This window comes from Streptomyces sp. NPDC088785 (assembly GCF_044750685.1).
Classification (GTDB): Bacteria; Actinomycetota; Actinomycetes; order Streptomycetales; family Streptomycetaceae; genus Streptomyces.
On sequence record NZ_JBIVKH010000005.1, the window covers coordinates 113,212 to 227,731 of the forward strand.

General features: G+C 72.8%; 95 protein-coding genes and 2 pseudogenes (2 of these 97 running past the window's edge). 47 read left to right on the forward strand and 50 right to left on the reverse strand.

All coding sequences use genetic code 11. The features are described 5' to 3' along the window. The 10 genes from ACIP5K_RS17625 to ngcE all read right to left on the reverse strand — a co-directional run. On the reverse strand, window positions 1–300 hold the 5' portion of the coding sequence (locus tag ACIP5K_RS17625; RefSeq protein WP_401410424.1) for a glycosyltransferase family 39 protein. It extends 1,158 nt beyond the left edge of the window; the window shows 300 of its 1,458 coding nt (coding positions 1–300); it begins with the start codon at window positions 298–300; the stop codon falls past the left edge of the window. A gap of 72 nt (window positions 301–372) precedes the next feature. Further along, the gene (locus ACIP5K_RS17630; RefSeq protein WP_401410426.1) at window positions 373–1,923 is read right to left on the reverse strand and encodes an amino acid permease; all 1,551 of its coding nucleotides are present in this window, start codon (window positions 1,921–1,923) and stop codon (window positions 373–375) included. A 149-nt stretch (window positions 1,924–2,072) separates the two neighbouring features. After that, window positions 2,073–3,998 carry a 1-deoxy-D-xylulose-5-phosphate synthase gene (gene dxs, locus ACIP5K_RS17635; protein WP_401410428.1) on the reverse strand — a complete coding sequence of 642 codons (1,926 nt, stop codon included), beginning with the start codon at window positions 3,996–3,998 and terminating at the stop codon, window positions 2,073–2,075. Between the two features lie 181 nt (window positions 3,999–4,179). Beyond that, entirely contained in the window at window positions 4,180–5,469 is a 1,290-nt protein-coding gene (locus ACIP5K_RS17640; RefSeq protein WP_401410430.1) for a sugar ABC transporter permease, read from the reverse strand. Then, the gene (locus tag ACIP5K_RS17645) at window positions 5,466–6,257 is read right to left on the reverse strand and encodes an ATP-binding cassette domain-containing protein (RefSeq protein ID WP_401410432.1); all 792 of its coding nucleotides are present in this window, start codon (window positions 6,255–6,257) and stop codon (window positions 5,466–5,468) included. Before ACIP5K_RS17645 ends, ACIP5K_RS17640 begins: the two co-directional genes overlap by 4 nt. A 232-nt stretch (window positions 6,258–6,489) precedes the next feature. Next, window positions 6,490–7,605 (reverse strand): sugar ABC transporter substrate-binding protein, encoded by a 1,116-nt coding sequence (locus ACIP5K_RS17650; protein ID WP_401410827.1) that lies wholly within the window; start codon window positions 7,603–7,605, stop codon window positions 6,490–6,492. 133 nt (window positions 7,606–7,738) lie between these two features. Continuing rightward, window positions 7,739–8,950, reverse strand: a complete 1,212-nt coding sequence (locus ACIP5K_RS17655; protein WP_401410434.1) for an ROK family transcriptional regulator — start codon at window positions 8,948–8,950, stop codon at window positions 7,739–7,741. Window positions 8,951–9,178: 228 nt separating this feature from the next. Continuing rightward, a complete protein-coding gene (locus ACIP5K_RS17660) occupies window positions 9,179–10,111 on the reverse strand; it encodes a carbohydrate ABC transporter permease (RefSeq protein ID WP_401410436.1) in 933 nt (310 codons plus the stop codon). Continuing rightward, complete coding sequence (locus ACIP5K_RS17665; protein WP_401410438.1) at window positions 10,111–11,034, reverse strand: carbohydrate ABC transporter permease; 924 nt, start codon at window positions 11,032–11,034, stop codon at window positions 10,111–10,113. The genes ACIP5K_RS17660 and ACIP5K_RS17665 overlap by 1 nt, the downstream gene beginning before the upstream one ends. Window positions 11,035–11,109: 75 nt before the next feature. Then, the gene (gene ngcE / locus ACIP5K_RS17670; RefSeq protein WP_401410440.1) at window positions 11,110–12,558 is read right to left on the reverse strand and encodes an N-acetylglucosamine/diacetylchitobiose ABC transporter substrate-binding protein; all 1,449 of its coding nucleotides are present in this window, start codon (window positions 12,556–12,558) and stop codon (window positions 11,110–11,112) included. Window positions 12,559–13,074: 516 nt separating this feature from the next. Between ngcE and ACIP5K_RS17675 the strand changes: the two genes are divergently transcribed. After that, window positions 13,075–16,911, forward strand: a complete 3,837-nt coding sequence (locus ACIP5K_RS17675; RefSeq protein WP_401410441.1) for a GH92 family glycosyl hydrolase — start codon at window positions 13,075–13,077, stop codon at window positions 16,909–16,911. 62 nt (window positions 16,912–16,973) lie between these two features. On the opposite strand, the pseudogene ACIP5K_RS17680 reads toward ACIP5K_RS17675, so the two are convergent. Continuing rightward, a pseudogene (locus ACIP5K_RS17680) lies at window positions 16,974–17,357 on the reverse strand (ATP-binding protein); the annotation flags it as partial. 114 nt (window positions 17,358–17,471) lie between these two features. Between ACIP5K_RS17680 and ACIP5K_RS17685 the strand changes: the two are divergent. The 4 genes from ACIP5K_RS17685 to infA all read left to right on the forward strand — a co-directional run bounded on the left by ACIP5K_RS17685 (window position 17,472) and on the right by infA (window position 19,700). Beyond that, window positions 17,472–18,296 (forward strand): Scr1 family TA system antitoxin-like transcriptional regulator, encoded by an 825-nt coding sequence (locus ACIP5K_RS17685; protein WP_401410443.1) that lies wholly within the window; start codon window positions 17,472–17,474, stop codon window positions 18,294–18,296. Beyond that, window positions 18,293–18,532: a DUF397 domain-containing protein gene (locus ACIP5K_RS17690; protein WP_401410444.1), complete on the forward strand. Its 240-nt coding sequence runs from the start codon at window positions 18,293–18,295 to the stop codon at window positions 18,530–18,532. The genes ACIP5K_RS17685 and ACIP5K_RS17690 overlap by 4 nt, the downstream gene beginning before the upstream one ends. Before the next feature lie 179 nt (window positions 18,533–18,711). Beyond that, window positions 18,712–19,476: a GNAT family N-acetyltransferase gene (locus tag ACIP5K_RS17695; RefSeq protein ID WP_401410446.1), complete on the forward strand. Its 765-nt coding sequence runs from the start codon at window positions 18,712–18,714 to the stop codon at window positions 19,474–19,476. Beyond that, on the forward strand, window positions 19,476–19,700 hold the full coding sequence (gene infA / locus ACIP5K_RS17700) for a translation initiation factor IF-1 (protein ID WP_365569308.1): 225 nt from the start codon (window positions 19,476–19,478) through the stop codon (window positions 19,698–19,700). The genes ACIP5K_RS17695 and infA overlap by 1 nt, the downstream gene beginning before the upstream one ends. A gap of 13 nt (window positions 19,701–19,713) precedes the next feature. Here the strand turns inward: infA and ACIP5K_RS17705 are convergent, their stop codons facing one another. Beyond that, window positions 19,714–20,367 carry a dihydrofolate reductase family protein gene (locus tag ACIP5K_RS17705; protein WP_401410448.1) on the reverse strand — a complete coding sequence of 218 codons (654 nt, stop codon included), beginning with the start codon at window positions 20,365–20,367 and terminating at the stop codon, window positions 19,714–19,716. Window positions 20,368–20,688: 321 nt separating this feature from the next. Here ACIP5K_RS17705 and ACIP5K_RS17710 point away from each other — a divergent pair, with 321 nt between their 5' ends. From ACIP5K_RS17710 to ACIP5K_RS17720, 3 genes are read left to right on the forward strand one after another with little or no spacing between them, the layout of a single operon-like run. Further along, on the forward strand, window positions 20,689–23,979 hold the full coding sequence (locus tag ACIP5K_RS17710; protein ID WP_401410450.1) for an RHS repeat-associated core domain-containing protein: 3,291 nt from the start codon (window positions 20,689–20,691) through the stop codon (window positions 23,977–23,979). Between the two features lie 20 nt (window positions 23,980–23,999). After that, window positions 24,000–24,131, forward strand: a complete 132-nt coding sequence (locus ACIP5K_RS17715) for a hypothetical protein (RefSeq protein ID WP_401410452.1) — start codon at window positions 24,000–24,002, stop codon at window positions 24,129–24,131. Between the two features lie 3 nt (window positions 24,132–24,134). Beyond that, entirely contained in the window at window positions 24,135–24,332 is a 198-nt protein-coding gene (locus ACIP5K_RS17720) for a hypothetical protein (RefSeq protein WP_401410454.1), read from the forward strand. A gap of 123 nt (window positions 24,333–24,455) precedes the next feature. On the opposite strand, the gene acnA is transcribed toward ACIP5K_RS17720, so the two are convergent. After that, window positions 24,456–27,170, reverse strand: a complete 2,715-nt coding sequence (gene acnA, locus ACIP5K_RS17725) for an aconitate hydratase AcnA (protein WP_401410456.1) — start codon at window positions 27,168–27,170, stop codon at window positions 24,456–24,458. 340 nt (window positions 27,171–27,510) lie between these two features. Here acnA and ACIP5K_RS17730 point away from each other — a divergent pair, with 340 nt between their 5' ends. The 6 genes from ACIP5K_RS17730 to ACIP5K_RS17755 all read left to right on the forward strand — a co-directional run bounded on the left by ACIP5K_RS17730 (window position 27,511) and on the right by ACIP5K_RS17755 (window position 33,175). Next, complete coding sequence (locus ACIP5K_RS17730) at window positions 27,511–27,951, forward strand: MarR family winged helix-turn-helix transcriptional regulator (RefSeq protein ID WP_401410457.1); 441 nt, start codon at window positions 27,511–27,513, stop codon at window positions 27,949–27,951. 50 nt (window positions 27,952–28,001) lie between these two features. Further along, a complete protein-coding gene (locus tag ACIP5K_RS17735; RefSeq protein WP_401410459.1) occupies window positions 28,002–29,855 on the forward strand; it encodes an MFS transporter in 1,854 nt (617 codons plus the stop codon). An 8-nt stretch (window positions 29,856–29,863) separates the two neighbouring features. After that, window positions 29,864–30,424, forward strand: coding sequence for an isochorismatase family protein (locus ACIP5K_RS17740; protein WP_401410461.1), 561 nt, complete (start codon window positions 29,864–29,866; stop codon window positions 30,422–30,424). Continuing rightward, a complete protein-coding gene (locus ACIP5K_RS17745) occupies window positions 30,421–30,981 on the forward strand; it encodes a YbhB/YbcL family Raf kinase inhibitor-like protein (RefSeq protein WP_401410463.1) in 561 nt (186 codons plus the stop codon). The genes ACIP5K_RS17740 and ACIP5K_RS17745 overlap by 4 nt, the downstream gene beginning before the upstream one ends. Before the next feature lie 366 nt (window positions 30,982–31,347). After that, entirely contained in the window at window positions 31,348–31,554 is a 207-nt protein-coding gene (locus ACIP5K_RS17750; protein ID WP_401410465.1) for a DUF4236 domain-containing protein, read from the forward strand. A gap of 91 nt (window positions 31,555–31,645) precedes the next feature. Beyond that, window positions 31,646–33,175 (forward strand): helix-turn-helix domain-containing protein, encoded by a 1,530-nt coding sequence (locus tag ACIP5K_RS17755; protein WP_401410467.1) that lies wholly within the window; start codon window positions 31,646–31,648, stop codon window positions 33,173–33,175. A gap of 56 nt (window positions 33,176–33,231) precedes the next feature. Here ACIP5K_RS17755 and ACIP5K_RS17760 read toward each other — a convergent pair whose 3' ends face one another. Continuing rightward, complete coding sequence (locus ACIP5K_RS17760) at window positions 33,232–33,879, reverse strand: fascin domain-containing protein (protein ID WP_401410469.1); 648 nt, start codon at window positions 33,877–33,879, stop codon at window positions 33,232–33,234. A gap of 199 nt (window positions 33,880–34,078) precedes the next feature. On the opposite strand from ACIP5K_RS17760, the gene ACIP5K_RS17765 reads away from it, so the two are divergent. After that, window positions 34,079–35,404, forward strand: a complete 1,326-nt coding sequence (locus ACIP5K_RS17765; protein ID WP_401410471.1) for a DUF2254 domain-containing protein — start codon at window positions 34,079–34,081, stop codon at window positions 35,402–35,404. A gap of 69 nt (window positions 35,405–35,473) precedes the next feature. On the opposite strand, the gene ACIP5K_RS17770 is transcribed toward ACIP5K_RS17765, so the two are convergent. Continuing rightward, a complete protein-coding gene (locus tag ACIP5K_RS17770; RefSeq protein ID WP_401410473.1) occupies window positions 35,474–37,609 on the reverse strand; it encodes a glycoside hydrolase family 6 protein in 2,136 nt (711 codons plus the stop codon). Between the two features lie 702 nt (window positions 37,610–38,311). On the opposite strand from ACIP5K_RS17770, the gene ACIP5K_RS17775 reads away from it, so the two are divergent. Further along, window positions 38,312–40,129 (forward strand): cellulase family glycosylhydrolase, encoded by a 1,818-nt coding sequence (locus ACIP5K_RS17775; RefSeq protein ID WP_401410475.1) that lies wholly within the window; start codon window positions 38,312–38,314, stop codon window positions 40,127–40,129. Window positions 40,130–40,187: 58 nt separating this feature from the next. On the opposite strand, the gene ACIP5K_RS17780 is transcribed toward ACIP5K_RS17775, so the two are convergent. The 3 genes from ACIP5K_RS17780 to ACIP5K_RS17790 form a co-directional block, all read right to left on the reverse strand. Then, a complete protein-coding gene (locus ACIP5K_RS17780; RefSeq protein ID WP_401410477.1) occupies window positions 40,188–41,306 on the reverse strand; it encodes a hypothetical protein in 1,119 nt (372 codons plus the stop codon). A gap of 190 nt (window positions 41,307–41,496) precedes the next feature. Next, on the reverse strand, window positions 41,497–42,213 hold the full coding sequence (locus ACIP5K_RS17785) for a cysteine hydrolase family protein (protein ID WP_401410479.1): 717 nt from the start codon (window positions 42,211–42,213) through the stop codon (window positions 41,497–41,499). Beyond that, the gene (locus tag ACIP5K_RS17790; protein WP_401410481.1) at window positions 42,213–42,797 is read right to left on the reverse strand and encodes a cysteine hydrolase family protein; all 585 of its coding nucleotides are present in this window, start codon (window positions 42,795–42,797) and stop codon (window positions 42,213–42,215) included. Before ACIP5K_RS17790 ends, ACIP5K_RS17785 begins: the two co-directional genes overlap by 1 nt. A 142-nt stretch (window positions 42,798–42,939) precedes the next feature. Here ACIP5K_RS17790 and ACIP5K_RS17795 point away from each other — a divergent pair, with 142 nt between their 5' ends. Beyond that, window positions 42,940–43,938 (forward strand): GlxA family transcriptional regulator, encoded by a 999-nt coding sequence (locus ACIP5K_RS17795; RefSeq protein WP_401410482.1) that lies wholly within the window; start codon window positions 42,940–42,942, stop codon window positions 43,936–43,938. Window positions 43,939–43,998: 60 nt separating this feature from the next. Here ACIP5K_RS17795 and ACIP5K_RS17800 read toward each other — a convergent pair whose 3' ends face one another. Both ACIP5K_RS17800 and ACIP5K_RS17805 read right to left on the reverse strand, forming a co-directional pair. Further along, on the reverse strand, window positions 43,999–44,403 hold the full coding sequence (locus tag ACIP5K_RS17800) for a RidA family protein (protein WP_401410485.1): 405 nt from the start codon (window positions 44,401–44,403) through the stop codon (window positions 43,999–44,001). After that, window positions 44,400–45,533 carry an acyl-CoA dehydrogenase family protein gene (locus ACIP5K_RS17805; protein WP_401410486.1) on the reverse strand — a complete coding sequence of 378 codons (1,134 nt, stop codon included), beginning with the start codon at window positions 45,531–45,533 and terminating at the stop codon, window positions 44,400–44,402. Before ACIP5K_RS17805 ends, ACIP5K_RS17800 begins: the two co-directional genes overlap by 4 nt. A 131-nt stretch (window positions 45,534–45,664) precedes the next feature. Here ACIP5K_RS17805 and ACIP5K_RS17810 point away from each other — a divergent pair, with 131 nt between their 5' ends. Together ACIP5K_RS17810 and ACIP5K_RS17815 are read left to right on the forward strand one after the other, a co-directional pair. After that, window positions 45,665–47,299 (forward strand): AMP-binding protein, encoded by a 1,635-nt coding sequence (locus tag ACIP5K_RS17810; RefSeq protein WP_401410488.1) that lies wholly within the window; start codon window positions 45,665–45,667, stop codon window positions 47,297–47,299. A 4-nt stretch (window positions 47,300–47,303) separates the two neighbouring features. Next, window positions 47,304–48,113, forward strand: a complete 810-nt coding sequence (locus tag ACIP5K_RS17815) for a PaaX family transcriptional regulator C-terminal domain-containing protein (RefSeq protein ID WP_401410491.1) — start codon at window positions 47,304–47,306, stop codon at window positions 48,111–48,113. A gap of 25 nt (window positions 48,114–48,138) precedes the next feature. Here the strand turns inward: ACIP5K_RS17815 and ACIP5K_RS17820 are convergent, their stop codons facing one another. Both ACIP5K_RS17820 and ACIP5K_RS17825 read right to left on the reverse strand, forming a co-directional pair. Then, window positions 48,139–50,427, reverse strand: coding sequence for a bifunctional salicylyl-CoA 5-hydroxylase/oxidoreductase (locus ACIP5K_RS17820; protein WP_401410492.1), 2,289 nt, complete (start codon window positions 50,425–50,427; stop codon window positions 48,139–48,141). Window positions 50,428–50,434: 7 nt separating this feature from the next. After that, window positions 50,435–51,265, reverse strand: coding sequence for an enoyl-CoA hydratase family protein (locus tag ACIP5K_RS17825; protein ID WP_401410494.1), 831 nt, complete (start codon window positions 51,263–51,265; stop codon window positions 50,435–50,437). Window positions 51,266–51,551: 286 nt separating this feature from the next. Between ACIP5K_RS17825 and ACIP5K_RS17830 the strand changes: the two genes are divergently transcribed. After that, window positions 51,552–52,007, forward strand: a complete 456-nt coding sequence (locus ACIP5K_RS17830; protein WP_401410496.1) for an ATP-binding protein — start codon at window positions 51,552–51,554, stop codon at window positions 52,005–52,007. Between the two features lie 19 nt (window positions 52,008–52,026). Here ACIP5K_RS17830 and argF read toward each other — a convergent pair whose 3' ends face one another. Beyond that, a complete protein-coding gene (gene argF / locus ACIP5K_RS17835) occupies window positions 52,027–53,043 on the reverse strand; it encodes an ornithine carbamoyltransferase (protein WP_401410498.1) in 1,017 nt (338 codons plus the stop codon). A gap of 134 nt (window positions 53,044–53,177) precedes the next feature. Continuing rightward, complete coding sequence (locus tag ACIP5K_RS17840; RefSeq protein WP_401410500.1) at window positions 53,178–53,684, reverse strand: nucleoside deaminase; 507 nt, start codon at window positions 53,682–53,684, stop codon at window positions 53,178–53,180. 149 nt (window positions 53,685–53,833) lie between these two features. On the opposite strand from ACIP5K_RS17840, the gene cynR reads away from it, so the two are divergent. Then, window positions 53,834–54,739 (forward strand): transcriptional regulator CynR, encoded by a 906-nt coding sequence (gene cynR / locus ACIP5K_RS17845; protein ID WP_401410502.1) that lies wholly within the window; start codon window positions 53,834–53,836, stop codon window positions 54,737–54,739. A 24-nt stretch (window positions 54,740–54,763) separates the two neighbouring features. Here the strand turns inward: cynR and ACIP5K_RS17850 are convergent, their stop codons facing one another. The 3 genes from ACIP5K_RS17850 to ACIP5K_RS17860 form a co-directional block, all read right to left on the reverse strand. After that, entirely contained in the window at window positions 54,764–55,996 is a 1,233-nt protein-coding gene (locus ACIP5K_RS17850; RefSeq protein ID WP_401410503.1) for an arginine deiminase, read from the reverse strand. A gap of 76 nt (window positions 55,997–56,072) precedes the next feature. After that, complete coding sequence (locus ACIP5K_RS17855) at window positions 56,073–58,649, reverse strand: polynucleotide kinase-phosphatase (RefSeq protein WP_401410505.1); 2,577 nt, start codon at window positions 58,647–58,649, stop codon at window positions 56,073–56,075. After that, entirely contained in the window at window positions 58,646–60,151 is a 1,506-nt protein-coding gene (locus ACIP5K_RS17860; RefSeq protein ID WP_401410507.1) for a 3' terminal RNA ribose 2'-O-methyltransferase Hen1, read from the reverse strand. The genes ACIP5K_RS17855 and ACIP5K_RS17860 overlap by 4 nt, the downstream gene beginning before the upstream one ends. A gap of 81 nt (window positions 60,152–60,232) precedes the next feature. Between ACIP5K_RS17860 and ACIP5K_RS17865 the strand changes: the two genes are divergently transcribed. After that, window positions 60,233–61,156, forward strand: a complete 924-nt coding sequence (locus ACIP5K_RS17865) for an LLM class F420-dependent oxidoreductase (protein WP_401410508.1) — start codon at window positions 60,233–60,235, stop codon at window positions 61,154–61,156. 304 nt (window positions 61,157–61,460) lie between these two features. Further along, a complete protein-coding gene (locus ACIP5K_RS17870) occupies window positions 61,461–61,649 on the forward strand; it encodes a hypothetical protein (RefSeq protein WP_401410510.1) in 189 nt (62 codons plus the stop codon). A 91-nt stretch (window positions 61,650–61,740) separates the two neighbouring features. Here the strand turns inward: ACIP5K_RS17870 and ACIP5K_RS17875 are convergent, their stop codons facing one another. The 7 genes from ACIP5K_RS17875 to ACIP5K_RS17905 form a co-directional block, all read right to left on the reverse strand. Further along, window positions 61,741–62,232, reverse strand: a complete 492-nt coding sequence (locus tag ACIP5K_RS17875; RefSeq protein WP_401410511.1) for a DUF6099 family protein — start codon at window positions 62,230–62,232, stop codon at window positions 61,741–61,743. A gap of 118 nt (window positions 62,233–62,350) precedes the next feature. Beyond that, window positions 62,351–62,755 (reverse strand): nucleotide pyrophosphohydrolase, encoded by a 405-nt coding sequence (locus ACIP5K_RS17880; protein WP_401410513.1) that lies wholly within the window; start codon window positions 62,753–62,755, stop codon window positions 62,351–62,353. After that, window positions 62,752–63,924 (reverse strand): AAA family ATPase, encoded by a 1,173-nt coding sequence (locus tag ACIP5K_RS17885; RefSeq protein WP_401410515.1) that lies wholly within the window; start codon window positions 63,922–63,924, stop codon window positions 62,752–62,754. Before ACIP5K_RS17885 ends, ACIP5K_RS17880 begins: the two co-directional genes overlap by 4 nt. 101 nt (window positions 63,925–64,025) lie before the next feature. Beyond that, window positions 64,026–64,412, reverse strand: coding sequence for a cell division protein SepF (locus ACIP5K_RS17890; protein ID WP_361558931.1), 387 nt, complete (start codon window positions 64,410–64,412; stop codon window positions 64,026–64,028). Between the two features lie 103 nt (window positions 64,413–64,515). After that, the gene (locus ACIP5K_RS17895) at window positions 64,516–65,862 is read right to left on the reverse strand and encodes an FtsX-like permease family protein (RefSeq protein ID WP_401410517.1); all 1,347 of its coding nucleotides are present in this window, start codon (window positions 65,860–65,862) and stop codon (window positions 64,516–64,518) included. A 3-nt stretch (window positions 65,863–65,865) separates the two neighbouring features. After that, window positions 65,866–66,705 (reverse strand): ABC transporter ATP-binding protein, encoded by an 840-nt coding sequence (locus ACIP5K_RS17900; RefSeq protein WP_401410519.1) that lies wholly within the window; start codon window positions 66,703–66,705, stop codon window positions 65,866–65,868. 165 nt (window positions 66,706–66,870) lie between these two features. Continuing rightward, the gene (locus tag ACIP5K_RS17905) at window positions 66,871–67,686 is read right to left on the reverse strand and encodes an ABC transporter ATP-binding protein (RefSeq protein WP_401410520.1); all 816 of its coding nucleotides are present in this window, start codon (window positions 67,684–67,686) and stop codon (window positions 66,871–66,873) included. 185 nt (window positions 67,687–67,871) lie between these two features. Here ACIP5K_RS17905 and ACIP5K_RS17910 point away from each other — a divergent pair, with 185 nt between their 5' ends. Then, the gene (locus ACIP5K_RS17910) at window positions 67,872–68,516 is read left to right on the forward strand and encodes an HAD family hydrolase (RefSeq protein ID WP_401410522.1); all 645 of its coding nucleotides are present in this window, start codon (window positions 67,872–67,874) and stop codon (window positions 68,514–68,516) included. 33 nt (window positions 68,517–68,549) lie between these two features. On the opposite strand, the gene ACIP5K_RS17915 is transcribed toward ACIP5K_RS17910, so the two are convergent. Genes ACIP5K_RS17915 through kdpF form a run of 4 tightly spaced genes read right to left on the reverse strand, consistent with a single transcriptional unit; the run spans window position 68,550 to window position 73,212 of the window. After that, on the reverse strand, window positions 68,550–69,260 hold the full coding sequence (locus ACIP5K_RS17915) for a potassium-transporting ATPase subunit C (RefSeq protein ID WP_401410524.1): 711 nt from the start codon (window positions 69,258–69,260) through the stop codon (window positions 68,550–68,552). 5 nt (window positions 69,261–69,265) lie between these two features. Further along, window positions 69,266–71,392, reverse strand: coding sequence for a potassium-transporting ATPase subunit KdpB (kdpB, locus tag ACIP5K_RS17920; protein WP_401410526.1), 2,127 nt, complete (start codon window positions 71,390–71,392; stop codon window positions 69,266–69,268). 60 nt (window positions 71,393–71,452) lie between these two features. Continuing rightward, complete coding sequence (gene kdpA / locus ACIP5K_RS17925; protein WP_401410527.1) at window positions 71,453–73,114, reverse strand: potassium-transporting ATPase subunit KdpA; 1,662 nt, start codon at window positions 73,112–73,114, stop codon at window positions 71,453–71,455. An 8-nt stretch (window positions 73,115–73,122) separates the two neighbouring features. Beyond that, complete coding sequence (gene kdpF, locus ACIP5K_RS17930) at window positions 73,123–73,212, reverse strand: K(+)-transporting ATPase subunit F (RefSeq protein ID WP_018533641.1); 90 nt, start codon at window positions 73,210–73,212, stop codon at window positions 73,123–73,125. A 376-nt stretch (window positions 73,213–73,588) separates the two neighbouring features. On the opposite strand from kdpF, the gene ACIP5K_RS17935 reads away from it, so the two are divergent. Continuing rightward, window positions 73,589–73,771 carry a DUF5999 family protein gene (locus tag ACIP5K_RS17935; RefSeq protein WP_401410530.1) on the forward strand — a complete coding sequence of 61 codons (183 nt, stop codon included), beginning with the start codon at window positions 73,589–73,591 and terminating at the stop codon, window positions 73,769–73,771. Window positions 73,772–73,820: 49 nt separating this feature from the next. Here ACIP5K_RS17935 and ACIP5K_RS17940 read toward each other — a convergent pair whose 3' ends face one another. After that, window positions 73,821–74,408: a universal stress protein gene (locus ACIP5K_RS17940; RefSeq protein WP_401410532.1), complete on the reverse strand. Its 588-nt coding sequence runs from the start codon at window positions 74,406–74,408 to the stop codon at window positions 73,821–73,823. A gap of 306 nt (window positions 74,409–74,714) precedes the next feature. Between ACIP5K_RS17940 and ACIP5K_RS17945 the strand changes: the two are divergent. The 9 genes and pseudogenes from ACIP5K_RS17945 to ACIP5K_RS17985 form a co-directional block, all read left to right on the forward strand. Then, window positions 74,715–75,005, forward strand: a pseudogene (locus ACIP5K_RS17945) (SAV_915 family protein); the annotation flags it as partial. 323 nt (window positions 75,006–75,328) lie between these two features. Further along, on the forward strand, window positions 75,329–76,675 hold the full coding sequence (gene lysA, locus ACIP5K_RS17950; RefSeq protein WP_401410534.1) for a diaminopimelate decarboxylase: 1,347 nt from the start codon (window positions 75,329–75,331) through the stop codon (window positions 76,673–76,675). Window positions 76,676–76,813: 138 nt separating this feature from the next. Then, window positions 76,814–78,094: an MFS transporter gene (locus tag ACIP5K_RS17955; protein ID WP_401410535.1), complete on the forward strand. Its 1,281-nt coding sequence runs from the start codon at window positions 76,814–76,816 to the stop codon at window positions 78,092–78,094. Further along, on the forward strand, window positions 78,039–81,161 hold the full coding sequence (locus ACIP5K_RS17960; RefSeq protein ID WP_401410537.1) for a type I polyketide synthase: 3,123 nt from the start codon (window positions 78,039–78,041) through the stop codon (window positions 81,159–81,161). Before ACIP5K_RS17955 ends, ACIP5K_RS17960 begins: the two co-directional genes overlap by 56 nt. Then, on the forward strand, window positions 81,158–86,764 hold the full coding sequence (locus ACIP5K_RS17965; protein WP_401410539.1) for a MupA/Atu3671 family FMN-dependent luciferase-like monooxygenase: 5,607 nt from the start codon (window positions 81,158–81,160) through the stop codon (window positions 86,762–86,764). The genes ACIP5K_RS17960 and ACIP5K_RS17965 overlap by 4 nt, the downstream gene beginning before the upstream one ends. Continuing rightward, window positions 86,761–88,047, forward strand: coding sequence for a M18 family aminopeptidase (locus ACIP5K_RS17970; protein ID WP_401410541.1), 1,287 nt, complete (start codon window positions 86,761–86,763; stop codon window positions 88,045–88,047). Before ACIP5K_RS17965 ends, ACIP5K_RS17970 begins: the two co-directional genes overlap by 4 nt. Before the next feature lie 13 nt (window positions 88,048–88,060). Next, complete coding sequence (locus ACIP5K_RS17975; RefSeq protein ID WP_401410543.1) at window positions 88,061–88,822, forward strand: thioesterase II family protein; 762 nt, start codon at window positions 88,061–88,063, stop codon at window positions 88,820–88,822. After that, window positions 88,819–90,633, forward strand: coding sequence for an amino acid adenylation domain-containing protein (locus ACIP5K_RS17980; RefSeq protein WP_401410545.1), 1,815 nt, complete (start codon window positions 88,819–88,821; stop codon window positions 90,631–90,633). Before ACIP5K_RS17975 ends, ACIP5K_RS17980 begins: the two co-directional genes overlap by 4 nt. Then, window positions 90,630–91,814, forward strand: coding sequence for an argininosuccinate synthase-related protein (locus ACIP5K_RS17985; protein ID WP_401410547.1), 1,185 nt, complete (start codon window positions 90,630–90,632; stop codon window positions 91,812–91,814). Before ACIP5K_RS17980 ends, ACIP5K_RS17985 begins: the two co-directional genes overlap by 4 nt. A gap of 33 nt (window positions 91,815–91,847) precedes the next feature. Here ACIP5K_RS17985 and ACIP5K_RS17990 read toward each other — a convergent pair whose 3' ends face one another. From ACIP5K_RS17990 to ACIP5K_RS18005, 4 genes are all read right to left on the reverse strand, one after another. After that, entirely contained in the window at window positions 91,848–92,111 is a 264-nt protein-coding gene (locus tag ACIP5K_RS17990) for a GlsB/YeaQ/YmgE family stress response membrane protein (protein ID WP_401410549.1), read from the reverse strand. 138 nt (window positions 92,112–92,249) lie between these two features. Then, window positions 92,250–93,503, reverse strand: coding sequence for an MFS transporter (locus ACIP5K_RS17995; protein WP_401410551.1), 1,254 nt, complete (start codon window positions 93,501–93,503; stop codon window positions 92,250–92,252). Further along, entirely contained in the window at window positions 93,500–94,642 is a 1,143-nt protein-coding gene (locus ACIP5K_RS18000; protein WP_401410553.1) for a PLP-dependent cysteine synthase family protein, read from the reverse strand. Before ACIP5K_RS18000 ends, ACIP5K_RS17995 begins: the two co-directional genes overlap by 4 nt. Before the next feature lie 136 nt (window positions 94,643–94,778). After that, complete coding sequence (locus ACIP5K_RS18005; protein ID WP_401410554.1) at window positions 94,779–95,261, reverse strand: hypothetical protein; 483 nt, start codon at window positions 95,259–95,261, stop codon at window positions 94,779–94,781. A gap of 108 nt (window positions 95,262–95,369) precedes the next feature. Here ACIP5K_RS18005 and ACIP5K_RS18010 point away from each other — a divergent pair, with 108 nt between their 5' ends. Then, complete coding sequence (locus tag ACIP5K_RS18010; protein WP_401410556.1) at window positions 95,370–95,765, forward strand: molybdopterin-binding protein; 396 nt, start codon at window positions 95,370–95,372, stop codon at window positions 95,763–95,765. A 296-nt stretch (window positions 95,766–96,061) separates the two neighbouring features. On the opposite strand, the gene ACIP5K_RS18015 is transcribed toward ACIP5K_RS18010, so the two are convergent. Next, window positions 96,062–97,657, reverse strand: coding sequence for a PucR family transcriptional regulator (locus ACIP5K_RS18015; RefSeq protein WP_401410558.1), 1,596 nt, complete (start codon window positions 97,655–97,657; stop codon window positions 96,062–96,064). Window positions 97,658–97,870: 213 nt separating this feature from the next. Between ACIP5K_RS18015 and ACIP5K_RS18020 the strand changes: the two genes are divergently transcribed. Both ACIP5K_RS18020 and ACIP5K_RS18025 read left to right on the forward strand, forming a co-directional pair. Then, window positions 97,871–98,710, forward strand: a complete 840-nt coding sequence (locus ACIP5K_RS18020) for an FAD binding domain-containing protein (protein WP_401410560.1) — start codon at window positions 97,871–97,873, stop codon at window positions 98,708–98,710. Beyond that, window positions 98,707–101,457 carry a molybdopterin-dependent oxidoreductase gene (locus ACIP5K_RS18025; RefSeq protein WP_401410562.1) on the forward strand — a complete coding sequence of 917 codons (2,751 nt, stop codon included), beginning with the start codon at window positions 98,707–98,709 and terminating at the stop codon, window positions 101,455–101,457. Before ACIP5K_RS18020 ends, ACIP5K_RS18025 begins: the two co-directional genes overlap by 4 nt. A 19-nt stretch (window positions 101,458–101,476) precedes the next feature. Here ACIP5K_RS18025 and ACIP5K_RS18030 read toward each other — a convergent pair whose 3' ends face one another. After that, the gene (locus tag ACIP5K_RS18030; protein ID WP_401410564.1) at window positions 101,477–101,956 is read right to left on the reverse strand and encodes a molybdopterin-dependent oxidoreductase; all 480 of its coding nucleotides are present in this window, start codon (window positions 101,954–101,956) and stop codon (window positions 101,477–101,479) included. Window positions 101,957–102,127: 171 nt separating this feature from the next. Here ACIP5K_RS18030 and modA point away from each other — a divergent pair, with 171 nt between their 5' ends. The 8 genes from modA to ACIP5K_RS18070 all read left to right on the forward strand — a co-directional run bounded on the left by modA (window position 102,128) and on the right by ACIP5K_RS18070 (window position 109,553). Continuing rightward, entirely contained in the window at window positions 102,128–102,961 is an 834-nt protein-coding gene (modA, locus tag ACIP5K_RS18035; protein WP_401410828.1) for a molybdate ABC transporter substrate-binding protein, read from the forward strand. Beyond that, window positions 102,958–103,830, forward strand: coding sequence for an ABC transporter permease (locus ACIP5K_RS18040; RefSeq protein WP_401410565.1), 873 nt, complete (start codon window positions 102,958–102,960; stop codon window positions 103,828–103,830). Before modA ends, ACIP5K_RS18040 begins: the two co-directional genes overlap by 4 nt. Continuing rightward, complete coding sequence (locus ACIP5K_RS18045) at window positions 103,827–104,927, forward strand: ABC transporter ATP-binding protein (RefSeq protein ID WP_401410567.1); 1,101 nt, start codon at window positions 103,827–103,829, stop codon at window positions 104,925–104,927. The genes ACIP5K_RS18040 and ACIP5K_RS18045 overlap by 4 nt, the downstream gene beginning before the upstream one ends. A 139-nt stretch (window positions 104,928–105,066) precedes the next feature. Further along, window positions 105,067–105,582 carry a 2'-5' RNA ligase family protein gene (locus tag ACIP5K_RS18050; protein ID WP_401410569.1) on the forward strand — a complete coding sequence of 172 codons (516 nt, stop codon included), beginning with the start codon at window positions 105,067–105,069 and terminating at the stop codon, window positions 105,580–105,582. Window positions 105,583–105,727: 145 nt separating this feature from the next. Next, on the forward strand, window positions 105,728–106,426 hold the full coding sequence (locus ACIP5K_RS18055) for a DUF4232 domain-containing protein (RefSeq protein ID WP_401410571.1): 699 nt from the start codon (window positions 105,728–105,730) through the stop codon (window positions 106,424–106,426). Between the two features lie 271 nt (window positions 106,427–106,697). Beyond that, window positions 106,698–107,480 carry an ANTAR domain-containing protein gene (locus ACIP5K_RS18060; protein WP_401410572.1) on the forward strand — a complete coding sequence of 261 codons (783 nt, stop codon included), beginning with the start codon at window positions 106,698–106,700 and terminating at the stop codon, window positions 107,478–107,480. Further along, entirely contained in the window at window positions 107,477–108,226 is a 750-nt protein-coding gene (locus tag ACIP5K_RS18065) for a GAF domain-containing protein (protein ID WP_401410574.1), read from the forward strand. The genes ACIP5K_RS18060 and ACIP5K_RS18065 overlap by 4 nt, the downstream gene beginning before the upstream one ends. 415 nt (window positions 108,227–108,641) lie before the next feature. Further along, window positions 108,642–109,553, forward strand: coding sequence for a GAF domain-containing protein (locus ACIP5K_RS18070; RefSeq protein ID WP_401410576.1), 912 nt, complete (start codon window positions 108,642–108,644; stop codon window positions 109,551–109,553). Window positions 109,554–109,791: 238 nt separating this feature from the next. Here the strand turns inward: ACIP5K_RS18070 and ACIP5K_RS18075 are convergent, their stop codons facing one another. After that, window positions 109,792–110,481, reverse strand: a complete 690-nt coding sequence (locus ACIP5K_RS18075; protein ID WP_401410578.1) for an NADPH-dependent F420 reductase — start codon at window positions 110,479–110,481, stop codon at window positions 109,792–109,794. 18 nt (window positions 110,482–110,499) lie between these two features. After that, complete coding sequence (locus ACIP5K_RS18080; protein ID WP_401410579.1) at window positions 110,500–111,234, reverse strand: SDR family NAD(P)-dependent oxidoreductase; 735 nt, start codon at window positions 111,232–111,234, stop codon at window positions 110,500–110,502. A 107-nt stretch (window positions 111,235–111,341) separates the two neighbouring features. On the opposite strand from ACIP5K_RS18080, the gene ACIP5K_RS18085 reads away from it, so the two are divergent. Beyond that, window positions 111,342–111,989 carry a TetR/AcrR family transcriptional regulator gene (locus ACIP5K_RS18085; RefSeq protein WP_401410580.1) on the forward strand — a complete coding sequence of 216 codons (648 nt, stop codon included), beginning with the start codon at window positions 111,342–111,344 and terminating at the stop codon, window positions 111,987–111,989. A 3-nt stretch (window positions 111,990–111,992) separates the two neighbouring features. Here ACIP5K_RS18085 and ACIP5K_RS18090 read toward each other — a convergent pair whose 3' ends face one another. Beyond that, window positions 111,993–112,709 carry an MIP family channel protein gene (locus ACIP5K_RS18090; RefSeq protein ID WP_401410581.1) on the reverse strand — a complete coding sequence of 239 codons (717 nt, stop codon included), beginning with the start codon at window positions 112,707–112,709 and terminating at the stop codon, window positions 111,993–111,995. Window positions 112,710–112,964: 255 nt separating this feature from the next. Here ACIP5K_RS18090 and ACIP5K_RS18095 point away from each other — a divergent pair, with 255 nt between their 5' ends. After that, entirely contained in the window at window positions 112,965–113,414 is a 450-nt protein-coding gene (locus ACIP5K_RS18095) for a spore-associated protein (protein ID WP_401410583.1), read from the forward strand. A gap of 179 nt (window positions 113,415–113,593) precedes the next feature. Here ACIP5K_RS18095 and ACIP5K_RS18100 read toward each other — a convergent pair whose 3' ends face one another. Together ACIP5K_RS18100 and ACIP5K_RS18105 are read right to left on the reverse strand one after the other, a co-directional pair. Continuing rightward, window positions 113,594–114,118 (reverse strand): DUF5994 family protein, encoded by a 525-nt coding sequence (locus tag ACIP5K_RS18100; protein ID WP_401410584.1) that lies wholly within the window; start codon window positions 114,116–114,118, stop codon window positions 113,594–113,596. Window positions 114,119–114,259: 141 nt separating this feature from the next. Continuing rightward, window positions 114,260–114,520: the 3' portion of a hypothetical protein gene (locus tag ACIP5K_RS18105; protein WP_401410586.1), read on the reverse strand. It continues 36 nt past the right edge of the window; only the last 261 of its 297 coding nucleotides appear in the window; its start codon lies off the right edge, out of view; the stop codon is at window positions 114,260–114,262.

Below are 114,520 nucleotides of genomic sequence, written 5' to 3' on the forward strand. Positions count from 1 at the left end.
GAGCGGGGTGAGGGACTGCGCCCCGAAGAGGGCGAACACGGCCTCGTACAGCCAGGGCACGAGCGGTGGCTTGCGGTCGACGACCGTCTCGTAGAGCGCGCCGCCGTGCGCCAGTATCCCGGCCTGAACGGCGAGATAGCCCTCGTCGGGGTTCCACAGGGGGCGCGCGAAGGAGGGCAGCCGGGTGGCGGCGGCCAGCACCGCGAGGAGCGGCAGCAGCCGGGGCCAGTAGCCGGGGCGGGGGGCGCCGCGGCGGACGTCGGACACGTGCGGCAGCGGCTGCGGCGCCTGGGTGAGCATGGGCGTCAAACTATCCGGCCCCGCACATCCCGCCGGGGCGGGACATACGGGGCCGGATCGATGAATACCGGATTACCGCGCGTCGCCGGTCCCGACGGTCTCCGCGCCCTCCGCGGCGCGGCTGTGCCGGCGCCCGTACGCGAAGTAGATGACGATGCCGATGAGCATCCACACGGCGAACCGCAGCCAGGTCTCGACCGACAGGTTCAGCATCAGCCACACCGAGCAGGCGACCGACGCGACGGGCAGGACGGGCACCCACGGGGCCTTGAAGGCGCGCGGCAGGTCGGGGCGGGTGCGGCGCAGGATGAGCACGCCGACGGCGACGATGACGAAGGCGAACAGGGTGCCGATGTTGACCAGCTTCGACAGCTCGGTCAGGGAGACGAAGCCCGCGACGAGCGCGGTGAGCAGGCCGAGGATGATCGTCGAGCGGTACGGCGTACGGAACTTGGGGTGGACGACGCTGAAGACCGGCGGCAGCAGTCCGTCGCGGCTCATCGCGAAGAAGACGCGGCTCTGGCCGAGCAGCAGGATCATGCAGACGACCGTGAGGCCGACGACCGCGCCGAAGGAGATGACACCCGCCCAGAAGGGGTGGCCGACCGACTTGAACGCCTCCGCGAGCGGTGCCTCCGGGTCGAGCTTCCGGTAGTTCTGCATGCCGGTGACGACGACGGCGACGGCGCAGTACAGGACGGTGCAGATGGCCAGCGAGCCGAGGATGCCGCGCGGCACGTCCTTCTGCGGGTTGCGGGTCTCCTCGGCGGCCGTGGCGACGACGTCGAAGCCGATGTACGCGAAGAAGACGACGGCCGCGGCGGTGAAGATGCCCATGATGCCGAAGTTGGACGGGGCGAACCCGGCGATCCCCTCCAGGAGGGTCTGCGACAGGCCCGTGCTGCCCCCGGTGGGCTTGCTCGGCGGGACGTACGGGTCGTAGTTGGAGCCGGTGATGAAGAAGGCGCCGACCGCGATCACGATGAGCACGACGGTGACCTTGACGGCGACGACGGCCGAGGTGACCCAGGCGGACAGCTTCATGCCGAGGACGACGACCGTCATGACCGCGAGGACGAGCAGGAACGCGGCGAGGTTGAAGGTGAAGCCGCTGCCCTCCCCGGGGCCGCGCAGCGCCTCGGGCAGCGGGATGCCCCAGCTGTCGAGGAGCGACTGGACGTACCCGGACCAGCCGACGGCGACGGTGGCGCAGCCCAGCGCCAGTTCGAGGATCAGGTCCCAGCCGATGATCCAGGCGGGGAACTCGCCGAGGGAGGCGAAGGCGAAGGTGTACGCGGAGCCGGCGACCGGGACGGTGGAGGCGAACTCGGCGTAGCAGAGAGCGGCGAGGGCGCAGACGACGGCCGCGACGGCGAAGGCGATGGTCACCGCGGGGCCCGCGTAGTCGGTGGCGGCGGTGCCGGTGATGACGAAGATGCCGGAGCCGATGACGACGCCGACGCCGAAGACGGTGAGGTCCAGTGCGGAGAGGGACTTCTTGAGCTGGTGCTCGGGCTCTTCGGTGTCCTTGATGGACTGCTCGATGGATTTGGTGCGCAACAGGCCGCTCGTGCGGCGCGTGCCCGGCCTTGGGCCTGAGTCTGGCTGCGTGGTCACCGGCATACCTCCATGCGGCTCGGTCCTCGGTCCCGACATGATCGAGACGAGTAGGCACCGGATACCCGGTCCGTCACGGGTATTCACGCGAATGGGCCGGTCGAACCACCCGAAGGTGGTCCGACCGGCCCGGGTCGGGTGCCGGCGGAGCCGGGTCAGTCGCGCGCCGGCTCCATCTGCTCGGCGACGGCGGACGCCTCGCGGCGGCCGTCCAGCTTCGAGACCAGGCCGGTGACCTGGCGCGCGATGTCCGGGGCCGTCAGGCCGATCTCCGCCATGACCTCCTTGCGGGAGGCGTGGTCGAGGAAGCGCGGCGGGATGCCGAAGTCGCGCAGCGGCACGTCGACGCCCGCGTCGCGCAGGGCCTGCGCGATCGAGGAGCCGACACCGCCGACGCGGGAGTTGTCCTCGACGGTGACGACGACGCGGTGGCGCTCGGCGAGCGGGGCCATCGCCTCGTCGACCGGCTTGACCCAGCGCGGGTCGACGACCGTCGTGGTGATGCCCTGCTTGTCGAGCAGGCCGGCGATCTCCAGGCACATCGGGGCGAGCGCGCCGACGGAGACCAGCAGGACGTCGGGGCGGGCGCTGTCCGGCTCGCGCAGCACGTCCATGCCGCCGATCGTGCCGACCGCCTCGACGGCGGGGCCGACGGCGCCCTTGGAGTAGCGCACGACCGTCGGCGCGTCCTCGACCTGGACGGCCTCGCGCAGCTGGGCGCGGACCTGGTCGGCGTCGCGCGGGGCGGCGATCCGGATGCCGGGGACGACCTGGAGCAGCGACATGTCCCACATGCCGTTGTGCGAGGCGCCGTCGGTGCCGGTGACGCCGGCCCGGTCGAGGACGAACGTCACGCCGCACTTGTGCAGGGCGACGTCCATGAGGACCTGGTCGAAGGCGCGGTTGAGGAACGTCGCGTAGACCGCGAAGACCGGGTGCAGGCCGCCGGTGGCGAGGCCCGCCGCGCTGACGGCGCCGTGCTGCTCCGCGATGCCGACGTCGTAGACGCGGTCGGGGAAGGCCTTGGCGAACTTCTCCAGGCCGACGGGCTGGAGCATGGCCGCGGTGATCGCGACGATGTCCTCGCGCTCCTGGCCGAGCCGGAGCATCTCGTCGCCGAAGACCGAGGTCCAGTCGGCGCCCGCGGCCTTGATCGGCAGGCCGGTGTCGGGGTGGATGGGGCCGATGCCGTGGAAGCGGTCGGCCTCGTCCTCCAGGGCCGGGCGGTAGCCGCGGCCCTTCTCGGTGAGGCAGTGCACGATGACCGGGCCGCCGAACCGCTTGGCGCGGATGAGGGCCGACTCCAGGGCCTCCATGTCGTGGCCGTCGATGGGGCCGACGTACTTCAGGCCGAGGTCCTCGAACATGCCCTGCGGGGCGATGAAGTCCTTCAGGCCCTTCTTCGCGCCGTGCAGCGTCTCGTACAGGGGCCTGCCGACGACCGGGGTGCGCTCCAGGAGGTCCTTGCCGCGGGCCAGGAAGCGCTCGTAGCCGTCCGTGGTGCGCAGGGTCGCGAGGTGGTTGGCGAGGCCGCCGATGGTGGGCGCGTAGCTGCGCTCGTTGTCGTTGACGACGATCACCAGGGGGCGGTCCTTGGCGGCGGCGATGTTGTTCAGCGCCTCCCAGGCCATGCCGCCGGTGAGCGCGCCGTCGCCGATGACGGCGACGACGTGGTCGTCCCGTCTGTTCAGCTCGTTGGCCTTCGCGAGGCCGTCGGCCCAGCCGAGGACCGTGGAGGCGTGGCTGTTCTCGATGACGTCGTGCTCGGACTCGGCCTGCGAGGGGTAGCCGGAGAGGCCGCCCTTCATCTTGAGCCGGGAGAAGTCCTGGCGGCCGGTGAGCAGCTTGTGGACGTAGGACTGGTGGCCCGTGTCGAAGAGGATCCGGTCCTGTGGCGACTCGAAGACCCGGTGCAGGGCGAGGGTGAGCTCGACCACGCCGAGGTTCGGCCCGAGGTGGCCGCCGGTCTTGGATACCGCGTCGACGAGGAAGGTCCGGATCTCTCCGGCCAGCTGGTCCAGCTGCTCCAGGCTGAGCCGGTCCAGATCGCGCGGTCCCGTGATGCGGGTCAGCAGCGGCACCCGTGCCTCCTTGCAGTAGAGCTGTAGTAGCTGGCTGAGCTGTTCGAGCTTGCCGGGTCTGTCGAGTCTAATGTTCCGCCGTTGCGAGCGGCGTCCGGGCCGTGCGTTCGGGGCATGACTGTGCCCGGTGTCACCGTTGACACCGGGCACGGTCAGTCCGGGAATCCCTGCTCAGAAGGGGTCAGGCACGGCCGGCCGACTTCTGGGTCTTGCGGGTGACGGAGTCGATGACGACCGTGGCGAGGAGCACACCACCGGTGATCATGTACTGGATCGGGGTGGCGATGCCCTGGAGGGCCAGGCCGTACTGGATCGAGGTGATGACCAGCACACCGAGGAGCGCGTTCCAGGTGCGGCCCCGGCCGCCGAAGAGGCTGGTGCCGCCGATGACGGCCGCGGCGATGACGTTCATCAGGAGGTCGCCGGAGCCGGCGCCCTGGTTGGCCGCCGCGATCTTGGAGGCCCAGAAGAGGCCGCCGACCGCCGCGAACAGGCCGGCGATGGCGAAGACCGAGATCCGGACCGCGGTGACGTTGATACCGGCGCGGCGCGACGCCTCGACGCTGCCGCCGAGCGCGAAGACCTTGCGGCCGTACGAGGTGCGGCGCAGCACGAAGTCCGAGCCGACCAGGACGATGCCGAAGAGCAGCACCGCGAGCGGCAGGCCCTTGTAGTTGTTGAAGATGACGGCCACGCCGAAGACGCCGACGGCGAGCAGCAGCGTGCGCACCAGCAGGTCGCTCAGCGGGCGGGACGGGATGCCCGCGGCCTCGCGGCGCCGGTTGGCGAGGAAGCTCGGCACGAAGTAGGCGAGGACCGCGATCAGGGCCAGGCCGTAGGCGGCGGCGACGTCGGAGAAGTAGTACGTGGTGAGCTTGCCGACCACGCCGTCGCTGTCGAGGTTGATCGTGCCGTTGGAGCCCAGGATCTGGAGCATGAAGCCGTTCCAGAACAGCAGGCCGGCCAGGGTGACCGCGAACGCCGGGGCGCCGATGCGGGCGAAGAAGAAGCCGTGCAGGGCGCCGATGACCGCGCCCGCCGCGAGCGAGATGAGGACGGCGAGCCACTCGTTCATGCCGTGGGTGACGCTCAGCACGGCGGTGATCGCCGAGGAGACGCCGGAGACGGAGCCGACCGAGAGGTCGATCTCGCCGAGCAGCAGCACGAAGATGATGCCGACCGACATCATGCCGGTGGCCACCATGGCGACGAAGATGTTGTTCAGGTTCTCCGCGCCGAGGAACGCCGAGTTGAGGCTCTGGAAGATCGCGCAGATGACGATGAGGCCGATGACGACGGGTATCGCACCCAGGTCACCACCCTTGATCTTGCGCTTGAACTCGCTGAGGTAGCCCGCGAAGCCCTGCTCGCGCACGAGGAGGCGGGGGTCGACGGCGGTCACGGACGCGCCGGCGGCCGCGGGGGCGGCGTCCACGGGGGCCTGTGCCTTGTCGGTCTTGTCGATGCTCACTGCTGAGCCTCCGCGTTGCTGCGCGCCGCACGACGGGTCACGGCATTGTCCGTGGCGCCGGTGATGGCGGAGATGATCTCTTCCTGCGAGGTCGTCCTGACCTCGAACACGCCGTTGTTGCGGCCGAGCCGGAGCACGGCGACCTTGTCGGCGACGGCCTTCACATCGGCCATGTTGTGGCTGATGAGGATGACCGCGTGACCGCGCTCGCGCAGGCGTTCCACGAGGTCGAGGACCTGCGCGGTCTGCTCCACGCCGAGGGCCGCGGTCGGCTCGTCGAGGATGACGAGCTTGGGCTCGCCGAGCATGGAGCGGGCGATGGCCACGACCTGGCGCTGGCCGCCGGAGAGCGAGGCGATCGGGATGCGCACGCTCGGGATGCGGATGGACAGGGTCTGGAGCAGTTCGCGTGCGCGGCGCTCCATCTCGACCTCGTCGAGGACGCCGCGGCGCTTGATCTCCCGGCCCAGGAACAGGTTGCCGACGACATCGAGGTTGTCGCACAGCGCGAGGTCCTGGTAGACGGTCGCGATGCCCAGGTTCTGGGCGTCGTGCGGCTTGTTGACCGCGACGGCCTTGCCGTCCCACTCGATGACGCCGTCATCGATGGGGTGCACGCCGGCGATCGTCTTGACAAGGGTGGACTTTCCGGCGCCGTTGTCGCCGACCAGGGCGACCACCTCTCCGGCGTGGACCTCGAGCTCGACATCGGTGAGCGCCTGAACGGCACCGAATCGCTTCGAGACCCCGCGCAACGCCAGCACAGGCGTAGCGGACACGTGAACCATCTCCTTCGCCGCCAAAGGCCTGACCCGGCGGGAGGTTGAACCAAGAAGTATGAGGGGGGTTGTTCCGTCCGGCGCCGCGCCGTTGAGCTGCGGGGCTGTCGGCGGCGGGGCGCCGGACGTGTCTTCCACGGGAGCGCTCTCGCGCAGGTGCGCGGGTCCCGTGCGCAGGCGGGGAGTCACGGGGGCGTCGGGTCGGACGACCGGACCGCCCCCGGTGACTCCGGACGGCCTGTTACTTGAGGCCGGCCTTGTCGCAGGCGGCCTTGTACTTGGCCGTGCAGATCTCGTCCAGGGTGTAGTAGCCCTGGTCGATGACCGTCTCCTTGATGTTCTTCTGGGTCAGGGAGACGACGGGCACGATGACGGACGGGATGCCCTTGTCGGTGCCGCTGTCGACCGTGCTGGTGGTCAGGCCGGCCGAGTCGATCTTGCCGGTCTTGGCGACCGCGACGGCCATCTTGGCGACGGTCTCGGCCTCCTGCGGGTACGACTTGAAGACCGACATGTTCTGGTCGCCGGTGACGATGCGCTGCACACCGGCGAGCTCGGCGTCCTGGCCGGTGACCGGCGGGAGCTTGCTCAGACCCGCGCCCTTGAGCGCGGTGATGATGCCGCCGGCCATGCCGTCGTTGGCGGAGTAGACGCCCTTGATCTTGTCCTTGCCGATCGCGGAGATGGCGCCTTCCATGTTGGCGTTGGCGTTCTCCGGCTTCCACTCCTTGGTGTCGTAGGACTTGGCGATGTCCACCTTGCCCTTGAGCACCGAGAGCGCGCCGTCCTTGAACTGCTTGGCGTTCGGGTCGGTGATCGCGCCGTTCATCATGACGATCTTGGAGCTGGCCTTGGCGTCCGAGCCCATGGCGTCGAGCAGGGCCTTGCCCTGGGTCTTGCCGACCTCGGTGTTGTCGAACGAGGTGTAGGCGGCGATCGGGCCCTCGGCCAGGCGGTCGTAGGCGACGACGGGGATGCCCGCGTCCTTGGCCTTCTTGACGCCGTTGGCGACCGCCTTGTAGTCGACCGCGTCCAGGATCAGGACGTCGACCTTCTTGGTGATCATGGTGTCGATCTGCTGCGACTGGAGCGAGGCGTCCTGCTTGGCGTTGAGGTACTCGACCTTGCCCTTGCCCTTGGTGAGCTCCGATATCTGCTTCTCGATGATCGGCTTGTCGAACTTCTCGTAGCGAGCCGTCTGGTTCTCCGGAAGCAGCAGGCCCACGGTGAGGGCGTCGCCCTTCTTGGAGCCGCTGCTCGCCTTGTCGCCGTCGTCCTTGGACTCCTTGGCGGAGCCGCAGGCGGCGAGAGAGACAGCCATGGCGGTGGCACAGAAAGCAAAGGCCGCACGACGCATCTGCGTGTTCACTTCAGAAACCTCCCTGACGAGGCCGCGTCGTTGCGGCCGAGGTAGCTGGGAGTCAACTCGGCCGCAACACAAGCGTCAAGGAGTAAATACTTAACGAGATGGCAACGGTGTCATGCGTTCTCTAAGTGAAGGCAGGTGTAGCCGCGGGAACAGAGCCCCCGCCAATCCCTTCCAAAAGGGTCGAATCGCCCATTTCACTCAGTGCCAGGGCGAGCGCCCCGAGCACCTCCGCGCGGCCGCCCAACGCCCCCGGGAGGACCGAGAGTTGGCGGGCGGCGCTGGGGATCGCGTAGCGGCTCACGGACTCCCTGATGGGCCCCAGGACCAGCTCACCGGCCTCCGCCAGGTCGCCCCCGAGGACGACCCTGCTGGGGTTGAGCAGATTGCAGAGATTGGCCACGCCGGAGCCGATGTGCCGGCCCACGTCCGCGATGACGCGGCGGCAGCCGGGGTCGCCGTCGCGCGCGAGCCGCACGACGCCCTCCATGGTCAGGTCGGTGCCGTGGCTCGACTGGAGCAGCGGCAGGACATAGCGGGCCGCGGTGAAGGTCTCCAGGCAGCCGCGGTTGCCGCAGCGGCAGACCGGGCCCGACTCGTCGAGCGTGATGTGCCCGATCTCGCCGGCGGTGCCCCCCGGGCCCCGGTAGATCGTCCCGTCGATCACCAGGCCGGAGCCGACCCCGCTGGCGACCTTGATGTAGGCGAGGTCCCTGACCCCGCGCCCGCTCCCCCAGACCAGCTCGCCGAGCGCGCCCAGGTTGGCGTCGTTGTCCACGTGCACCGGGACGCCGAGCCGCCTGCTCAGCTCCTCGGCGGGCCGGGTGCCGGTCCAGCCCGGCAGGATCGAGGTGGAGCCCAGCGTGCCGCTCTCCACGTCGATGGGGCCGGGTACGCCGAGCCCGACCCCGGCGACCTTGGTGCGGTCCACGCCGGTCGCCGCGATCAGGCGCTCGACCAGCTCCTCGGCCCGGTCGAAGCCCTGCGCGGCGGACGCGTCCACGTCCAGCGGCTCGGACTCCTCGGCGAGCACCTGGTGCGCGAGGTTGCCGATGGCCACCCGCAGGTGCGTGTGGCCGAAGTCGACACCGATCACGATGCCCGCGTCGCCGCTGAGCGAGACGCTGCGGGCCCTGCGTCCCCCGGCCGAGGTGGGGGTCACCTCGACCGTCCCCCCGTCCTTGAGCTCCCGGACGATGTTGGAGACGGTCGCCGCGGACAGGCCCGTCGTCCTCGCGATCTCCGCCTGCGTGAGCGATCCGGCGAGGCGTACGGCGCGCACGACCCGCTCCAGATTGGCCCGGTGCAGCGACGACTGCGACCCCGGAGTCTCCATTGACCCACCCTTATCCGTGGCTCGCGTCACCCTGGGTGACCGAACCTTGTACAAGTTATGAACTCCAAGCTCTGCTGAACCGGCCAGTGGCGTCAAGCCCTTGAGGGAAATCGGTTCCAGGCCGTGTCCGCCCCGGGCTACCGCCGGTATCCCCCTCACACGCAGGGCTCCGGCCCCGGAGGGCCTTCCCTCCGGGGCCGGAGCCCGGTCGCGCGGCGGTGGGGAGCGCTACTTGAGCGCCCCCGCCGTGAGCCCCGCCACCACCTGTCGCTGGAAGACGATGTACGCGGCCAGGATGGGCAGCATCGCCATCACCAGGCCCGCGAAGAGCCCGGAGTAGTCGCCCTTGTAGCCCTGGCTGGTGGCCAGCTCGACCAGGCCCTGGGCGAGGACCTTCTTGTCCCCGTTGAAGAGGACCGTCGGCAGCATGTACTGGTTCCACTGGCCGAGGAAGTTGAAGATGCCCACGCTGATCAGGCCGGGCTTGGCCATCGGCAGCATGATCTGGAAGAACGTACGGGTGTGGGAGGCGCCGTCGACGAAGGCCGCCTCCGCGATCGACGACGGCAGCGTCCGGAAGAAGGACGTCAGGAAGAACACCGTGAACGGCAGCGAGTACGCGATGTAGGCCAGGATCAGGCCGGGGATCGTGTTCAGCAGCTGCATGTTGTTCATGACGTAGAACAACGGCACCAGGGCCAGCATGATCGGGAAGCTCATGCCGCCGACGAACAGGAAGTAGATGAACCGGTTGCCGGGGAACTCGAAGCGCGCCAGGACGTAGGCCGCCATCGAGCCGAGCACCAGGGTGCCGACCAGCGAGCAGCCCACCACGATGATCGTGTTGAGGAAGTACTCGCTCATGTGCGCCGACGACCAGGCGCGGGACCAGTTGTCGAAGTGCAGCTTGTCGGGCAGCGACCACGGATCGCTCAGGATGGAGTTGTCGTCCTTGAAGGACGTCATGACCGCCCAGAGCAGCGGCAGCACGACCATGATCGCCCAGATGATCAGGACGCCGTGCGAGAAGACGTTCAGGGTGCTGCCGGTGATGCTCTTCCCCGGGTCGGGGGCGGCCCGCTCGCCCGTGCGCTGTCCGGGGACGCGCCCGGCGGCGTCCGTCTTCGGGTCGGCGGGGGGCGGGGTGTCAGTGGTCTTCATCAGTACTCCAGCCGATCGCGCCGGCCAAGACGCATCACGATCGCCGCGAACAGCAGCGTGACGATGAGGAGGGCGACGCCGATGGTGGTCGCGTAGGCGGCGTTCGCGTCACGGAACGCCGACTGGTACACGTACAGCGGCAGCACGGTGGTCGAGTAGTCGGGGCCGCCGGGGCCGACGGTCATGATGTTGACCGCCGAGAACGCCTCCGCGCCGAGGGCGAGGATGCCCATGTAGACCCAGCCGGACTGGATGGTGTCCCACAGCAGCGGCAGGGTGATCCTGAAGAAGGTCGTGACGCGGCTCGCGCCGTCGAGCAGGGCCGCCTCGTAGAAGTCCTTCGGGATGGAGGCCATGCCCGCGGAGAAGAGCACGACGAAGAAGCCGACGGTGCTCCACACCAGGACGGCCATGACCGCCCACAGCGCCCAGGTCGGGTCGCCCAGCCACTGGGGCTGGAAGCTGCCGAGGCCGACGGCGTCGAGCGCCGAGTTCAGCAACCCGCCGTTGGGGTTGTAGATGAAGCGGAAGAGCAGGGAGACGATCGTGACCGAGAGCACCTGCGGGAAGAAGTACGCGATCTTGTAGAAGCCGGTGCCGCGGACGCCGGCGACGGCGGCGCCCTTACGGCGCCGCCCGCCGACGTTCAGCATGAAGGCGAAGAACAGCGCGAGGCTCAGTGTCACCAGCGGCAACAGCACGACGAAGAGCACACTGTGCTGCAACGACTTCCAGAAGATGTCGTCGTGCAGCATGCGTGTGTAGTTGTCGAAGCCCACCATCTTGAAGTCGGGGCTCAGGCCGGTCCAGTCGGTGAACGAGTAGTAGATCGACTGGATGAACGGCCAGATGACGAAGATGGCGTACAACGCCAGGGGGGCCACCAAGAACCCCACAATGAAGCGGTACTTGCCGTGTTGCATGGTTACCGACCCCGATCGCTGTGCGGGTGCCGCACCAGTGGACATGTGCGCACGTGCTGTTCTTCCGCCTGTCGCTTACTGGTGCTTGTAGTGCTTGATCGACTGGTCCTTGGCGGCCGCGTCGGCGTAGCCCTGGATCTTCTTGATGGCCTCGGCCGGGGTGAGGCGGCCCGCCATCATCTCGCCGAGACCGGCGACGCCGATCTGCTCCTTCTGGAGCTTGACGTACCAGTCCTGGAGACGCGGGTTGACGACGTTGTCGCCGGCCTTCTCCAGCGCCGCGACGCCGGACTTCAGGCCCGGGGTCAGCTCGATGCCGTCGGTGCCGCCGTTGAAGGCCGACAGCGACTTGACCTGGCTGGTGAAGTTCTTCGACGAGGCCTCGCTGAGCATGATGCGCAGCTGCTCCATGCCGCCCTCGGCGTTCGCCGCCTTGGCCGGGACGATGAACGGCTCGCCGCCGGACGCCCAGATGGTGCCGAACGGCATCTTGTCGCTGGAGTCGAGGCCGGTGGGGGCGCCGACCTGGAGGTTGAAGTCCTTGGGGATGACCTTCGCCGACTCGTTCTCGACCCAGGAGCCGTTCGGGATGAACAGCGCCTTGCCCTTGGCCCACTCGGTCTGCGACTGGATGTGGTCGATGCCGGGCGTGCCCTTGAGGATGTAGCCCTTCTTGAAGAGCTCGTAGTACGCCTCGAAGGCGGCCTTGACGGCCGGGTCCTTCCACGCGTTCGGCTCCAGGTTGTCGATCTTGTCGAGAACCTCGCGGCCGCCGATCTTGGCGATGAACGGGTAGAGCGAGAACGGCAGGTAGTACGGGTACTTGCCCGCGTACGTCCAGCCGGCGATGCCCTTCTTCTTCGCCTTGGCGCACAGGGCGAGCATCGCGTCCCAGTCCTCGGGGTACTGCGCGTCCAGCTTGTCCAGGGCGGTCTGCGAGTACCAGACGCCGTAGACCGTGTACGCGTAGTACATGATCCACACCGGGTCGCCGTCGAACTGGCCCATCTCGACGATGCCGGGCCGCAGCGTGTCGCGGACCTTCTTGTTCGGGTCGTCGATGGACGGCGCGTCCAGCAGCGGGGTCAGGTCGGTCAGCTGCTTCTTGCCGACGAGAACGCCCATGTCCATCTGCTCGGCGCCCGAGTTGTCGATCAGGTCCGGCGGGGTGCCGCCGTTGAACTTCGGCTGGAGCTCGGACTGGATCTTCTGCGTGGCGTGGAAGGAGACCTTCGCCTTCGGGAACGCCTTCTTGTACTGGGCGTTGGCGTCGGTGGCGTACTTCGTGCCGAAGCCGCCGTCGAAGATGACCACGGACAGGGCCGCGCCGGCGTTGACCGCCAGCGGGTTGTCCTTGGACTTCGTGCCCTTCTTGACCTTGTCGTCGCTGCCGCTGTCACCGCTCGCACACGCGGACAGCAGACCGGCGGCCGGCACGGCGGCGATGCCGAGCGCCGCGGAACGCTTGATCAGGGTGCGCCGGTCGACGCCACCGTTACCGTGCTGGTCGGAAGTGGATCCCATGCTCAAGTCCTCGCCTTCTCCAGGACTCAGGCGGTGAACCGGATCCTCCCCGGCACCGCGGTGATGTGCTGTGTTGTGCCCCTGTTCAGGGGGAACGCAGATGGAGCTGGGTGGTGCGCAATGTGTCGGGACGCCTGAAGATGCACGGATCCCGGGGCGCTCCACGCGCCCCGCCGTCTCCCCCCGCCCCCCGGTCCGCCGCGGCCTGAATTCGGGCCGGGCCGGACGCCGACAGGTATAGTCCACTCCCTGTGAGCGGGGCAAGATCGAATGCAGGTTTGGACGCCGGTCTTTTCCGAGTTGAGACCTCCCGGAAATAAGCCGCACGGCGGGCGTTGTCGAGCGTCCCAACTTCCTTGTCTACAAAGCCTGTACGCAGAGCCCGGAATGCGACTCCGGTGATCTTCGTTCGCACTGACTTTCAACACCCTTGACACCAACCGTCACTTGACGCCCTACTGGACCTTGCGCAGCGAACTGACAACGTTGTCGACGTGGCCGGAGGGTGCACGCTCCATGCAAGGCAGAGGAACCAGACACAGATTCGCCTCCACGGCCGCCCTGGGCGCGGCCGCACTGGTGCTGACGGCGGCCGGGCAGGGGGCCGCCGTCGCGGCGGCACCCCACAAGCCGCACACCGACCGGGAGTTCAGCTCCTCCTTCGAAGCGGGGCAACCCGCCCCCGACTGGCTGAACACGGTCGACACCGCACCGGACGGCAGCAAAAGGGCGTCCGGGGTCGACGGCGCCTACACCGGTGGAGTTCCGGGCAATGTGAACGGCCATGTGACCGAGGTCCGGGCCAGCGGTGAGAACAGCGGCAGCGGCGAGGGCGCGGCCAACCTCGCGGACGGCGAGTCGAGCACGAAGTGGCTGGCGTTCACGCCGACCGCCTGGGTCGAGTACGACCTCGACACCGCGCTCAAGATCACCAACTACAACCTGACGTCGGCCAACGACCACGACGAGCGCGACCCGAAGGACTGGGTCCTCACGGGCTCGGCGGACGGAAAGGACTGGACCACTCTCGACTCCCGCACCGGCGAGAGTTTCGACAAGCGGTACCAGACGAAGAAGTACGAGCTGGAGAAGCCGGCCGAATACGCCCATTTCCGCGTCGAGTTCACGAAGAACAACGGCGCGGGCGACGCGACGCAGCTGGCCGATCTCCAGCTGTCGACGGGTGACGAGCAGGCGCCGGCGCCCGAGGACATGCTCTCGCTCGTCGACAAGGGCCCCAGCGGCTCGCCGACGGCCAAGGCCGGGGCGGGCTTCACCGGCAAGTACGCGCTGCGCTACGCGGGCACGCACAAGACGGACGGCCGCGCGTACTCGTACAACAAGGTCTTCGACGTCGATGTGAAGGTCGCGCGGAACACCGAGCTGTCGTACAAGATCTTCCCGCAGATGGCGGACGGCGACCGCGACTACGACGCCACGAACGTCGCGGTCGACCTCGCCTTCACCGACGGCACGTACCTGAGCGGCCTGAAGGCGGTCGACTCCCACGGCGGCCTGCTGACCCCGACGGGCCAGGGCGACGCCAAGCGGCTCTACGTCAACCAGTGGAACGCCGTGAAGTCGTCGATCGGCTCGGTCGCGGCCGGCAAGACGATCGACCGGATACTCGTCGGGTACGACTCGGCGAAGGGCCCGGCGAAGTTCCGCGGCTGGCTCGACGACATCGCGGTGAAGCGGGCTGCCACGGCCGCTCCGAAGGCGCACCTGAGCGACTACGCGTCGACGACCCGCGGGACGAACTCCAGCGGCGGCTTCTCGCGCGGCAACACGTTCCCGGCGACGGCCGTCCCGAACGGGTTCAACTTCTGGACGCCGGTGACGAACGCGGGCTCGGACAGCTGGCTGTACGACTACGCGCGCGACAACAACGCGGACAACCTGCCCACCATGGAGGCGCTGGCGGCGAGCCACGAGCCGAGCCCGTGGATGGGTGACCGGCAGACGTTCCAGATCATGCCGTCGGCGAAGACCGGCGACGCGCTGGACACCTCGCGCTCCGGCCGGGCGCTGCCGTTCAAGCACGACAACGAGACGGCCCGCCCGTACTACTACGGCGTGACGTTCGAGAACGGCGTGCGCGCGGAGATGGCGCCGACCGACCACGCGGCGGCGCTGCGCTTCAGCTATCCGGGCGCCGACGCGAGCGTCGTCTTCGACAATGTCTCGGAGCAGGGCGGTCTGACGCTCGACAAGGACAACCGTGTCGTCACCGGCTACTCGGACGTGAAGTCGGGCCTGTCGACGGGCGCCACGCGCCTGTTCGTCTACGGCGTCTTCGACAAGGCGGTCGAGGACGCGGACGCGTCCGGCGTGAAGGGCCACTTCACCTTCGACGCGGGCAGGGACCGCACGGTGACGCTGCGCCTGGCGACCTCGCTGATCTCCATCGACCAGGCGAAGGACAACCTGGCGCAGGAGCTGCCCGCGAACCGCTCCTTCACCTCGGTGAAGAACGCGGCGCGCGCGCAGTGGGACCGGATCATGAACCGGGTGGAGGTCGAGGGCGCCACGCAGGACCAGCTCACGACGCTGTACTCCTCGCTGTACCGCCTGTACCTGTACCCCAACTCGGCCTTCGAGAAGGTCCGTTCCCAGGGGAAGCCGACGTTCAAGTACGCGTCGCCGTTCTCCGCGATGACGGGTCCCGACACGCCGACGCACACCGGCGCGAAGATCGTCGAGGGCAAGCCGTACGTCAACAACGGCTTCTGGGACACCTATCGGACGACCTGGCCCGCGTACTCGCTGCTCACGCCGGACCGGGCGGGCGAGATGGTCGACGGGTTCGTGCAGCAGTACAAGGACGGCGGCTGGATCTCCCGCTGGTCCTCGCCGGGGTACGCGGACCTGATGACGGGCACGTCGTCGGACGTGGCGTTCGCCGACGCGTACGTGAAGGGCGTCGACTTCGACGCGGAGGACGCCTACAAGGCGGCCGTGAAGAACGCGACCGTGGTGCCGCCGCAGTCGGGTGTGGGCCGCAAGGGCATGGACACCTCCCCGTTCCTCGGCTACACGTCGACGGACACCCACGAGGGCCTGTCCTGGGCTCTTGAGGGCTATCTGAACGACTACGGCATCGCGCAGATGGGCCAGGCCCTCTACAAGAAGACCGGCAAGAAGCAGTACCGGGAGGAGTCGGAGTACTTCCTCAACCGGGCCCGCGACTACGTCAACATGTTCGACGACAAGGCCGCCGGTACGGGCTTCTTCCAGGGCAAGGACGCCAAGGGGAACTGGCGGGTGAAGTCGCAGGACTTCGACCCGGCGGTCTGGGGCTACGACTACACCGAGACGAACGCGTGGGGCTATGCGTTCACCGCGGTGCAGGACAGCAAGGGCCTCGCGAACCTGTACGGCGGCAAGGACGGCCTCGCGAAGAAGCTGGACACGTACTTCGCGACGCCGGAGACCGGTTCGGCGGACGTCGCCGGGTCGTACGGCGGGGTCATCCACGAGATGACCGAGGCGCGTGACGTGCGCATGGGCATGTACGGCCACTCCAACCAGGTCGCGCACCACGTCACGTACATGTACGACGCGGCCGGCCAACCGTGGAAGACGCAGCAGAACGTGCGTGAGGTGCTGTCCCGCCTCTACACCGGTTCGGAGATCGGGCAGGGCTACCACGGCGACGAGGACAACGGCGAGCAGTCGGCCTGGTACCTCTTCTCCTCCATGGGCTTCTACCCGCTCGTCATGGGCAGCGGCGAATACGCCATCGGCTCCCCGCAGTTCACCAAGATGACCCTGCACCTGGAGAACGGCCGCGACCTGGTCGTGAAGGCGCCGAAGAACAGCGCGAAGAACATCTACGTGCAGGGCGTGAAGGTCAACGGCAAGACCTGGTCGAAGACCTCGCTGCCGAACTCGGTCGTCTCCAAGGGCGGTGTCGTCGAGTTCGCCATGGGCGACAAGCCGTCGAAGTGGGGCACGGGGGCGGACGCGGCGCCCACGTCGATCACCAAGGACGACGAGGTGCCCTCGCCCCGCAAGGACGCGATCACCGGCTCGGGCCCGCTGTTCGACAACACCTCGGCCACGTCGGCGAGCGTCGAGTCGGCGGACCTGCCGGTCGCGTCCGACGGCACGAAGGCTGTGCAGTACACGCTGACGTCCGGCGACCACGCGAAGGCCCCGACGGGCTGGAAGCTGGAGGCGTCGGCCGACGGATCGTCCTGGAAGACGATCGACGAGCGGTCCGGCGAGTCCTTCGCCTGGGACAAGCAGACCCGGGCGTTCTCGGTGCCGAAGCCGGGTGCGTACGCGCACTACCGCCTGGTGTTCACGGGTGGCGCGGCGACGGTCGCGGAGGTGGAGCTGCTGTCGTAGTCGGCTCCGTGCCAGGTGCGGGCCCCGTCGGGATCTTCCGGCGGGGTCTGTGCCGTCCCCGGCCCGAACTCGCACCACACGACTTTCCCGGGGTCCCGCTCCCCCACGCCCCACGTGGCGGCCAGCGCCTCGACGAGCAGCAGGCCACGGCCGTTCTCGGCGGTGGCGCTCCGCTCGGGGACGGCCGGGGTTCCGGTGCCGCTGTCGTGGACCTCCACGCGGACGGTGCCGCTGCCCTCGTCGTGGGTGATCCGCAGCAGGAAGCCCCGGCCGGGCGGGACGCCGTGGAGGAGCGCGTTGGTCGTCAACTCGCTGACGCAGAGCAGGATGTCGTCCGCGCGGGACGTCTTCTGCCAGGCCGTGAGGGCGGCCCGGGCGAAGGCGCGGGCGGCCGGGACGGCTTGGCGTTCTCGGCGGTAGAAGCGTTCGCGGGATTGCGGGTTCATGGACGGAAATGTTGCGGAGAGTGATTCACTCGGGACAGTACGTGGACCCCGACAGATTTTTTGTCGGGGTTCGAGTGGGGTCGAGGGAGAGTGGGGGCGGGGAGATTGACCGTCATGAGCCCTGGGAAGCGTCCGCCGAGGAATCCGTCGGCGTTGAGGATGGTCGGTGAGCTGCTCGCCCTGTTCCGCAGGTCAGCCGGGTTCACGCAGGCGGCGCTCGGTGAGCGACTGGTGATCGCCGAGTCCACCATCGCCGCGTACGAGCAAGGCAGACGGCCGCTCCTCCTGGACACCGCCCGCCAGATGGATCAACTCCTCGACACCAAGGGTGCGTTGGTGACGGCGGTGCAGGCCATGCCGGAGATCGACCAGTTCCCGCTCTACGCCGAGCAGTACATGGCGCATGAGCGGGAGGCCATCGCGCTGTCCTGGTACGACGTCCTGGCTGTGCCCGGCATCCTCCAGACCGAGGAGTGCGCCCGCACGGTGCTGCGCAACCGCGTGCCCGCGTACGACGAGGACGAGATCGCTACCAAGACGGCGGCGCGCGTCGAGCGCCAAGAGATCCTGCACCGCAAGTACCCGCCGACGCTGAGCTTCGTCGTCTGGGAGGCCACGCTGAAGCTGGCGTATCTCGACCCGCTGGCGCGCATGGAGCAACTGCGGCACCTGCGCTCGTGTGCTGAACTGCCCGGCCTGGCATTGCAGTTCCTGCCCTTGGACTCACCGACACATGCCGGACTCAACGGAGCCTTCACCCTCCTGGAAACCCCCGAGCATCAGCAGCTCGCGTACACGGAGTCGCAGCGCGGCAGCCAGTGGGTCTCCACCCCGGACGAAGTGTCCATCCTGGCCCGCAAGTATGCGATGCTGCGATCACAGGCCCTGACACCTGAGCAGTCCAAGGGCCTGCTGGACCGGCTGCTAGGAGACCGATGAACACCGCACGGAACTGGTTCAAGTCGAGCTACAGCGGCAGCGAAGGCGGCCAGTGCCTCGAAGTGGCCTACCACTGGCGGAAGTCGAGCTACAGCGGCGACGAGGGCGGTCAGTGCGTCGAAGTCGCCGCCCACGCCACCGCCATCCACATCCGCGACTCCAAGAACACGGACGGCCCCCACTTCACGGTGGCGCCCAGCGCCTGGGCGGCCTTCCTGGAACTGCCCCGCGCTTAATGGAGTGGACGGGACGGTGGCGCGGCGCTTACTGTCAGCCGCGAACCGTGACACAGCCCGAGGAGGTGGGACCCATGACCGCAGTACGCACGTGGGTGCTCTCCTCATTCTCACGGGCCGGCCACTGACCTAGGTCGCCGGGAGCGCCCGTACTGGGCGATTCCGAGAGGCAGAGACCTATGGACACCACAGAGATCACGCGCGTGGCCGACCGGCACTGGCATGCGCTGGAGAACGATGAAGTGGTCGGCCGGGGCGAGACCTGGCGCAGGCACGACGGCCGGACCTTCCTGAGCATCGACTCCTGGCACGACACGGCGTTCGACGCACTCGCGGCGGCCATGCTGGCGGAGCTGCCGAGGCCGCTCTACACGCTGGTCGACACGGCCGACCCCGCGCTGGCGTCCCAGTGGGAGCGGGCGGGGTTCTCGCCCGCGCGCACCGAGTACGTGTACCGCGTGCCGACCGACCCGGAGCGCACGGGACTCGGTGCGGCACGGCCGCCGCGGGGCGTGACGATCCTCCCCCTCGGCGCGGCGGAGAAGGACCCCCTGCGCGAGCTGGACCGTACGGTCCGGGCCGAGGTGGAGGCCACCCTCGGCTGGCGGGAGATGCCGGCCGAGGTGCTGCCGCGCCTGGACGACGCCACCGTGATCGACCCGACGAAGTACGCGGTGGCCGCCGAGGGCGACCGGTACGTGGGGTTGATGCGGGTGGCGCCGGTCCCCCGGCAGCCCAGGATCGGACTGCTCGCCGTGCGCGCCGACCGGCAGCGGCGCGGGATCGCGCGGGCGCTCCTGGCCGACGTGCTGGGCACACTGCACCGGTCGGGGGCCCTGCTGGCCACGGCCGAGATCGGCGCGGTCAACACGGCCGCCGCCGCCCTGTTCGACACCATCGGCGCGGAACGCGTCGGAACCAATCTGGAGGTCGTACTTCACTGATGCCGAAGACAAACCCGGGAATCGAGATCGAGGGCACCGTCACCGAGTGCCTGCGCAACGCCACGTTCCAGGTGGAGCTGACCAACGGGCACAAGGTGCTCGCGCATATCAGCGGCAAGATCCGCAAGAACTACATCAAGATCCTGCCGTTCGACCGGGTGCTCGTGGAGCTGAGCCCCTACGACCTGACGCGCGGCCGGATCCTCTACCGGTACCGCAACTGACCTGCCGCGGCGCTCACTTCCGCCAGAACAGGTGATGGACGACGCTGCCGCCCGGACTCGGCACCACGTCGACGTGGAAGCGGTCGCGCAGCTCGTCCGGCGACTCCCACAGCCGGGAGCCCGAGCCGAGCTTCACGCCCGGTGACACGGCGACGTGCAGCGTGTCGACGAGGTCGGCGTCGAGGAACTCGCGGATGACCGTGGCCCCGCCGCCGAGCCGCACGTCCTTGCCCTGGGCCGCCTCGCGCGCCCGGGCGAGGACGGTGGCCGGGTCGGCGTCGACGAAGTGGAACGTCGTGTCGGAGAGAGTGATCGAGGGCCGGGTGTGGTGGGTCATGACGAAGACCGGCGTCCGGAACGGCGGCTCGTCGTCCCACCACCCCTGCCACTCGTGGTCCTCCCAGGGCCCCTTCTGCGGGCCGAACTTGCCGCGGCCCATGATCTCGGCGCCGATGTTGCGGGCGTAGTCCCGGACCAGGTAGTCGTCGAGGCCGCGGCTGCCGCCGGGCTCGGAGCGCATCAGCCAGCTGGCGGTCCGGCCGCACCAGGCCATCAGGACCCGCGGATCGGCATGCCCGAACGGCCGCTCGAAACTCTGCCCGTCCCCCGCCCCGAATCCGTCCCCCGAGACGTTGAAGTTCTGGACGCGCAGCAACTGCGATGACATGGGTTCCTCCTGGATCGCGGACGACACTGCTCCGACTCTCCCCGCCCCCGGAACTCATCGCCAACGCGGCGCGCCGTGCGCGGTTTTCAGCCATGTTCAGTCTCGGCCGTGCGCATGTGCCCCATGGAAACCGTTGCCCAAGATCATCGATTCTGGTCATCGGTGACGATTCACCGTGATCAGGAAGGGCTTGTTCCGCACCGTGTAGATCTTCCCTCCCGGGGCACGACCGCCGACTTGTGTGTTTCTTGTGCGAACTTGTGTGCCCTTCGTGACCATCGGGGTCCACGAGGTTTGTTTTTTCCAGTGGGGGAAGTTCTGATGCGACAAATACGGGGTGTGCGCCCCCGGCGTGCGGAGAAGAAGCTGAGATCGGCGGCGTTCGCGGTCCTCGCGTCCGGCGCCGTCACCCTGTCCCTGCTCCCGGCGACCACCTCGGCGGCGGCCGAGGGTCCGGCGTCGGCCTGGGGCAAGGACACGCACTACGCGATCCCGCCGGTCAAGGTCGGTACGACCACACCGCCGGCGAACAAGGAGCCGCAGGCGGCCGGACGGATCGCCGCGGCGGGGGTCCCGCAGGGGCAGGGCGCGGTTCCCTGGCACCGCATCTCCGGCTTCAGGATCACGGACGCGCTGGTCGCGCGGGTCAACTACTCGACCGGCAACCTGATGCTGGCGTCGACCAGCTTCGACATCGCCGGCGTCGGCAACCAGCTCCAGCTCGCGCAGACGTACAACTCGATGGACTCCTCCTACGGCCGCGTGGCCCGGCGGTGGTGGCTCAATTACGAGCGCAAGCTGGTCGACTCGGGCGACACGGCCACCGTCTACGACAGCTCGGGCGCCGCCCTCACCTTCACCAGGTCGGGGACCGCCTGGACGACCCCGGCCGGCTACTCCAAGGACCTCACCAAGAACGGCGACGGCACCTGGACGCTGACCGACCGCAAGTCCGGGTCCAAGGACACCTACGCCGGCGACGGCTCGCTGACGAAGATCACGGACAAGAACCACGGCGTGTTCTCCGTCGCCCAGAACGCCTCCGGCGGCTTCAAGGTCACCGACACCCGGTCCGGCCGCTGGGTCGAGCTGAAGAAGACCGTCGACAAGCTGCGCTGGGACGCCACCGACAACGCGGGCCGCACGGTGCGCTACGACCTCGACGGGTACGACAACCTGCGGGTCCTCACCGACACCACCGGCAAGAAGACCCTGTTCTCGTACGACGGCTCGAACCGGGTCACGAAGATCACCACGCCGGAGAACCGGATCACCAAGTTCACCTACGACACGGCCGACCGCGTGACGAGCATGCTCCGCGCCACCAGCGCCGACGCCACGACCGGGCCCACCTACCGGTACACGTACTCCGAGGGTGACGCGACCGCGGCCGGGACGACGATCGTGACCGACCCGCTCGGGGACGCCACGAAGTACGAGCACGACGGCGACGGCGAGGTCTCCAAGGTGACCGACCCGCTCGGCCACCACCGCTCGGACGGCTACGACGACAACCACAACGTGAAGACCGCCACCGACGCCATGGGCACCGGGAGCGACGGCAGCGGCGGCAACGAGACCACGTACGGCTGGGACGGCCGCAACAACCCCACCAGCGCCAAGCTGCCCACCGGCGCCACCGGCACGATGGGCGGCTACCAGACGATCGCCGGTTCCGACCTGCCCGGCACGATGTCCACGGCGGACGGCAGCAAGGCGACGTACAAGTACGACACGGTCGGCAACACCACCTCGGTCGCCGTGTCCGGCGAGGACGGCGGCACCCGCGACTTCGTCTACAACAAGGCGACCCCGAGCTGCGGCGGCTTCGAGGGCCAGCCCTGCTCGGTCGAGGACGCGCGGGACAAGAAGACCAGCTTCGCCTACGACGACAAGGGCAACCTGAAGACGGTCACCCCGCCCTCCCCGCAGGGCGTCACGACGTACGTGTACGACGACAAGGGCCGCCCGGCCGCCGTCACCGACGGCCGCGGGGTGACGCTGGCCTACACCTACGACAACCGCGACCGCGTCACCAAGGTCACCGGCCCCACCGCCACGGTCACCTACACCTACGACGGCGACGGCAACCTGACCCAGCGCACGGACGGCACCGGGACCCAGAGCTACCAGTTCGACCCGCTGTCCCGGGAGACCGTCCGCACCCTCCAGGACGGCTCGCAGACCGTGCTGACGTACACGGCGGACGGCAACGTCGAGTCCTACCAGGACCCGCAGGGCAAGACGGTCTACCAGTACGACCACGCCAACCGGATGACGACGCTGACCCCGCCGGACGGCAAGAGCACCACGTACACGTACACCAACAACGACACGCTGAAGACCACCAACTACCCCGGCGGGACGGTCCGCACGGTGACGCCGGACAACTCCGACCGGCCCCAGCAGATCAAGGTCACCTCGCCCCAGGGCACCCTGGTCGACCTGTCCTACACGTACACCTACGGCGCCTCGAACACCGACGGCACCAAGATCCGCACCTCGACGGACGCGGTCGCGGGCACGAAGCGGACCTTCGAGTACTCGGACGCGGGCCGCTTCTCCTATGCGGCCGAGACCAAGGGCTCCACCACGGTGGAGACCTGGCAGTACTGCTACGACGCCGCCGGCAACCTCACCTCGCAGGGCACCACGAAGGGCTGCCCGCGCGGCACGACGTACACCTACGACGACGCGAGCGAGCTGATCACCAAGAACGGCTCGGCGGCCGGCTGGTCCTACGACAAGATCGGCAACGAGACCGCGGGCGCCAGTGACGTCGCCCGCACCGCCGAGACGTACACGGACTTCTCCCAGCTGTCCTCGATCACCACGGGCGGCACCGCGCGGGCCGGGCAGTACGCCTCCACGGACAGCAGCGAGCGCGTCAAGCTCGGCGAGACCGTCTTCCACAACGGGCCGGTGGGCCTGTCGGCGTCCACCACCGCCGGTCTGGACACGGGATTCATCCGCAGCCCGCAGGGCACCTTGAACTCCATGACCCGTAGCGGCAAGAGCTACTACTACCTGACCGACGCCCTCGGCTCCACCGTCGCCCTCGCCGACGGATCGGGCGCCAAGGTGGCCTCGTACCGCTACAGCCCGCGCGGTGTCACCACCCCGACCGAGAACGCGGGCGTCAGCCAGCCCTACCGCTTCGCCGGCTCCTACCAGGACCCGACGGACATGTACCACATGGGTGCCCGCTACTACGACACCCGCACCGGCCGCTTCACCCAGACCGATCCCTCCGGCCAGGAGAAGAACCCCTACCTCTACGCCGAGGGCGACCCCGTCAACCGGATCGACCCGCAGGGCCTGCTCTCCCTGGACATCGGGGGCGAGCTCTGCGACGTCCTGTGCGTCGGCGGCGGGGTGAGCGTGAACGAGGACGGAAGCCTCCACCCCTACGTGCAGTTCGGCGTGGGCAGCCCGGGAGCCAGCGCCGACGCGAGCCTGGCCTCCGGATCGGCGGACGGCGGCAGCTGGACCGGAGAGGTCTCCTGCGGAATCGGTCCCGCGGAGCTCGGTGTCTCGACCGACGGTTCCGAGAGCGTCGGAACCGGTGGAAGCTCCGGGAAGTGCTCGGCAGCCGCCAAGTACACCTGGTAGATGGGATTTCGGAGACGGATATGAACGCAGTCCTGCCCCTGGCAGACGGACGCGCGGACGGACCCTCGTGGTCCCCCTACCTCGCGATCGGCCTGTTCCTCCTGTTCGCGGTCATCCTGGGCATCCGGCTCATGAAGAAGCGGCGCAGGTGACCCGTGAACATCCTGGTCGGCATCATCATCGCCGCGTTCGGCCTCTTCATGGCCATCGCGGGGCCGGGCCTCGCCCGCACCCTCGGCACGCGCGCGGGCAGGCGCTTCGAGGGCTCCAACACCGTCGCCTTCCGTCTCATCGGCACGGCGCTGGCGGTACTCGGAATCCTCTTCGCCGCCGGCGTGGTGGGGTCCGCCTAGTCCGCTGACGGTCCGCTGACAGGCCGCTGACGGTCCGCCGCGGCGGAGCGGGCGTACGCCACGCGAAGGGGCCGCGTCCCGGGAGAGAACCCGGGACGCGGCCCCACTGCCGCTGCCTGCCGACTAGTTGCGGATCAGGTTGCGCAGCACGTACTGCATGATGCCGCCGTTGCGGTAGTAGTCCGCCTCGCCGGGGGTGTCGATGCGGACGACCGCGTCGAACTCCACGCCGGTGTCGGTGGTGACCTTCACCGTGCTCGGGGTGGTGCCGTTGTTCAGCTCCTCGACGCCGGTGAAGGAGAAGGTCTCCTCGCCGGTCAGGCCGAGGGAGTCCGCGTTCTGGCCCTCCGGGAACTGGAGCGGCAGGACGCCCATGCCGATGAGGTTCGAGCGGTGGATGCGCTCGTAGGACTCGGTGATGACGGCCTTGACGCCGAGGAGCGCGGTGCCCTTGGCGGCCCAGTCGCGGGACGAGCCGGAGCCGTACTCCTTGCCGCCCAGGATGACCAGCGGGGTGCCCTGGTCGATGTAGTTGCGCGAGGCGTCGTAGATGAAGGAGACGGGCGCGTCCTCCTTCGTGAAGTCGCGGGTGTAGCCGCCCTCGGTGCCCGGCGCGAGCTGGTTGCGCAGGCGGATGTTGGCGAACGTGCCGCGGATCATGACCTCGTGGTTGCCCCGGCGCGAGCCGTAGGAGTTGAAGTCACGACGCTCCACACCGTGCTCGGTGAGGTACTTGCCGGCCGGGGTGTCGGCCTTGATCGCACCGGCCGGGGAGATGTGGTCGGTGGTGACCGAGTCGCCGAGCTTGGCGAGGACCCGGGCGCCCGTGATGTCGGAGACCGGGGTGGTCTCCATCGTCATGCCCTCGAAGTACGGGGGCTTGCGGACGTAGGTGGACTCGGTGTCCCACTCGAAGGTGTTGCCGGTCGGGATCGGCAGCGCCTGCCACTGGGCGTCGCCCGCGAAGACGTCGGCGTAGGACTTGTTGAACATGTCCTCGCCGATCGAGTTGGCGACGACGTCGTTGACCTCGGCCTCGGTCGGCCAGATGTCGGCCAGGTGGACGGGCTTGCCGTCCTGGTCGACGCCGAGCGCGTCCTTGGTGATGTCGACCTTCATCGAACCGGCGAGGGCGTACGCGACGACCAGCGGCGGGGACGCCAGGTAGTTCATCTTGACGTCGGGGTTGATGCGGCCCTCGAAGTTCCGGTTGCCGGAGAGGACCGAGGTGACGGCGAGGTCGTGGTCGTTGACCGCCTTCGAGACCTCCTCGGGCAGCGGGCCCGAGTTGCCGATGCAGGTGGTGCAGCCGTAGCCGACGAGGTTGAAGCCGACCTTGTCGAGGTACGGGGTGAGACCCGCCTTGTCGAAGTAGTCGGTGACGACCTTCGAGCCCGGGGCGAGGGTGGTCTTGACCCACGGCTTGCGGGTCAGGCCCTTCTCGACGGCCTTCTTCGCGACGAGGGCGGCGGCCACCATCACGTACGGGTTCGAGGTGTTGGTGCAGGAGGTGATCGCGGCGACGGTGACGGCGCCGTGGTCCAGCTCGTACGTCGAGCCGTCGGGGGCGGTCACCGTGACCGGGTTCGACGGGACGCCGTTGGAGACGGCCGGGGCGTCGGAGGCCGGGAAGGACTCCTTGCCCGCCTCGGAGTCGTCCGTGACGTAGTTGCGCACGTCCTGGGCGAACTGCTGCGACGCGTTCGCGAGGACGATGCGGTCCTGCGGGCGCTTCGGTCCGGCGATCGACGGGACGACCGTGGAGAGGTCGAGCTCCAGCTTCTCGGAGAAGTCGGGCTCGGCGGCCGGGTCGAGCCAGAGGCCCTGCTCCTTGGCGTACGCCTCGACGAGCGCGACCTGCTGGGCGTCACGGCCGGTCAGGCGCAGGTAGTTCAGCGTCTCGTCGTCGATCGGGAAGATCGCGGCGGTGGAGCCGAACTCCGGCGACATGTTGCCGATGGTGGCGCGGTTGGCGAGGCTCGTGGCCGCGACACCCTCGCCGTAGAACTCGACGAACTTGCCGACGACGCCGTGCTTGCGCAGCATCTCGGTGATCGTCAGCACGAGGTCGGTGGCGGTGGTGCCGGCCGGCAGCTCGCCGGTCAGCTTGAAGCCGACGACGCGCGGGATCAGCATGGAGACCGGCTGGCCGAGCATGGCGGCCTCGGCCTCGATGCCGCCGACGCCCCAGCCGAGCACGCCCAGGCCGTTGACCATCGTGGTGTGCGAGTCGGTGCCGACCAGGGTGTCCGGGTAGGCCTGGCCGCCCCGGACCATGACCGTGCGGGCCAGCTTCTCGATGTTCACCTGGTGCACGATGCCGGTGCCCGGCGGGACGACCTTGAAGTCGTCGAAGGCGGTCTGGCCCCAGCGCAGGAACTGGTAGCGCTCGCGGTTGCGGCCGTACTCCAGCTCGACGTTCTGGCCGAAGGCGTCCTTCGTGCCGAACTTGTCGGCGATGACGGAGTGGTCGATGACCAGCTCGGCCGGGGAGAGCGGGTTGACCTTCGCGGGGTCGCCGCCCAGCTCCTTGACGGCCTCACGCATGGTGGCCAGGTCCACGACGCAGGGCACGCCGGTGAAGTCCTGCATGATCACGCGGGCCGGCGTGAACTGGATCTCCTGCGAGGGCTGCGCCTGGGAGTCCCAGTTGCCGAGCGCACGGATGTGGTCGGCGGTGATGTTCGCGCCGTCCTCGGTGCGGAGCAGGTTCTCCAGAAGGACCTTGAGGCTGTAGGGAAGGCGAGCAGAGCCCTCGACCTTGTCCAGCCTGAAGATCTCGTACGACTCGTCGCCCACGCTCAGCGTGCTGCGGGCGTCGAAGCTGTTCGCCGACACGACAGTCTCCTTCATATATGTGCGCGTTCCACCGCATCCTGCCGCCACGCCGGGTCGCCAATCCGCTAAGGTGAGGCTAAGTTAGGTAACCCTTACCGCCAGACTCGATAGCGGCTGCGGCTGCGGTGCGCCTCGGCAGATATCTCGATGTCGAGATAACTCTAATACATCACCCGTCGGTGCCTTCAAGCGGTGCCGTGCGGTGCTCACCGCTGCGCGTACCCACGTACGCCCCTTCCACCGTCCTCCCATCGTCGTACGGCGCCCCGCGGACCACCAGCGCTGACCGGACCGACCCCCGAATATTTACTAAGGCTGCCTTATCAGTTAGCTTGAATACATGAACGAGGAGCCGGATCCCGACGCCGTCGCCGCCGCCCTGCTCGCCGGCTTCAGCACGCTGGTGCGCCGCGTGCGGCAGACACCCGTGGAGAGCGGGCTGACGATGCCGCAGCGCACGGCGCTCGGGCGGCTGGCACGGCTGGGCCCCACCACCGCGTCGGCGCTCGCCCGCGAGGTGCAGATCACCGCGCAGGCGATGGGCGCGACGCTCGGCGTGCTGCGCGAACGCGGCTTCGTCGAGCGCAGCCCGGACCCCGACGACGGGCGCCGGATGCTGCTCTCCGCGACCGACGCCGGGCTCCAGGCCCTGCGGGACAAGCGCAGCGAGCGGGTCGAACTGCTCTCCCGGGTGCTGGCCTCCGACGCGTTCACCCCGGCCGAGCTGGCACAGCTCGCGGCCGTGGCCCCGCTGGTCGAGCGGCTGGCCGAGCGGATCTGAGGGCCGCGACCCGAAGACCTGGATCCGAGCCCCTGAGAGGAGACCGGCCGATGGCGGATTCCGGCGCGACACCCCCGGCGGACGGCGTGGTCGACGAGCGCTACAAGTGGACGGCACTGACCAACACGACGGCCGCGGTCTTCATGTCCGCGCTGGACGGCTCGATCGTGCTGATCGCCCTGCCGGCCATCTTCCGCGGCATCCATCTGGACCCGCTGGCGCCCGGCAACATCGCCTACCTGCTGTGGATGATCATGGGCTACCGGCTGGTCCAGGCCGTCCTGGTGGTCACGGTCGGGCGGCTCGGCGACCTGTACGGGCGGGTGCGGATCTACAACAGCGGGTTCGCGGTCTTCACCTTCGCCTCGATCCTGCTCTCCTTCGACCCCTTCGACGGCGGCCACGGCGCGGTCTGGCTGATCGGCTGGCGGGTCCTCCAGGCCGTCGGCGGGTCGATGCTGACCGCGAACTCGGCGGCCATCCTCACCGACGCCTTCCCCAAGGAGCGGCGCGGCTTCGCCCTCGGCATCAACCAGGTGGCCGCCCTCGCGGGCATGTTCATCGGCCTGGTCCTCGGCGGGCTGCTGGCGGCCTGGGACTGGCGCGCGGTGTTCTGGGTGAACGTGCCGGTCGGGCTCTTCTTCACCGTGTGGGCGTACCGCACCCTGCGCGAGACCGGGCGGCACGACGGCGGCGGCATCGACTGGTGGGGCAACATCACCTTCGGGGTGGGGCTGAGCGCGGCCCTGATCGCGGTCACCTTCGGCCTCCAGCCCTACGGCGGGCACACCATGGGTTGGACGAACCCGCTGGTCCAGACGCTGCTGGTGGGCGGGGTGGCGCTGCTCGTGGCGTTCGTCGTCATCGAGCGGCGGGTCGCCGCGCCGATGATCCAGCCGGGCCTCTTCCGCAACCGGGCCTTCACCTTCGGCAATCTCGCGGGCCTCGCCATCTCGATCGGGCGCGGCGGGCTCCAGTTCGTGCTGATCATCTGGCTCCAGGGCATCTGGCTGCCGCTGCACGGCTACGCGTACGACGACACCCCGCTGTGGGCGGGCATCTTCCTGCTGCCGCTCACCGCGGGCTTCCTCGCGGCGGGCCCGGTCTCCGGCCACCTGTCGGACCGGTTCGGCTCGCGCGGGCTGGCCACGGGCGGCGCGCTGCTCTTCGGCGCCAGCTTCCTCGGCCTGATGGCGCTGCCGATCGACTTCGACTACTGGGTCTTCGCGCTGCTCCTCGCGGTGAACGGGATCGCGAGCGGGATGTTCGCCTCCCCCAACTCCTCCTCGATCATGGGCAGCGTCCCGGCCCGGCTGCGCGGGGTCGCCTCCGGGATGCGCGCCACCTTCCAGAACTCCGGCACCGCCGTGTCGATCGGCGTGTTCTTCTCGCTGATGATCGCGGGCCTGGCCGGCAGCCTGCCGCAGGCCCTCACCGCGGGCCTGCGCGAGCAGGGCGTGCCCGCGCACGTCGCCGCGCAGGTCGGCGATCTGCCGCCGGTCGCCTCGCTGTTCGCCGCGCAGTTGGGCGTCAATCCGGTGGGGAACCTGCTGAAGCCCAGCGGGGCCCTCGACCACCTCGGCCCGGCGCAGCGGCAGACCCTGACCGGCGGCGAGTTCTTCCCGCACCTGATCGCCGGGCCGTTCCACTCGGGCCTGGTCGTCGTCTTCACGTTCGGCGCGGTGCTCGCGCTGCTCGCCGCGATCGCGTCCCTGCTGCGGGGGCCGGGGCGGCGCGTGCGGTCCGGGGCGGCGGGCGGTCCGGTGCCCGCGCCGTCCGGCGGCGCGCGCCCGGCTCCCCCGGTGGCCTCTTCCCCGGCTCCCCCGGCTCCCCCGGTTTCCTCGACCCCGCCAGGCTCGTCCGGCCCTTCGGCCTCCCTGGCCCCCTCTGATCCACAGGAGTAGGCAGCACCATGGCACTCAGCACCGTCGACCCCGTCCCCGCGCTCGTCGTGATCGACCTCCAGAAGGGCATCGCCCCGGCCGGGTCCCCGTTCGACCCCGTCGTGGAGCGTTCGGCCCGGCTGGCCGACGCCTTCCGGCGGCACGGCCTGCCGGTGGTCCTCGTCAACGTCGTCGCCGCCGCGCCCGGCCGCACCGACGCCGGCCGCGGCCGGTCCGGCGCGGCCCTGCCCGACGGCTTCGCCGACCTGGTCGACGAACTCGGCGCGCGGTCCGGGGACCTGACCGTCAGCAAGCGGCGGCGCAGCGCCTTCCACGACACCGGGCTCGACACCCTGCTCCGCGACCACGGCGTCACCCAGGTCGTGCTGGCCGGCGTCGCGACCGGTTCGGGCGTCGAGTCGACCGCGCGGTCGGCCGTCGACCACGGCTACCACGTCGTGCTCGCCACCGACGCGATGGACGACCCCGACGCCGAGATCCACGACCACAGCGTGCGGCGCGTCTTCCCCAAGCTCGGCGAGACCGCCACCACGCAGGAGATCATCGACATGGTGGAGGCGACCCGATGACGCTGCTCGGACGGCTGCTGAAGAACCGCCGGGCGAACGAGGCGCACTCCGCGTGGCACCTGCCCGCGCTCCAGGCTCCCGACGACCTGACCCTGACCAGCCGGGACTTCACCGACAACGCCCCCATGCCGGCCCGGCAGGCGGCGAAGAACGCCGGCGGCGACGACGTCTCCCCGCATCTCGCCTGGTCCGCGCCGCCCGCCGGGACGGCCCAGCTCCTGCTCGTCATGGAGGACCTCGACGTGCCGACGCCCCGGCCGATCACGCACTGCGTGGCGCTGATCGACCCGTCGTGCGCCGCGCTGGAACCCGGCGCCCTCGGCGCCGGGGCGCCGGGGGCCGGGGTGCGGCCGCTGCGCGCGAGCATCGGCCGGGGGTACCACGGGCCCGGCCCGATCAAGGGGCACGGGCCGCACCGGTACGTCTTCCAGCTGTACGCGCTCTCGGCGCCGCTCGACGGCGCGGCCGAGCGGCAGCGGCCGCGCGCCCTGCTGTCGACGGTCACCGCCCCGGTCCTGGGCCGAGCCCGACTGACGGGCACATACGAACGCCACTAGCCCTGCCGGGCCCCCGAGGACACCGCGCCGCCACTCGCCCCGCCAGGGGCGCGGGGAACTGCGCGACCGGCCCCCACCGGGCGCGCACCCGCGAACGGCGCTGCACCGACCGCCCCTTGAAGCGCGCACCCCGCACCGGGTGCCGCCTTGCCCACCCTGCCGCCCCAGGCGGCAGATTGCCCAAGACGGAGGGGACGCAGAGCACCCGGAGCCCGGGCGGCAGCCCGCCCACGGCGGAGGGGGCGGCGAGCAGCCGGAGCGCGGGCGGCGGAGCGCTCGGAGCGGGTGGGCTCGGGGCGCGGGGAGGCGGACTGATCGGGGGGTGGGCGGGTATCCGGTCGGCACCAGCCAGAAGGAGAGAACGCCATGCCCCTCACATTCCGCAAGAGCTTCCGCATCCTCCCCGGCGTCCGCCTCAACATCAACCGCAAGTCCTGGTCCATCACGACCGGCGGCGGCTCGCACGGCCCGAAGCACACGCACAGCAGCACGGGCCGCCGCACGACCTCCATGGACCTGCCCGGCCCGTTCGGCTGGCGCAAGACGACCACCAAGCGACGCCGGGGACACTGACGTCCCGTCACCCCGATCACGCCGATCACGCCGATCACCCCGATGGACCCCCCAGGATGCGTCATCTCATATCTGAGATAACGTTCCCCTCATGGCAGACGACTACCTCGTACGCATCGGCAAGCTCATCCGCGACGCCCGCCAGCACCGGGGCTGGACGCAGGCGCAGCTTGCCGAGGCGCTCGGCACCAGCCAGAGCGCCGTCAACCGGATCGAGCGCGGCAACCAGAACATCAGCCTTGAGATGATCGCCCGCATCGGCGAAGCCCTCGACAGCGAGATCGTGTCCCTGGGCTACGCGGGTCCGATGCATCTGCGCGTCGTCGGCGGGCGGCGCCTGTCGGGCTCGATCGACGTGAAGACGAGCAAGAACGCGTGCGTGGCACTGCTGTGCGCGTCGCTGCTGAACGACGGGCGCACGGTGCTGCGCCGCGTGGCCCGGATCGAGGAGGTCTACCGCCTCCTGGAGGTCCTCAACTCCATCGGCGTGCGCACCCGTTGGATCAACGACGGCGTGGACCTGGAGATCGTGCCGCCGGCCGACCTCGACATGGAGGCCATCGACGCGCTGGCGGCCCGCCGCACGCGCTCGATCATCATGTTCCTGGGCCCGCTGCTGCACCGCATGGACCACTTCAAGCTGCCGTACGCGGGCGGGTGCGACCTCGGCACCCGCACCATCGAGCCGCACATGATCGCGCTGCGCCGGTTCGGCCTGGACATCGCGGCGACCGAGGGGCTGTACCACGCGCGGGTCGAGCGGGACGTCGCGCCGGACCGCCCGATCGTCCTGACCGAGCGCGGCGACACCGTGACGGAGAACGCGCTGCTGGCGGCGGCCCGCCACGACGGCCGTACGGTGATCCGCAACGCGTCGTCGAACTACATGGTCCAGGACCTGTGCTTCTTCCTGGAGGCCCTGGGCGTCAAGGTCGAGGGCATCGGCACCACGACGCTCGTCGTGCACGGCGTGCCGCACATCGACGTGGACGTCGACTACTCGCCGTCCGAGGACCCGGTCGAGGCGATGAGCCTGCTGGCCGCGGCGGTCGTCACGGAGTCCGAACTGACCGTGTGCCGCGTACCGATCGAGTTCCTGGAGATCGAGCTGGCGGTCCTGGAGGAGATGGGCCTCGACCACGACCGCTCGGCGGAGTACGTCGCGGACAACGGCCGCACCCGGCTGGTCGACCTGACGGTCCGTCCCTCCAAACTGGAGGCGCCGATCGACAAGATCCACCCGATGCCGTTCCCGGGCCTGAACATCGACAACGTGCCGTTCTTCGCGGCGATCGCGGCGTCGGCGCAGGGCAAGACCCTCATCCACGACTGGGTCTACGACAACCGCGCGATCTATCTGACGGACCTCAACCGCCTGGGCGGCAGGCTCCAGCTCCTGGACCCGCACCGCGTCCTGGTGGAGGGCCCGACGCGCTGGCGCGCGGCGGAGATGATGTGCCCGCCGGCCCTGCGTCCCGCGGTGGTCGTGCTGCTGGCGATGATGGCGGCCGAGGGCACGTCGGTACTGCGCAACGTGTACGTGATCAACCGCGGTTACGAGGAGCTGGCCGAGCGGCTCAACTCGGTGGGCGCGCAGATCGAGACGTTCCGCGACATCTGACGGACACCGCACCCCGCCCCCGGCCCGCCGAGAAGCGGGCCGGGGGCGGAGCGGGGTCAGGCGTCGATGCCGTAGAGGGCGAACTGCTCCCACGAACCCGAGACGTCGGCGGAGCGGGCGCGCAGCACGTACTGAAGGGAACCGGTGTAGCTGTTCTCCATGGCGACGAAGAGGCCGTTCAGCGTGGACCGCAGCGCGTAGCGGTCCAGATCCGCGTTGTAGTACAGGGCGAACCGCTCCCAGCCGCCGACGCTCGTGGAGCGGGCGCGCAGGATGTTCCGCGCGCTGCCGGCGTAGTTCTTCTCCACGGCCACGTAGCGGTTGTTCGCGAGCGAGCGCAGGGCGTAGGTCTGCGTGGCCTCGTCCCACTCGAAGGCGAAGCCCTCCCAGGAACCGCCGACCTGGGCGGAACGGGCGCGCTGCACGCCGGTGTTCGGGGCCGGGTAGGTCACCTCGGTGGCCACGAAGCGGCTGTTGCGGTCCGAGCGCAGGGCCAGCCGCTCGGGCTCGTCGGCGGCGAGCGGCGCCCGCCGGGCGTCCGTCCCGCCCGTCGCGCGCGCCAGTCCGGACGCGTCCAGCGCCTCCCAGCCGGCGGGGACGGCGCGCGGTCCGGCCGCCGGGGCAGCGAGCGCCGCGGGAGCGGCCAGACCGGTGACCGCCACCAGGGCGCTCAGGGACAGCAGAACGGAAGTCGTACGTCTCACGGGAATTCCTCGGCTTTCCTCACACGGACACCAGGGCGGTGGTGGAGCCTGGTCAGCATAGGGACGCGGCCGGTATCAATTCGAAGCGATCCGGCGGGAATTCCCCGGCATTCCGGATTCCGCGATTTCCCGTTAATTCGAGAGCCACTCCGCGTTTCCCGGGCACGTTCCACCGGGGCGTGAGCCGTAAAGTCGCACCATGAGTGACTGGCTGATCACCCCTGGTCGGCGCCGGGTGCGGCGTCCTCGGATGCTGTCCCCGCTGAGGGAGCATCTGCGCGACACGTTCTGGTTCGCCCCGACCCTGGCGATGGTCGTGGTGGGCCTGGTGTGGTGGGTGACGTCCTGGGCCGACGAGGCGATCGTCGAAGCATTGCAGGACGCCGGGGAGTTCGGCGCGGTCGAGGATCTGATGGGGATCGCCGACGACGTGAAGACCGTCGTCACCACCGTCAGTTCGGCGATGATGACGTTCATCGGTGTCGTCTTCAGCATTTCGCTGGTGGCCGTGCAGATGGCGGCCGGTCAGCTCTCCCCGCGCGTGGTGCGCCTGTTCGTCCGCAGCCGGATCACCAAGCTCACCTTCGCGGTCTTCCTCGCCACGTTCCTGCTGTCCCTCCTGGTGCTGACCTCGTACGACGGGGTGCGGGACCCGAGGCTCGTCAGCACGGTGCCGTTCCTCCAGGCGTTCCTCACCCTGGGGCTGGTGGCGCTGAGCCTGCTGCTGTTCGTGGTGTACGTGAATTCGACCCTGCGCATGATGCGGGTGGGACACGTCGTCGACCGGGTGGCCCGGGAGGCGTTCCGGGGCGTGCACACCCTCGCGTACGAGGATGCGGACAACTCCGGGCTCGGGCCGGAGACCGGACGGGTGGCCCACGACGGCCGGGCCGGAGTGCTGCGGGACGTGAACATCGTGCGCCTCGTGCGGATCGCCCGCCGCCGGGGCGTGGTGCTGCGGATGGTGCCGCGGATCGGCGACTTCGTCGTGCCCGGCACGACGATGTTCACCGTGCACGGCGGGCCGACACCGTCCCGGCGCCACCTGCGGTCCTGCGTGTTCGTCGGCGTCGAGCGGGCCTTCCACCAGGACCTCGGGTTCGGGCTGCGGGTGCTGGCCGACATCGCCCTGCGCGCGCTGTCGGCGGCCGTGAACGACCCGACCACGGCGGTGCAGGCCATCGACCGGATGGTGCAGTTCCTGGCCGTCGTGGGGCGGGGACCGCTGGACACGCTGCGGCACCGGGACCGCGGCGGCGCCGTGCGGCTGGTGCGGCCGGTGCCGGGCTGGGGCGAGCTGGTGGACCTGGCGTTCACCGAGATCCGGGGGTGCGCGGCGGGCACCCCGCAGGTCACGCGCCGGCTGTTCGCCGGGTTCGACGATCTCCTGTCGCTCGTGCCGGAGGAACGGCAGGAGCCGCTGCGGCGGCACCGGACGCTGCTCGGCGGGAGTGTGGAGCGCACGGTGCCGGACGCCGCCGACCGGGCCTTCGCGCTCCATCCCGACCGGCAGGGCATCGGCTGACGCCCCGTCGGCCGTGCGCGACGGGACGAGGAGCCCCGGGAGCGGGCCCGGGGTCCTCGTCGGCGGTCTCTACGGCTCGGTGCCCCAGACGAGGGTGCCCGCGACGTAGACGGTGATCCTGGACGAGTCGGCGTACGCGGTGTTGGTGCCCCGGCTGTAGTCGTCGGCCTCGTTGAAGTTCGACCAGTCCGACTTGGCCAGGCGCAGCTGGAGGTCGCCGGTGGTGGCGCCGGCGGCGAGCGTGCCGCTGCCGAAGCCGAGCTCCAGGTAGTGGTCGGCGCCGGTCCTGGCCTGCGGCAGGGTACCGACCGACGACTTCACCGCGGAGCAGCCGAGCTGGGCCCAGTCGCACCAGGTCTGGTAGCCGGCGGAGGAGGACTCCCCGGTGAACCAGTAGCGGACGGTGACCTTGGACAGGTCGACGCTCGCCGTGCCGCCGTTGGCGAGCTGGAGGCCGGGCCTGATCTGGTTGTCCGTGGCGGAGGAGTCGTTGTTCTTGTACTGCGCCTTGAGGCCGGACGTGCCGCCGCCCCCGCCGGACGCCTTGGTCTGCGCGGTCACCGCCGAGGAGGCGGCGGACACGTTGCCCGCGGCGTCCCGGGCCCGGACCGTGTACGTGTAGGTGGTGGACGCCGAGAGTCCCTTGTCGGTGTACGACGTGGTGGTGGCGGTGCCCACCTTGGTGCCGTTGCGGTAGACGTCGTAGCCGGTGACCGCGGTGTTGTCCGTGGAGGCCGTCCAGGTCAGCGGGACGCTGTCGGCGGTGGTCGTGCCGGCGGCCAGACCGGCCGGGACGGTGGGCGCCTGGGTGTCGCCGCCGCCTCCGCCGCCACCGCTCAGCGGCGGATAGGCGTTGGCGAGCAGCTGGCGGAACCCGGCGGAGAACCAGTGGCCCGCGAGCGGTGAGTCGGGGAGCGCGCCGGTCGGGTTGTTCCCGTTGCGGGCGTTGCCGGTGTACGTCGGGTCGCACATCCGGTCGAAGCCCTTGCCCTCGTCGTTGTCGACGGCCTTGCTGGCGCCGTCCGACTCGCCCGGGGGCTTGGCCCAGACGTAGGCGTCGATCCCGGTGTCCGGTGCGGTGGCCGGGCGTTCGCCGATGCCGGCGCCGCTCTGGTTGCACCAGTTCCCGGCGTGGATGCGCCGGTCGACGCGTCCGCCGTCCACGTAGGCGTCGACGCTGGTCGACGGGCCGGGGCCGGTGGGCCGGGCGGCGCCGCCCCAGCCGTTGCGCGAGGTGTCGATGAGCATGCCGATGCCGCTGTCGAAGCCCTGGGCGACGAGCGCGGAGCGCAGGCCCTGCGCGAAGGTGGTCTCGTCGTCGTACTGGTTCCAGTCGATCCACTTCGACTGGCGCACCGTCTGTCCGTTCACGCTGTCCGTGATCTTGACGTAGGGCTCTTTGGTGGCCGAGTAGTTGGCCGTGTTGACGATGAAGCCCGTCACGTCGCCGACGGTCGCGCCGTTCGAGGTGGCCGCCTTCTTGAACTCCTGCGCGGAGGGCACGAGGTTGCTGTCCCAGCCGAGCCAGCCGTGGTGTCCGGCGTCGATGTAGTTGTAGGAGTTGGACAGCGCCCCGAGCTTGTGCAGGGCGTAGCCGACGCCCTTCTCGTAGTTGCCGTTCGCCTTCATGGTGGCGCACTGGGGCGTGGAGCCCGCCGTGCCGCCGGCGTTGGTGACCAGGTTGGGCAGGGAGTCCGGTTCGATGAGGTTGACGATGCGCAGGCTCGCGTAGGCGGGGTCGGCGAGGATCGCCGCGATCGGGTCGATGTAGTCGGACTGGTACTTCGCCAGGTCCTCCGCGCCGAGTTCGCCGTTGGAGGCGAGGGCGGCGCAGTCGCGGCCGGGCAGGTCGTAGATGACCAGTTGCACGAGGTTGGCGCCCTGGGCCTTCGCGGCGTCGAGATGGGCTTTGAGCCCGCGGGCGTCCGCCGTGCCCTGGATGGCGGCGATCCGGTCGAGCCAGACGAAGGTCGGCTGGTTCGCGACGGCCGATCCGCCCGGCTCGGCCGCCGCCTTGGCGGACCAGTCGGGGTTCACGTACGCCTTGGCCCCGACGTAGGGGTTATCCAGTTTGGCCGCGGCGGTGGCGGTGTGCGGCAGGGCGGTCAGCGACAGCGCGCCGATGAGGGCGCCCGAGGCGAGGGCGGCGGTCCGCCGGTGGGTGCGGCGGGGGCGTGCGGAGCGGGACGGTCTGCGTAAGCGCATGGAGCTCTCCCGTGGGTGACGGAGAAACGGGTGCGGACGGGCTGCGAGCAGGTGCGGTCGGACGAGGGGACGGTCGGACGACGAGCTGGTGCCGTCGCACGACGGGTGTCCCTGGTCCGCACGGCGGGGCTCCCGCGCGGCGTGGGTCTGCCGTGCGGGGGCCGTGCCGGTCGAGCCGTGGGGCGGTGGAGCGGAAGGGCGCCGGGGCGAGGCCGGCCGGGTCCGGCGGGTGACCGCCGCGACCCGTCCGGGTCACCGCCTCGCGATGCCTGAGCGGTGCCGGCCGCGAGGAGAAGCGGAGGACAGGGCACCGGTGCTGGGAGCGCTCCCACAGCGTGCGGCGCCGGACCGCACCTGTCAACACCCGCGCCGGAAAGGGTTGGCGAGAACCCGGGCGGGCTGCGGGGCGGGCGGGGGGTGGCCCTACGGGCCCCTGCGGCGCGCGGCCGGAGCACTCCCCCTCGCGGCATTCGATCATTGCGCAAGGTATTGACGCATACACGCTAAGTGGCTTCCATGGGCGCGGACCCGGTCACGACGAACGGGCCGCGCGGGGCGGGACACTCCGGGCGGCTCGTGGGAGCTGTCGTCACCGGACGGCTCCACCCGCCCCGCCCTCGACCCCCGTCATCCGCCCACCGTCGATTGGGAGCGCTCCCACGCCCGTACGCGTTCCGCCTTCCCGCCGAGAGGACCCCTCCCATGAGCCCCCCACTGAGCCGCAGATTCAGGAAGGCGCTGGTCGCGCTCGTCGCCACCGCCGCCGTGGCGCTCGTCCCGCTCACCGCACCGCCCGCCCTCGCGTCGCCGGACCGGGCCGCGCCCGGGGCCGCCACCGCCGCCGCCGCGGGCGCGGGGTACTGGCACACCAGTGGCCGTCGCATCCTCGACGAGCAGAACCAGCCGGTGCGCATGGCGGGGGTCAACTGGTTCGGGTTCGAGACCGCCAACTACGTCGCCCACGGCCTCTGGTCCCGCGACTACAGGTCGATGATCGACCAGATGAAGTCGCTCGGCTACAACACGATCCGCCTGCCCTACAGCGACGACATCTTCAAGAACACCGTCCCCAACGGCATCACCTATGCCAACGGCCTCAACTCCGATCTCAAGGACCTCGGTTCCCTGGCGGTCATGGACAAGATCGTCGACTACGCGGGGGCGATCGGCCTCAAGGTCGTCCTCGACCGGCACCGTCCCGACGCCTCGGCCCAGTCGGCCCTCTGGTACACCGCCGCGGTCCCGGAGACCACCTGGATCGCCGACCTGAAGGCGCTCGCCGCCCGCTACCAGGGCAACTCCGCCGTGGTCGGCATCGACCTGCACAACGAACCCCACGACCCGGCCTGCTGGGGCTGCGGCGACACGGGCGTCGACTGGCGGCTCGCCGCCGAACGCGCCGGGAACGCCGTGCTGTCCGTCAACCCGCGCCTGCTGATCTTCGTCGAGGGCGTGCAGACGGTGAACGGCCGGTCCACGTGGTGGGGCGGCAACCTGGCCGGCGTGGCCGACGCACCGGTCCGGCTGAACGTGGCGAACCGGCTCGTCTACTCGGCGCACGACTACGCCACGAGCGTCGCTCAGCAGCCCTGGTTCGACGACCCGTCCTTCCCCGCCAACATGCCCGGCATCTGGGACCGGAACTGGGGGTACGTCTTCAAGCAGAACATCGCGCCGGTGTGGCTCGGGGAGTTCGGCACCACGTTGCAGTCCACGACCGACCAGAAGTGGCTGGCCGCCCTCGTCGACTACCTGCGCCCGACCGGGACCTACGGCGCCGACAGCTTCCAGTGGACCTTCTGGTCGTGGAACCCCGACTCGGGGGACACCGGCGGCATCCTCAAGGACGACTGGCAGACCGTGGACACCGCCAAGGACGGCTATCTGGCCTCCGTCAAGGCACCGGCGTTCGGTGGCGGCGGAGGGGGCGGTGACACCACGGCGCCGTCCACGCCGACCGGGCTCCGGGTGACCGGGACCACCTCCACGAGCGTCTCCCTGGCGTGGACGGCCGCCACCGACGACACCGCCGTCACGGCCTACGACGTGTACCGGGGCAGCGGCAAGGTCGGCGCGGTGACCGGTACGTCCTACACCGACACCGGCCTCACCGCCGGGACGCGGTACGACTACACCGTCCGGGCCCGCGACGCCGCGGGCAACACCTCCCCCGCCTCCGCCCCGGTGGGCGCGACCACCTCCGGCACGGGCGGCGGGTCCGCCGGGTGCACGGCCGTCTACAAGGTGAGCAGCGACTGGGGCAGCGGCTTCAACGCCGACGTCACGGTCACCAACACCGGCCCGACGGCGACCAGGTCCTGGCAGGTCAGCTGGGACTGGCCCGGGAGCCAGACGGTCAGCGGCATGTGGAACGCCTCCTTCACCCAGGCCGGGAAGTCGGTGACGGCGCGCAACGCCGACCACAACGGCTCCGTCGCCCCCGGCGCGTCGACGTCGTTCGGCTTCGGTGCCGCGCCGGGCGGGGCGGGCACCCCCGCCCTGGTCTGCCGCGCGGGCTGATCCCGCGCCCGGACGCCGTGGCGGCTCCTCCCCCGGGGAGCCGCCACGGTGCGGCCCGCTACTTCCGGACCGGGCACACTCCCGGAGCGGCGACCGTGTTGTAGAGCGGGGCCGCCTGCGCCGTCACGTTGACGGTGCCGAGCTGCTTGAGGATCTCGTCGGAGAGCAGGTCCTGCTGGCCCTTGAGGGCGTCGGCGACCACGGTGTCCTTCGGGAAGACCATCTCGGCGGCGATGTTGTCCTGCACGATGCGGGCGAGGTTGTCGAGCGCGGTGAAGACCGGGTCGGCCGGCGGTTCGAGGCCGGGCAGGTCGATGAGGTGGGTCGCCACCTTCGCCGCGTTCATGCAGTCCTTGATGATGATGGTGTTCTGGTTGAGCACGCTGGTGGTCCACTGCGAGATCACCACGCAGTACAGGTCCGCCCACGCCGCCTCGCCCACCTTGGCGCGCCAGGTCTTCATGATGTCCTGCACGCCCTTGATCTGGGCCTGCGAGGCGTGCTCCATGTTGGTGCGGATGGCCGGGTAGACGCTGCCGGAGAACTGCTCGAACGACGCCATGTCGAAGTGCTTGGCGGCGATGGAGGTCTTGATGAACGCGAGGGCGCCGTCGAGGATCGTGGCGCACGACGTCTGGAGCGCGGCCGGCAGTCCGGCGGCGGGCAGATTCTGGCGGGCGGTGGAGAGCTTGGCGGCGTACGCCTTGAGGGGCTCGATCCACGCCGTGGACGCGTCGTCGTTGTAGGCGACCATCACCAGGTCGTGCGGGTCGATGCGGTCGGCGTTCGGCAGGTTGGGGATCTTGTCGGCGAGGTAGGAGGCGATCACCGAGAAGACGCCGAGCGGGGTGTGGGCGATGGACTTCGCCAGCTCGAAGGTCTGCGCGACGGGGTTGACGGACTCCTGCCCGTCCTTGGTCACGAGGGTGAAGCGGCCGCCCTTGGCGTCGTTCTGGACGACGACCACCGGGGCGAGGTGCTTGATCAACTCGGCTTTGAGGGTGGCGTAGTTGGTGCGCATGCCCGCGTTCACGGCGAACATCGACTCGCGCGCCTGCGCCTGGGTGACCGTGGTGGCGCCCACGGTGTCCGCGGCGCTCGGCGCGGCCGCGTAGCCGAGCAGGGCCGCGGTGCCGACACCGGTGGCGCCGCCTATGAATCCTCTGCGCGTAGCCATCTTCGTTTTCTCCATAGGGATGTCGAGAGCGTGGTCGAGAACTGCTGATCGGTCATGGGGGGACCTTCGGTTGGGGGGATGGGGGGATGTGGGGGGGCGGGGGGATGTGGGGGGGGCGGCGCAGCAGGCAGGGAAGGAGCCGCAGCCGCGGCTCTTTCCCTGCCGACCGTGAACGGCCCTTGCTCCTGCGCTACTTGATGTCGCGCTGGTGGGGCACGACGACGCCGAAGCGGTCCTGGATCGTGGCGAGCGCGGCCTCATGGACCTGGCGGGCCGGGATGCCCCGCGGGTTGCCCGCGACCGGCAGCGGGCGGGTCGCGGAGGCGTCGCCGATCACCGTCGGGCGGTAGCCGTTGTAGACGGCGCCCTCGGTGGTGAACAGGGTGCACATGTGGGTCATGAAGCCGGCGATGATGACGTTCTCGCGGCCGGTCTTCTTGAGCACCGCGTCGAGGTCCGTGTCGTGGAAGCCGTTGGGGACGGCCTTCTCGACGACGGTCTCGCCCTTCGCCGGCTTGAGCGCCGGGATGATCTGGCCCGCCTTCGACGTGAGGTCGTAGCCCTTCTCCACGATGTGCACGACCGGGGTGTGCGCCGCGCGGGCGCGGTCCAGGAGCGCCCGGGTGTTCCTGACGGCCTCGCGCCAGCCCGTCAGCTCCATCGTGCCGCCGGTGTACACGTTCTGGTAGTCGACGAGGACGAGGGTGGCGTCGGACAGCTTCGCGGGCGTCTCGTCCAGCTTCATCAGCCGGCGCAGCGTCGTGGTGTCCTTCGCGTGGTTCTCCGTGGCGCGCGGCTTGCCGCCGCCGTCCCGGGTGGCGGCTTCCGAGCTGCCGCCGCACGCGGTCATCGTGGCCGCGAGCACGGCGGCGGCGCCGAGCGCGGCGGCCGAACGGAGCAGCTTCATCAGACGATCTCCTTCTGCGTGGGGACCACGACGCCGTACAGGTCGGCGATGGTGGCGAGGGCGCTGTAGTGCACCTGGCAGGCGTCGATGTCGGTGCCCACGACCGGGAGCGAGCGGGTCGCGGTGGCCTCGGCGACGACGGTCGGCCGGTTGCCGTTCAGGAACGCGCCCTGGGCGGTGAACGCCACGCACATGTGGGTCATCCAGCCCGCGATGACGACGTCCTGGCCCTCCTTGAGGTGGGTGGCGAGGTCGGTGCCGACGAACGCGTTCGGCGCCTGCTTCACGACGACGGCCTCGCCGTCGACGGGCGCGAGCTTCGGGTGGATCTGGCCGATCTCGGCGCGGATGTCGTACGGGGTGCCCTCGCCGCCGTCGTTGATGACGTGCACGACGTCGGTGCCTGCCGCGCGGGCCCGGACCAGCAGCTGCGCGGCGGCGTCGAGGGACTTCTCCCAGCCGTCGAGTTCCATGACGCCCTGGGTGTAGGTGTTCTGGAAGTCGATCAGGATCAGCGTCGAGTCGGCCAGCTTCGCGGGCGCCTGGTCGAAGCCGTTCAGCTCGCGCAGCGTGGTTCGGGACATGGGTGTACCGCCTTCGGAGTTACGGGGGAGAAACCGGCCCGCGGTGTTCCCCCCGGGCCGTGACACCACGCTATGACCCGGCTGTGACGTCGGCAATGACGTCTAACATGCAGATACCGACATGCGGCGTACGGGAGGAACTGTGGCGGACACGGCCGGGCGACTGATCGTCATCGTGCTCTTCGAGGGGGTCGACCTGCTCGATGTCACGGGCCCTCCCGAGGTGTTCTCGCTCGCTCTGCGCGAGACGGACGCGGCGGCCGGGTACGAGGTGGTGCTCGCCGCCCGGACGCTGGATCCGGTGACCACCGGCGCCGGGGTCCGGGTGCTGCCGGACCGCACCTTCGCCGAGGTCGCGGCGGGCGCCGTCGACACGCTGATCGTGCCGGGGGCGGTGGAGGTCGGGCCGGGGGGCCGGACGCGGCCGATCGTCGATCCGGAGCTGGTCGACTGGGTGCGGGTGCTCGCCGCGCGGACGCACCGGATCACCTCCGTGTGCGTGGGCGCGCACCTGCTCGCGGCGGCGGGGCTGCTCGACGGCAAGCGGGCCACCACCCACTGGTCGACCGCGGCCCAACTGGCCGCCGACCACCCGGAGGTGACGGTCGACGCCGACCCCATCTTCATCCGCGAGGACAACGTGTGGACGGGCGCCGGGATCAGCGCCTGTCTCGACCTCTCCCTCGCGCTGATCGCCGACGACCTCGGCGAGGCGGTCGCCCTGCGCGTCGCCCGGCAGCTCGTCATGTACCTCAAACGCCCCAGCGGCCAGAGCCAGTTCAGCGTTCCGCTGGAGCAGGTCTCCACGACCCGGCGCATCGAGGACCTGCGCCATCACATCCTGCGGCACGTGACCGAGCCGCTGACGGTCGCCGACCTCGCCGCGCACGCGCACGTCAGCGACCGGCACCTGACCCGACTGTTCAAGACGGAGCTGGGCACGACCCCGCACGCGTACATCGAGTCGGTGCGGGTGGAGAAGGCCCGGCACGAACTGGAGTCGTCGGACGCCACGCTCGAACGGGTCGCGTCCGTCTGCGGGTTCGGGACCGTGGACACGCTGGTCCGGGCGTTCCGCCGGCGGCTGGCCACGACCCCGACCGAGTACCGGCGGCGGTTCCGGGTCCCGCAGGCGACGTGACGGGGGCAGGGGTCGGGGGCCAGGGGGCAGGGGTCGGGGGCCAGGGATCAGGGCCAGGGGTCAGGGCAGGACGGCGGTGCCGTCCAGTTCCACCAGGGCCGTCTCGTCCCACAGCCGGGTCACGCCGATCACCGCCATCGCGGGGTAGTCGCGGCCCGCGAGCCGCTGCCAGATCGCGCCCAGCTCCCGGGCGTGCGCGCGGTAGTCGGCCACGTCCGTCGCGTACACGGTGACGCGGGCGAGGTCCGCCGGGACGCCGCCCGCGTGGCGCAGCGCGGTGAGGAGGTTGGTGAGGGCGCGGGCGAACTGGGCGGGCAGGTCCTCCCCCACGATCGTGCCGTCGGCGTCCAGGGCGGTCTGCCCGGCGAGCATCACCAGGCGGCGGCCGGAGGCGACGACGGCGTGCGAGAAGCCGGTGGGCGGGGAGAGTTCCGGCGGGTTCACCCGGTGCGGACCGCGGCTCATCGGGCCGCCTCCTTGTACGTCTCGCGGGCGATGACGGCGCGCTGGACCTCCGAGGCGCCCTCGTAGATCCGGGGCGCGCGCACCTCCCGGTACAGGTGCTCCAGGAGGTGGCCGCGGCGCAGGGCGCGGGCGCCGTGCAGCTGGACCGCCGCGTCGACGACGTGCTGGGCGGTCTCGGTGGCGAGGAGTTTCGCCATCGCGGCGCGGCCGGGCACCCCGTCGGCGCCCTCGTCGTACGCCGCGGCGGCCGCGTACACCATCAGGCGGGCGGACTCGACGCGCACGGCCATGTCGGCGACCTGGTGGGCCACGGTCTGGAGGTCCTTGAGCGGGCCGCCGAACGCCTGGCGCCGGGCGGTGTGGGCGAGTGTCGCGTCGAGCGCGGCCTGGGCCATGCCGACGGCGAACGCGCCGACGCTCGGGCGGAAGAGGTTCAGGGTGTTCATGGCCACGCGGAAGCCGCCGCCCGGTTCGCCGAGCACGTCGTCGGCGGTGACCGGGACGCCGTCGAAGGCGAGGGTGCCGATGGGGTGCGGCGAAAGCATGTCGAGCGGGGTGCCGGTGAGGCCGGGGCGGTCCGCGGGGACCAGGAAGGCGGTGACGCCGCCGGCCCGGCTGCCGGGTTCCCCGGTGCGGGCGAAGACGGTGTAGAAGTCGGCCTCCGGAGCGTTCGAGATCCACGTCTTCTCGCCGCTGAGCAGCCATTTCTCCGCGCGGGGCGCTTCGGCGTCGGCGCGCAGGCCCAGGGCCGCCGCGTCGGATCCCGCCCCCGGCTCGCTCAGCGCGAACGCCGCGACGGCCCGGCCGGTCCGCACCGCGGGGAGCCAGCGGTCGCGCTGCGCGCCGGTGCCGTAGGCGTGCACGGGGTGCGCGCCGAGCCCCTGGAGGGCGAGGGCGGTCTCCGCCTCCGTGCACACCTGGGCCAGCGACTCGCGCATCAGGCACAGGTCGAGCGCCCCGGCGGTGAACAGGCGCTCCAGCAGGCCGAGCCGCCCCAGTTCGGCGACGAGCGGGCGGTTGACGCGGCCCGGTCCGCCCTGCTCCGCGAGGGGGGCCAGGTGCCGTCGCGCGAGGTCGCGCAACTCCCTGCACCCGGCGAGCTGGTCGGGATCGAGCGAGAAGATGCCCATGCGCCCACCGTATCGCGGACCGTTGACTGTCGTCACCATCACGATACGGTGGGAGGGCGCCGGCGGCGTACGGCAGCGGCGCGCGCACGGCACCGGAGTGCGGCCACGCGACGGCAAGGGGGCACCCGGCCATGGACCGACCGCTCGGCTCGCTTCTCCCCTCGGGGCACACCGACACCTTCGCGCGGGACCATCTGCCGCCCGCCGGGGCATGGCCCGGCCTCCTGCTCGACCGGCCGGACCTGCGCTACCCCGCCACCCTCAACTGCGGGGCCGAGCTGCTGGACGCCACCGTCGAGCGGTTCGGCCCGGACCGCCCCGCCTTCCACTCCCCCGGCCGGCCGCCGTGGACGTACGGCGAGCTGCGGGCGACCGTCGACCGGATCGCGCACGTCCTCACCGACGACCTCGGCGTCGTCCCCGGCAACCGCGTCCTGCTGCGCGGGCCCACCACCGCGCACCTCGCGGCCTGCTGGCTCGCCGTGATGAAGGCGGGCGGTGTCGCGGTGACCGTGCTCGCCCAGGCGCGGGCGGCGGAGCTGGCCACGATGTGCGACATCGCCCAGGTCCGGCACGCGCTGTGCGACGCGCGGTCGGTCGACGATCTGGCGAGGGCGGACGCGCCGGGGCTGCGGATCACCCCGTTCGGCGGGGACGGCCCGGACGACCTGCTGCGCCGGGCGGCCCGCCACCCGGCACGGTACCCGGCGGTGCGCACCTCCGCCGACGACGTCGCGCTGATCGCCTTCACCTCGGGCACGACCGGCCGGCCCAAGGGGTGCATGCACTTCCACCGGGACGTGCTCGCGATCGCCGACACCTTCTCCCGGCACGTCCTCGCGCCCACCCCGGACGACGTCTTCGCGGGCAGCCCGCCGCTCGGCTTCACCTTCGGGCTCGGCGGCCTCGTGGTCTTCCCGCTGCGCGCCGGGGCGTCCGCGCTCCTCCTCGAACAGGCGGGCCCATCACGGCTGTTGGCGGCGGTCGCCGAGCACCGGGTGTCGGTGCTGTTCACCGCGCCGACGGCCTACCGGGCGATGCTCGCGGACCCGTCCTGGCCCGCGCACGACGTCACCTCGCTGCGCCGCTGCGTCTCGGCCGGGGAGAACCTGCCCGCCGCCACCTGGCACGCCTGGCACGCGGCGACGGGGCTGCGGCTCATCAACGGCATCGGCGCCACCGAGCTGCTGCACATCTTCCTGTCCGCCGCCGACGGCGCCGCCCGGCCGGGCGCGACCGGGGTGCCGGTGCCCGGCTGGCAGGCGCGGGTGGTCGACGAGGCGGGCGCCACCCTCCCGGACGGCGAGCCGGGGCTGCTCGCCGTGCGCGGGCCCGTCGGCTGCCGCTACCTCGCCGACCCGCGGCAGAGCGCGTACGTGCGCCACGGCTGGAACATCACGGGCGACACCTACGTGCGCGGGGCCGACGGCTATTTCCGGTACGTGGCCCGCGCCGACGACATGATCATCTCCGCCGGGTACAACATCGCGGGCCCCGAGGTGGAGGACGCGCTGCTGCGCCACCCCGACGTGGCGGAGGCGGCCGTGGTGGGGCGGCCCGACGCCGCGCGCGGGCAGATCGCCGTCGCCCACGTGGTGCTGCGGGCGGGGGCGCGGCGGGACGCGGACGCGCTCCGGGAGTTCGTGCGGGCCGAGCTGGTGCCGTACAAGTGCCCGCGCGAGGTGATGTTCCTGGACGCGCTGCCGCGCACCGCCACCGGGAAGCTCCAGCGGTTCCGGCTGCGGCGGCCCGGAACCGTACAGTGATCACGTGTCCGAGCAGACCCCGCATACGCCCCGGTCGTTGATCGTCACCCTGTACGGCGCCCACGGGCGCGGCTTCCCCGGTCCGGTGCCGGTCGCCGAGCTGATCCGGCTGCTCGGCGCGGCGGGGGTCGACGCGCCGTCGGTGCGCTCGGCGGTGTCCCGGCTGAAGCGGCGCGGGCTGCTGCTGCCCGCGCGCACGGCGGCCGGGGCCGCCGGGTACGCGCTGTCGGACGACGCCCGCCAGCTCCTCGACGACGGCGACCGCCGGGTGTACGGGCAGGCCGCGGGCGGCTCCGGCTGGGTGCTCGCCGTGTTCTCCGTCCCGGAGTCCGAGCGGGCCAGGCGGCACGTGCTGCGCTCCACGCTGGCGGGGCTCGGCTTCGGCACGGCGGCGCCCGGCGTCTGGCTGGCGCCCGCCGGGCTGTACGCGGAGGCCCGGCACACGCTGGAGCGGGCGGGCTGCGCCGGGTACGTGGACCTGTTCACCGGCGAGCACCTGGGGTTCGCGGCGACGGCCGAGGCGGTGGCCCGCTGGTGGGACCTGCCGGCCCTGGCGAAGCTGCACGAGGCGTTCCTGGACGAGCACGGGCCGGTGCTGCGGGCCTGGGAGGAGCGCGCGGACACCCCGCCGGCGGCGGCCTACCGGGACCATCTGCTGGCCCTGGACTCCTGGCGGCACCTGCCGTACGCGGACCCCGGCCTGCCGCCGGAGCTGCTGCCCGCGCGGTGGCCCGGGCTGCGCTCGGCGGCGGTGTTCACGGCGCTGCACGAGCGGCTGCACACGGCCGCGGCGGCGTTCGTGCGCGCTTCCTGACCGCCCGGTCCCGCCGCCGGCCGCGTCACCGGGGCAGGGAGAGCCGGGGCCTGGGGGTGTCGAGGCGGCCGGTCCGCGGGGGCCTGCTGCCCGCGCGGTACGGGTCGGGCCAGCCGACGCCCGGGCCCGTGTAGCCCTGCTCGGCCGCCGCGTGCAGGGTCCAGTGCGGGTCGTACAGGTGCGGGCGGGCCAGCGCGCACAGGTCCGTGCGTCCGGCCAGCAGGAGGGAGTTGACGTCGTCCCAGGAGGAGATCGAGCCGACGGAGATCACCGGGACGCCGGTCTCGGCGCGGATCCGGTCGGCGTACGGCACCTGGTAGGAGCGGCCGTACGCGGGCCGTTCGGCGGCGACGACCTGCCCGGTGGAGACGTCGATCGCGGCGGCGCCGTGCGCGCCGAAGGCCCGGGCGATCGCGACCGCGTCGTCGGCGGTCGTGCCGCCCTCGGCCCAGTCCGTCGCCGAGATCCGCACGGTCAGGGGCCGGTCGGCGGGCCACACCTCGCGCACCGCGTCGAAGACTTCGAGGGGGAACCTCAGGCGCGCCGCGAGGGAACCCCCGTAGGCGTCGGTGCGCCGGTTCGTCAGCGGGGACAGGAACCCGGAGAGCAGATAGCCGTGCGCGCAGTGCAGTTCGAGGAGGTCGAAGCCCGCGCGTCCGGCGCGGCGCGCCGCCGCCGCGAACTGGTCGCGCAGCTCGGCGAGTTGGGCGGCGGTCAGCTCGGCCGGGGTCTGGCTGCCCTCCTTGTACGGGATCGGGGAGGCCGCCACCAGGGGCCAGTTGTCCGCCGGGTCGGGCAGGGGTTCGTCGATGCCCTCCCACATCAGGCGGGTGGAGCCCTTGCGGCCGCAGTGGCCGAGCTGGACGCCGATCGCGGTGCCGGGCGCGCGGGTGTGCGCGAAATCGGTGATCCGTCGCCAGGCCGTCTCCTGCGCGCCGGTGTACAGCCCGGTGCAGCCGGGGGTGATGCGGCCTTCGGGGCTGACGCAGACCATCTCCGTCATGACCAGGCCCGCGCCGCCGAGCGCCCGGGCGCCGAGGTGGACCAGGTGGAAGTCGCCGGGGACGCCGTCCGCGGCCGCATACATGTCCATCGGGGAGACCACGACGCGGTTGCGCAGCCGCAGCCCGCCCAGCCGGAACGGGGTGAACATGGGCGGGGTGCCCTCGGGGCAGCCGAACTCGCGCTCCACCGCCTCGGTGAACCGGGCGTCGCGCAGCCGCAGGTTGTCGTGGGTGACGCGGCGGCTGCGGGTGAGCAGGTTGAACGCGAACTGCCGGGGCGGCTGGTCAAGATAGCGCGGCAGGTCCTCGAACCAGGCGAGGCTGGCCCGCGCGGCGCGCTGGGTGGAGGCGACGACGGGCCGCCGCTCCGCCTCGTACGCCCGCAGCGCGGCGTCCGTCGCGGGGTGCTCCTCCAGGCAGGCGGCGAGGGCGAGGGCGTCCTCGACGGCGAGTTTGGTGCCGGAGCCGATGGAGAAGTGCGCGGTGTGGGCGGCGTCGCCGATGAGCACGCAGTTGCCGTGCGACCAGCGGTCGTTGACGACCGTGCGGAAGGTGAGCCAGGCGGAGTCGCCCGCCTTCAGGGGGCGCCCGCCGAGCGCGTCGGCGAAGATCTTCGCGCAGGCGTCGACGGACTCCGCCACGGGCAGGTCCGCGAGGCCCGAGGCCCGCCAGACCTCGTCGCGCGTCTCGACGATGACCGTCGACTCGTCCGCGCTGTACGGGTATCCGTGCAGTTGCAGCACGCCGTGCCGGGTCTCAGCGATCTCGAAGCGGAACGCGTCGAACGCGCCGTCGGCGGCGAGCCAGATGTAGCGGTTGCGGTGCTCCTCGATCCGCGGGCGGAACGCGTCGGCGCAGGCCGTGCGGGTCGCGCTGCGCACGCCGTCGGCGGCGACCACCAGGTCGTGCGCGGCGCGCAACCGGTCGAGGGGCGGTGCCTGGGTGCGGAAGCGGAGGTCGACGCCGAGCTGGCGGCAGCGGCTCTGGAGGATGTCGAGCAGGCGGCGCCTGCCGAGCGCGGCGAAGCCGTGGCCGCCGGAGGTGTGGCGCACGCCCCGGTGCACGATGTCGATGTCGTCCCAGCGCACGAACTCCTCGCGCAGCGCCGCGTACACGACCGGGTCGGCGTGCTCGATGCCGCCGAGGGTCTCGTCGGACAGGACGACGCCGAAGCCGAACGTCTCGTCCGGTGCGTTGCGCTCCCAGAGCGTGATCTCGCGGTCCGGGTCCAGGCGCTTGAGGAGCGCGGCCGCGTACAGGCCGCCGGGACCGCCGCCGACGACGGCGATCCTCCGCGCGCGCTCGCTCACGCCGGCCTCACCTCCCCCGCCACTTCGGCGGGCGCTTGTCGGTGAAGGCCGCGTGGAACTCGGCGTAGTCCTCGCCGGTCATCAGCAGGGCCTGGGTGGCCGCGTCCAGCTCGACGGACGCGGCGAGGGGCATGTCCAGTTCGGCGGTGAGCAGCGCCTTGGTCTGGGCGAGGGCGAGGGCGGGGCCGTCGGCGAGCCGGCGGGCGAGGGCGAGGGCCGCCGTGTCGGCCAGGCCCTCGTCGGTCAGCTCGCTGACGAGCCCGATCCGCTCGGCCTCCGGCGCGCGCACCGCGTCGCCGAGCAGGAGCAGCCGGGTGGCGTGGCCGAGGCCGACGACGCGGGGCAGCAGATAGGCGGCGCCCATGTCGCCGCCGGACAGGCCGACCCGGGTGAACAGGAACGCGAAGCGGGTGCTGGGGTCGGCGACCCGGAAGTCCGCGGCGAGCGCGAGCACCGCGCCGGCGCCCGCGGCGACGCCGTGCAGGGCGGCGATCACCGGGAAGGGGGCCTCGCGCACGGCCCGTACGACCTGGCCCGTCATCCGGTTGAAGTCGAGCAGCCGGGCGGTGTCCATGCCGAGGGTGGCGCCGATGATCTCGTCGACGTCGCCGCCGGAGCAGAAGCCGCGGCCCTCGCCGGTCAGGACCAGGGCGCGCACCGCCCGCTCGCGGGACAGCTCGGCGAGCAGGTCGCGCAGGTCGGCGTAGGCCCCGAAGGTGAGCGCGTTGAGCTTCTCGGGCCGGGCGAGGGTGACGGTGGCGACGGCGTGCCGGTCCACGGTGCAGCGGAGGTGGCGCCAGGTCTCGGTGCGGGGGGCGGAGCCGGTGAAGGGACTCATGCGCGTACGGCCTCCTGCGGGCAGGGGTGCTCCGGCGGCTGGCTGTCCTCCGACGGTATCACCGGTTCGTGACCGTCGTCAGCAGCACGCGATACGAGAAGGTGGCCGGCGGGAATAAGGAACAGTTCAGCTCATAGAGCCCAATGTCCCGAGGAAGACCACCGGGAGCCTCTATCGGCACACGCCGTACCATTCATAAGGTTGAACGCAGGACGGCCACCCCACGCACAGCCCCCCGTGACCCGTCCCGCCCGAACCGCCCCCACCCGCCCCCTCAGGACCCGCTTTGACTCCTCCCCCCGGGCCCTCCACGCCCACGTCGTGGCGGATAGCCCTGCCGCACACCGCGGCCGCCGTGCCGGTGGCGCGCGCCCTCGTCCGTACCGCGCTCACCGAGATCGACTCGCCGGCCGCCGACATGGACACCGCGGAGCTGCTCACGGCCGAGCTGGTGGCGAACGCGGTGGAGCACACGGCCGGTGACGCCCCCATCGAGCTGGTGGTGGAGCTGCTGGAGACCGGGTGCCAGGTGGAGGTGCACGACGCCGACCCGGCGCCGCCCGCGGACCTCACCAATCCGGACGACGCCGAGGAGCCGGACCCGTGGCAGGAGCACGGCCGCGGCCTGCTGCTGATCCGCACGCTGTCCTCCTCGTGCGGACACCGCCCCACCGAGTCCGGCAAGGCGGTGTGGTTCACGCTGCCCGCGGTGCCCCGGCAGCGGCCCGCGTCCGAGGCGTAGCGCGCCCGGCGTCCGGGGCCTACGGGCGGCCGAGCGTGGCGACCATGACGGCCTTGATCGTGTGCATCCGGTTCTCGGCCTCGTCGAAGACGACGGAGTGCGCCGACTCGAAGACCTCGTCGGTGACCTCCAGGGACTCCAGGCCGTACTTGGCGTGGATCTCCCGGCCGACCTTGGTGCCCAGGTCGTGGAAGGCGGGCAGGCAGTGCAGGAACTTCACGTCCGCGTTGCCCGTCGCGCGCAGCACGTCCATCGTGACGGCGTACGGCGTGAGCGCCTCGATCCGCTCGGCCCACACCTCCTCGGGCTCCCCCATGGAGACCCAGACGTCGGTGACGACGAAGTCGGCGCCGGCGACGCCGTCCGCGACGGACTCGGTGAGCGTGATGCGCGCCCCGCTCGTCTCGGCGAGCTTCTCGGCCTGCGCGACGATCCCCGCGGCGGGCCAGTAGGCCCTGGGCGCGACGATCCGTACGTCCATGCCGAGCAGGGCGCCGGTGACGAGGTAGGAGTTGCCCATGTTGAAGCGGGCGTCACCGAGGTAGGCGAAGGAGATCCCGGTCAGCGGCTTGTCGCTGTGCTCGGTCATCGTGAGCACGTCGGCGAGCATCTGGGTCGGGTGCCAGTCGTCGGTCAGACCGTTGTAGACCGGCACGCCGGCGAACTCGGCGAGCGTCTCGACGGTCTCCTGCGCGTCCCCGCGGAACTCGATGGCGTCGAACATCCGGCCGAGGACGCGCGCGGTGTCCTTGCTCGACTCCTTCTTGCCGATGTGCGAGCCGGCCGGGTCGAGGTACGTCGTCGAGGCACCCTGGTCGGCGGCGGCGACCTCGAACGAGCAGCGGGTCCGCGTCGACGACTTCTCGAAGATCAGCGCGATGTTCCGGCCCTTGAGGTACTGCGTCTCGGCGCCCGCCTTCTTGGCGGCCTTCAGCTCGGCGGCCAGCTCGACCAGCCCGCGGAACTCCTCCGCGCTGAAGTCCGCCTCCTTCAGGAAGTGGCGGCCTGTGAGGTCGGGGCGGGCGGTCGTCGCCATGGGGCGCTCCTGAGGGGACTCGGGGTCGGTGAGGGGACAGCGAAGGGACAGCGAAGAACAGCGAAGGAACAAAGCGAGGGATAGATGATGGAAGTCTATACGATCTTCCACATTTATATACAGCCCTCTCCGGCTCAGCCGCGGTCGCTCACCGGGGCGCCCGGAACCCGGCGGTCGCCGCCGTTGCGGTCCTGCCACAGGCGGTAGACGTCCACGGCGCTGTCGCGCGGCTCGTGGCGCATCGGCAGCCGGCGCTCCTGCCAGGGCTTGGCGAACTCGTCGTAGAACGTGTTCAGCTCGAAGTACTTGCGGTCGTCCACGTAGTGCGGTTCGTACGCCTCCCGGGTCGTGACGAAGACGACCTCGTCCGGGGAGCAGTAGTAGAGCGCGCCGAGGCACATCGGGCACGGCTGGGCCAGTACGTAGATCGTGGTGCCGGTGAGGTGCTCGGTGCCGAGCCGCACGCACGCGTCGCGGACGGCCAGCACCTCGGCGTGGGCCGTCGGGTCGTGGGTCTGGGCGACCTGGTTGGCGCGCTCCGCGATGATCTCGCCGTCCTTGACGACGACGGTGGCGAAGGGGCGGCCGCCGTCCAGGACGTTGGCACGGGCCAGGTCGATGGTGCGCTGGACGAAGTCCATGGAAAACCTCCGGTCGATGCTCTCCGGCCGCCTGCGGCCGGCCTCTGTCGAACTGCTACCCAGCCTGGATGAACTGCCCCTATAGCGTCCAAGACGCAGTACCCATGGCTGCTATTGATGACATCTATACCCGGCGCTAGGCTCGCCGCATGGCTCCCGTCGAACTGCGGCACCTGCGCTATCTCCTGGCCGTCGTCGAGCACGGCACCTTCACCCGGGCCGCCGAGGCGCTGCACATCTCCCAGCCCACCCTGTCGCAGCAGATCCGGGCGCTGGAGCGGGCCGTGGGGCAGCCGCTGCTCGACCGGTCGGGACGCGCCGTGCGGCCCACCGACGCGGGCGCGGTCTACGCCGGTCATGCGCGCCGGGCGCTGCGCGAGCTCGCCGCCGGGGAGGCGGCCCTGCGCGACGTGCAGGATCTCTCGCGCGGGCGGCTGCGGCTCGCGGTGACGCCCACCTTCACCGCGTATCTCGTCGGGCCGCTCCTGGCGGCCCTGCACGCCCGGCACCCCGGGCTCGACCTGAGCGTCCGGGAGGCGACGCAGGAACACATCGGGGAGGGGCTGACCGCCGACGAGCTGGACGCGGGCATCGGCTTCACCGGCGGCGCGGTGCCCGGTGTCGCCGCCGAGCCGCTGTTCACCGAGACGCTCGGCGTGGTCACGGGCGCCGGGGCGGGGCCCGCGCCGCTGCCGGTGGCCGCCCTCGCCGGCCGGGACCTCGCGCTGCTCGCCGGTGACTTCGCGACCCGCGACCGGATCGACGCCTACTTCCGGGAGCAGGGCGTGGCGCCCCGGGTCGTCGTCGAGGCCGACTCGGCGCTGGCGCTCCTGGAGATCGTGCGGGGCGGGGCGCTCGCCACCGTGCTGCCGGACGCCGTGACGCTGAACCGGCCCGGACTCTCCCCGGTGCCGCTGCGCCCGCCGCTCCCGCACCGCACGGCGGCGCTCCTGACCCGCGCGGGCGGCCACCGCTCGGCGGCGCTGCGCGCGTTCACGACGCTGCTGCGCGCCCAGGTGGCGGAACGGGGGCTGCCGCCCGCGCCGCCCGGATGACCCCGCCCGACCGGCGCGGGCGCCTCAGGCGCCGGTCACCGGGTCCCGCTCCACCGGGCAGCTCATGCAGCGGGGGCCGCCGCGGCCCCGGCCCAGCTCGCTGCCCGGGATCTCGATGACCTCGATGCCCTGCTTGCGCAGGAAGGTGTTGGTCGTCGCGTTCCGCTCGTAGGCGACGACGACGCCCGGCTCGACCGCCAGCACGTTGCACCCGTCGTCCCACTGCTCGCGCTCGGCGGCGTGCACGTCCTGGGTGGCGGTCAGGACCCGGATCCCGCTCAGGCCCAGGGCCGCCGCGATGGCCCGGTGCATGTGCTCCGGCGGATGGTCGGTGACCTTCAGCTCCCGGCCCGAGGTGCCGGGTTCGATGGTGTACGAGCGGAGCATGCCCAGGCCCGCGTACTGCGTGAACGTGTCCCCGTCCACCATCGTCATCACCGTGTCCAGATGCATGAAGGCCCGGCGCTTCGGCATGTCGAGCGCGACGATCGTGCGGGCCGAGCCCTCGGCGAACAGCTTGTGCGCGAGCATCTCGACCGCCTGCGGGGTGGTCCGCTCGCTCATGCCGATGAGGACGGCGCCCTCGCCGATGACGAGCACGTCGCCGCCCTCGATGGTCGACGGGTAGTCGGCCTGCCCCTCGGACCAGACGTGGAACCGCTCGTCGCGGAAGAGCGGATGGTGCCGGTAGATCGCCTCGAAGTGCACCGTCTCGCGCTGCCGGGCCGGCCAGCGCATCGCGTTCACCGAGACGCCGTCGTAGATCCAGGCCGAGGTGTCCCGGGTGAAGAGGTGGTTGGGCAGCGGCGCCAGCAGGAAGTCGTCGAGGTCCATCACGTGGAAGCGGACGGACGTCGGCTCCGGGTGCCGGGCCAGGAACTCCCGCTTCGTCATGCCGCCGATCAGTGCCTCGGCCAGCTCCTGCGCGGGCAGGCCCTCGAACGCGGCCCGCAGGTGGTCGGTGGCGAGCGGGCCGTACTCCTTCTCGTCGAACACCCGGTTCAGGACGCGGGTGCGGGCGGCCTCCTCGGCGAGCGCCTCGGTGAGCAGGTCGCCGAAGAGGTGCACCGTCACGCCCCGGTCGCGCAGCACGTCGGCGAACCCGTCGTGCTCCTGGCGTGCCCGGCGCACCCAGAGCACGTCGTCGAAGAGCAACTGGTCCTTGTTGCTGGGCGTGAGCCGCTTCAGCTCCAGATCGGGCCGGTGCAGAATCACGCGGCGCAGCCGCCCGGCCTCGGAGTCGACGTGAAATCCCATGGGTCCATCCTTCCCCGGGAAGCGCGGGATGCGCCTGCCGCGCCGTCCCGCGCTCCCGGGCCCCGGCCCGCGCCCGTCACAGCCGGGGGTCGACCGGCTCCGACTCCAGGGCGAGCACCGCGAAGACCGCCTCGTGCACCCGCCACAGCGGCTCCCCCTCGGCCAGCCGCTCCAGCCCCTCCACGCCGAGCGCGAACTCCCGCGCGGCGAGCGAGCGCTTGTGGCCGAGGGAGCGCTGCCGCAGCGTGTGCAGGTTCTCCGGCCGCGTGTACTCCGGGCCGTAGACGATCCGGAGGTATTCGCGGCCCCGGCACTTGATCCCGGGCTGCACCAGCCGCCCCCTCTCGTCGCGCACCAGTGCCCCGACCGGCTTGACGACCATGCCCTCGCCGCCGCGCCCGGTCATCTCCAGCCACCAGTCGACCCCGGCCCGCACCGACTCCGGGTCCGCCGTGTCGACGTACAGGCGTCGGGTCGTGTGCAGCAGCCCGCTCGTGTCGTGCTCGACCATCCGGTCGATGTACGCGAGCTGTTCGTCGTGCGGCAGCCCGGTGAGTGACCGGCCGCGCACGGCGAGGATCTGGAACGGGGCGAGCCGCACCCCCCGCGTCCCGTCCGTGCTCCAGCAGTAGCGCCGGTACGCGTCCGTGAACGCGGCGGCGTCGGCGGCCCGCTCCCGCTGCCGGCCGAGGAGGTCGCCCACGTCGACCCCGCGCCCGGCGGCGGCCTCCAGCGCGTCCAGGACGTCCGGGAACACGGCTCCGGCGGCGGCGCCCACCGCCGCGTACTGCGAGCGCAGCAGCCCGGTCGCCTTCAGCGACCACGGCATCAACTCGGCGTCGAGCAGCACCCAGTCGGTGTCCAGCTCGGCCCAGAGCCCGGCCTCGGTGACGGCCTCCGCGACCCGGCCGAGCACCGCCTCCGTCATCTCGGCGCTGTCGAAGAACGGCCGCCCGGTGCGGGTGTAGAGCGCCCCCGTCACCGGCGCGGCGCCCTCGGGCACGCCGAACCGCTCCCGCGCCACGGCCGCGTCCCGGCACACCAGGGCGACGGCCCGCGAGCCCATGTGCTTCTCCTCGCACACGACCCGGGCCACCCCGTCCGCCGCGTACTGGGCGAAGGCCTCCGCGGGGTGCTCCAGATAGCCCGCCACCCGCGACGTCGCCGTCGGGGCCATGGTCGGCGGCAGGTACGGCACGAGCCGCGGGTCGACCGCGAAGCGGCTCATGACCTCCAGCGCCGCCGCCGCGTTCTCCTCGCGGACCGTGATCCGGCCGCCGTGCCGGGTCTCCACGGTCCGGCGTCCCCGCACGTCGGCGAGGTCCAGCGGCCGGCCCTCGTGCCCGCCGGGCGCCTCCGTGGCCAGCGGCCTGGCCGGCTCGTACCAGACCCGCTCGGCCGGTACGTCGACCAGCTCCCGCTCGGGCCAGCGCAGCGCGGTGAGCCGGCCGCCGAAGACGGCGCCGGTGTCGAGGCAGATCGTGTTGTTCAGCCAGGTCGCCGCCGGTACCGGGGTGTGTCCGTAGACCACCGCCGCCGTGCCGCGGTAGTCCTCCGCCCACGGGTAGCGCACGGGGAGCCCGAACTCGTCGGTCTCGCCCGTCGTGTCCCCGTACAGCGCGTGCGACCGCACCCGGCCGGAGGTCCGCCCGTGGTACTTCTCGGGCAGGCCCGCGTGGCACACGACGAGCCGGCCGCCGTCGAGGACGTAGTGGCTGACGAGCCCGCGCAGGAACTCCCGCACCTCGGTCCGGAACTCCTCGCTCTCCCCGGCCAGCTGCTCGACGGTCTCGGCGAGGCCGTGCGTGTGCCGGACCTTCGCGCCCTTGAACCAGCGGCCCAGCTTGTTCTCGTGGTTGCCCGGCACGCACAGCGCGGTGCCCGCCTTCACCATGCCCATCACCCGGCGGAGCACCCCGGGGGTGTCGGGTCCGCGGTCGACGAGGTCGCCGACGAACACCGCCGTGCGGCCCCGCGGGTGCACCCCGTCGACGTACCCCAGCCTGCCGAGCAGCGTCTCCAGCTCGCTCGCGCAGCCGTGGATGTCGCCCACGATGTCGAACGGTCCGGTGAGGTGGGTCAGGTCGTTGAACCGCTTCTCGCGCACGACGCCCGCCCGCCGCACCTCGTCCGCGCCCCGCAGGACGTGCACCTTCCGGAAGCCCTCCCGCTCCAAGTGGCGCAGCGAGCGGCGCAGTTCACGGGTGTGCCGGGTGATGACGCGGCGCGGCATGCCGGCGCGGTCGGTGCGCTTCGCGTTGCGCGCGGCGCACACGTCCTCCGGGACGTCGAGCACGACGGCGATCGGCAGCACGTCGTGCGTCCGCGCCAGGTCGACGAGTCGGCGGCGCGCCTCCTGCTGCACGTTCGTCGCGTCGACGACCGTCAGGCGGCCGGCCGCCAGGCGCTTGCCCGCGAGGTAGTGCAGCACGTCGAAGGCGTCGGCGGTGGCGCTCTGGTCGTTCTCGTCGTCGGCGACCAGGCCGCGGCAGAAGTCGCTGGAGATGATCTCGGTCGGTGCGAAGTGGGCGCGGGCGAAGGTGGACTTCCCCGATCCCGAGGCGCCGATCAGGACGACCAGGGCGAGGTCGGTGACGGGCAGCGTGCGCGGGGGTGTCGCCGGTGCTGTCGGTGTGGCGTCGGTGGTGCTCATGCGGCCGTCGCCTCCTTCTCGGTGGTCGTCGGGTCGGTCGTGGCTGGGCCGGTCGTGGGCCGCTCGGACAGGGTGAACACGGCCATCTGCGTGGGCGGCCCCACCTCGGGGTCGTCGGGGCCCACCGGCACGTGGCGCACGCCGTATCCGTGCCGCGCGGCCACCCGCTCCGCCCAGCCGCGGAACTCCTCGCGCGTCCACTCGAAACGGTGGTCGCCGTGCCGGACGTGCCCGGCGGGCAGGGTCTCCCAGCGGACGTTGTACTCGACGTTCGGTGTCGTCACGAGGACGGTGCGGGGGCGCGCGGACCCGAACACGGCGTACTCCAGGGCGGGCAGCCGCGGCAGGTCGAGGTGCTCGATCACTTCGCTGAGCACCGCCGCGTCGTACCCCTTGAGCCGCTTGTCGGTGTACACCAGCGAGCCCTGCACGAGCCGTACCCGCGCGGCCTGCCGCTCCCCCATGCGCTCCAGCCCGAGCCGCCGCGCGGCGACGGTGAGCGCGCGCACGGACACGTCGAGCCCCACGATCTCGGTGAACCGGGCGTCCTTGAGCAGCTCGTGCACCAACTGGCCCTGTCCGCAGCCCAGATCGAGCACCCGGGCCGCACCGGCGGAGCGCAGCGCGTCGAGGATCGCCGCGCGCCGCCGCACCGCGAGCGGCACCGGCTTCTCCTCGGTGTCGGTCGCCTCGTCCACGGCGTTGTCGATCTCCTCGACGTCCGTGTCGTCGGCGTCCGCGAGCCGCGCCAGTTCGAGCCGCTGCGACGCCTCGCGCGTCAGCGACCGGCGCCGCGCCAGATAGCGGGAGGTGATCAGGTGCTGCTCGGGGTGACCGGCCAGCCAGCCCTCCCCCGCGCGCAGCAGCTTGTCGACCTCGTCGGCCGAGACCCAGTAGTGCTTGGCGTCGTCGAGCACCGGCAGCAGCACGTACAGGTGCCGCAGCGCCCGGGCGAGCCGCAGCTCCCCTTCCAGGACCAGCCGCACATAGCGCGACCCGCCCCACTCGGGGAACGTCGCGTCCAGCCCGACCTGCTCCGCCCCGACGGTCCAGCCGAGCGGCGCGAACAGTCTCCGTACGAGGTCGGGGCCGCCCCGCGCGGGCAGCACGGGCACCTCGACGCGCAGCGGCAGCGGCTCCTCGGCCCGCTCGGGGCGCGCCTTGCACACGCCGCGCAGCGCGCTGGAGAACACCGTGCCGAGCGCCACCGCGAGCAGCGAGGAGGCGGCGTACGGCCGGTCGTTCACGTACTGCGCGAGCGCCGCGTCGGGCGACCTGCCCTGCCCGCCCCTGCCCTGGCGTCGCCGCACCAGCGCCACCGGATCCACGTCGAGCAGCAGCGCGGCCGTGCACCGCTCCGCGCTCGCCTCGGGGTAGAGGACGTGCGCGGTGCCGTAGGAGGTGGTGAACGCCTGCGCGCTCTCGGGATGCTTGTGCAGCAGGAACCCGAGGTCGGTCGCGGGGCGTTCAGGGGTGCCGGTGGCGCTGATCGTCAGGAACACATCAGCCAGTCTCCCCTGGTGAACGCGACAGCGACCAGCGAGTTTTCCCGTGTGCGGCCCGGCCCCGGGCATCATGGACGCATGGATCTTCGAGTTTTCACCGAACCGCAGCAGGGTGCCACCTACGAGACGCTGCTCCGCGTCGCGCAGACGGCCGAGGAACTTGACTTCGACGCCTTCTTCCGGTCCGACCACTACCTCCGCATGGGCTCCTCCGACGGTCTGCCCGGGCCCACGGACGCCTGGACGACGCTGGCCGGTCTGGCCCGTGAGACCCGGCGGATCCGGCTCGGCACCCTGATGACCGCCGGCACCTTCCGGCTGCCGGGTGTCCTCGCCATCCAGGTCGCCCAGGTCGACCAGATGTCGGGCGGCCGGGTCGAGCTGGGGCTCGGCTCCGGCTGGTACGCCGAGGAGCACGCCGCGTACGGCATTCCGTTCCCCAAGGAGAAGTTCGGGCGGCTGGAGGAGCAGCTCGCCATCGTGACGGGGCTGTGGGAGACGCCGGTCGGCCAGCACTTCAGCTTCGACGGCGCGCACTACCAGCTGAAGGACTCCCCCGCGCTGCCCAAGCCCGCCCAGGAGCGGGTGCCGGTCCTCATCGGCGGCCACGGCGCGAAGAAGACGCCGGCGCTCGCCGCCCGGTTCGCCTCCGAGTTCAACATTCCCTTCGCCTCCGTCGCCGACAGCGAGGCGCAGTTCAAGCGGGTCGCGGCGGCTGCCGTCGAGCACGGGCGGGCGGCGGACTCCCTCGTCTACTCCAACGCCCTCGTCATCTGCGTGGGCCGGGACGACGCCGAGGTGAAGCGGCGCGCCGACGCGATCGGCCGGGACGTCGACGAGCTGAAGGCGAACGGGCTGGCCGGCTCGCCCGCGGAGGTCCTGGAGCGCATCGCCGCCTACCGGGCCGTCGGCTCGCAGCGGATGTACCTCCAGATGCTCGACCTGGACGATCTGGACCACCTGGAGCTGATCGCGTCCGAGGTGGCCCCGCACCTCTCCTGATCGCACCACGTCCTTCACACCCCCTCCCACCTGCGTCGAGTCATCCGATCCGCCGAACCCGCACCCGTCGAGCGGGGCCGTCCGTCAACTCCGCCCGCGCCCTGCCCCGCTCGACGGCCCCTGTCGGGTGAATTGCGTCAACCCGCCGTGCGGGGTGGCCCCCGCGCAGTGACCCGGCCCGCCCGATGATCGTTGGCTCGGGCGGAGCCGGACCGCCCGGCCCCCGCGCCGGCGGTCGCTGCCGCGCGTCACTTGCGTCAGCTGCCCTCCCGCACGGGAAGGGCGAGGCCGAGGAGGCCGTCTCATGTCCCAGGAAGCCGTCCCAGAACAGGCCGCGCACGACACGACCGTGCCGGAGCAGCAAGGGGCACCCAAGGGTCTGTTGCAGCAGATGGAGGAGCTGATGGCGGCCCTCAACGCCGATCTGTCGCAGCTCGACGCCGACCTCCAACAGCCCCCGGGCGGCGCGCGTCCCGCCGCCGAGGACCTCTGAGGCAGCCGCCCGCCGGGGCAGCGCCGCGCTCCCTGGGCCGCCCGCGGGGAGCGCCGCGCCGGGGGTGCCGCTGCCGCGGCCGGGCTCCCGGTCAGGCCGCCGAGTCGGAGCCGGGCTCCGGCCCGGTGTCCGCCAGCCGGCTGCTGCGCTCCGACAGCCGCCTGAGTATCTCCAGGACGCGGTCCCGGGACTCGTCCGCCGCGTCGATGGCCTCCATGCACTGCCAATAGGCGCCCTCCTCGAAGGACTCGCTCGCCACCGCGACGAGCGCGATGCCCACGTCACCGAGCAGCGCGCCGAGGTCCATCAACGCGCCGTGCACATCGCCCAGTTCGGTCAACTGGGCCGCTCGTATCCCACCGGCTCCCACCACCGGGACCGCCGATCCGCCACTGCCCCGCGCTCCCGCCTCACAGAGCCCGAGCGCCTCTCCTCTCAGCTCCGGCGGCCCCAGCATGGCGAGCCGGCTCCCGACCGCCTGCGCCAGGGCCTGTGCCTGCCACGCCTCCCGCATGATGTCCGGCGCGTCCTGGCTCTCCGCCAAGGCCCGTCGGCCGACCCTGATGAGCCGCACCGCATCCATCCGCGCCTCCGCCCGTCCCGCCCGAACTCCCTTGTCCACTACCCAGAGTGAGGGTTCGAGAGTCGAAAAGCCAGGGGAGGCCCGAAATCTGTGGAGAAGTAATCCGCTGTGGATATTTCTATGACTCCGGAGAGTGACGGATTCCCTTTTCCGGAGCCCCGGGAACCGGGAACCGGGTCTCGTTGCGGTCGATCTTCGCCGCGAGAGCGGCGAGCGCGTCGACGCCGAGCACCTCGCACAGCTGGAGCAGGTACGCGAGGACGTCGGCGACCTCGTCGCGGACCCGGTGCGCCGACTCCGGGTCGTCCATGACCCGGGCCGACTGCTCGGGCGTCAGCCACTGGAAGATCTCGACGAGTTCGGCCGCCTCGACGCTGAGCGCGGTGGCCAGGTTCTTCGGGGTGTGGAAGGGCTGCCAGTCGCGGGCGGCGGCGAAGCGGGCGAGGCGGGTCTGGAGGGCGGCGACATCGAGGTCGCCGCCGGCGGCCGGACGGGCGGCCCCATGATTCTGTGCGTCTGTCACGGCTCCAGGTCTACCATCGTCGCCCCGTGCGCCCGCGCCTCCCGCTCGGCACCCGCCCCCTGGCCCATCGCCGCGACGAGCCGGATGTGGCCCCGGGCGCACATCCGGGCGGCCAGCGCGGTGAGTTCGGTGCTCTGGACCGGGTCGAGGCCCCGGTCGAAGCCGTCGGCGGCGACGGTCAGCGTCTGGTACGCCTCCGGCACCTCGGCCGCCGCGTCGACCTCGAGGACCTGGGGGCCGGTGAGCAGCACCAGGGCGAGGGCCAGGTATCTCAGCTCGCCGTCCGCGAGCCGCTCGACGGGGGTGCGCAGTCCGTCGCCGCGGTCGACGAAGGCGCGGACCGAGCCGTCCCGTCCGGCGGGCTCGGCGAACACGTCGAGGACCGGTCCGGCGAGGCCCGCCCGCGCCGCGGCGACCAGCAGCGCGTGCCGGTTGCCGCACTCGCTGCGGGTGCGGCGCAGCACCGCCGCCAGGTTGTCGCAACCGCTGAGCAGCCGGTCGGCGCGGGCCGGGGCCGGAGCGCGCATCCGGGCGGGGTCGGGGTCGCAGGCGAAGGCCGAGCGCAGCCCGACGACCACCTGTTCCGCCGCGGCGAGCACTTGCAACTGCCCCTCCGTGCGCCCGGAGACGCGCAGCGGGAGCAGGGCCGTGCCGAGCAGGTCGTCGGGGAGCGGGCCCCGGGTCACCGGCACCGAACCGGCCGTGTGCCAGGCGGCCTGGACGTCGCGGCGGCCCGGGTCGCGCAGCGCGGTCTCCAGGTAGACGACGCCGGAGCCCGTCAGCCGCTCGCCGACGACGCGCAGTTCGGGTTCGGCCTGGACGGCGAGGTCGAGCCGGACGGGGCCGGCCGGGCCCTCCACGGTGCAGCCGATGCGGAAGCCGCGGCGGCGCTGCGCGTCGGGCCGGGCGCGCTCGGGGACGCAGGCCGGCGGGTCGGGGAACACCTCCTCCAGGTGCGCGCCGCCGCCGAGCCGGGCGAGGGCGTCGAGGGCCCGCAGGGCGCTGCTCTTGCCGCTGCCGCTGGGACCGGTCAGGGCGGTGAAGGGGCCGAGGGGGACGGTGGTGCCGCGATGGCGGGCGAAGGCCGACAGCCGCAGCTCGGTCACGCGCGGGCGGCCGGAGGACGCGCCGGGAGGTAACGGGGGCGCGCCCCGCTGGAGCACGGTCATGAGGTGAACGTAGGCGGACCCGCACCGCAGAACCGTTCGTCCCCGGTGACCTTCCTACGATCGAGCGATTATGCCGATCGGGCTTGCCGATCGGCGCGCGGTCAGGACAGCGCGCCCGCGCCCGCCACGAGGCCCTGGACCTCGGTGCCGGGCGGGGCGAGCAGGAACACGTTGCGGTCGACGCGGTGCATGCCGCAGCCGAGGCCGAGGACGACGCCGCTGCTGAAGTCCAGGACCCGCTTGGCGACTTCGGACTCGGCGCCGCTCAGGTCCAGCAGGACCGGGATGCCGGACATCACCGTCTCGGCGACCTCGCGGGCGTCGCCGAAGACGTTGACCCGCAGCACGACGAAGCGGCGGCGCGGTTCGGTGTCCACGTCCGGCATCGCCCGATGGTCGATCGCCGACGGCCACTCGTTGCGGCTGCGCAGCGGTACGACCTGGGCGAGCCCTTCCCACTGTTCATCGGTGACGTCGTGGCTGTTCACTGCCCCCACCCCGTCCGGGCTCGCACTGTTGTCTGCACCGAACAATTCTTACGTCATGTCACCCGCTTGGCCCAACACCGACACGGGTCGGCGCCGCTCCGGCTCACGCGGTCTGGGTGACCGCGTCGACCGCCGGGGTGCGCAGCGCCCGCCGCGCGGTGACCAGGCCGGTGACCATGGTGGCCGTCCCCGCAATGGCCACGACCGTGATCCAGATGCCGGGTCCCTGGTCGGGGAGGAGTCCGTCGGTGCGTACGGCGGTGAACGGGAGGAGGCCCGCGAGTGCCGCCAGTGTGCCGAAGAACACTCCGGTGACGGTGAGGACGGCTCCTTCCACCGCGACGGTTCCCAGGACCTGGGCGGGGGTCGCGCCGGCGAGGCGCTGCTGCCCGAACTCCCGCACCCGGGCGGCCGTCGCCGCGTACAGGGAGTTGACGAGCATGACGCAGGCGAACACGACGATGATGCCGACCACGGTGAGGTTGAGCGTCTCGAGGTTCTTGTCCTCCATGGACCGGGTCGCCCCCGACGCCTTGATCGTGTCGTTCTCGACGGCCTGCATGTACAGCGTCGCGGTGGCCATCGCGGTGAAGAGGATCAGGGGTACGAGGACGCCGGACAGTTGGGAGGCCCGCGTCCGCATGTTCCGCACGCCCAGGTAGCCGCCCGCGCCGGTGAGCGCGGTCAGGAGGGGCTCGATCCGGCCGAGGACGGAACGCAGCAGGCCGGTCGAGACGAGCGCGAGCCCCACGGAGAGCAGGATCGCGCCGTAGGCGGGGGCGGCCATCAGGGCGGGGTCGGTGGCCTTCATCGTGAACGTCGCGCAGACGGAGACGCAGCCGACGACGAGGGCGGCCCAGGACAGGAACGTCCGGGCCCGGCGCCTGCCGGGCCGGAGTCCCGCCGTCTCCCGGGTGACGCGGCGCACGGCGAGGAACGCGGCGCCGGCGGCGGCCAGGAGCGTGACGTCGACGCCGGACAGCAGGGCGATCGGCCCGAAGGAGTAGTCGACGCGGTCGGCGACCTGCCCGCTGTCCTTGAACACGTCGAGCAGGACGGCGCCGCCGAGCGCGGCCGGTCCGACGGCCAGCAGGGCGCCGGCGAGCGCGACCGCGACCGACTCGCCGACGACCATGCGCTTGATCTGGCCCGGGGTGGCGCCCGCGGTGCGCAACAGGGCGATCTCGTCGGTGCGTTGCCGGACGTTGACCGTCAGGGTGGACGCGACGGCGAAGAAGACGAGCAGGGTGCCGTAGCCGCCGACGACGCTCGCCGCGGTGGTGAGGGTGTCGGCGCTCCGGCTGTCGACGCCGCCGCCCGCCGCCGTGTCGTGCATGGCGTTGAACGTCATGATGATCGCCGCGCCGAGGAAGGCGGACAGGAGGGTCGCGAGGAAGCGGCCGGGGCGTTGCCGTACGGAGCGGGCCGCGAGGCCGAGTGTGGTGAACACGGCTCACACCCCCCGCGGTACGTCGTCGCCGAGGTGGGCGAGGCGTTCGGCGACCGCGTCGGCGGTGGGCGCCGTCAGGTGACCGGCGAGCCGGCCGTCCGCGAGGAACTGGACGGCGTCGGCGTACGACGCTGCGACCGGGTCGTGCGTCACCATGACGACGGTCCTGCCGTGGCCGCGCACCGCGTCCCGGAGCAGGCCGAGCACGTCGCGGGCGCTGCGGGTGTCGAGGGCGCCGGTCGGCTCGTCCGCGAAGATCACCGAGGGTTCGGTGACCAGGGCGCGGGCGATGGCCACGCGCTGCCGCTGGCCGCCGGAGAGCTGGTCGGGGCGGTGGCCGAGCCGGTCGCCGAGGCCGACGGCGGCGAGGGTCCGCTCGACGCGGGCCCGGTCCACGCGGCGGCCCGCGAGCTTGAGCGGCAGCACCGTGTTCTGGGCGACGGTCAGCGTCGGCAGCAGGTTGTACTGCTGGAAGACGAAGCCGATGCGGGTGCGGCGGAACCGGGTGAGCGCGGCCTCGCCGCGCGGCGGCTTCGCGGAGTCCGTCATCTCCTCGCCGTCGACCATGACCAGGCCGTGGTCGGGGCGGTCGAGCCCGGCGGCGCAGTGCAGCAGCGTCGACTTGCCGGAGCCCGAGGGGCCCATCACGGCGGTGAAGGTGCCGGCGGGCAGGGAGAGGGTGAGGTCGTCGAGGGCGCGGATCGCGGTGCCCTCGCCGGCCGGGGCGGGGGCGCCGCCCCGGGTGCCGTAGGTCTTGGTGACCCGCACCAGACGGAGCGCCTCGCCCTGCCGCGGCGGCGGTCCGGCCGTCCGTGCGGTGGTCTGTGCCGGTGGCTTTCGCATGGTCGCCGATCCCCTCGTCGAGGCGCTCGCGCGCCCTGTCGTCGATGTCCTCGCGATGTCGTTCACGATGTCTTCGACGGTAGGGACGGCGGGCGGCGGGGACACGGGGCGTAACGACCGGATCAGGGGTGTACGCAGCACCACCCCAGGCGGTGCGGACAGGCCCTAGGCGAGGCCGCCCGAGCGGGCCAGCCAGCGGCCGGCGTGCCGGGTGACCTCGATGGGGCGGCCGAAGCAGGCGGTCATGCGGTCGGCGGTGAGCACGTCCTCGACGGCGCCGCGGGCGAGCACCCGGCCCTCCTTGAGCAGCAGCGCGTGGCTGATCGCGGGGGACAGTTCTTCCAGGTGGTGGGTGACGGTGACCGTGGCGAGGCCGGGCCGGTGGTCGGCGAGCCGGCGCATGGTGTCGATCAGGTCCTCGCGGGAGGGCAGGTCGAGCGCGTTGAACGGCTCGTCGAGCAGCAGCAGCGCCGGGTTCGCCATCAGGGCGCGGGCGATGAGGATGCGGGCGCGCTGACCGCCGGAGCAGACGCCGTACGGGCGGTCGGCGAGGTCCTTGATCTGGAGTTCGGCGAGCAGTTCGTGGGCGCGGTCGCGCACCTCGGTGCCGTACGTCTTCCAGAGCGGTTGCACCGTGCCGGAGTGGCCGGTCAGGACGACGGTGTGGCCGGTGAGGTCCTGGGGGACGCGCTGGGAGGTGGAGACGTGGCCGATGTGGGCGCGCAGCTCGCGCACGTCGACGCGGCCGAGCCGGTGGCCGAGGACCTCGACGGTGCCGGTGGTGGGGAAGGTGGTCGCGCCGATGAGCCGCAGGATGCTGGTCTTGCCCGCGCCGTTGGGGCCGAGCAGCGCCCAGTGCTCACCGGAGCGGACGCTCCAGTCGATGCCGTCGAGGATGACCTGACCGGTGGTGAGGCGGCGCATGCTCGCGCCGTCGAGGGTGGCGACGACGCGCGCACCCGTCCCGTTCGTCCTGTCCATGATGCCTCCCGGTTCCTCGCGTTCGGACGCAGAGTAGCTGTAGAGCGCACATATCCGTCGGGGCGTCCGAGGTGTGGACCCGGCCTGCGCACGGGCGGGTCCGCCGGCCGGTGCCTCCCCGTGGGTGGCCGTCCCGGCGCCGACCCGCCCGGGGCGCGGGCCCCGGGCCGTGCTATCCAGGGACGGTGAAGATCCCGCCCGGCCCCGGCGCCGACCGCCCCTTCGACGCCGTGCTGTGCGACGTCGACAACGTGATCCGGTTCTACGACAGCGGCCGGGTCGCCGAGCTGGAGCGTCAGGCCGGGCTGCCGGAGGGCGGCACCGCGGAGGTGGCGTTCGCGCCCGAGGTGGACCTGCCGCTGATGCGCGGCGAGATCACGCTCGGGCAGTGGGTGGAGTCGATCGTGGCCGCACTGGCCGGGCGGGTGCCGCCGGAGCGGGCCAGGGAGCTGGGCCGGGCGCTCGCCGCGTCGCCGTTCCGGGCGGACGCGCGGGTGGTGGCTCTGCTGCGCCGGGTGCGGGCGGCGGGGGTGCCGCTGGTGCTGGTGACGAACGCGACGGTACGGCTGGAGGACGACTTGGCGGAGATGGGTCTCACCGGCCTGGCCGACCATGTGGTCAGCAGCGCCCGGCTCGGCGTGGTCAAGCCGGATCCCAAGATCTACGAGATCGCGGCGTCGCTGGCGGGCGCCGCCTTCGAGCGGTGCCTGTTCGTGGACGACACCGTGGAGAACGTCGAGGCGGCGGTCGCCCTCGGGATGACCGGGGTCCACTTCCGCGGGCCGGACGACCTGCGGGCGGCGCTGGGGCCGCTCCCGGCCCTCGGGTGAGGGCCGGGTGCCCGCCCGGGCAGGGGCGCCGTCTCAGCCCGCCCGGGTCAACTGCTTGAGCGCGATGTTGAGTTCGAGGACATTGACGGTCGGTTCGCCCATGAACCCCAGGAGCCGGCCGTCCTTGTGCGCGTCGACGAGCCGCTGGACCCGCGCGACGGACAGGTGGTTGCGCTCCGCGACCCGGTGCACCTGGAGATCGGCGTACCGCGGGGAGATCGCCGGGTCGAGGCCCGACCCGGAGGAGGTGACGGCGTCGGCGGGGACGTCGGAGCCCTTCACCCGGTACGTGGCCGTGGAGTTGTCGTCGATGACGGCCTGCCGGGCGGCGAGGACGCGGTAGCAGAGGGTGGCCCGCTCGTCCTCGGTCCGGTACGCGCCGAGCGGCAGGCACGCGCCGTCGCGGGCGCCGCTGTCGCCGGAGAGGTTGGTGGCGCCGGAGAGGATCAGCTTGTACTGCGTGTTGACGCTGTTCTCGCCGAGGCCGTTCTGCGGGCGGCCCTGGAACCACTTCGGGTCCGGATCGCCGTGCTTGTCGGTGTAGGACTGCCCGATGAGGGACGAGCCGACGACCTTGCCGTCCGCGTCCTTGATCTCCGAGCCGTTGGCCCTGCCGGGGAAGGCCGCCTGGGCGACGCCCGTGACCGCCAGCGGGTAGAGCACGCCGCAGACGACGGTGAGGACGATCAGGGCCCGCAGACCCGCCCAGAGCAACCGCCCGGTGTTTCCTACGGAGTTGTTCATGAGGATCAGCCGATTCCGGGGATGAGGGAGATGAGCAGGTCGATGATCTTGATGCCGACGAAGGGCGCGACCAGGCCGCCGAGGCCGTAGACGGCGAGGTTGCGGCGCAGCAGCCGGTCGGCGCTGACCGGGCGGTAGCGGACGCCCTTGAGGGCGAGCGGGACCAGCGCGACGATGACGAGCGCGTTGAAGACGACGGCCGACAGGATCGCGGAGTCGGGCGACGACAGGTGCATGATGTTCAGCCGGTCCAGGCCCGGGTAGACCGCGGCGAACAGGGCCGGGATGATCGCGAAATACTTCGCCACGTCGTTGGCGATCGAGAAGGTCGTCAACGCGCCGCGGGTGATGAGCAGTTGCTTGCCGATCTCGACGATCTCGATGAGCTTGGTCGGGTTCGAGTCGAGGTCGACCATGTTGCCGGCCTCCTTCGCGGCCGACGTGCCCGTGTTCATCGCGACGCCGACGTCGGCCTGGGCGAGGGCGGGGGCGTCGTTGGTGCCGTCGCCGGTCATCGCGACGAGTTTGCCGCCCGCCTGCTCCCGCTTGATGAGGGCCATCTTGTCCTCGGGCGTGGCCTCGGCGAGGAAGTCGTCGACGCCCGCCTCGTCGGCGATCGCCTTGGCCGTCAGCGGGTTGTCGCCCGTGATCATGACGGTCCTGATGCCCATGCGGCGCAGTTCGTCGAACCGTTCGCGCATGCCGGCCTTGACGACGTCCTTGAGGTGGATCACGCCCAGGACGCGGGCGCCGCGGGTGTCCTCCACCGCCACCAGCAGCGGCGTGCCGCCGGCCGCGGCGATCCGGTCGGTGAGCTCCCGGGTGTCCTCGGCGACCTCGCCGCCGCGTTCGCGCACCCAGGCGACGACGGAGCCGGTCGCGCCCTTGCGGATTTTGCGGCCGTCGACGTCCACGCCCGACATGCGGGTCTGGGCGGTGAAGGCGATCCATTCGGCGCCGTCCGACTCGCCCGGCCGCCGCTCGCCCGGTCCGTGCTCCTCCTCGGCGAGGGCGACGACCGAGCGGCCCTCGGGGGTCTCGTCGGACAGCGACGACAGCCGTGCGGCGTCCGCGAGTTCGCGGTCGGAGACTCCTCGTACGGGGACGAACTCGGCGGCCTGCCGGTTGCCGAGGGTGATGGTGCCGGTCTTGTCGAGGAGGAGGGTCGACACGTCGCCCGCGGCCTCGACGGCGCGGCCCGACATGGCGAGGACGTTGCGCTGCACCAGCCGGTCCATGCCGGCGATGCCGATGGCGGAGAGCAGTGCGCCGATGGTCGTCGGGATCAGGCAGACCAGCAGGGCGACCAGGACGATCAGGGACAGGTGTGCGCTGCTGCCCGCGGTGGCGAACGACCAGTCCGCGATGGGCTGGAGGGTGGCGACGGCGAGGACGAAGACGATGGTCAGCGACGCGAGCAGGATGTTGAGCGCCGTCTCGTTCGGCGTCTTCTGCCGGGCCGCGCCCTCCACCAGGCCGATCATGCGGTCGATGAACGTCTCGCCGGGCCTCGTCGTGATCTTGACGACGACGCGGTCGGAGAGGACCCGGGTGCCGCCGGTGACGGCGGAGCGGTCGCCGCCGGACTCGCGGATGACGGGGGCGGACTCGCCGGTGATCGCGGACTCGTCGACGGAGGCGACGCCCTCGACGACGTCCCCGTCGCCGGGGATGATGTCGCCGGCCTCGCAGACCACCAGGTCGCCGACGGTCAGCGCGGTGCCGGGGACCTGTTCCTCGCGGTCCGCGACCAGCCGGCGGGCGACGGTGTCGGTCTTCGCCCTGCGCAGGGTGTCGGCCTGCGCCTTGCCGCGGCCCTCGGCGACGGCCTCCGCGAGGTTCGCGAAGACGACCGTCAGCCACAGCCAGGCGCTGATGGTCCAGCCGAACCAGTCGGAGGGGTCCTTGAACGAGAACACCGTCGTCAGGACCGAACCGATCAGCACGACGAACATCACGGGCGTCTTGACCATGACGCGCGGGTCGAGCTTGCGGCAGGCGTCGGGGAGCGACCTGATCAGCTGCTTGGGGTCGAAGAGACCCGCGCCGACCCTGCCCTCGTCGTCCCGGGGCGACTGGGGGCCGGTGGGCGCGTCCGGGTGCGGCGCCCGGGTGGGGGTGGCTGTGGACATGGCGTCCTCTGGATTCCTCGTCTTCCGCGTCTGCGGTGGCTTCTGTGTGTCGGCGTTCATCTAGGACAGCCCCTCGGCGAGCGGGCCGAGCGCGAGCGCCGGGAAGTAGGTCAGGCCGGTGATGATCAGCAGCGTGCCCACGAGCAGGCCGGTGAAGAGCGGCTTCTCGGTGCGCAGGGTGCCCGCCGTGGCCGGGACCGGTCGCTGTTCGGCGAGCGAGCCGGCGAGCGCCAGCACGAACACCATCGGCAGGAACCGGCCGAGCAGCATCGCGAGCCCGATCGTGGTGTTGAACCACTGGGTGTCGGCGCCGAGACCGGCGAACGCGGAGCCGTTGTTGTTGGCGCCGGACGTGTACGCGTACAGGATCTCGGAGAAGCCGTGGGCGCCGCTGTTCAGCATCGAGTCCGGCGGGGTGGGCAGGGCCATCGAGGCGGCCGTGAAGATCAGTACGAGGGCGGGGGTGACCAGGATGTAGCAGGCGGCGAACTTGATCTCGCGGCTGCCGATCTTCTTGCCGAGGTACTCGGGGGTGCGGCCCACCATCAGTCCCGCGACGAACACCGCGATGATCGCCATGATCAGCATGCCGTAGAGGCCGGATCCGGTGCCGCCGGGCGCGATCTCGCCGAGCTGCATGCCCAGCATGGTCAGACCGCCGCCGAAGCCGGTGAAGGACGAGTGGAAGGAGTCCACCGCGCCGGTCGAGGTGAGGGTCGTGGAGACCGCGAAGATCGACGAACCGCCGATCCCGAACCGGTTCTCCTTGCCTTCCATGGCGCCGCCCGCGAGGTCGAACGCCGGTCCGTGGTGGGCGAATTCGGTCCACATCATCAGGCCGACGAAGGCGACCCAGATGGTCGCCATCGTGGCGAGGATCGCGTAGCCCTGCCGCACCGAGCCGACCATCCTGCCGAACGTGCGGGTCAGCGCGAACGGGATGACCAGGATCAGGAAGACCTCGAAGAGGTTGGTGAACGCGGTGGGGTTCTCGAAGGGGTGGGCGGAGTTGGCGTTGAAGTAGCCGCCGCCGTTGGTGCCCAGCTCCTTGATGGCCTCCTGGGAGGCGACGGCGCCGCCGTTCCACTGCTGCGTGCCGCCCGTGAACTGGCCGACCTCGTGGATGCCGGAGAAGTTCTGGATCGCGCCGCAGGCGACCAGGACGATCGCGCCGACCACGGCGATCGGGACGAGGATCCGGACGGTGCCGCGCACCAGGTCGGACCAGAAGTTGCCCAGTTCACCGGTGCGGGAGCGGGCGAACCCGCGGACCAGCGCCACCGCGACGGCGATGCCGACGGCGGCCGAGACGAAGTTCTGCACCGCGAGCCCGGCGGTCTGCACGACGTGGCCCATGGCCTGTTCGCCGTAGTAGGACTGCCAGTTGGTGTTGGCGACGAACGACGCGGCCGTGTTGAAGGCCTGGTCCGGGTCGATCGACCGGAAGCCGAGCGAGCCCGGCAGGCTGCCCTGGACGCGCTGGAGCAGGTACAGGAAGAGGACGCTCACGGCCGAGAAGGCGAGGACCGCGCGCAGGTAGGCGGTCCAGCGCATCTCGGCGCGGGGGTCGGCGCCGATGCCCTTGTAGATCCACTTCTCCACCCGGAGGTGCTTCTCGGAGGAGTAGACCCGGGCCATGTAGTCGCCGAGGGGACGGTAGGCCAGTGCCAGCGCCGCGATGAGCGCGAGCAGCTGGAGCGCACCGGCAAGGACGGGGCTCATGTCGGGCTTCAGAACCTCTCCGGGTAGATGAGGGCGAGGACGAGATAGCCCAGCAGGGCGACGGCCACGACGAGGCCGACGATGTTCTCGGCGGTCACAGCTTCGTCACCCCCTTGGCGACGAATGCCACCAGCGCGAAGACCGCGATCGTGGTGACGACGAAGGCCACGTCGGCCATCGTGAGCTCCCTGGATGATGAATCGGTGGGGTGGGTCGAACTGTCGTTTGTGCTGACAGTGAGAGGAAACCCCCGGTCATGGCCGGTTCCGATCCCCGTTGACGGCTCCCTTACGCGGCCGTACGCGCCCTTGACGGGTCTCTTACGCGGCCGTACGGGCGGGGCCGGGCGGCCGGTGCGTCCGGGGTCTGTCCGCGCACTGTCCTGGAGCTGTCACACTCCGCCCCGGGCTCTGGCCGCGGGGGGTGCGGCGGGCGCATCGTCGAAGCAGCGGACAACCCTCTTGGAGGTGCGCCATGTGTGATCACCGACCCGCGTGCACGAGCCCCGAGCACGTCGTCGCCGCCCACCCCGAGCAGGGCTGGAGCCTGCGGTGCGACGGCCGGATCGTCTTCGACGACACCGGCGAGCTGCTGCCGGACGGGCGGGCGGTCGCCCCGCACCGGTCGTATCCGGCGCCGCTCGCCGCCGCGGCCTGACCCCGCCCGCCGCCCGCGCGGCCCGCGGACCGGCCCGCGGCCGGCCGGATCACGCCCCGGCGACCGCCTGGCCGTCGTCGGGGGCCGCCGTCTCCGCGGCGAAGTGCCGGGTGTCGAGGCGCAGCCGCCACAGGTTGCGGCGGTGGGCCGCGGCCAGTTCGGCCTCCAGGGGGGACGGCGGGACGGCCAGCACCGGGCAGTGGGCGCGGGCCAGGCAGTAGCGGCTCACCGAGGGCTGGAGCAGCCGGTGGAGGGTGCCGCGGTGTCCGGCGCCGACGACGAGGAGGTCGTCCTCCCGGTCGGCGGCCTCCACCAGGACGCGGCCCGGGGCGCCCTGCGCCAGCAGTGCGTGCACGCGGACGCCGGGGCCGTCGGGGAAGACCTCGTCGAGGGTGCCGAGGAGGGTGGCGCGCGCGAGGTCCTGCCAGTCCTCCCCGGGGAGCGGCATCAGCGGGCCGGTGCGGGCGCCGAGCGCGCCGGCGGGCGACCGCCAGGCGAGGACGGGCCAGAGCTCGGCCCGGCGGTGGCGGGCCTCGGCCGCCGCTCGGCGCAGGGCGGTGCGGCTGCCCAATTCGCCGTTCACCCCGACCACGACGCGGAGCTTGCGCGGGGTGGAGGCCGCGGCGGATCCGGACATCGCTTCACCTCCCCTGAGACCGACCGTGGTTCCCGGATGCCCCGTCGGCGACGCGGGACAACACCGCGCGCGGGACTCACCCGCCCATTCCAGCTCCGGGGCGCGGCCGGGACCAGCCGCGGCGGTCCTTCCTGGCGTGTTCCTGACGGCGGCCCGGCCCGTGCGGGAGGGCGCCCGTCACCAGCGCGTCAGCGTCCGGACGATCTCCGTCAACAACCCGTCAGGGCCGGCCCGGGCGGTGGGTGCGGCGGGCATAGCGTCCTCGCCGAACCATCCGCGAAACCCGGATCCTCCAGGAGGCATCCCATGACCGAACCCGTGTGCGGCGACGACCCCGAACCCGTCGAACGGGTCCCGGCCGGACCGCTCTGCGTCCCCGTCCGGCCGGGCCCCTTCGGGCACGCCGCCCGCCTGTTCCGCACCCCGCTCGGCGACCGCACGGCCGTCGGCTTCACCTCCGCCCGCGCGCTGGCCGCGACGCTCGGCCCGGACCAGCCGTGGATCCGGCTCGCGGAGCCCGCGCTGCGCGCCCTGGCCGCGCCGCTGGGCGCCGGCACGGTCACCGTCGATCCGCAGCTCACCGCGCCCGCCCCGGCCCGGCACCACACCCGGGAGCCCCGAGCGGCCGCCACGATCCGGGCGACCGGGCCCGCCGTCGACCGCACCCCTGTCGACCGCACCGCCGTCGACCGCACCGCCGTCGACCGCGCCCCCGGCGATCGCACCGCCGTCGACCGCACCCCCGTCAACCTCACCCCCGTAGACCGCCCCACCGTCATGGACCGGCCGAGGAAGGCGCCCCGATGACCACCACCCACGTCCCCGCATCCGTACCGGAACCCGCCCCGGCACCGGAACCCGCCTCGGCACCGGAACCTGCCCCGGTCACGGCCCCGGCACCTGTGCCCGCGCCCGGGCCCGTGCCCGCCCCCGCCCCGGCGACCGCGGCCCCGGCGACCGCCATCGGCCCCGCGGAGCTCTCGGTGTGGCCCGCCTCCGCCGCCGAGCCCCGGCCCGGTGACGTGACGGTCGGCGGCGTGGCGCTCGCCGAGGTCGCCGCCCGCTTCGGCACGCCGGTGTACGTCCTGGACGAGTCCGAGGTCCGCCGCCGCTGCCGCGCCTACCGGGAGGCCTTTCCCGACGCCGGGATCCACTACGCGGCGAAGGCGTTCCTGTGCCGCGCGATGGCCCGCTGGATGGATGAGGAGGGCCTCGGCCTCGACGTCTGCTCGGCCGGCGAGCTCGAACTCGCCGTCGCCGCCGGGTTCCCCGCCGACCGGATCGTCCTGCACGGCAACGCCAAGACGCCGCAGGACCTCAGCACGGCCCTCCGGTACGGCGTCGGCCGCATCGTCATCGACAGCCCCTCCGAGATAGCGCGGCTGGCCGCCGCGGTCGGCCCCGGCGGCCACCAGAGGGTCATGGTGCGCGTCGTGCCCGGCATCAGCGCGGGCGGCCACGCGAAGATCAGGACCGGCACCGAGGACCAGAAGTTCGGGCTGTCCCTCTCCGACGGCTACGCCCAGCACGCCATCACCCGCATCCTCGACCAGCCGCAGCTCGAACTGACCGGTCTGCACTGCCATCTGGGCTCGCAGATCACCGAGGTCAAGCCGTACCTGTCGGCGGTGCGCCGGATGGTCGGCCTGATGGCCCGCCTGCACGAGCAGCACGGTCTGGTGCTGCCCGAACTGGACCTCGGCGGCGGTCACGGCATCGCCTACCGGCCCGGTGAACCGGTCCTCGACCTGCCCCGGCTCGCCCGCCGGGTCCGCGCCGAACTCGCCGCCGCCTGCGCGGCGGCGCGGCTGCCCGTGCCGCGCCTGATCATCGAGCCGGGCCGGGCCGTCGCCGGTCCGTCCGGCGTCGCGCTCTACCACGTGGTGTCCGTCAAACGGACCGGCGGCCGCACCTTCGTCGCCGTCGACGGCGGCATGAGCGACAACCCCAGGCCCGCCCTGTACGGGGTGCGGTACGCACCCCGGCTCGTCGGCCGGCCGGGCGGCGCCGCGCTCGCGCCGGCCACGGTCGTGGGCCGGCACTGCGAGGCCGGTGACGTGGTCGCCGCCGACGTGCCGCTCCCCGCCGACGTGCGGGCCGGCGATCTGCTGGCCGTGCCGGTCGCCGGGGCGTACCACCTGTCGATGGCGTCCGGCTACAACCTGGTGGGACGCCCGCCGGTGGCCGCGGTGCGCGACGGCCGGGCCCGGCTGCTCGTGCGCCGCGAGTCGATGGAGGACATCCGCAGCCGGGACGTGGGCCTGTAGCCGCGCCCGCACCAACTCTTCGGACAACTTGCATGATCTTCCTGCGGAAGGAGGGATCCCGCGCCTAGGGTGCGGAGCGTTCGATTCGTCGCTCAACCGTTCGCACCCGCACGGCGCCCGCACGCAAAGGAACGCTCCATGAAGGAACGCCGGTACCGCATCCTGGTGACCGGTTACGCGATCTCCTCGTATGGGACGTACCTGAACCTGGTCGCGCTGAACCTGTACGTGTACGCGGTGACGGACCGGGCGCTCGCCGTCGGCGTGTTCATGGCCGTCCGGCTGGCCGCCGGGTTCCTGGCGGGGCTCGGGGCCGCGGCGCTGCTCGCGCGGTGGGCGGCGAAGCCGGTGATGTTCTGGGCGAACGTGGCCCAGGCGGCCGCGCTGGCGCTCCTGGTCTGCGCGCCGGACGGGCTGCGCACACCGGCGCTGTTCCTGGTCTCCGCGGTGGTCGGCGGGGCGGGCACCTTCTTCATGGTCGCCTTCCGCAGCTCGATCCCGGACATGGTGGACGAGGGCCGGCACACCTGGGCGAACTCGCTGATGGTGAGCGGCCGTTCGATGGCGATGGTGGTCGGGTTCGCGTCGTCGGGTGTCGTGGTGTCGCTGCTCGGCTACCGGGCCGCGTTCCTGCTGGACCTGGTGACGTTCCTGGTCTGCGCGGGCACCGTGGCGCTGCTGCCGCCGGCCGCGCGGCCGGAGCGGGCGGAGTCCGCCCCGGCCGCGACGGGCCGCCGGCGCACCCCGGGCGCCCTGGCCGCGCTCGCCGCCGCCCCGGTCATCGCCCTGATGGTCGCGCTGCGCGGGATCGACGCGCTCGGCTCGTCCTCGCACAACGCGGCGCTGCCGGTGTACTCCACGCAGTTGGACGCCGACCGGCCCGCGGTGTTCGTCAGCGTCTTCTGGTGCGTGTGGGCGCTCGGCAACGTGCTCGTGCAGCAGGTGCTCCAGCGGTGGGTGAAGCGGGACGGGCGGTCCGTCGGGGCGCTCGGGTTCGGGCTCGGCACGATCGCGATGTCGGCGACGTTCATCCTCGCCTTCGCCGGGCTCCCGTGGGCCGTGACGATCGTGGTCGCGCTGCTCGCGGGCGCGGCCGACGGGGTCACCGAGGTGTCGTACAGCTCGCACCTCCAGACCCTGCCGACGAAGCTGCGCACCCATGCGTTCGGGCTGTCGGCGACGGTCGAGAACCTCGGCTTCGGCGTCGGCATGATCGTGGTCGCGGCGGTCCTCGACGTGTTCTCCCCGCTGTCGGTGGTCGGCGTCGCGCACGGGGTGGCGATCGTGGTGGCCCTGGTGTTCGTCGCGCGGGTGCTGCGGCGGCGGCGCTCCGGCGCGGCGTCCCCGGAGGAGGGAGGCGGCGATGCGGGACCGGCGCGTGGCGGTCGTCGGGATGGCGCTGAGGTTCCCGGGAGCTGACGGCCCGGACGCGTACTGGCGGGACATCGCGGCGGGCGTGACGCACGTACGCCGGTTCGGTGACGCCGACTTCGCGGCGGCCGGGGTGCCGGAGGCGACGTACAAGGAGCCCGGCTTCGGCGGGGCGAGCGCGCCGCTGCCCGGGATCGACGGCTTCGACGCGGCGTTCTTCGGGATGAGCGGGCGCGAGGCGACGGTCACCGATCCGCAGCAGCGGCTGTTCCTTGAGTGTGCCTGGCACGCGCTGGAGGACGCCGGGTACGCGGGCACGGACGCCCGGGTCGGGGTGTACGCGAGCGTCGGCTACCGGCTGTACTCGCTGCACAGCTACCTCGCGCGGAACATCGGGGAGCAGGCGGACGTCGACGACTGGACGGCCGTGAAGCAGATCCAGGTCGGCAACTACCCGGACTTCACGGCGAACCGGGCCGCGTTCCGGCTCGGCCTGACCGGTCCCGCCGTGAACGTGGCCACGGCCTGTTCCAGTGCGCTCGTCTCCGTGCACCTGGCCTGCCAGGCGCTGGCCGCGGGCGACGCGGAGATGGTGCTGGTCGGCTCGGCGGCGCTGCACCTGCCGCAGGTCACCGGGCACCGGCGGGTGAAGGGCTCGACGCTGTCGCCGACCGGCACGGTGCGGGCCTTCGACGCGGCGGCGGACGGCACGGTCGGCGGCAACGGCGTGGCGGCCGTGGTCCTCAAGCCGCTGGAGCGGGCGCTCGCCGACGGGGACACCGTGCACGCGGTGATCCTCGGCTCGGCGGTCACCAACGACGGCGCGGACAAGGCCGGTTTCGCGGCGCCGGGCGTGGCCGGGCAGCGGGACGCGGTGCTGGGCGCGCTGGCGGCGGCCGGGGTGCCCGCGGAGTCGGTGCGCTATCTGGAGGCGCACGGCACGGGCACGTACAAGGGCGACCCGATCGAGTTCGCCGCGCTCACCGAGGCGCTGCGCCGGCACACCGGGCGGCGCGGGTTCTGCGCGCTCGGCTCGACGAAGCCCGCGATCGGACACCTGGACAGCGCGGCCGGGCTCGCGGGGCTCGTCAAGGCGATCCTGGTGCTGCGGCACGGCGTCGTCCCGCCCCTGGTGAACTTCACCCGGGCCAACCCCCTGCTCGGCGTCGAGGACAGCCCGTTCACGCTGCCGCGCCGGGCCGCCCCCTGGCCCGCCGACGCCGACGGCCCGCGCCGGGCGGGCGTGCACGCGATCGGGATGGGCGGCACCAACGCGCACGTCGTCCTGGAGCAGGCGCCGCCCGTCCCGCCCCGCACGCCGTCGGCCGCTCCCCCGCTGCTGCCGCTCACGGCCCGTTCCCCCGGGGCCCTCACCGCACTGGCCCGCGCGTTCCGCGACCGGCTCGTACGGGGGCCGCGCCCCGACCCGGCCGACCTGCTGACCACGACGGCGCTCGGCCGTCCCGCGCACGGGCACCGGCTCGTCGTCACCGGGGACCCCGTCGAGGGGCTCGACGCGTTCCTCGCGGGGCGCCCGGACCCGGCCCGCTACCGCACCGGCACGGTGAACGTCGGCACGTCGCCCGTGTTCCTGTTCAGCGGCCAGGGCGGGGTACGGCCCGGCATGGCGGCGGCGCTCGCGGAGCGGTTCCCGGTCGTCGCCGAGACGCTGGAGGAGTGCGCGCGCGTGCACCGGCGGGAGACGGGCCGCACCGACTTCCGCGAGCGGCTGACGGCCGCGGCCGGGCCGACCGCGGGCCACGGCGGCGGCTGGGACACGGCGTTCGCCCAGCCCGCCCTGTTCGCGTTCCAGGCCGCGCAGGTGCGGCTGTGGGCGTCCCTGGGGGTGCGCCCGGCGGCGGTCGGCGGGCACAGCGTCGGGGAGTACGCGGCGCTGTACGCGGCCGGCGCGCTGACCCTCGACGACGGGATGCGGCTGCTGTGCCGCAGGGGCCGCCTGACGCAGGACACCGCGCCCGGGGCGATGCTGGCCGTGTTCGCGCCGTACGAGCGGGTGCGGGCGCTGCTCGACGAGGTCGGCGCCGGGCTGGAGCTGGCCGTGGTGAACGGTCCCGCGCACCACGTCGTCGCGGGTCCCCCGGCGGCGGTGGCGGCGGCGCGGCGCGCGCTCGGCGACGTGCCGTGCGAACCGCTCCCGGTGGACCGGGCCTTCCACACGGCGCTGCTCGACCCGGCGCTCGACGATCTGGCGGAAGCCGTCCGGGAGGCCGGGCTGCGGCCGGTGGGGACGGCGTTCGTGTCCGGGACCGACGGCGCGGTCCGTGCGCCCGGCTGGCTCCCCGACGCCGGGTACCTGGTCCAACAGGCCCGGCGCACCGCGGACTTCCACGCGGTGCTGCGCGCCCTCGCCGACCGGGACGTCCTGCTGGAGCTGGGGCCGGGCGCCCCGCTCACCGGCATGGCGCGCCGGGCCCTGCCCGGGGTGCCGTGCCTGCCGACGCAGGGCCGGGCGGCGGGCGCAGACGGGCTGTGGCAGGCGGTGGCCGCGCTGACCTGCGCGGGTGTGGCCGTCGACTGGCGGGCGCTGCTCGCCGGGGACCCGGGCCGCCGCATCCCGCTGCCCGGCTACCCCTTCCAGCACCGCTCCTACTGGACGGGCCCCGCCCCCGTCCCCGTACCCCCCGTGGAGGACGCAGTGACCGAACAGGACCAGACCCTTCCGGTGCTCACCCGGGTCCGCGAGCTGACCGCGCACCATCTGGGCTTCACCATGGACGAGGTGGCGCCCGCGCAGAGTTACGTGGGCCTCGGCGCCGACTCGCTGCAACTGATCGGCATGCTGCGGCAGTTGGAGGCCGAGTTCGACGTGCGCATCGCGATCCGGGAGATCCTGGAGGACGCGGGGACGCCGGAGCTGACGGCCCGGCTCATCGCGGAGCGGCGCGCGCGTCCCGCCGCGCCGCCGCGGGCCCGGGTGATCACGCCCGGCGAGGAGCGGCCGGCCGTGGCGGAGGAGCCCGCTCCGTACGCCACCCGCGCCGAGGTCGCCGAACTCACCCGGCAGATCGATCTGTTGGCCGAGACGCAGACGGCGATGCTGACCCAGCTGTCCGAGGCGGTGGCCCTGCTCGGCGCCGACCGCGGCGCCCGGTGACGGCGTCGGCGGCGGACCGCGCCGCGCAGCTGTCCCGGGACCTCACGGCGCGGCTGGCCCGCGCCCGCAGCAGCGCCGGCGCGACCGCCGAGCAGCACGGGCCGCGCGTGGTCGTGCCCGCGGACGCCGGGATGGCGGGCCGGGACGCCGACGCCCGGCAGCGGGCGCACGCCGCCGAGCTGGCCGCGCGGCTGGGCGAACGCACCGCCTCCTCCAAGGAGTCGGCGCAGCGGCAGCGCGCGGTGCTGGCCGACAGCCGGGCCGTGGTCGGGTTCCGGCGGGCCACGAAGGAGACGCTGTATCCGCTGGCCGCCCGCTCGGCGCGGGGCGCCCGGCTGACCGACATCGACGGCAACACCTACACCGACATCACGATGGGCTTCGGCGCGCTGCTGCTCGGGCACGAGCCGGAGTGCGTGACGGAGGCGGTGCGGGCCCATCTCGACGGCGGGCTGCGGTTCGGGCCGCGCCCGGTCGAGGCCGGTGAGGTCGCCGAGCTGCTGGCCGGGCTGACCGGCATGGAGCGGGTGGCGTTCGCGAACTCCGGCACGGAGGCGAACTCGGGCGCGATCCGGCTCGCCCGCGCGGCGACCGGCCGCGACCGCGTCGTCATGTTCCGCGGCTCGTACCACGGCCACATCGACCCGCTCCTGGGCCGCCCCGGGCCGGACGGCGGCCGGGCGGTGCCGGTGTCGCGCGGCATCCCGGCGAGCGCGGTCGCCGATCTGCTGGTCCTGGAGTACGGCAGCCAGGAGGCGCTGGACACCATCGACGCGCTCGGCGACACGCTCGCGGCCGTCGTCGTGGAACCCGTGCAGTGCCGCAATCCCGGCCTGCGGCCCGTCGCGTTCCTGCGCGCGCTGCGGGAGCTGACGCGGCGGCGCGGGATCGTGCTGCTCTTCGACGAGATGCTGACCGGGCTGCGCCCGCACCCGCGCGGCGCGCAGCACCACTTCGGCGTGGTCCCGGACCTGGCCACGTACGGCAAGGCGCTCGGCAGCGGCTATCCGGTCGGGGCGATCGCGGGCCGCGCCGATCTGCTCGACGGGGTCGACGGCGGGTTCTGGCGCTACGGCGACGACAGCGGGCCGGGCACCGAGACCACGTTCTTCGGCGGCACCTACCTCCAGCACCCGCTGTCGATGGTGGCGGCCAAGGCGGTCCTCACCCGTCTGACCGCCGAGGGCCCGGCGCTCCAGGAGCGTCTCAACGCCCGGACGGACGCGCTCACCGCCGACCTCGACGCGTTCTTCCGCGACGAGCAGTTCCCGCTGCGGACCGCGCACTTCGGGTCCATGTTCCGCTTCACGCACCGCGCCGACATGGAGCTGCTGTACCCGCACCTGCTGCTGCGCGGGATCTACGTGTGGGAGTGGCGCAGCTTCTACCTGTCGACCGCGCACACCGACGCGGACGTGGAGCGGATCGCGGACGCGGTGAAGGGCTCGCTGCGGGACCTGCGCGAGGGCGGCTTCTTCCCGGCGCGGCGCAGGCCGCCCGCCGCCGCGCCGGAGCCCCGGCGGCCGCGCCCGGCGCCCGACTTCGGCATCTACTTCTTCGGGGACCACCCCGACGCCGAGGACACCTCGCAGGCGTACGAGCGGGTCGTGGAGACGGCCCGGTTCGCGGACAGCCACGGGTTCAGCTCGCTGTGGATCCCCGAGCGGCACTTCCACTCCTTCGGCGGGCTCTTCCCGAACCCGGCCGTGCTCGCCGCCGCGCTCGCCCGGGAGACCGAGCGGATCCGGCTGAACGCGGGCTCGGTGGTGCTGCCGCTGCACGATCCGGTGCGGGTCGCCGAGGAGTGGGCGGTCGTGGACCGGCTGTCGGGCGGCCGGGTGGGCCTGGGCTGCGCCACCGGCTGGCACGCGCAGGACTTCGCGCTGCATCCCGGCCGGTTCGCCCGGCGCAAGGAGATCGCCTTCGAACACCTCGACGCCGTACGGGAGTTGTGGCGCGGCGGGACCGTGCGCCGGGACGGCGGCGACGGCCGCCCGGTCGACGTGGCGACGCTGCCGCGGCCGGTGCAGGAGGCGCCGCCGATGTTCCTGGCGACGTCCGGGCGACGGGAGTCGTACGAGGAGGCGGCCCGCCGCGATCTAGGCGTCGTCACCCATCTGATGCATCAGAGCGTCGCCGAACTCGCCGCGCACATCGCCCACTACCGGGCCGCCCGCGCCCGGCACGGCCTGGACCCGGACGCGGGCCGCGTCACCGTCCTCCTGCACACGTATCTCGCCGACGACCACGCGACGGCCCGGGCGCAGGCCCGCGAGCCGATGACCCGGTATCTGCGCTCGTCGCTCCAACTGCGGGCGGCGGCCGGGGCGGTGGCCTCCGGCGAGCAGGACGTGGCACGGGCGAGCGAGGCCGATCTGGAGTATCTGTTCCTGCGGGCCTACGACCGGTACTGCGACGAGCGCGCGCTGATCGGCTCCCCCGCGACCTGTGCACCGGTGGTGGCGGCGCTGCGCGCGGCGGGCGTCGACGAGATCGCCGCCCTGGTCGACTTCGGGATGCCCGCGGACCTGGCGCGGGCGGGCCTCGACCGGCTCGCCGCGCTGCGGGAGGCGACCGCGGCGGAGCCGCGGGCCGCCGTCGAGGACGCCGGACAGGCCACTGTCGAGGACGCTGTCGAGGCCGCTGTCGAGGCCGCTGTCGAGGACGCCGTGGCGCCCGCGACCGCCGCCCAGCGCCGGCTCTGGCTCGCCGCCCAGCTGATCGGCGACCCGGCCGCGTACAACGAGGTGCAGGCGGTGCGGCTGCGCGGCCCGCTCGACGTGGGCGCGCTGACGGCCGCCGTCGCCGGGCTGGCGGACCGGCACGCGGGGCTGCGCACGGTGTTCCGCGCGGGCGGCGCCGACGGCCTGCTCCAGCAGGTGGTCCGCGCGTCGACGCGCGTCACGACGGAGCTGACGGACGCCGGGGAGGAGGACCCGGACGCGGCGATCGCGGCCGCCCTGCGCGCGGCGAGCACCCGCCCCCACGACCTCGCCGAGGGCCCGCTGTTCGCCCCGCACCTGCTGACGCTCGCCGACGACGACCACGTGCTGGTGCTCGGCCTGCACCACCTGATCACCGACGGGCACTCCGCGCGGCTGCTCGCGGACGACCTCCAGGAGCTGTACACGGCCCGCGTCGAGGGCCGCGCGCCGCGCTTCCCCGAACCCGCCGGGACGACCCTCGACCCGCCCGGACCCGCCGCGGACGGCGAGGGGGACGGCGAGGGGGACGGCGACGGCGACCTGGAGTGGTGGCTGAAGACCCTCGACCCGCTGCCGCCCGTGCCGGCGCCGCCGACCGACCGGCCGCGCGGGCGCCGGACCCCGGGGCGCGGCGCGGCCGCCGAGGCCGGGCTCGACGCGGCACGGACGAGGGCGGTGCAGGAGTGGAGCGGGCGGCACGGCGTCACCCTGTTCGCGACGCTCCTGACCGCCTGGCAGCTGGTGCTGCGCGAGCGGACGGGCCTGGACGACTTCGTGATCGGCTCGACGTTCGCCCGGCGCACGCCCGCGACGGCGCGGACCGTCGGCTTCCACGCTGCGGTGCTGCCGCTGCGGGCGACGCTCACCGACGGCATGCCGGTCGCCGCCGCCGTGCGGGCCACGCGCGACGCGCTCTTCGAGGCGGAGCGGCACCAGCGGGTCGACCCCGACGACCTCGCGGCCCGGCTCGGCGGTGGCGCGGGCCGCACCCGCCCGCTGGTCACGGTCTCCGCCGACCTGGACACGGCCCCGCTCACCCGGCTCGCCCTGCCGGGGCTCACCGCGTCCGACGTCCCGGGCGGCGCCTCGTCCGCACCCCTCGAACTGGCCCTCATGGCGGTGCGCACAGCGTCGGGTCTGCGGCTGCGGATCCGCTACGACGCCGACCTCTTCGACGACGCGACGGTCCGCGGCCTGCTGGCCGACCTCGACCGGGTGCTGCGCGCCATGGTGGACGACGCGGCGCGCACGGTGCGGGACACGCGCCCCGGGCCGGCCGCCGCGCACGACGGCGTGCGGGCCGTGTGGCGGTCGGTGCTCGGCGTCGGCGACGTCGCCGACGACGCCGACTTCTTCGACCTGGGCGGCAACTCGATCACGGCGATCCGGCTGGTGAACCGGGTGCGGGAGGAGCTGGGCGCGGAGATCGCCCTCGCGGACTTCTTCGCGGACCCCACGCCGCGGGCGATGGCCCGTCGGCTGGCGGGCGCGCCGGGGACCGCGGACCCGGGCCCGCGCGGGGGCGGGGACGGGGTCGTCGACCGGGCTCCGGTCAGCCCCCAGCAGGACCGCATGATCGCCGGTCATCACGCCGTGCCCCGCGCCGAGGTGTGGAACGTGCCGACCCTGATCCGCTTCGGGGGCGCCCTGGACCCGGAGGCGCTGCGCACGGCCCTGGCGGGGCTGGTGGAGCGGCACCACGCCCTGCGGACCCGGTTCGTGCGGGGTGCGGACGGCGCCTGGCGGCAGGAGGTGGTGGCCGCGCCGCCCCCTCGGCTGCGGGTCGGCGACCTGTCGCGGCTGCCGTCCGACGCGGCGCGGGAGCGGGCGGACGCGGTGTGCCGGCGCATGGCGGCGCAGCCGTTCGACCTGGCCGAGCCGCTCTTCCCGCGGTGCCGGCTGCTGAAGGTGGCCGACGACAGCTGGGTGCTGATGTTCGTGCTGCACCACGCGTGCGCCGACGGCTGGTCCCACTCGGTGCTGCTGGCGGAGCTGGCCGAGCTGTACACCGCGGCCGCGGCGGGCCGCCCGCCCACGCTGCCCGCGCCGTCCGCGCAGGCCCCGGACTACGCCCGCGCCCAGCTCGCCGCGCACGACCCGGTCGAGGAGGAGCGGCGGGCCGCGTTCTGCGCCCGGTACCTGGAGGGCGTGCCGTGCGCGCTGGACACGCCCACGGACCGGCCGCGGCCCGGCACGCTCAGCGGAGCGGGCGGCACCGTGCGCGGCACGGTCCCCGCCGAGGTCCGCGCCGCCCTGGAGACGCTGGCGGCCTCGGTGCGGCAGACGCCGTTCGCGGTCGCGGCCGCCGCGCTCGGCGTGCACCTGGCGCGGCTGTCCGGGCAGCGCGACGTGCTGCTGGCCGTGCCGTACGCGAACCGGGCGGGCACCGCCGGTGACTCGCTGGTGGCGATGGTGTCGACGTCGGTGATGGTGCGGGTGCGGATCGACCCCGGCGACACCTTCACCGATCTGGTCGCCCGCACCGGCGCCGAGGCCCTCGCCGCGATGGCGCACGTCCTGCCGACCGCCCGCATCATGCGGGCGATGCGCGACGCGGGCGCCACCGAGGTGCCCGACCGGGTGCCGAACGTGCTGGCCTTCCAGAACTATCCCGACACCGACATCGAGATCCCCGGACTCGACGTCGAGGTCACGGACCTGGCGCCGCCCGTCGCCCGCGCCGAGCTGGTCTTCGGCCTCTCGCCGCGCCGCGACCCGGCGCGCGGCCTGCGCACCTTCCTGGAGTACTCGGCCGACCTCTGGGACGAGGCGACGGCCGACGGACTCCTCTCCTCCTACGCCGTGCTGCTCGGGGAGCTGTGCACGCACCCCGGGCGCCCCCTCGCGGCGCTGCTCCACCACCCTCATCCCTCGCCCCAGGAGGCGGACACCGCATGAACCTGCCCACGCAAGCCGAGCACGTCGAGGACCTGCTGACGTTCCTGCGGGAGAGCCCGTCCCCGTACCACGCGGTGGCCTCGGCGGTACGGCGTCTGGAGAAGGCCGGGTTCACCGAGCTGACCGGCACCGACGAGTGGTCCGGCCACAGCGGCGGCCGCTACCTGGCCAAGGGCGGCGCGCTGATCGCCTGGCACGTGCCCGAGGGCGCCCCGGCCCACGCGCCGTTCCGCATCATGGGGGCCCACACCGACTCGCCGAACCTGCGGGTGAAGCCGACGCCGGACACCGGGCGGGCGGGCTGGCGGCAGGTCGCCGTGGAGATCTACGGCGGCGTCCCGCTCAACACCTGGCTCGACCGGGACCTCGGCATCTCCGGCCGGCTGACCCTGCGCGACGGCACCTCGACCCTCGTCCGCATCGACGAACCCCTGCTGCGGGTACCGCAGTTGGCGATCCATCTGGACCACGGCGTGAACGACGGGCTCGCCCTGCACCGGCAGCGGCAGACCCAGCCCATCTGGTCGCTCGGCCCCACGGAGAAGGGCGCCCTGCTGCGCCGGGTCGCGCACGGGGCCGGGATCGAGGCCGCCGACATTCTCGGCTGGGACCTGATGCTGCACGACGTGCAGCCGCCCGGACTCCTCGGCGCGCAGCGGGAGTTCATCGTGTCGTCGCGGCTGGACAACCTCGTCTCGGTGCACGCCGGGGTCACCGCGCTGCTCGCCGCCGCCGCGACGGCGGCGCCCGGCCGGGTGCCGGTGCTCGCCGCGTTCGACCACGAGGAGTCGGGCAGCGGCTCCGAGACGGGCGCGCAGGGCCCGCTCCTGGAGCGGGTGCTGCACCGCTCGGTGACCGCGCGCGGCGGCGGCGCCGAGGACTGGGAGCGGGCGCTCGCGGGCGGCCTGTGCGTCTCCGCCGACATGTCCCACGCGGTCCACCCCAACTACGCGGAGCTGCACGACCCCGACAACCACCCGCTGCCGAACGCGGGCCCGGTCGTGAAGGTCAACGTGAACCAGCGGTACGCCACCGACGGCACCGGCTTCGCCGCGTGGGCCGCCGCCTGCGAGCGGGCCGACGTGCCGTGGCAGCGGTTCGTGTCCAACAACGCGCTGCCGTGCGGGACGTCCATCGGGCCGATCACGGCGGCCCGGCTCGGGGTGACCACGGTCGACGTGGGCGTGCCGGGCCTGTCGATGCACTCCGCGCGCGAACTGGTCGGGGCGGACGACCCGGGGCATCTGGCGCGCGGGCTCGCCGAGTTCGTGACGGCCGGGTGAGGCGCGGATGCCGGTGAGGACGTTCAGGCTCGACGGGGCCCGCCCCGAGGACGCGGCCTGGCGGGTGCTGCTCGTGCCGCACGCGGGCGCGGGCGCGGCGAGCGGCGCCGGGTTCGCCGCGCACGCGCCCGTCGACTGGGCGGTGGCCACGGCGCGGCTGCCGGGGCGGGAGTCCCGGGTGCGCGAACCGGTGGGCGGGCTCGCCGAGTTGGCGGCGGACGTCGCCGCCACGGCCCGCGCGCTGCCGGGTTCGGCGCCGCTGCTCGTGGTCGGCGTCTGCTCCGGCGCGGTGCTCGCGCTGGAGGCCGTACGGGCGTTGCAGCGGGCCGGTGACGTGCCGGTGGCCGGATTCGTCGTCGTGTCGCAGGGGGCGGTCACCGAGCGGCCCGGTCCCGGGCGGCGGCTGCCGCGGGAGACCGACGACCCGGCGCGGGTCCTGGACGTCCTGCGGGAGTTCGGCGGCGTGCCCGAGGCGCTGGCGGCGGACCCGGAGATGCTGGCGCTGCTGCTGCCGTCGATCGTCGCGGACCTGCGGGCGGTCGAGGAGTACCGCTCGGGGCCCGAACCGGTCCTGGACTGCCCGCTGCTCGCGGTGTTCGGGGACGCGGATCCGCTGTGCCCGCAGGAGCGCACCGAGGACTGGGAGCTGTTCAGCGACCGCGCCCGGACGGTGTGGCTGCCCGGCGGGCACCTGCTGCTCACCGAGAGCCCGGCGCTGCTCGTGGACGCCGTCGCCGGGAGCCTGGACCACTTCGCGAAGGGGGCGCCCGCGTGACCCGGATCGACGCCCGGCTCCTGGACCGCTGGGACCGCGATCCGTCCCTGCCCGCCCTGACGGCCGGTCGGACGGTGCTCACCATGGGCGCGCTGAAGGAGCGGGTGCTGCGGACCGCGGCCGCGCTGCGGGCGCACGGCGTCGGTCCCGGCGACCGGGTGGTGGTGCACCACGAGCGGTCCGTGGAGTTCTTCGTGGCGCTGCTCGGCGCGGCGTTCGCGGGCGCCGCGCACGCCGCGCTCGACCCCGGTGACCCGCTGGAGCGCGTACGGGAGACGACCCGGGACTGCGCGCCGCGGATCGTGCTCACCGACGCCCGTCTCGCGCACCGGTTCACGGGGCTCGCCGAGGTGCTGACGGACGAGGAGTGCGCCGCGTACCCGGCCGCTCCCGCGCCCGCGCTCGACGCGTCGCCCGACGACCCGGTGGTGGTCATCTACACCTCGGGGTCCACCGGCCGCCCGAAGGCCGCGCTGATCAGCCATGCCGCCCTCGTCTCCCGGCTGGACGCCTTGCAGTCCACGCACCGCATGGACGAGCGCGACCGGATGATCCACCACACGGCGTGCAGCTTCGACATGTACCTCAGCGAGACGTACTGGCCGCTGCTCGCGGGCGCCTGCGTCGTCGTCGCCGAGCCGGGGCGGCAGCGCGACGCCGACCATCTGGCGGCCCTGATCCGCGACCACCGGGTCACCACGTTCTACTGCGTGGTCTCGCTCCTGGAGCTGTTCCTGCTGGCCCGCGACCCGGCCGAGCGGTACGACGGGCTGCGGCAGGTCCTCACCGGCGGCGAACCGCTCGCCCCCGACCTGGTGGCCCGCTTCCACGCCCGCTCGACGGCGTCGTTGACGAACCTGTACGGGCCCAGCGAGTGCACGGTCTACTGCTCGTACTGGGTCTGCCCGCGCGACCCGGATCCGGCGACGGTCCTGATCGGCGGCCCCGCCCGGGACACCGAGCTGCACGTCCTCGACGCGTCCGGGGCCCCGGTGGCGCCGGGCGATCCGGGCGAGCTGTACATCGGCGGCGCGGGCCTGGGCCTCGGCTATCTGCACCGCCCCGAGCTGACCGCCGAGCGGTTCGTGGCCACCCCGTACGGGCGGCTGTACCGCTCCGGCGACCTGGTGCGGGTCGCGGGCCCCGGCGGGGCGCTGGAGTTCCTGGGCCGCGCGGACCGCCAGGTGAAGATCCGCGGTATCCGGATCGAGCCCGCCGAGATCGAGGCGGCGGCGCTGTCCTGCGCGGGGGTCCGGCAGGCCGCGGTCGTGGCGCACGGGGCGGGCGCGGGCCGGGCCCTCGCGCTGTTCGTGGTGCCCGAGGACGGCGCGCCGCCGCCGCGGGCGCTGGGTCCGTCGGTGCGGGCGGCCCTCCTCGGCCGGCTGCCGCGCGCCCTGGTGCCGCGCACCGTCGGCGTGCTGGCCGCGCTGCCGCTGACCGCCAACGGCAAGCTGGACCGGCCGCTCCTGGAGAAGCGGGCGGGGGCGGCGGGGGCCGCCCCGGCGGGCCGGGACCGGCTGCCGGGCCCGGGGGCGGGTGAGGGGTCCGGTGACCTCGGTGGTGCGGGCGCGTGGGGGGATGTGGACGCGCTGGTCGTCGCGGTGTGGCGGGACGTGCTCGCCGTGGAGGGCGTCATCGGCGCCGACGACGACTTCTTCGACCTGGGCGGCGACTCGTTCGCCGTCGTCCGGGTGGTCGAGGCGCTGCGCGCCCGGCTGGGCCTCGGCATCCCGCTCGCGGCGCTCCTGCGCGAGCCGACCCCGCGGGGCCTGGCCGAGGAGCTGCGGACGCTGCGGGAGGCCGGCGCGTGAACCTCCCGCAGGAGCCGGCGATCCGGTCGTTCGCCGATCTCACCGACGCCGCGCTCGACCGGCACCGGCCGGTGGTGACCCTGTTCAGCGGCGGCCTGGACAGCACCTATCTGCTGCACCGGCTGGCCCGGGCCGGCTTCACGGACGTGCACGCCTTCAGCGCCGACCTGGGCGCGGGCGAGGACGCCGACGACCTGCGGCACATCGCCGGCCACCTCGGGGTGCGGCTGCACCTCGTGGACGCCCGGCGGACGTTCGCCTCGTCGTTCGTCCGCCCGGCGATCGCGGCGCAGGCCGTCTACCTGGACACGCATCCGGTCAGCTCGTCCCTGAGCCGCCCGCTGATCGCCCGGCTCGCCCTGGACCTGGCGACGGAGCTGGGCGCGGCGGCGGTCCTGCACACGGCGAACCCGTCCCAGAACACGCTCCGCCGCCTCAACGGCGCCCTGCGCCTGCTCGGGTGCGCCGTGCCGTACGGCAGCCCGTACGACCTCGATCCGGTGGACCGCGAGCGCAAGGCGCGCGAGCTGGAGGAGATCGGGCTGCCGCACCTGGGCAAGCGGGTGGCGAGCGTCGACGCGAACCTGTGGTGCCGCGAGTTCGAGTCGGGCGTCCTCGACGACCCGGAGGACCACACCGTCCCCGAGCACCTGTACACGTGGACGGCCCGCCGGGCCGAGCCGCCCGCCGACGAGACCGTGGAGATCGCCTTCGCCCGCGGCGTCCCCACCGCCGTCGACGGGGTGCCGCTGCCGCTGCCCGAGCTGATCGGGGCGCTCAACGTGCGGGCGGGCGCCCACGGCATCGGCCGCTACAGCGGCCTGGAACACCTGCCCGGCGGCCACAAGGTCCTCGAACTGCGGGAGATGCCGGCCGCCGCGCTCCTGCTGGGGACGTACCGCCACCTGGAGACGGCGACGCTCGCCGCCGAGACCGTCCGGGAGAAGATGCACCTCGAACAGGTCTGGGTGCGCGAGGCGGTGGAGGGCCGCTGGTACGGCGAACTGCGCGCCGCCTGCCAGGAGTTCATCACCTCCTGCGCCGCCGCGGTCACCGGCACCGTCCGCTGGCGGCTGTCCCGGGGCGCCGCGCACACCCGCGCGATCACGGCGGCCGCCCCGGTGTACGTCCGCGACCGGGAGGCGTGGGAGCGGCTCGGCCGGCCCGGTCCGCACCGGTGACGGCGCTGGTGGGGACCGGCCCGGCCGGACGGCTCAGCGGCGGCCCTTCAGCCGCTCCACCCCGCCGACGCCCACCCCGGCGAGGCCGATCTGGAGGGCCAGTTCGACCCAGTCGACACCCGGGGTGTCCGCGACGCCGAAGGCCCCGGCGACGGCCGTGCCGGCGAGCGCGGCGACGATCCCGACCAGGATCGTCCAGAGCACGCCGATGCGCTGCCTCCCGGGAATCACCAGTCGGCCGAGGATGCCGAGGACCAGGCCGATCACGATCGCGGTGAAGATGCCGGAGATCTCCATACCCGTACGCCTCCCGTTGCTCCTGCTTCGCGCCGCGCCCCGGCGTCACGGCCGGGTCCGGGCGCCCCGGCCAGGGAGACGCAGCGGGCCGGGACGCGGTTGAGCCGGGGGGCGCCCGCGTCCGCGGCCCGTCGCCGCTCACACCGCGACGAGTCCGGGCTCCTTCCGTGCGGTGAGGCGGCCGGCGCGGGCCAGGGCGGCGACCGACGCCGCGCAGGCGAGGCCCGTCGCGGTCAGCGCGGACCAGGTCAGCCACAGGGCGTCGTGGCGTACGGCGAAGTCCCACAGGGCGCCGGTGGCGAGGTTGCCGAGGGTGATGCCCAGGCCCGACACCGTGTGGTAGAGGCCGTAGTGGGTGGCGACGAGCCGGTTGCCGGAGAGCGAGACGACGGTGTCCATCTCGAAGGGGTAGACGATCGCGCCACCGGCGGCGAGCAGGGCCACGGCGGCGCCGAGGGCGAGGACGGCGCCCACCCGGCTGCCGGGCGGGGCGAGCGCCGGCGGCAGGAAGGCGAGGCCCAGCACGGCGAGACCGCGCACCAGGGCCCGCTGCGGGTCCCAGCGGCGCTTCGCCCAGTCCGTCAGGCGGAGTTGACCGGCCACGGCGACGGCGGCCGAGACGACGAACAGGCCGCTGGTCGCCCAGGTCCCGCGCGCCCCCAGGGCCCGGCCGGCCGCGAGCGGCAGCGCCAGGTAGACCTGGAAGGTCAGGACGTACGAGCCGGTCATCGCGACGGCGAAGAGCAGGAAGGGCCGGTTGCCGACGACGGTGCGCCACTGTCCGATGACGCTCGGCGGGGTGGCGTCGGCCCGGTCGCCGCGCCGGGGCGGCAGGGCCCGCCATTGCAGCACGGTGAGCGCCGCGAAGAGGACGGCGGCGACGGTGCACACGAGCCGGAAGTCGGCGGCCAGCAGGGCGAGTCCGACCAGCGGGCCGAGCAGCATGCCCGCCTGGTAGTGGACGTTGAAGGCGGCGAAGGCGTCGACGCGCCGCTCCCCCGCCTCGGCGGCGAGATAGGCGCGCACGGCCGGGTTGAACAGGGCGCCCGCGAATCCGGTGGCGGCGGACGCGGCGATCAGGGCGGGCAGGTCGTCGACCCAGCCGAGCAGCCCGAAGCCGACGGTGCGCAGCAGGCAGCCCGCCATGATCGGGGCCTTGTAGCCGACGCGGTCCGCGAGGGTGCCGCCGATGAGGAACATGCCCTGCTGGGAGAAGTTGCGGACGCCGAGGACGAGTCCGACGGCCCAGGCCGCGAGGCCCAGCGGTCCCGCGAGATGGGCGGCGAGGTACGGCATGAGCATGTAGAAGGCGAGGTTGATGGCGAACTGATTGACCATCAGCAGCCGTACGGGGGCGGGGAAGGAGCGGGTGCGCCGCCACACCGCCCTCATCGGGTGGCTCCGGTGAGCGAGCGCGCGGCGGCGCGCGGGGCGGTGACGTGGGTGCAGCGGGTCCAGCGGGTGACGACCCGGTCGGTGGCGCGGGCGATCTCGTCGGGGTCGTCGGCCGGCGGGCCGCCGAGGAGTCCGTGCTCGGCGCAGTACGCGTCGTCGAAGACGGTGCCCACGTAGCGTTGCGGGCCGTCGGGGAAGACGGCGACGATCCGGTTGTCGGCGGGCAGGGTGCGCGCGAGCCAGCGGGCGACGAGGGCGACGGCGCCGACGCTCCAGCCGCCGGTGGCGTAGTGGTGCCGGGCCAGTCTGCGGGCCGCCCAGACCGCTTCGGGGGCGGCGGTCCAGTGGACCTCGTCGAAGAGGGCGTGCTGGACGTTGCGCGGATGGATGCTGCTGCCGAGGCCGCGCATCAGCCGGGCGGTGGCGGGCTGGCCGAAGAGGGTCGACCCGGCGGCGTCGACGGCGACGACCCGCAGGCCGGGGAAGCGGCGGCGCAGGACGGAGGCGACGCCCGCCGAGTGGCCGCCGGTGCCGACGGAGACGACGAGCGTGTCGATCCGGCCGAGCTGGGCGACGAGTTCGTGGGCGAGCGGCGCGTAGGCGGCGACGTTGTCGGGGTTGTTGTACTGGTCGGGGCACCAGGACCCGGGGTGGGCCGCGAGGAGTTCCGCGACGCGGCGCCTGCGGGCCTCCTGCCAGCCGCCCGCCGGGTGCGCGGTGTCGACGAGGTGGACGTCGGCGCCGTACGCGGTGAGCAGTCCGGTCATGAGGGGTTCGATGCCGGGGTCGGTGACGACGGTGACCGGGTGCCCGTACGTGGCTCCGGCGAGGGCGAGTCCGAGGCCGAGGGTGCCGGAGGTGGACTCGACGACGCGGGCGCCGGGCGCCAGCCGGCCGCGTTCACGGGCGGCGCGCACCATGTGCAGCGCGGTGCGGTCCTTGATGCCGCCGGGGTTGTGCCCTTCGAGTTTGGCCCAGAAGCCGCGTCCGGCGGCGGTGAAGGGTTCGCCGATCCACAGGACGGGGGTGTCTCCGACCAGTCCGGCCGGGGTGTGCGTCGGACGTCGGGCGTCGGTGAGGAGCCCGGTCGGGGCGGCCGGAGCGCGGGCGGGGGTGGGCGTGGGGGTCTTGTGCATGGCGTGTCTCTCCCGCGGCCGGCGCCGTCGGGCGGCCGGCCGGCCGGTGTGGTGCGGACGGAGGTCGGGCGGTGCCCTGGGGCGGTCGCGGGTGGCCGTCGGTACGGCTCGCGCGTCCGCTCCGGGGCGGGCCCGATCAGGTCCGCCACACGCCCAGGCGGGCCCGGCCCTGCCGGGGAGAGGGAGGCGGGCACACCGGCGGCCCGGGCGCCCCGGCGGCCCGTACGGGCGGGGGCGCGGGGGCGAGGCCGGCGAGGTGCGGCTCGGCGCTCTGCGCGTCGCGCGGGATCGCGGCGCCGGTGCGGTCGCGCGGCGGCTGCGCGGTGGGCTCGTCCATCCCCCGGCACCGCCCGTCACCGTCGCGGTCACCGTCCATGGGGGGTGCGGTGGTGGCGTGGGCCACCGTGGTGGGGCCGGGGGTGAGGGCGGGGCCGGTCCGGGCGGCGGCGGAACCCGCGGCGTGACCGGTCGCGGCGATGGTGTCGGCGCGCGGCACCCCGGCCGGGGCGGGGCCGTGGGCGCAGGCCAGCAGATGCAGCAGCGCGGCGAGGAGCACGACGAGGGCGGCCCCGGACCACGCTCCGGGGCGGTCGCCACGGCGCACCGACAGGATCTTCATCGCGGCCGAGAGTAATCGACCGGCTACATAAAGTGCGCGTGAGGACGGGCGGGGCGCGGCAGGGGCCGCGGGCGGGCGGATGCGGTGATCCCGGATAGGTTGGCGCGCATGCAGTCATACACGATCGGCCAGGCAGCGCGGCTGCTCGGCGTGAGCCCGGACACCGCCCGCCGATGGGCCGACGCGGGCCGGGTGACGACCCATCGGGACGAGAGCGGCAAGCGGCTCATCGACGGCAAGGACCTGGCGGCGTTCTCCGTCGAACTCGCCAAGAGCGGGCCCGGCGAGGAGGACACCTCGTACACGTCGGTCCGCAACGCCTTCCCCGGCATCGTGACCGCGATCAAGCTCGGCGACGTGGCGGCCCAGGTCGAGATCCAGGCGGGCCCGCACCGGCTGGTGTCGCTGCTGACCCGCGAGGCGGTCGAGGAACTGGCGCTGGAGGTCGGCGTGGAGGCCACCGCCCGGGTGAAGTCGACCAACGTCCACATCGACCGGGTCTGAACGACAGCCCCGACACCACGGACCGGGCCTGAGCGCCCGCCCGGCCGTGGAGGAGGGACCGGACCCGAACAGCCGCCCCACCGGCACGGACCGAGCCCGAACAGCCGCCCCACCGTGGAAGACCGGGCCCGAACGGCCACCCCACCGGCGCGGACCGGACCTGAACAGCCGCTCCACCGGCGCGGACCGGGCCCGAACGGCCGCCCCACCGGCCCGGACCGGGCCCGAATCCCCGGCTCGGTCCCGGACGCCCGTCACCCCTCCTGCCCCTCCCAGCCCTCCCAGCCCTCCCAGCCCTACTCCTCCCGGCACATCAGAGCCGTCCACAGGTCGAGCCGGTCCGAGAGCCGGGACAGGTCGCGGCCGGTGAAGTGCTCGATGCGGCGGACCCGGTAGTGCACGGTGTTGACGTGCAGATGGAGCGCCTCGGCGGTGCGGGCCCAGGAGCCGTCGCGGGTGAGGAAGGCCCGCAGGGTCTCCAGCAGGGCGGCGGCCGACGCGGTCCGCGCGTCGAAGAGCGGGCCCAGCACGGTCCTGCTGTAGGCGGCCCGCACCGAGGCCGGCACCCCGGCCAGGAGGGCGCCGAGATCGCCGAGCGCGGCGGCGTCGACGAGGGACGCGGCGCCGGGGGCGGCGCCGCTCGCGCAGCCCAGGGCGTAGCGGGCCTCGGCCAGCGCCCCGGGCAGGTGGTGCGGCCCGGCGGCCGGGGTCCCGGTTCCGCCGGACAGCGCCCCGTCGGGCACGCTGACGCTGACGCGCGCCCACGCCCCGGCGAACGCTTCGGCGGGGAGGGGACCGGCGACGACGGCGAAGGCGGTGCCGTCGGGGAGCCGTCCGACGGCCGCGGGCCCGGCGTCCGCCCAGGCCACGGTCTCCGCCAGCGCCCCTTCCGCCGCTCCGGCCCGCCGGGCGCCCGCGGCGGCGACGAGCACCCGGTAGGGCCCGTCGGCCGGGAGCCCGCAGGCCCGCAGCGCCCGCCCGACGTCCGCGCCCCCGACGTCCGCGCCCCCGACATCCGCGCCCCCGACATCCGCGCCCCCGACATCCGCGCCCCCGAGGTGCGTACCCCCGGCGTGCGTACCCCCGGTGTCGGCGTCCCGGCCCGCGCCGGATCCGGCGAGCAGCGCGCCCAGTTCGTCCGCGGCGCGCCGGTCGGCGGCCCGGCGCCGGGCGAGCGCCTCCTGGCAGCGCGCGAGGACGGCCGCCACCTCGTGCAGCAGCTGCGGCGGCGCGGCCTCGGCGTCGGACAGCCACAGCTCCCAGCGCTCGTACGGCGAGGGGCCGTCCGCCTCGATCGCCACGACCGCCCCCGCCCCGCCGGCGGGCGGTTCCGTCGGCCACGGCGCCCCCGCGACCACCCGCCCGGCCCCCGTCACCACCCGGGCGAGGACGCCCATGCGCGGCGGGGCGAAGGCGGCGTCGAGGACGGCGTCCGGTCCGGCGCCCTGGGCGAGGAGCCGGCCGAGCCGGTCGCGCAACTGCCCGGGCAGCGCGTTCCGGCGGCTCAGCTCCCCCCACTGCTGGAGGTAGACGCTCTCGGTGACGGACCGGAACATCACGTGCGGCGGCACCCCCGCCAGCGGCAGCCGGTGCCGCACGCACGCCTCGATCAGCGCGTCGGGGACCGTGCCGTGGGTCTCCTCGCCGGCCAGCAGGACGGCGGCGTCGGCGGCCCGCAGCGCACGGACGAACCGGTCCGCCTTGTGCTCGCCGTCCCGCGGGCTCCACCAGACGAGGCCGCTGAGCACGGCCTCGCCGGACCGGACGAACCGGGCCGGATCCTCCAGGTCGGTGACCGTGACCCCGCTGATCTCCCGCCGCAGCGGAGGGCCCTCGGCCCACAGCGTGCGCAGGCCCAGATCCTGGTCCCCCAGGAGGTTTTCGACGTGCATGTGTTCCGGCTCCTCGTACGGGCGCCGGGCGCGGGATCGACCACCCGGCATCTCGCAATCACCAGGTGAATGCGAGTGTTCGCATAGTAAGTGCCAGGCGAAACGAGGAAAACGCCCCTTGGCCGATTCACCAAAAGGCGGGCTCGGGAGCGGGCCGATTCCGTGTGGCGCACCAGTCGTGCGGGCCCCGCGCGGATTGCTTCACTGACGCCCATGGACCTGAACACGGTGGCGGAGATCCGGGACGGGCGGGTGCCCGCGCCCTGGCGGCCCGGCGACGCCTGGCTGGGCGGCGGCACGTATCTGTTCTCCGAGCCGCAGCCCGGCCTGCGGCGCCTGGTGGACCTCAGCCGCACCGGCTGGACCCCGGTCGAGCGGCATCCGGACGGCTCCCTGGAGATCGCCGCCACCTGCACCATCGCCCAACTGTCCCGATTCGCCAAGGAGTCGGCCGAGCCCGCGGCCCCGCTGTTCGAGCGGTGCTGCCGGGCCTTCCTCGCCTCGTTCAAGATCTGGAACATGGCCACGGTCGGCGGCAATCTCTGCAACGGCCTCCCGGCGGGCCCGATGATCTCGCTGACGGCCGCGCTGGACGGCGAGTGCCTGCTGCTGTCCCAGGACGGCGCACGCCGCCGGGTGCGGGTCGCCGACTTCGTCACCGGCGCCGGGCGCACGGTCCGCGCCGAGGGCGAGCTGCTGCGCTCGGTGACCCTGCCCGCGCGGAGCCTGGGGTGCCGTACGGCGTTCCGGCAGGCGTCGCTGTACGGGCTCGGCCGCTCCGGCGTGCTGGTCGTCGGCGCGCTCGACCCGTGCGACGGCTCCCTCGCCGTGACGGTCACGGCGTCCACCGTCCGGCCGGTGCGGCTGTGGTTCCCGCTGCCGCCGTCCGCCGGCACGCTGCGCGCGGCGATCGGGGCGGCGGTCGCGGACGGGGAGTGGTTCGACGACCTCCACGGGCTGCCCGAGTGGCGGCGCCACATGACGTACCGGTACGCGGAGGAGATCCGCCGCGAGCTGGGGGAATCCACCGGATCCGACGAGGGGGCACGATGAGGGTCGAGGTCAACGGACGTGCGCACGCGGAGGACCCGCGTCCGGGACAGTGTCTGCGCACCTATCTGCGCGAGCGCGGCTGGTTCGGCGTCAAGAAGGGCTGCGACGCGGGCGACTGCGGCGCGTGCACCGTCCATGTCGACGGCGAGCCGGTGCACAGCTGTCTCTATCCGGCCTTCCGCGCCGACGGCCGCACGGTCACCACGGTCGAGGGCCTGGCCGCGCCGGACGGCGAACTCCATCCCGTGCAGCGCAAATTCCTCGACGCGCAGGGCTTCCAGTGCGGTTTCTGCACCGCCGGTTTCCTGATGACGACGGCCGCCCTGGACGAGGAGCAGCTCACGGACCTGCCCCGGGCGTTCAAGGGGAACCTGTGCCGCTGCACCGGCTACCGGGCGATCGAGGACGCCGTGCGCGGGGTCAAGCACGTCGAGGAGCCGGCCGCGGGCGAGGCCGTGGGCCGCAACCTGCCCGCCCCGGCCGGCCCGCAGGTCGTCACCGGCACCGCCCGCTACACCTTCGACCTGGACTTCTCCGCCGGTCCCGGGCTGCTGCACATGAAGCTGCTGCGCTCCCCGCACGCCCACGCGCGGATCACCGCGATCGACACCGCGGCCGCCCTGCGCGTCCCCGGCGTCCACCTGGTCCTCACCCACCACGACGCGCCCGAGCGGCACTTCTCCACCGCCCGACACGAGCACCCCGAGGAGGACCCCGCCGACACGCGCGTCCTCGACGACACGGTGCGCCACATCGGCCAGCGGGTCGCCGCGGTCGTCGCGGACAGCGAGGCGGCGGCCGAGGAGGGCTGCCGACGCGTCGAGGTGACGTACGAGGTGCTGCCGGCCGTGCTCGACCCGGAGGAGGCGATGCGGCCGGGCGCCCCGGTGGTGCACGACAAGGACGCGGCCACCGCCCGCATCTCCCGGCCCCGGGCCAACGTGGTCGGGGAGGCGCACGGCGAGACCGGCGACGTCGAGGCCGGGTTCGCCGCGGCCGTCGCGGACGGCGGCGCCGTCTACGAGGCGACCTTCCGCACCCAGCGCGTCCAGCACGCCAGCCTGGAGACGCACGGCGCGGTCGCGTGGTTCGACGACGACGGCCGGCTGACCGTGCGGACCAGCTCGCAGACCCCGTTCCTGACCCGCCGCGCGCTGTGCGACCTGTACGACCTGCCGCGGGACGCGGTGCGGGTGGTCGCGGGCCGGGTCGGCGGCGGCTTCGGCGGCAAGCAGGAGATGCTCGTCGAGGACATAGTGGCGCTCGCCGTGCTCCGGCTGCGCCGCCCGGTGAAGCTGGAGTACACGCGCGCCGAGCAGTTCTTCGGCGCCACGACCCGGCACCCCTTCACCATCGGCGTGAAGGCGGGCGCGCGCCGCGACGGCACGCTCACCGCGCTTCGACTGCGGGTGGTGTCCAACACGGGCGCGTACGGCAACCACGGCCCGGCCGTGATGTTCCACAGCGTCGGCGAGTCGATGGCCGTCTACCGCTCCCCGAACAAGAAGGTCGACGCGTACTCCGTCTATACGCACACCGTCCCGGCCGGCGCCTTCCGCGGCTACGGCCTGGGCCAGGTGATGTTCGCCGTCGAGTCGGCCTTCGACGAGCTGGCCCGGCGCCTGGACCTGGATCCGCTGGAGTTCAGGGCGCGCAACGTCATCGGCGCGGACGAGCCGATGATCACGCCCGGCGGCCACGAGGAGGACCTGCACATCGCCAGCTACGGTCTCGACAGCTGCGTCGACATCGTGCGCCGGGCCCGCGCCGGGTCCGCGGACGTCACCGCCCCGCCGGGCTGGCTGGTCGGCGAGGGTGCGGCCCTCGCGATGATCGCGACCGGTCCGCCGGGCGGGCACCTCGCGGACGCCGCCGCCTCGCTGCTGCCGGACGGCTCCTTCGACCTGGCGGTCGGCACGGCCGAGTTCGGCAACGGCACGACGACCGTGCACCGGCAGATCGCGGCCGGTGAGCTGGGCACCACCGTGGACCGGATCGCCGTCCGGCAGTCCGACACGGACGTGGTGCGCCACGACACCGGGGCGTTCGCCTCCACCGGGACCGTCGTCGCCGGCAAGGCCACGCTGCGCGCCGCGCGCGCCCTCGCGGACCTGCTCCTCGACTTCGCCGCGGCCCGGCTGCGGGTGCCGCGCGCCGAATGCCGGCTCGCGGAGGAGGCCGTCCTGCACCCGGGCGGCCGCCTCCTCCTCAAGGAGCTGTACGCGGCCGCGCGCGCCGTCGGGGTGGAGTGCACGGCCGACGGCCACTTCGGCGGCACCCCGCGCTCGGTCGCCTTCAACGCCCAGTGGTTCAAGATCGCCGTCGACCCGGGCACCGGCGAGATGCGGATCCTGCGCAGCGTGCACGCGGCCGACGCCGGGCAGGTGATGAACCCGATGCAGTGCCGCGGGCAGATCGAGGGCGGGGTCGCGCAGGCGCTGGGCGCCACGCTCTTCGAGGACGTGCGGATCGACGGGCGGGGCGCCGTCGACACGGCCGCCTTCCGCCGCTACCGGCTCCCCCAGTACGCCGACGTGCCGCGCACCGAGGTCCACTTCATCGGGACCACGGACGCGATCGGCCCGCTCGGCGCCAAGTCGATGAGCGAGAGCCCCTTCAACCCGGTGGCGCCCGCCTTCGCCAACGCGCTGCGCGACGCGACCGGCATCCGGTTCACGGAGGTGCCGCTGACCCGGGACCGGGTGTGGCGGGCGCTGGCGGAGCACGGGGTGCCCGGTGCCTCGTAGGAGCGCCGACGGACCGCGCTCACGGCCAGGAGCGGTAGCCGCCGTCCACCCGGATGCCGGTGATCCCGCTGACGTAGCGGGCGCCGCAGCGGTCCTGCGGCAGCACCAGCTGCGGTCCCGCCCGGTCGAGCGGGGCGCCGTCGACGGTGGCGGCGAGCAGGACCGGGGCCCGCCCGAAGTCGGGGTCTATCTCGGCCCAGGACAGGAGGCTGTGGTGGCCGTCCGTGCCGGTCACGGCGATGAGGAAGCGCAGCCGGTCCTTGCGCCTGACCGGGTCGAAGCCGGGTCCGGCGGCGGTGAGCACGTCGTGCAGGAGCGGGCCGGTGAAGCGGTGGTGCTGGACGCCGCTGGTGGCGCACTCGAAGGCGACCGTCGCCCGGTGCTGGGGCCAGCCCAGCAGATCGGCGACGGTCAGCCGGGACGGCCGGGCGAGATCACCGGCGAGGACCACTTCCGCCACGGCGGCGGTCGTACGGGCAGCTGCGCGGTTTCCGCTCACGGGCCACCACCTCCCGAGGGACCGTACCCGGCCGGGCCATCTGGACAAACGCATATACCATCTGTCGAATCATCCAGTCTGGCTCATGCGATTCAACTATGCACTTACCCCTCGTATTTGCGGCAGTATGCTCAGCGTAAGAGCACTCATTCGAACAGGAGTACATCCGTGATGACCCCCTCCGTGCGCCGGACCCGCCGCGCCACCCGGATCGCGCAGGTGACCGGGGCGAGCGCCGCCGTGCTGCTGGCGGTGAGCGCGTGCTCCTCGTCCGACGACTCCGCGTCCGACGCGCCGTCGTCCTCGTCGAAGGCGTCCTCGGACAAGCTGTCCGGCACGGTCACCGTGTTCGCCGCGGCCTCGCTCCAGGAGAGCTTCACGACGCTGGGCAAGCAGTTCGAGAAGGAGCACCCCGGCACCAAGGTGACCTTCAGCTTCGGCGGCAGCGACTCGCTGGCCGCGAGCATCACGGGCGGCGCCCCGGCGGACGTGTTCGCCGCCGCGAGCCCCAAGACGATGAAGATCGTGACGGACAAGGGCGACGCCGCGGGCACCCCCGCGACGTTCGTGCGCAACCAGCTGGAGATCGCCACCCTGCCGGGTAACCCCGACAAGGTCGCCTCCCTGAAGGACCTGACCGGCAAGGACCTGAAGGTCGTGCTGTGCGCGAAGGAGGTGCCGTGCGGCGCCGCCGCCGACAAGGCCCTCACCGCCAGCAGCCTCAAGCTCACTCCGGTCTCCTACGAGCAGGACGTCAAGGCCGCGCTGACGAAGGTGGAGCTGAAGGAGGCTGACGCGGCGGTCGTGTACAAGACCGACGTGAAGGCCGCGGGTGACAAGGTGGAGGGCGTGGACTTCCCCGAGTCGGCCCAGGCCATCAACGACTACCCGATCGCGCCGCTCAAGGCGTCGAAGAACAGCGCCGCCGCCAAGGCGTTCATCGCCCTGGTGCGGTCCGCCGAGGGCCAGAAGGTCCTGACCTCGGCCGGGTTCCTCAAGCCGTGACCTCGCGGGACGAGCCCGGCGCCGCGGCCTCCCCCCGCACGGGTGGGCCGCGGCGCCGCCGCGGTCCCGGGCGCACGCCCGCCCGGAGCCTGCGCGGTGCGCCGCTGCCGCTGCTGGTGCCCGCGCTGATCGGCCTGGCGTTCCTGGTCCTGCCGCTGCTCGCCCTGCTCGTGCGGACCTCGTGGTCCGATCTGCCCGGCCAGCTGACCAGCGCGTCGGTGTGGCAGGCGCTGCGCCTGTCGCTGCTGTGCGCGACCGCCGCGACGCTCGTCAGCCTGCTGATCGGCGTGCCGCTGGCCTGGCTGCTGGCCCGCGTCGACTTCCCCGGCCGCGGTGTCGTACGGGCCCTGGTGACGCTGCCGCTGGTGCTGCCGCCGGTGGTCGGCGGTGTCGCCCTGCTGTCCGCCCTCGGCCGCAACGGAGTGGTCGGACAGTGGCTGGACGCCTGGTTCGGCGTCACCCTGCCCTTCACGACGGCCGGGGTCGTGGTGGCCGAGGCGTTCGTCGCCATGCCGTTCCTGGTGATCAGCGTCGAGGGCACGCTGCGCGCGGCCGATCCGCGGTTCGAGGAGGCGGCCACGACGCTGGGCGCCTCCCGGTTCACCGCGTTCCGCCGGGTCACGCTGCCGCTGATCGCGCCGGGTATCGCGGCGGGGGCGGTGCTCGCCTGGGCGCGGGCGCTCGGCGAGTTCGGCGCGACGATCACCTTCGCCGGGAACTTCCCCGGCCGTACCCAGACCATGCCCCTCGCCGTCTATCTCGCCCTCCAGAGCGATCCGGAGGCGGCGATCGCCCTGAGCCTCGTCCTGCTGGCCGTCTCGGTCGCCGTCCTGGCGGGGCTCCGCGACCGTTGGATGACCGCCTCATGACCGATCCCGGCACGAACGTCCAGGCCCCGGGCGGGCGGAAGGAGCCGGCCCCCTCCGGCGCCGGGCTCGACGCGCGGCTCGTCGTCGAGCGGCCCGCCTTCCGGCTGGACGTCACCCTGACGGCCGCCCCCGGCGACGTCGTCGCGCTGCTCGGGCCCAACGGCGCCGGGAAGACGACGGCGCTGCGCGCGCTGGCCGGGCTGGTCCCGCTGAGCGACGGTCACTTCCGGCTGGACGGCGCGGAGCTGGAGCGGGTGCCGCCCGAGCGCCGCCCGGTCGGTGTCGTCTTCCAGGACTACCTGCTCTTCCCCCATCTGTCGGCGCTGGACAACGTCGCCTTCGGCCCGCGCTGCCACGGCGCGTCCAAGGCCGACGCCCGGGCGCAGGCCGCCCGGTGGCTGGAGCGCATGGGCCTGGCCGGGCACGCGGGCGCCAGGCCACGCCGGCTCTCCGGCGGTCAGGCCCAGCGCGTCGCCCTCGCCCGCGCCCTGGCCACCCGTCCCCGGCTGCTGCTCCTCGACGAGCCGCTGGCCGCGCTCGACGCCCGGACCCGGCTGGAGGTCCGCGCCCAGCTCCGGCGCCATCTGGCCGACTTCGAGGCGGTGGCGGTCCTCGTCACGCACGATCCGCTCGACGCGATGGTCCTCGCCGACCGGCTGGTCGTCATCGAGGACGGCCGGGTCGTGCAGGAGGGCACGCCGGGCCACATCGCCCGGCATCCGCGGACCGACTACATCGCCCATCTCATCGGCCTCAACCTGTACCAGGGCGAGGCCGCGGGCCACACCGTACGCCTGGCCGCGGGCCCCGAGATCACCACGACCGAGGAGCTGACGGGACCGGCCTTCGTGACGTTCCCGCCGAGCGCCGTGACCCTGTACCGCGACCGCCCCGACGGCACCAGCGCCCGTAACCTCTGGCGCTGCGAGGTCGCCGGCCTGGAGACCCACGGCGACCAGATCCGCGCCGATCTCACCGGTGACCTCCCCCTCGCGGCGACCCTGACGACCGTGGCCGCCGCCGAACTCGGCCTGCACCCGGGCGCGGAGGTCTGGGCGGCGGTGAAGGCGGCGCAGACCCACGCCTATCCGGCCTGACGGGCGACCCGGGAAACCCACGGGCGACCACCGCCGCCTGCTGCCCGCACCCGGCCGCGGGCAGGTCCGGCACACTGAACCCGCCGCGAGCACCGCACGACGACCATGCCCGCACCCGCACCCGCACACGGACAGAGGGATGACGATGCCCCGGTGGGGAACGACGGCCGTACTGGCCCTGATTCCGCAGGCGCGACCCCTGCTGTCGCTGGCCGCCGAGGTGGACCCCCGGGTGGTGCGGCCCGGGGTGCCGGCGCACGCCGCGCTGCTCTACCCGTGGCTGCCCGCCGACCGGATCGACGAGCGCGAACTGGACCGGCTGCGTGCCGCGTTGCCGCCCGGCCCGGTCCGGCTGCGGCTGGCCGAGGTCGAGCGGCACGACGGTTTCGTGGCGGTCGCGGTGCCCGAGCTGGAGGCCGCGGCCACGGCCGTGCGGGCCGTCTACCCGGACCACGTGCCGTACGGCGGCCGGTTCGGCGCGAACCCGCCGGTGCACCTGACGGTGGCGCTGGGCGCAGGCCCGGACACCGCGGCGGCCGTCGCCGACCGCGCGGGCGCGCTGCTGCCGATCGACGCCGAGGTGACGGCGCTGCACGTGGTCGCCCTGACGCCCGCGGGCTGGCGGGAACTGACGGAGCTTCCGCTCGTGCCGTGAGGAAGGGGTGCGGGCGCTGTTACGGAAGTCGATCTCCCTGTGACAGAACACAGACCTCGTGGACGACCGCCTGTGACTCCGTGCGGGATACAAATATCTCGACCGCACCGACAGCACATCACCGCACCGCACCTGGGGGAACACCGTGAAGTCCACCCGCATCACCGCTCTCGCCGCCGTCAGCCTCGCCGCCGCCCTCTCCCTCACCGCCTGTGGCGGCGACGGCTCCGGGACGGACGCGTCGGCGGCCAAGGGCTCCTCGTCGTCCGCCTCCTCCTCGTCGAAGGGCTCGGCCACGTCGACGGACCGGACGGACCGGTCGACGGGCTCGTCGTCGTCGGGCAGTGACGCGACGTCGTCCGACGGGTCGGGGTCGGCGTCGGGCCAGGGCGCCGGGATCGGGACCGCCGCGAAGGGCGCGACGCGGACCAGCAGCAGGATCGCGTTCTGCAGGACCGCGGACCTGGCCATCGACGCCGTGGACGCCGCACCCGACAAGAACTCCGGCCGCATCGACATCACGATGGTCAACCGCGGCTCGACGACCTGCTCGGCGACCGGCTTCGCCGGTGTCGACATCAAGGACGCCGACCACACCTCGAACCCGATCGGGCGCGGCCCCGCCCAGCCGCGCATCACCACCCTGAAGCCCGGCGACGCCGCCGTCTTCGACCTCGCCTACACGATCGACGGCAGCGGCGACAGCCTCTCGTCGCCGACCGACATCCTGGTGACGCCCCCGAACGAGACCCACACGGTCACCCTGGACTGGCCCGCGGGCGCCGGGGACATCAAGGGCGCCTACACCGACGTGCAGGTCTACCCCACGCACACCACCCACTGACGCCGCCCCGTCGCGCGGGCCGGTGCGCCCGGTGTGCGGGGCGCGGCCGTGCGCGGGCCCCGACCCGCGGCGCCGCCCGCGGACGCACCCGTCCGAGTAGGCTCGGCACGCGGCCGCCCCGGACCCGGCCCTCTCCGCGCACACCGCTCCGCGCAACAGAGGCTCTGCGCACCTCACCCCACCCCCGATCGGGTCGGGGCCGCGTAAGGTACGACGCGTACCGGTCGGCGCCCTGTCCGGTCAGGCCGCGGACGCGGCGGGACGGAGCTCGGTGACCAGCGACGGTATGGCCGCAGTCCTGCGCGCGCTGCGCCCCGGCAGTGGCGGCGATCCCGCACTGGCCGGGGCCCTTCTGCTGGGTGTGCCCGGCGTCGTCGTGTCGGCGTTCCCCCTGCCGCCGGACGCCGGCGGTGCCCGGACGCCCGAGCCGCTGTGGTCCTTCCCCGACCTGGCCGCCCGGTTCGACGAACTCCAGTTCACCCTCGGCGAGGGTCCGGGCCCCGACGCGCTGCGCGCCGGGGTCCCCGTGCTGGAGCCGGATCTCCTGCGCGTCCGTCCCGACCGGTGGCCCGCGCTGCTGCCCGCCGCACAACAGCTCGGCGTGCTCGGCGTGTGCTGCTTCCCCCTCGCCCTGGGCGGCGTCCAACTCGGCCTGCTGACCGTGCTGTGCGACGGCAAGGGCACCCTCGACCGGCAGCAGCTCACCGACGTGGACATCCTCACGGCGGCCCTGATCACCACGCTCCTCGGCGAGCCGCGCGCCCCGGGAGAGGATCCCGGCGACGACGGGAGCGACGGCGACCGGCCGTGGCCCGCGGAGGGACTGCACCGGGCCGTGGTGCACCAGGCGACCGGCATGGTCAGCGTCCAGCTCGGGACCTCGCTGGCGAACGCCCTCGTCCGGCTGCGCGCCTACGCGTACGGCAGCGAACGCGCTCTGGGCGACGTGGCGGAGGATGTCGTCGCACGGCGATTGCGGTTCGGCGACTCTTTTGACGGCGACTTCGACGACGATGAGAGCGGGCCTCGTTCGCCCGACGGTGGAGAGGGATGATCAATATGGCCCGGGAACAGCGGCTCGCCGAGGTGTTCGTCGAGATCGCGGACTCGCTCATCGACGACTACGACGTACTGGATCTGCTCCAGCGGCTGTCGACGCGCTGCGTGGAACTCCTGGACGTGTCGGCCGCCGGCATCCTCCTGGCCGACGCCCGCGGCGAACTCCAGGTCATCGCCGCCTCCGACGAGAACACACGGCTGCTCGAACTGTTCGCGCGGCAGCACGACCAGGGGCCGTGCGTGGACTGCTTCCGCGGTGGCCGGATCCGGACCAACATCGACCTGCGGCACCCCGAGGCGGCCGCCGCCTGGCCGCGGTTCACCCCCGAGGCGCTCGCCTCCGGTTTCGTGGCGACGCACGCCGTCCCGCTGCGCCTGCGCGACCGGGTGGTCGGCGCCCTGAACCTCTTCCAGGTGAGCGAGCACCGGCTCGACGACGACGACATCGCCCTGGCGCAGGCGCTCGCCGACGTGGCCACGGTCACGATCCTCCAGCAGCGCACGCTGGAGCAGGCCCACGTCGAGAACGCGCAGCTCAACACGGCGCTCACCAGCCGGGTCCTGGTGGAGCAGGTCAAGGGGGTGCTGGCCGAGCGCTGGAACACCTCGGTGGACGAGGCGTTCGCCGCGTTCCACTCCTACGCCCAGGCCCACCGGCTGCGCCTGTCGGACCTCGCCCGGCGCATCATCGACGGCACGTTCGACACCACGGCGATCCCGTTCCCCGCCGACACCGCGTGACGGTGGTGACGGGGACGGTCCCGACGTCGCCGCGGGACAGCCCCTGACGGAAATCCGAGGAACGTCGCCAGGGGCTGCCCCGACGAGAAAACGCGCTCCCCTACGGCGTCTTCTCGTCGGCCTCGTCCTCTGCGACTCCGGGACGCGGGAGTGCCCCGGTGCTGACTGCCTGGGAGGACGAGGAGCCGGAACCGCGGGTGTCGGCGTCGCGGGTCCGGCTGTCTCGAAGCCGCACCCAGGGTCATGGGGCACGTGAGGACCGATACGTACCCGGCGTGACCCGATCAACACATCAACTCCCCTCCCGATCCGGCCATTTCCCGGAACCCCGGAAGTTGTCCCTGCGGCACCGCGCGCATCGGCCGCGGAATCCGGGACGATGGGCACGCGACCCACCGGCCCCGGACGGAGAGAGATGAACGCCACGGCCCGCGAGCGGCACCTGGCCGAGATCTGCGTGGACATGGCCGGTCCGCTGGTCGACGACACCGAGGTCGTCGACCTCGCGCGACGGCTCACGGCGCACTGTGTGGACCTGCTCCATGTGCAGGCCGCGGGGATCATGCTCCTGGACGAGGGAGGGACCCCCCGGACGGTCGTCGCCTCGGACGCCCACGCCCATCTGCTCGGGCTCTTCGCGCTGCTGCGCAAGCAGGGGCCGTGCACCGAGTGCTGCCGCTCCGGCGCCGGCCGCACCGACGTCGACCTGGCCCGGCCCGCGGGGACGCTCGGCTGGCCGCAGTTCGCCGCGCGGGCCCGCGCCACGGGGTACGTGCGGGTGCACGCCATCCCGCTGTGCCTGCGGGAGCACACCGTCGGCGCCCTCACCCTGTTCCAGACCACGCCCCGCCCGCTCGGCGACGAGGACACCGCCGTCGCCCGGGGCCTCGCCGACCTGGTGGCCATCGCGATCCACCAGCAGCGCGTCCTGAAGAGGTCGCGGGACCGCACCCGGCAGCTGACCGGGGCCCTGACCAGCCGCGTCGCGGTCGAACAGGTCAAGGGGATGCTGGCGGAGCGCTGGAACACCTCGGGCGAGGAGTCGTTCGCCGTGCTGCGGGCCTACGTCCGCGCCCACCGGCTGCGCCTGTCCGACGTGGCCGAGGCGATCGTCGCGGGCACCTTCGACACCGCGTGCATCCCGGCACCGGCCGCCACCGCCACCCCCACCCCTACCGTCACCGTCACGGTCACGCCGGAGGACCTCCCGGCCACGACGGCGGCTCGGGTGGCACCCACGACGCCGGTGTCCTCGGTGACGCCCGCGACGCCAGTGACACCCGTGACGCCAGTGACACCCGCGACGCCGGTGACGCCGGGGCGGTGACGCCCGGCATCGCGCACGCCGCACCGTCCCGGCGCTACCAGCGTCACCGGCCCCACCGGCCCCACCGGCCCCACCGGCAGTGGCGTAGAAGAAGTGCGCAGGGCGAAAGCGGTCGAGCCGGTCACCAGGGGCACCCGGAGATGGGCGCCTCCGGCCGCGACGAGCTCCCCTCCACGGCTGGGGCCGCCCCGACCGTGGCGCCGATGTCGCGAGACCGCGTCGGCGTCACGGCGACGGCTCAGGTCCCGGGGAGTTCGGTGACGCCCAGGGAGAAGTCCCAGCCGCCCACCCCGTGCCGGGCCAGCCCCATCGTGAGCACGCCCGCTCCCTCCAGCCAGTGCGCCATCCCCAGGCCGCCGACGTCCAGCGGACGCATCCCGAGGCTCGTCACGAACGCCTCCACCTCCGCTTTGGCCCGTGCGTCGTCCCCGGCGATGAAGATGTCGGGCCGCCCGTCCTCCAGGACGTGCCGGAAGACCGTGTTGAACCCCTTCACCACACGGGCGCCCGCCGGAGCCGCCTCGGCGGCCCGCTGCGCGATCGAGGTGACCCCGTCGTGGGCCAGCCCGTCGGCCGTGGGGTTGAAGGGATTGCTGATGTCGACGAGGACCTTGCCCGCGAGGGCGTCCCCGTAATGGGCGACGGCCGGCACGACCGCGTCGGCCAGCAGGGCCACGACCACGATGTCCCCGGCCGGAACGGCGCCCCACTCCCCCGCCGTCGCGCCACCGCCGAGGGCCTCGGCCAAGGCGGCGGACCTGGCGCGATCGCGTCCCATGACCTCCACGGCGTTGCCGCCCGCCAGGGCCCGCGCGCCGAGGGTGCGGGCCATGTTCCCCGTGCCGATGATGCTGACACTGATTTTGTTGCTGTTGCTGTTGCTGTTGCTGTTGCTGTTGCTGTTGCTGCTGTCGCTGTCGCTGTTCATGGGGTGTGCTCTCTTTCCTCAGATCGCCGCGGTGCCGCCGTCGGCGGTCAGTTCGAGGCCGTTCACATAGCTGGAGTCGTCCGAGGCGAGGAACAGCGCGACCGACGCGAGCTCCTCGGGACGGGCCATCTCACCGCGTGGGATCAGGGCCTCGAACTGCCGCTTCGTCTCCTCGTCGAACAGTTCCTCCTGCTTGGCCGTGGCGACCTGGCCGGGAGTCAGCACGTTCACCCGGATCCGCCGGTCCCGCAGCTCGTTCAGCCACACCCTGGCCCAGGCCTGCTGCACGGCCTTGCTCCCCGCGTACACGCTCCAGCCGGGGAAGCCCTTGAGCGAGGCGTTCGACCCGGTCATGAAGATCGAGCCGCCGTCGTTGAACAGCGGCAGCGCCTTCTGGACCGTGAACAGCGTGCCGCGTGCGTTCAGCGAGAACGTGCGCTCGAACTGCTCCTCGGTGATCTCACCGAGCATCCCCTGCTCCCCCATGCCGGCGCTCGCCCACAGCACGTCGATCGAGCCCTTCTCCCGCCTGACCGTCTCGAACAGCCGGTCCAGGTCCGCCAGGTCGGCCGCGTCCCCCCGCACGGCGGTCACGTTCCGGCCGATCACCTCGACGGCCTCGTCCAGTGCCTCCTGCCGCCGGCCCGTGATGAAGACGTGCGCCCCTTCCTCGACGAACAGCTTCGCGCCGGCCAGTGCCAAGCCGGTCGACGCGCCCGTGATCACCGCGACCTTGCCCTCTAGCTTTCCCACGACAACTCCTTAAGTGAACCGCTCGGTGTACTTAAACGTAGGCGAGAGACCGCAGGCGGCGCAAGCTAAGTACACCGATCGGTACCGAGCGGAGTTACGATGGAGTCATGACGAAGCTGGAGAAGGGACCTCAGGGCCGGCGCCGGGGCCGGGGGGCGCGCGAGCGCATCCTCGGCGCGTCACAGCAGCTGTTCCGGGCCCAGGGCATCAACCGCACCGGCATGGACCAGCTCTGCGAGGTGGCCCAGGTCTCGAAGCGCACGGCGTACCAGCACTTCGCCGGCAAGGACGACCTGGTCGCCGCATACCTGCGCCGATTCGACCCGGACGTCATGGCCGGGGTGTTCGACCGCACCGACCTGACGCCCCGCGAGCGGCTCCTCGCGGCCTTCGAGGTCCCCGCGTCCGGCCCGGAGGAGCTCACCCCGCTGTGCCCCTACATCGCGGCGTCCGTCGAGATCCACGACCCCCTGCACCCCGCGTCCCAGTACGCGCGCGAGTACAAGCTCGCGGTCGCGGCCCGGCTCACCGCGACGGCCCGTGAGGCCGGCGCCGCCGACCCCGAACAGCTCGGCGAACAGCTGGCGCTGCTGCTCGACGGCGCCTCGGCCCGCACCCGCGTGCTCAACGCCGAGTCCTACCCCACCGCGGCCGCCATCGCGGCCGTCCTCATCGACAACGCCCTCCCCGCGGCGGCCCCGGACCGGACGGCCGGAACCGCGCAGGCCGGGCAGGCAGAGACCGCGGGCGCCTGACCCTCAGGCCACGTCGGCCGTCACGCGCGGCTCGTCCGCCGGGTGCGTGAGGCGGATGACGAGGGCCGCGATCAGCCCGCCGACCAGCGGCGCCACGAGGAACAGCCACAGCTGCGACAGGGCCTGGCCGCCCGCGAAGAGCGCCGGGCCGAGCGAGCGCGCCGGATTGACCGAGGTGCCGGTCAGCGGGATGCCGACGATGTGGATGACGCCGAGCGCGAGACCGATCGGCAGGCCGTCGAACCCGACCACCGCGACCCTGCTGGTCACGGCGAGGACGACGTACGCGAGGAGGAAGGTGAGCACGGTCTCGGCGAGGAACGCGCCTCCCCCGGACAGGCCCACGTCGGAGCGGCTGCCGTAGCCGTTCGAGCCGAAGGCCCCGCTGGTCTCCAGCCCCGGGATCGACTGGACGAGCCAGTACAGCAGCGCCGCACCGGCGATCGCGCCCGCGAACTGGGCCACCCAGTACAGCACCGCCCGCCGCACCTTGATCCGCCCGGCCGCGAGCATCGCCAGCGTCACCGCCGGATTGACGTGACAGCCCGAGATCGGCCCGATGGCGTAGGCGAGGGCGAGCAGGGTGAACCCGAAGGCGAGGGCCACCCCCAGGGTGCCCATGAACTTCAGGCCGATGACGGCCGAGCCGACGGCGAAGAACACCAGCAGAAGGGTGCCGAGGAACTCGGCGACGACAGCGCGTTGCTCGGATCGCTCCATGACCACATCAGCCTCCCAGCGGCTTTTTGGGCTGGTTTGACACCTTTCTGAACCCATGGTGCGGCCAAGCGGGCGATCTCTCATGTCGAGCCTGCCGAGGGGCGCCGCCCCGGGGCCCCCTCGGGCACGGACCCTGACAGTTTCAGCCAGATGTACGGGTATCAGCCATATCGGTGATGCCATGACAACCGTTCGCTGATCCGACGTGTCATACCTAGCACAGCCAAAAGCCAAGAAAGACCACAAGGGGGAGATATGCGACTTTCGCGATCTATGTTGTCTCTGGCAGCGGTGGCGGCACTGACGGCCGGGTCGACCGCCGTCCTGGCGTCACCGGCGTCCGCGGCACCGAACACCACGCCGCAGAAGGTGTGCGGCAGCAGTTACAAGACGGTCAACTCGGCGGCGGTGGGCTCGCTCGGCACCGTCTACCTGACCTACAACGCCACCAACGGCCGCAACTGTGTGGCCACCATCCGCAAGAGCCCCGGCACCGCCGTGGACATGTCGGCGTGGGAGTACGTGGCCGACACCGACCAGGGCGACTCCGACTACGGCACCTACACCTCGTACGCCGGCCCGACCTCCGTCTACGGCAAGGCGCACTGCGTCGACTGGGGCGGCAGCATCAAGAACGTGTACGTCAGCGTGTACGGCTCCAACTGCGCCGCGCTGCGCGAGCACCGGGTCACCACGGTCCGCTGACCTGACCTGACCTGACCTGACCGGCACGGACGCGTCCCGTCATCTCCGTACGGCCGCGTCCCGCCCGTCACACCCGCACCGTCGCGGGCCCCGCGCACGCCATTCGTGCGCGGGGCCCGCGTCGCGCTGTCCGCGCGCGTCCGCCTGGGGGGCGCCCCGGCGGAGGGCGTCCCGGGGCGTCAGCGGACCGCGTCCCCCAACTCCGCACCGTCCGTACGGGCGTTGCCGTCGCCGCCGTGGTCGTAGCCGATGTCACCCTCGCCGTCGCCGTCGCCGTCGTTCGCGGCGGCGGCCGCACCCCGCATCAGCTGCCCGGCCTGCGCGTCGGTGGCGGCGGACGGCACCACGAGGAGGTCCCAGCGGCCGTGGCCGGGCGCCAGCAGACAGACCGTGGACGGAGCCCGTTGGGTGGTCGTCCGGCGCAGCCGCACGACCTGCCCGGCCACGACCAGCCGGGCCGGGAACGGGGTCCACACGTCCTCGTCGACGAGGACGCTGGTGACCTGCCCCCACGCGGGCGGCAGTGCGGCGAGCAGCCCGGGCAGTTCGGCGGCCAGGTCGGCCGACCGGGGCCACCAGGCGCCGTCGATGCGCTGGGGCATGTGGCCCTGCGCGGCCCGGGGCATCAGGCGCAGCCGGACGGCGGACGGCGGCGCGAGCGGCGACGCGGAGAGCGGGGGTGGAGGCGGCGGGGCGACGGTCATGCGAGCTCCTGGGCGGGTGCGGGCGACTCGGGTGCGGCCACTCGGGGTCCGGGCGTGGCGGGCGGAGCGGAAGGCTCCGGGACGGCCGGCGCGGCTGATCGGGCCCCGGCCGGGTGCCGGACCGGACGGCCCGGCGCGCGTTCAGCCGGTCTCGTCGGGGTGGGCGCGGTCGGCGGAGGTGCTGCTGGAGTCCAGCCAGGAGCTGAGCGGGCCCGCGGCGCGCGCGGCGTCCACGGTGAGGTGCAGCCGCGTGCCGGTGCCCGACGGGCCCGCCGGGTAGCTGCGCTGCTCGTCGCCGGTGAACATCAGCCGGAGGGCGTCCGCGACGCGTCGGGCCGCTTCGGGGGACGCGGAGACCAGACGGACCTCCACCTGCTCCCCGTCCAGGTCGTGCGCGTCCTC

Bases quoted from the DNA above. Each gene is read 5' to 3' on its own strand.
- ACIP5K_RS18000 (WP_401410553.1), bottom strand. From the start codon at position 94,642: ATGCACAAGACCCCCACGCCCACCCCCGCCCGCGCTCCGGCCGCCCCG.
- kdpA (WP_401410527.1), bottom strand. From the start codon at position 73,114: ATGAGCCCCGTCCTTGCCGGTGCGCTCCAGCTGCTCGCGCTCATCGCG.
- ACIP5K_RS17850 (WP_401410503.1), bottom strand. From the start codon at position 55,996: ATGGGATTTCACGTCGACTCCGAGGCCGGGCGGCTGCGCCGCGTGATT.
- ACIP5K_RS18020 (WP_401410560.1), top strand. From the start codon at position 97,871: ATGGACCTGAACACGGTGGCGGAGATCCGGGACGGGCGGGTGCCCGCG.
- ngcE (WP_401410440.1), bottom strand. From the start codon at position 12,558: ATGGGATCCACTTCCGACCAGCACGGTAACGGTGGCGTCGACCGGCGC.
- ACIP5K_RS17935 (WP_401410530.1), top strand. From the start codon at position 73,589: ATGTGTGATCACCGACCCGCGTGCACGAGCCCCGAGCACGTCGTCGCC.
- ACIP5K_RS17840 (WP_401410500.1), bottom strand. From the start codon at position 53,684: ATGGACTTCGTCCAGCGCACCATCGACCTGGCCCGTGCCAACGTCCTG.
- ACIP5K_RS17790 (WP_401410481.1), bottom strand. From the start codon at position 42,797: ATGTCCCGAACCACGCTGCGCGAGCTGAACGGCTTCGACCAGGCGCCC.
- ACIP5K_RS17775 (WP_401410475.1), top strand. From the start codon at position 38,312: ATGAGCCCCCCACTGAGCCGCAGATTCAGGAAGGCGCTGGTCGCGCTC.
- ACIP5K_RS17665 (WP_401410438.1), bottom strand. From the start codon at position 11,034: ATGCAACACGGCAAGTACCGCTTCATTGTGGGGTTCTTGGTGGCCCCC.
- ACIP5K_RS17765 (WP_401410471.1), top strand. From the start codon at position 34,079: ATGAGTGACTGGCTGATCACCCCTGGTCGGCGCCGGGTGCGGCGTCCT.
- ACIP5K_RS17800 (WP_401410485.1), bottom strand. From the start codon at position 44,403: ATGAGCCGCGGTCCGCACCGGGTGAACCCGCCGGAACTCTCCCCGCCC.
- ACIP5K_RS17645 (WP_401410432.1), bottom strand. From the start codon at position 6,257: ATGGTTCACGTGTCCGCTACGCCTGTGCTGGCGTTGCGCGGGGTCTCG.
- ACIP5K_RS17810 (WP_401410488.1), top strand. From the start codon at position 45,665: ATGGACCGACCGCTCGGCTCGCTTCTCCCCTCGGGGCACACCGACACC.
- ACIP5K_RS18005 (WP_401410554.1), bottom strand. From the start codon at position 95,261: ATGAAGATCCTGTCGGTGCGCCGTGGCGACCGCCCCGGAGCGTGGTCC.
- ACIP5K_RS17705 (WP_401410448.1), bottom strand. From the start codon at position 20,367: ATGTCATCGCAGTTGCTGCGCGTCCAGAACTTCAACGTCTCGGGGGAC.
- ACIP5K_RS17785 (WP_401410479.1), bottom strand. From the start codon at position 42,213: ATGAAGCTGCTCCGTTCGGCCGCCGCGCTCGGCGCCGCCGCCGTGCTC.
- ACIP5K_RS18085 (WP_401410580.1), top strand. From the start codon at position 111,342: ATGACGAAGCTGGAGAAGGGACCTCAGGGCCGGCGCCGGGGCCGGGGG.
- ACIP5K_RS17650 (WP_401410827.1), bottom strand. From the start codon at position 7,605: ATGCGTCGTGCGGCCTTTGCTTTCTGTGCCACCGCCATGGCTGTCTCT.
- ACIP5K_RS17730 (WP_401410457.1), top strand. From the start codon at position 27,511: ATGAACGAGGAGCCGGATCCCGACGCCGTCGCCGCCGCCCTGCTCGCC.
- ACIP5K_RS17960 (WP_401410537.1), top strand. From the start codon at position 78,039: ATGCGGGACCGGCGCGTGGCGGTCGTCGGGATGGCGCTGAGGTTCCCG.
- ACIP5K_RS17660 (WP_401410436.1), bottom strand. From the start codon at position 10,111: ATGAAGACCACTGACACCCCGCCCCCCGCCGACCCGAAGACGGACGCC.
- kdpB (WP_401410526.1), bottom strand. From the start codon at position 71,392: ATGTCCACAGCCACCCCCACCCGGGCGCCGCACCCGGACGCGCCCACC.
- ACIP5K_RS17990 (WP_401410549.1), bottom strand. From the start codon at position 92,111: ATGGAGATCTCCGGCATCTTCACCGCGATCGTGATCGGCCTGGTCCTC.
- ACIP5K_RS17995 (WP_401410551.1), bottom strand. From the start codon at position 93,503: ATGAGGGCGGTGTGGCGGCGCACCCGCTCCTTCCCCGCCCCCGTACGG.
- ACIP5K_RS18065 (WP_401410574.1), top strand. From the start codon at position 107,477: ATGATCAATATGGCCCGGGAACAGCGGCTCGCCGAGGTGTTCGTCGAG.
- ACIP5K_RS18010 (WP_401410556.1), top strand. From the start codon at position 95,370: ATGCAGTCATACACGATCGGCCAGGCAGCGCGGCTGCTCGGCGTGAGC.
- ACIP5K_RS17905 (WP_401410520.1), bottom strand. From the start codon at position 67,686: ATGGACAGGACGAACGGGACGGGTGCGCGCGTCGTCGCCACCCTCGAC.
- ACIP5K_RS17870 (WP_401410510.1), top strand. From the start codon at position 61,461: ATGTCCCAGGAAGCCGTCCCAGAACAGGCCGCGCACGACACGACCGTG.
- cynR (WP_401410502.1), top strand. From the start codon at position 53,834: ATGGCTCCCGTCGAACTGCGGCACCTGCGCTATCTCCTGGCCGTCGTC.
- ACIP5K_RS18095 (WP_401410583.1), top strand. From the start codon at position 112,965: ATGCGACTTTCGCGATCTATGTTGTCTCTGGCAGCGGTGGCGGCACTG.
- ACIP5K_RS17710 (WP_401410450.1), top strand. From the start codon at position 20,689: ATGCGACAAATACGGGGTGTGCGCCCCCGGCGTGCGGAGAAGAAGCTG.
- ACIP5K_RS17970 (WP_401410541.1), top strand. From the start codon at position 86,761: ATGAACCTGCCCACGCAAGCCGAGCACGTCGAGGACCTGCTGACGTTC.
- ACIP5K_RS17695 (WP_401410446.1), top strand. From the start codon at position 18,712: ATGGACACCACAGAGATCACGCGCGTGGCCGACCGGCACTGGCATGCG.
- argF (WP_401410498.1), bottom strand. From the start codon at position 53,043: ATGGCGACGACCGCCCGCCCCGACCTCACAGGCCGCCACTTCCTGAAG.
- ACIP5K_RS18100 (WP_401410584.1), bottom strand. From the start codon at position 114,118: ATGACCGTCGCCCCGCCGCCTCCACCCCCGCTCTCCGCGTCGCCGCTC.
- modA (WP_401410828.1), top strand. From the start codon at position 102,128: ATGACCCCCTCCGTGCGCCGGACCCGCCGCGCCACCCGGATCGCGCAG.
- ACIP5K_RS17735 (WP_401410459.1), top strand. From the start codon at position 28,002: ATGGCGGATTCCGGCGCGACACCCCCGGCGGACGGCGTGGTCGACGAG.
- ACIP5K_RS17655 (WP_401410434.1), bottom strand. From the start codon at position 8,950: ATGGAGACTCCGGGGTCGCAGTCGTCGCTGCACCGGGCCAATCTGGAG.
- ACIP5K_RS17685 (WP_401410443.1), top strand. From the start codon at position 17,472: ATGAGCCCTGGGAAGCGTCCGCCGAGGAATCCGTCGGCGTTGAGGATG.
- infA (WP_365569308.1), top strand. From the start codon at position 19,476: ATGCCGAAGACAAACCCGGGAATCGAGATCGAGGGCACCGTCACCGAG.
- ACIP5K_RS17745 (WP_401410463.1), top strand. From the start codon at position 30,421: ATGACGCTGCTCGGACGGCTGCTGAAGAACCGCCGGGCGAACGAGGCG.
- ACIP5K_RS17740 (WP_401410461.1), top strand. From the start codon at position 29,864: ATGGCACTCAGCACCGTCGACCCCGTCCCCGCGCTCGTCGTGATCGAC.
- ACIP5K_RS17855 (WP_401410505.1), bottom strand. From the start codon at position 58,649: ATGAGCACCACCGACGCCACACCGACAGCACCGGCGACACCCCCGCGC.
- ACIP5K_RS17825 (WP_401410494.1), bottom strand. From the start codon at position 51,265: ATGAGTCCCTTCACCGGCTCCGCCCCCCGCACCGAGACCTGGCGCCAC.
- ACIP5K_RS18090 (WP_401410581.1), bottom strand. From the start codon at position 112,709: ATGGAGCGATCCGAGCAACGCGCTGTCGTCGCCGAGTTCCTCGGCACC.
- ACIP5K_RS17915 (WP_401410524.1), bottom strand. From the start codon at position 69,260: ATGAACAACTCCGTAGGAAACACCGGGCGGTTGCTCTGGGCGGGTCTG.
- ACIP5K_RS17875 (WP_401410511.1), bottom strand. From the start codon at position 62,232: ATGGATGCGGTGCGGCTCATCAGGGTCGGCCGACGGGCCTTGGCGGAG.
- ACIP5K_RS18075 (WP_401410578.1), bottom strand. From the start codon at position 110,481: ATGAACAGCGACAGCGACAGCAGCAACAGCAACAGCAACAGCAACAGC.
- ACIP5K_RS18050 (WP_401410569.1), top strand. From the start codon at position 105,067: ATGACGATGCCCCGGTGGGGAACGACGGCCGTACTGGCCCTGATTCCG.
- ACIP5K_RS17630 (WP_401410426.1), bottom strand. From the start codon at position 1,923: ATGCCGGTGACCACGCAGCCAGACTCAGGCCCAAGGCCGGGCACGCGC.
- ACIP5K_RS17955 (WP_401410535.1), top strand. From the start codon at position 76,814: ATGAAGGAACGCCGGTACCGCATCCTGGTGACCGGTTACGCGATCTCC.
- ACIP5K_RS18015 (WP_401410558.1), bottom strand. From the start codon at position 97,657: ATGCACGTCGAAAACCTCCTGGGGGACCAGGATCTGGGCCTGCGCACG.
- ACIP5K_RS18070 (WP_401410576.1), top strand. From the start codon at position 108,642: ATGAACGCCACGGCCCGCGAGCGGCACCTGGCCGAGATCTGCGTGGAC.
- ACIP5K_RS17865 (WP_401410508.1), top strand. From the start codon at position 60,233: ATGGATCTTCGAGTTTTCACCGAACCGCAGCAGGGTGCCACCTACGAG.
- ACIP5K_RS18045 (WP_401410567.1), top strand. From the start codon at position 103,827: ATGACCGATCCCGGCACGAACGTCCAGGCCCCGGGCGGGCGGAAGGAG.
- ACIP5K_RS17690 (WP_401410444.1), top strand. From the start codon at position 18,293: ATGAACACCGCACGGAACTGGTTCAAGTCGAGCTACAGCGGCAGCGAA.
- ACIP5K_RS17940 (WP_401410532.1), bottom strand. From the start codon at position 74,408: ATGTCCGGATCCGCCGCGGCCTCCACCCCGCGCAAGCTCCGCGTCGTG.
- ACIP5K_RS18025 (WP_401410562.1), top strand. From the start codon at position 98,707: ATGAGGGTCGAGGTCAACGGACGTGCGCACGCGGAGGACCCGCGTCCG.
- ACIP5K_RS17755 (WP_401410467.1), top strand. From the start codon at position 31,646: ATGGCAGACGACTACCTCGTACGCATCGGCAAGCTCATCCGCGACGCC.
- ACIP5K_RS17675 (WP_401410441.1), top strand. From the start codon at position 13,075: ATGCAAGGCAGAGGAACCAGACACAGATTCGCCTCCACGGCCGCCCTG.
- ACIP5K_RS17770 (WP_401410473.1), bottom strand. From the start codon at position 37,609: ATGCGCTTACGCAGACCGTCCCGCTCCGCACGCCCCCGCCGCACCCAC.
- ACIP5K_RS17805 (WP_401410486.1), bottom strand. From the start codon at position 45,533: ATGGGCATCTTCTCGCTCGATCCCGACCAGCTCGCCGGGTGCAGGGAG.
- ACIP5K_RS17885 (WP_401410515.1), bottom strand. From the start codon at position 63,924: ATGACCGTGCTCCAGCGGGGCGCGCCCCCGTTACCTCCCGGCGCGTCC.
- ACIP5K_RS17780 (WP_401410477.1), bottom strand. From the start codon at position 41,306: ATGGCTACGCGCAGAGGATTCATAGGCGGCGCCACCGGTGTCGGCACC.
- ACIP5K_RS17900 (WP_401410519.1), bottom strand. From the start codon at position 66,705: ATGCGAAAGCCACCGGCACAGACCACCGCACGGACGGCCGGACCGCCG.
- ACIP5K_RS17715 (WP_401410452.1), top strand. From the start codon at position 24,000: ATGAACGCAGTCCTGCCCCTGGCAGACGGACGCGCGGACGGACCCTCG.
- ACIP5K_RS17750 (WP_401410465.1), top strand. From the start codon at position 31,348: ATGCCCCTCACATTCCGCAAGAGCTTCCGCATCCTCCCCGGCGTCCGC.